The following is a 113,642-nucleotide window of genomic DNA, read 5'->3' as shown; positions in this document are numbered from 1 at the left end:
TCGGCGGCCTGGACATCTCGCCGATCCTCGCGTTTCTGGTGCTCAAGCTGATCGACATGCTGGTGATCAACAACCTCGCGGCCATGACGATGATGCCGGAGATCCTGCGCCTGTTGATGTAACCAGCGCTGTTCCCTGTGGCGAGGGAGCTTGCTCCCGCTGGGCTGCACCTGTGGGAGCTGCCGCAGGCTGCGATCTTTTGATTCTGATCCTTCACTTGAGACTCAAGCATCAGGGAGAAGATCGCAGCCTCGTTGCACTCGACAGCTCCTACGGGGGCCTCTTCGCGCCCCAGCGGGAGCAAGCTCCCTCGCCACGGGTAAAGCGGTAGGCAATCAGCGCAGCCCATTGCTTGCCGCTGACCCCACCGGTCTTTAGACTTACGCCTCATTTCAACGAGAGCAGGGTCGATGCCAACTGCCTTTCCCGCCGATTCCGTTGGCCTGGTGACGCCACAAGTGGCGCACTTCAGCGATCCCCTGGCCCTGGCCTGTGGCCGCTCGCTTCCAGCGTATGACCTGATCTACGAAACCTACGGCACGCTCAATGCCACGGCGAGCAACGCCGTGCTGATCTGTCACGCCTTGTCCGGGCACCATCACGCCGCCGGCTTCCACAGCCCCGACGACCGCAAACCCGGCTGGTGGGACAGCTGCATCGGCCCCGGCAAACCGATCGACACCACCCGGTTTTTCGTGGTCAGCCTGAACAATCTCGGCGGCTGCAACGGTTCCACCGGCCCCAGCAGCATCAACCCGGAAACCGGCAAGCCGTTCGGCGCCGACTTCCCGGTACTCACCGTGGAAGACTGGGTGCACAGTCAGGCGCGCCTGTCCGACCTGCTCGGTATCCGCCAGTGGGCGGCGGTGATTGGCGGCAGTCTCGGCGGCATGCAGGCCTTGCAGTGGACTATCACCTACCCCGACCGCGTGCGGCACTGCCTAGCCATCGCCTCGGCGCCCAAACTCTCGGCGCAAAACATCGCCTTCAACGAAGTCGCCCGTCAGGCCATTCTCACCGATCCGGAATTTCACGGCGGTTCGTTCCAGGAAGCCGGCGTGATCCCCAAACGCGGCCTGATGCTGGCGCGGATGGTCGGGCACATCACCTACCTGTCCGATGACTCCATGGGCGAGAAATTCGGCCGTGGACTGAAGAGCGAAAAGCTCAACTACGACTTTCACAGCGTCGAGTTTCAGGTCGAAAGCTACCTGCGTTATCAGGGCGAAGAGTTCTCCGGCCGTTTCGACGCCAACACTTATCTGCTGATGACCAAGGCGCTGGACTATTTCGACCCGGCGGCAAACTTCGACGATAACCTGGCGAAAACCTTCGCCGGCGCCTCGGCGAAATTCTGCGTGATGTCCTTCACCACTGACTGGCGTTTCTCCCCGGCCCGCTCGCGGGAACTGGTGGACGCGCTGATGGCGGCCAAGAAAGATGTCTGCTACCTCGAGATCGATGCTCCGCAGGGCCACGACGCCTTCCTGATTCCGATCCCGCGCTACCTGCAGGCGTTCAGCAATTACATGAACCGCATCACGTTATGAGAAAGCCATGAGAGCTGATCTGGAAATCATCCAGGAATGGATCCCCGCCGGCAGCCGCGTGCTTGACCTCGGCTGCGGTGACGGCGAGCTGCTGACCTGGCTGCGCGACCACAAGCAAGTGACCGGCTACGGCCTGGAAAACGACCCGGAAAACATCGCCGAGTGCGTGGCCAAAGGCATCAACGTCATCGAGCAGGATCTGGACAAAGGCCTCGGCAACTTTGCCAGCAACAGCTTCGACATCGTGGTCATGACCCAAGCGCTGCAAGCCGTGCACTATCCTGATCGAATCCTCGACGAGATGCTGCGGGTCGGTCGCCAGTGCATCATTACCTTCCCCAACTTCGGTCACTGGCGCTGCCGCTGGTACCTGGCCAGCAAGGGACGGATGCCGGTGTCGGAATTCCTTCCTTACACTTGGTACAACACGCCCAACATTCACTTCTGTACCTTCGAAGACTTTGAAGCGTTGTGCCGCGAACGAGAAGCCAAGGTCATTGATCGGCTAGCCGTGGATCAACAGCATCGTCACGGGTGGGCCAGCAAGCTATGGCCTAATCTGTTAGGTGAAATCGGCATTTACCGCGTCAGCAGTCCAGGGCTGCAGGATCACCGCGTCGCGGTATGAATCGCGCCACTGCAAGGAGAACGATCATGGGTCGATTAGCACTGTTTCTATTTACTGCCTGCCTGAGCGTCACCGCCATGGCGGCCGACGTCATCAGGGGTGACCGTCAGGAAAAGTTCGGCGATGTGACCGTGCACTACAACACGTTCAACTCGACGTTCCTCACACCGGATATTGCCAAGGCCGCCGAGCTGACCCGCAGCAAGAACCAGGGCGTGATCAACGTTTCGGTACTCAGGGACGGTAAGCCACTGATGGCGCAGGTCACTGGATCGGTCAAAGACCTGACCAGCCAAAGCGTGAAGCTCAACTTCCGCCAGATCACCGAGCAGGGCGCGATTTACTACATCGCCCAGTTTCCGGTGAGTCAGCAGGAAGTTCGCACTTTCGAGATCAAGGTGCAGCGCGGTGACAAAATCGACACCATCAATTTCAACCAAGAGCTCTTTCCCGGCGAATGATCAATCTCACCCAACTCGTACTGGCCAGTCACAACGCCGGCAAACTCAAAGAACTTCAAGCCATGCTTGGCGCATCGGTGCAGCTGCGCTCGATCGGCGAGTTCAGCAGCGTCGAGCCTGAAGAAACCGGCCTGTCGTTTGTCGAGAACGCTATCCTCAAGGCGCGTAACGCCGCTCGTATTTCCGGGCTGCCGGCACTGGCTGACGATTCCGGTCTGGCGGTGGACTTCCTTGGCGGTGCACCAGGCATTTACTCGGCCCGTTATGCCGACGGCCAGGGCGATGCGGCGAACAATGCCAAGTTGCTGGAAGCACTGAAGGACGTGCCGCAAGCCGAACTTGGTGCGCAGTTCGTCTGCGTGCTCGCGTTGGTCCGTCATGCCGACGATCCGCTGCCGATCCTCTGCGAAGGCCTGTGGCACGGGCGCATCCTGCCGGCCGCCAGCGGTGAACATGGTTTCGGTTATGACCCGTTGTTCTGGGTGCCGGAGCGCGATTGCTCCAGCGCGGAACTGAGCCCGAGTGAAAAGAACCTGATCAGCCACCGCGCCCGTGCAATGGATCTGCTGCGCCAGCGTCTGGGACTGAAATGACCCGCGAGCCCTCCGCGTCGCCGCTGATCTTCGGCGGCGCCGCGCAATCGCCACGCACTGCGATGCCAGTACTGCCGCCGCTGGCGCTGTACATCCACATCCCGTGGTGTGTACGCAAATGCCCTTATTGCGACTTCAATTCCCACACCGCCAGCCCGGTATTGCCGGAGCAGGAGTACGTCGACGCGTTGCTGGCCGACCTCGATCAGGACCTGCACGCGGTGTATGGCCGCGAACTGAGTTCGATCTTCTTCGGCGGCGGCACGCCGAGCCTGTTCAGCGCTGAAGCCTTGGGTCGACTGCTCAAAGGCGTCGAGCAACGCATTCCGTTCGCCAACGACATTGAGATCACACTGGAAGCCAATCCAGGGACGTTCGAGCAGGAAAAGTTCGTGGCTTACCGGGCGCTGGGGATCAATCGTCTGTCGATCGGTATCCAGAGTTTTCAGCAGGAGAAGCTTGAAGCGCTGGGGCGGATTCACAACGGTGACGAAGCCGTACGTGCTGCCGGCATGGCGCGTATGGCCGGGTTCGACAATTTCAATCTGGACCTGATGCATGGCTTGCCGAACCAGTCGCTGGACGATGCATTGAGCGATCTGCGCCAGGCCATCGCGCTGAACCCCACGCATCTGTCCTGGTATCAATTGACCCTGGAGCCGAACACAGTGTTCTGGAACCAGCCGCCGACGCTGCCCGAAGACGACACGCTGTGGGACATTCAGGAAGCCGGGCAGGCTTTGCTGGCCGAGCACGGTTACGCCCAATACGAGGTCTCGGCCTATGCCCTGCCCGGTCGTCCGGCGCGGCACAACCTCAATTACTGGAGTTTTGGCGACTTTATCGGCATCGGCGCCGGCGCCCACGGCAAGCTCAGTCACCCGGACGGGCGCATCGTGCGCACCTGGAAGACGCGTCTGCCTAAAGACTATCTGAACCCGGCGAAAAACTTCCAGGCGGGCGAGAAAGCCCTGACCAATGAAGAACTGCCGTTCGAGTTTTTGATGAACGCCCTGCGCCTGACCGCTGGCGTTGGATCGCACGTGTACCCCGAGCGCACCGGCTTACCGCTGGAAAGCCTCGCCGAAGGGCGCCGGGAGGCAGAACAAAGTGGCCTGTTGCAGGTCGAACCGTCACGTCTGGCGGCCACAGAGCGCGGACAACTTTTTCTCAATGACTTGCTGCAGAATTTTCTGACCTAAGGAATTCGAATGGATTTGGTACTCGACCTGCTCGCCACGGTGTCACGCTGGAGCCGCAGCAACCTGTCGGAAATCTCTCTGGCGCTGGTGGGCTGTTTGCTGGTGCTGTTCGGCGCAGACATCAAAGGCTGGATCGATCAGCGACTGGGCAGCATCGCTGGCGCCTTGCGCGTCCCGCTGATGGCTTTGGTGTGCATGATCGGCAGCGGCGCTGCGCTGATCTACGCCACGCCATGGATCATCAAGGGCCTGAGCCAGTTCAACAACTACAGCCTCGCGCCGGTGCTGTTGGTGGTGCTCGTGCTGATCGGCGTCGTCGCCGACCGCCGCTGAATTCGGGTCAGGCAAAAAAAACCTGTAGGAGCCGGCTTGCTGGCGATGGTGTGTCAGACACGCTGATGTTGACTGACACACCGTCGCCAGCAAGCCGGCTCCTACAGGTTTATAACGTACGGCTCAGGACAGTTTTTCGAACTTCAGATCCCACACGCCATGCCCAAGTCGTTCGCCACGGCGTTCGAACTTGGTGATCGGGCGCTCGGCCGGGCGCGGGACGCACTTGCCGTCTTCGGCCAGGTTGCGATAACCCGGTGCGACGCTCATCACTTCCAGCATGTATTCCGCATACGGTTCCCAGTCGGTGGCCATGTGCAGCACACCACCCACCTTCAACTTGCTGCGCACCAGTTCAGCGAAGGACGCCTGAACAATACGGCGCTTGTGGTGGCGGCTCTTGTGCCACGGGTCCGGGAAAAACAGCATCAGGCGATCGAGGCTGTTGTCTGCGATGCAACGGTTGAGGACTTCGATCGCATCGCAGTCGTAGACGCGCAAGTTGGTCAGGCCCTGAGTCAGCACGCCATTGAGCAACGCGCCAACACCTGGACGGTGCACTTCCACACCGATGAAGTCCTGCTCCGGCGAAGCCGCCGCCATCTCCAGCAGCGAGTGGCCCATGCCGAAACCGATTTCCAGCGAGCGCGGCGCCGAGCGGCCGAACACCTGGTCGTAGTCGACCGGCGCATCGGCCAGTGGCAACACGAACAACGGCGTGCCTTGGTCAAGCCCGCGTTGCTGGCCTTCGGTCATGCGCCCGGCGCGCATCACGAAACTCTTGATGCGGCGGTGTTGGCGCTCGTCGCCTTCTTCCGTCTGGATTGGCGTGTCGTTTGATTCAGTCATCAATGGCTCTTACTTGATCAGACCATCCAGCGGCGAAGAGGCGCTGGCATAGAGTTTTTTCGGCATACGGCCAGCGAGGTAAGCCAGGCGGCCCGCAACGATGGCGTGTTTCATGGCCTCAGCCATAATGACCGGCTGCTGGGCATGGGCAATGGCCGAGTTCATCAGCACCGCTTCACAACCCAGCTCCATGGCGATGGTGGCGTCGGAAGCGGTGCCGACACCGGCATCCACCAACACCGGAATCTTGGCTTCTTCGAGGATAATCTGCAGGTTGTACGGGTTGCAGATCCCCAGGCCCGTGCCGATCAGACCGGCCAGCGGCATGACCGCGATGCAGCCGATTTCCGCCAGTTGACGGGCAATGATCGGGTCATCACTGGTGTAGACCATCACGTCGAAACCTTCCTTGACCAGCACTTCGGCAGCCTTGAGGGTTTCGATCACGTTGGGGAACAGGGTTTTCTGGTCAGCCAGTACCTCCAGCTTCACCAGATTGTGCCCACCAAGCAGTTCACGGGCCAGACGGCAAGTGCGCACAGCCTCGGTAGCATCGAAGCAACCGGCGGTGTTCGGCAAAAAGGTGTAGCGATCCGGCGAGAGGACTTCGAGCAGGTTCGGTTCGCCCGGATTTTGGCCGAGGTTGGTACGGCGCACGGCGAAAGTCACGATCTCGGCACCCGAGGCTTCGATGGCCAGGCGGGTTTCTTCCATGTCACGGTACTTGCCAGTGCCTACCAGCAAACGCGACTGGTAAGTACGACCGGCCAGGACGAAGGGCTTGTCGCTACGAACGATGCTCATGGGAAATCCTCTGTAGGGGTGAGGTTCTTGCAGAATTCTGTGCCCTGGTGGGCCGCAGGGCTAGCCGCCACCGATGGCGTGTACCACTTCGACCGAGTCGCCGTCATTCAGCGTGGTATCGGTATGCTGGCTGCGCGGGACGATATCCAGATTGAGCTCGACCGCGACACGGCGTCCGGTCAGTTCCAGACGGGTCAGCAGGGCCGCAACGGTTTCACCGTCGGGCAGTTCAAGGGATTCGCCGTTCAACTGAATGCGCATACCGAATGGCCGCCATCATTTTTAGGGGCTGGCATTCTAGCCCGATCAGTCTTGGCGACCCAAGCCATTCGTCATGAAATGGACCGTGCAGTCAGCTCAGCCGCCAGGCGGCCAGGCCCAGGCACAACCAGCCAACAAGGAAGGCCAGACCACCGAAAGGCGTGATGATCCCGAGCTTGCTGATGCCGGTCAGTGTCAGCACGTAAAGGCTGCCGGAAAACAACAGGATGCCGATGGCAAACGATACGCCGGCCCACGTCACCAATCGGCCGGGGATTTGCGTGGCCAGCAGCGCAACACCCAACAAGGCCAGGGTGTGCACTAACTGGTAAGTCACGCCGGTGTGGAAAATCGCCAGGTACTCGGACGTCAGGCGGCTTTTCAGGCCGTGAGCGGCGAACGCGCCCAAGGCCACGCCGGTGAAGCCGAAAAAAGCGGCCAGCATCAGAAAGCCACGCAGCATGAAGAACTCCAGTCAGACTCGATCCACAGGGTCTGTATAATGGCCCGCTCAACGGGTTCGGCCAAGCCATCTCTATGCTGCGTATATTTTTGCAACGTTTTATCAAAGCCCTGCTGTGGTTCGCGGGCGGCAGCATTGTGCTGGTCCTGATTTTTCGCGTGGTTCCGCCACCGGGAACGGCGCTGATGGTGGAGCGCAAAGTCGAATCATGGATCGACGGCGAGCCGATCAATCTGCAGCGCACGTGGAAGCCATGGGAGGAAATCTCCGATGATCTCAAGCTCGCGGTGATCGCCGGCGAAGATCAGAAATTCCCGGAACATTGGGGTTTCGACTTCGGGGCCATTCAGAAAGCCCTGGCGCATAACGAACTCGGCGGTACAGTGCGAGGCGCCAGCACGCTGAGCCAGCAGGTCTCGAAAAACCTGTTTTTGTGGTCTGGGCGCAGCTGGCTGCGCAAAGGCCTGGAGGTCTGGTTTACCGGACTGATTGAAGTGTTGTGGCCAAAGCAGCGAATTCTTGAGGTTTACCTCAACAGTGTCGAGCTGGATAAAGGTGTGTTTGGCGCCGAAGCGGCAGCCCGGCACCACTTTGGCGTGAGCGCCCGGTCGTTGTCGCGGCACCAGGCGAGCTTGCTCGCGGCTGTTCTGCCCAACCCGCGAGTCTGGAGCGCCAGCCGCCCAACCAGTTATGTCGCCCGCCGGGCCGGGTGGATTCGGCAGCAGATGAGTCAGCTGGGTGGGGACAGTTATCTAGTAGGGCTCAATGATTCACGCCGGGCGCTATGGGCGCAGTGATTGCTCTCCCTACCCCTGCAAAACCCTGTGGGAGCGGGCTTGCTCGCGAAGATGCCGGTACATCCAACAGGTGTAATGGCTGACACTCCGCCTTCGCGAGCAAGCCCGCTCCCACAGTGGTTTTGTGGAGATGCACAAAACTGCGCGCACACAAAAACGCCCCGATCATCACTGATCGGGGCGTTTTTGTTTGTCGGTGCGCAGGTTATGCGGCGATCGACAATTTGAGCTTGTTCATCGCACTCTTTTCAAGCTGACGAATACGCTCGGCCGACACGTTGTACTTCTGCGCCAGGTCGTGCAGCGTGGCTTTCTCTTCAGCGAGCCAGCGCTGATAAAGAATGTCGCGACTGCGGTCGTCCAGCACTTCCAGCGCTTCGTGCAGGTTGTGGTTGGAGTTGTCGCTCCAGTCGGCATCTTCCAGTTGACGGGCCGGGTCGTACCGGTGGTCTTCCAGATAATTGGCCGGCGACTGGAAGGCGCTGTCGTCGTCGGCTTCAGCAGCCGGGTCGAAGGCCATGTCATGGCCGGTCAGGCGACTTTCCATCTCGCGCACTTCCCGCGGCTCGACGCCGAGGCTTTCCGCAACGCGGTGGACTTCCTCGTTGTTCAGCCACGCCAGACGCTTCTTCTGGCTGCGCAGGTTGAAGAACAGCTTGCGCTGGGCCTTGGTGGTCGCGACCTTCACGATGCGCCAGTTGCGCAGGATGAACTCGTGAATTTCCGCCTTGATCCAGTGCACGGCGAACGACACCAGACGCACACCCATTTCCGGGTTGAAGCGTTTTACAGCCTTCATCAGGCCGACGTTACCTTCCTGGATCAGGTCAGCCTGAGCCAGGCCGTAGCCGGAATAGCTACGGGCAATGTGTACGACAAAACGCAGGTGGGCGAGCACCATCTGCCGAGCCGCCCCCAAATCCTGCTCATAGTAGAGACTCTCGGCCAGTTCACGCTCCTGCTCCGGCGTCAGCAATGGAATGCTGTTCACCGTGTGCACATAAGCCTCCAGGTTCGCACCTGGGACCAGAGCATATGCAGGTTGCAAAGAATTGGTCATACGAAAAAACCTCCGTCTTACATAACTCGTGCAGTTCAGCACTGCGAAAATTGACCGGGAACCGATAGACAAGTTCCCACAAAAACTGAAAGGTCAATACGCGCAAAAAGATACTACTTCGGCGCCAACTCCCTGAGATGACGAGCGACTGCAATCCATGCACCGATATAACCCAACAGCAACGCGCCAAGCAAGAGCGACAGACCATCGGCAACCGGCACTCCCGCCAGCGCAAAATCACTGCCGTAAAGGCCGGCCAGCCCAACCACCGCATCGTTCAACCAATCAAGCCCGAAGGCCAATACACCCCAGGACAGAACCCCTGCACCGAGGCCATACAGCGCGCCCATATAAAGGAAGGGCCTGCGCACATAGCTGTCAGTGCCGCCCACGAGTTTAATCACTTCTATCTCTGTGCGGCGGTTTTCAATATGAAGACGAATGGTATTGCCTATCACCAAAAGTAATGCAGAAACCAGAAGCACGGTCAGACCGAAGACAAATCGGTCGCCCAGCTTGAGGATGGCTGCCAGACGCTCGACCCAGACTAGATCAAGTTGCGCCAGTTGTACCTTGGGCAACTCGGAAAGTTTTTGTCGTAATGCTTCAAGCGCGGGCTTGTCGACCTCGTTCGGCGTAACCAGGACGACGCCAGGCAGCGGGTTCTCCGGCAGTTCCTTGAGCGCATCGCCCAGTCCGGACTGTTGCTGGAATTCTTCCAGTGCCTGATCCCGGCCGACATATTCAGCCTCTGCGACGCCTGGGATGCCCTTGATCTGTTCACGCAACGCTTCGCCCTCGGTCGGGCTGGCGTCCAGTTGCAGGTACAGGGAAATCTGCGCCGCGCGCTGCCAGGAACCGCCCAGACGCTCGACATTATTCAGCAGAAGTGACAGCCCCATGGGCAGACTGAGTGCCACCGCCATTACCATGCAGGTGAAGAAACTGCCGATCGGCTGTTTGCCCAAACGGCGCAAACTGTCGAGCAGACTGGCCCGATGGCTTTCAACCCAGGCACGGAACAGTGTGGCGAAGTCCGGGCCGTCATCCTCGTCGCGTTTCTTCTTCGGCGCTTGCGGGTCGGCAGCTTTGGGCGCGACTCGCTCGGAAACCTTGGGACTGCGTGTCGCACTCATACCCCGGCCTCCCCGTCGCCGATCAAGCGACCGCGCTGCAAGGTGAGCATGCGATGACGCATGCGGGCGATCAGTGCCAGGTCATGGCTGGCGATGAGCACACTGGTGCCCAGACGATTGATGTCTTCGAACACGCCCATGATCTCGGCGGCCAGACGCGGGTCGAGGTTACCGGTGGGCTCATCCGCCAGCAGCAAGGCTGGCCGATGGACGATGGCGCGGGCGATGCCGACCCGCTGCTGCTGACCGGTGGACAAGTCTCCAGGGTAGAGATCGGTTTTGTCCGAAAGCGCCACGCGCTCCAGAGCCGAGTCCACGCGCTTGGCGATTTCGGCTTTGGAGAGGCCGAGAATCTGCAATGGCAGGGCAACGTTGTTGAATACCGTGCGATCAAACAGCAGCTGGTGATTCTGAAACACCACGCCGATCTGCCGACGCAGAAAAGGAATCTGCGCATTGCTGATAGTGCCGAGGTCTTGCCCGGCCAGGAGCAATTTGCCCGTGGTCGGACGCTCCATGGCCAGCAACAGGCGCAACAGCGTGCTTTTGCCTGCACCGGAATGGCCGGTGACAAAGAGAAACTCGCCACGACGGACTCGAAAGCTCAGCTCATGCAAGCCGACGTGACCGTTCGGGTAGCGTTTACCGACCTGTTCGAAACGAATCATGAACGCTCCCGCTCGGCAAACAATGCCTGGACAAAGGGTTCTGCTTCAAAAGTACGCAAGTCATCGATGCCTTCACCGACACCAATGTACCGAATCGGCAGACCGAACTGCTTGGCCAGGGCGAAAATCACCCCGCCCTTGGCGGTGCCGTCGAGTTTGGTCAGGGCCAGACCCGTCAGCTCGACGGTCTGATGGAATTGCTTGGCTTGGCTGATGGCGTTCTGACCGGTGCCCGCGTCGAGCACCAACAGCACTTCGTGAGGCGCGTCGGCGTCGAGTTTGCTGATGACGCGGCGAACCTTTTTCAGTTCTTCCATCAGATTGTCTTTGGTGTGCAGACGACCAGCAGTGTCGGCGATCAAGACGTCGATGCCTCGCGCTTTGGCGGCTTGCACGGCGTCGAAGATCACTGAAGCGGAATCGGCGCCGGTGTGCTGAGCGATGACCGGGATCTTGTTGCGCTCACCCCAGACCTGCAACTGCTCCACGGCAGCAGCGCGGAAAGTATCGCCGGCCGCAAGCATGACTTTCTTGCCTTCAAGCTGCAGTTTCTTGGCGAGTTTGCCGATGGTGGTGGTCTTGCCGGCGCCGTTGACGCCAACGACCAGAATCACGAACGGCTTGTTCTGCGCGGCGATTTTCAGCGGCTGCTCGACGGGCTTGAGCATCGCCGCGAGTTCAGCCTGCAGGGATTTGTACAGCGCAGCGGCGTCGGCCAGTTCCTTGCGCGCAACTTTCTGCGTCAGACGCTGAATGATCACCGAGGTCGCTTCAACACCCACGTCAGCCGTCAGCAGGCGGGTTTCGATGTCTTCGAGCAGCTCGTCATCGATGATTTTTTTGCCGAGAAACAGACTCGCCATGCCTTCGCCGATGCTGGCGCTGGTCTTGGACAGGCCTTGCTTGAGGCGGGCGAAGAAACCGGATTTGCTTTCTTCCGTGCGTGATGGCTCGACGGGGCTGTCGAGCTGTGCAACGGGCTCAGCTGCTGCGGGGGCAATGACAGGCGCAGGCGCTGCGACCACGGGCTCAACCGGAGCAACCGGAGCAATGACAGCAGGCGGCTCGGGTTCCACAACTACAGGCGCTGGCTCGACCTCAACCACCGGCTCAATGACTGGCGTTTGAACGGGCTCGGGAGAAAACGCAGCCGGCGCCGGAATCGGCGGTGCGACATGCGCAGCTTGCTCATCTTCAACCAGCGCCACCGGCTCTTCCGCCACCGGCAATGTCAGCCATGGCTCGCCAGCAAGCGTCAACGGCTGTTCGGTGACGGTTTCAGGCTCGGATTCTGCCGCGGGCTGCAGCACCGGCTCGGCGATCGGCAAGACAATCGGCGCTGGCGCTTCATCGATAACGGGCGCGGGGGTTGCCTCAGGAAGTGGCTGTGGCTGTTCGACGACGGGTTCCTGCGGTTTTTTGCGCAGCCATCCGAACAGGCTTTTTTTCTCGCCAGCCGCAGCTGGGGCTTTCTTGTCGTCGTTGGAACCAAACATGGAGGACGGCTATCTCACGGTGGCGACGCGCCATGGGCGCCTCGGCAATTAAATATTAGTGCAGAACAGACTGCGATTGACCCAGCTTGTTCACGCGCACCCTTAAGACGAGGTGCTAATGGCACCTTACAAAAACGATTTCACGAAGGACTGCAGCGGCAAAATCGGCGAAAAGGCAGATATAAGTTGTCAATTAACAGCCTTCTCCCGCAAACCTATTCAACCTGATCAAACCCGAAGGCTTGATAGGCGTGGCCGCCAGCAAAACGGATCAGTATCCTAGCACCCTCTCGCCCGCCGACGCTAAGACCTAGCGGGCAGCCCCAAAGGTTTAAAAACGAATGAATGCTTTTGTCCGCCGCGCTGCAGGCCTGCTGCTCAGCACAGTTTGTCTGCCACTTTCAGTCTTCGCTGCCGACCCGCAACCCACCCACGAATTCACCCTCGACAATGGCCTGAAGGTCGTCGTGCGCGAAGATCATCGTGCGCCGGTGGTCGTTTCCCAGGTCTGGTACAAGGTTGGCTCCAGTTACGAGACGCCGGGGCAAACCGGTTTGTCTCACGCCCTGGAACACATGATGTTCAAGGGCAGCGAGAAGGTCGGGCCGGGTGAAGCTTCACTGATCCTGCGCGACCTCGGCGCTGAAGAAAACGCCTTCACTAGCGACGATTTCACCGCGTATTACCAGGTGCTGGCCCGCGATCGTCTGGGCGTTGCGTTCGAGCTGGAAGCAGATCGTATGGCCAGCCTGCGTTTGCCGCCGGACGAATTCGCCCGCGAAATCGAAGTCATCAAGGAAGAACGCCGCCTGCGCACCGACGACAAGCCGATGTCCAAGGCCTACGAACGCTTCAAGGCCATGGCTTACCCGGCCAGCGGTTACCACACGCCGACCATCGGCTGGATGGCAGACCTGGACCGCATGAAAGTCGAGGAACTGCGGCACTGGTATCAATCCTGGTACGCACCGAACAACGCCACGCTGGTGGTGGTCGGCGACGTCAGCCCGGATGAAGTCAAAACCCTCGCCCAGCGCTATTTCGGCCCGATCGCCAAGCGTGACATCCCTGCGGCGAAAATCCCGCTTGAGCTGGCGGAACCCGGCGAACGAAAGATCACTCTGCACGTACAGACTCAATTGCCGAGCCTGATGCTGGGCTTTAACGTGCCGAGCATCGCAACTGCTGAAGACAAGCGTTCGGTCAACGCTTTGCGCCTTATCTCGGCGCTGCTTGACGGCGGCTACAGCGGACGTATCCCGACGCAACTTGAGCGTGGCGAAGAGCTGGTCTCGGGCGGCTCGTCGAGCTACGACGCCTACACCCGAGGCGACAGCCTGTTCACCCTGTCGGCCACGCCGAACACCCAGAAAAACGTCACCATGGCGCAAACTGAAGCCGGTCTGTGGAAGCTGCTCGATCAGTTGAAAACCACCGCGCCGTCCGCCGAAGAACTGGAGCGCGTACGTGCGCAAGTCATCGCCGGCCTGGTCTACGAGCGCGACTCGATCACCAGCCAGGCCACCGCTATTGGTCAACTGGAAACCGTCGGCCTGTCGTGGAAACTGATGGACAGCGAACTCGCCGACCTGGAAAGCGTGACCCCGCAAGACATCCAGAAAGCCGCCAAGCTGTATTTCACCCGCGAACGTCTCAGCGTCGCCCATGTACTGCCACAGGAGACGACTCATGAGTGAGCGTAAAACACCGCGCCTGGCGCTGATCGGCCTCGTTGTCGTCGCACTTATCGGCTCTGCCGTTTTCTATTTCTCGAAGACCGATGAGTCCAATGCCAGCGAAGCGCTGGACAAGGCCAAGGCCAGCCAGAAACTGCAATCGCTGGCCGAACTAAATGGCAAGGCGCCGAGCCATCGCTCGCTGGACGTGCAGACCTGGAACACCGCCGAAGGCGCCAAGGTGATGTTCGTCGAAGCCCGTGAACTGCCGATGTTCGACATGCGCCTGATCTTCTCCGCCGGCAGCAGCCAGGACGGCGATGCCCCCGGCCTCGCCGTACTGACCAACGCAATGCTCAATGAAGGTGTCGCCGGCAAAGACGTCGGCGCCATCGCCCAAGGCTTCGAAGGCCTCGGCGCGGATTTTGGCAACGGTGCTTTCAAAGACATGGCGCTGGCCTCGTTGCGCAGCCTGAGCGCAGCGGACAAACGCGAACCGGCACTGAAACTGTTCTCTGAAGTGGTTGGCAAACCTACCTTCCCCGCCGACTCCTTCGCACGCATCAAGAATCAGATGCTCGCAGGCTTCGAATATCAGAAACAGAACCCCGGCAAACTGGCCAGCATCGAACTGATGAACCGCTTGTACGGCGATCACCCCTACGCCCACTCCAGCGATGGCACGGCGAAAAGCATTCCACCGATCACATTGGCGCAGCTGCAGGCCTTTCATGCGAAAGCCTATGCAGCCGGCAACGTGGTGATTGCGTTGGTGGGCGATTTGTCGCGCAGCGAAGCCGAGGCGATTGCCGCTCAGGTGTCCTCAGCACTGCCTAAAGGGCCGGCATTGCCGAAACTGGCGCAACCGACCGAACCAGCGGCCAGCATCGGCCACATCGAGTTCCCGTCGAAGCAAACCAACCTGATGCTCGCGCAGCTGGGCATCGATCGCGATGATCCGGATTACGCAGCGCTGTCAATGGGCAATCAGATCCTGGGCGGCGGTGGTTTCGGTACGCGTTTGATGAGTGAAGTACGCGAGAAACGTGGCCTGGCCTACGGCGTGTATTCGGGTTTCACTCCGATGCAGGCGCGCGGTCCGTTCATGATCAACCTGCAAACCCGCGCAGAAATGAGCGAAGGTACGCTGAAGCTGGTGCAGGACGTGCTCGCCGATTACCTGAAAACCGGTCCGACCGAAAAAGAACTCGACGACGCCAAGCGTGAGCTGGCCGGCAGCTTCCCGCTGTCCACCGCCAGCAACGCCGACATCGTCGGTCAGCTAGGCGCCATGGGTTTCTACAACCTGCCGCTGAGCTATCTGGAAGACTTCATGCAGCAGTCTCAGGCCCTGACCGTCGAACAGGTCAGAACAGCCCTGAACAAACATTTGAGCACGGACAAAATGGTCATCGTCAGCGCTGGCCCGACCGTGCCGCAAAAGCCGTTACCGGCCCCATCTGATAAACCTGCCGAGCAACCGCTCGGGGTTCCGGAGCACTAATGGCCACTTCCCGTCCAAAAAAACCTGTCCACAACGTGCACAACGGCGTGAATCAACTGCGCATCATCGGCGGCGAATGGCGCAGCCGTAAGCTGAGTTTCCCGGACGCGCCTGGCTTGCGGCCGACCCCGGACCGGGTACGCGAGACCCTGTTCAACTGGCTCGCGCCCTATGTCGACGGGGCCAGGGTGCTCGATCCGTTCGCCGGCAGCGGCGCGCTGTTTCTCGAAGCCTTGTCCCGCGGCGCGGCCATGGGGCAGGCGCTGGACGCGAGCAACATTGCGGTGTCGAGCCTCAAGGAACACCTGGGCACATTGCGCTGCACCACCGGCCAGGTGCAGACCGCCGATGCGCTGCGTTATCTGGAAACCCAGACTGCGGTTGCCTACGACCTGGTGTTTCTCGACCCACCGTTCAACCAGAACCTGTTGCCGACCGTTTGCGCATTGCTGGAAGAGCGTCAGTGGCTGGCCAATGAGGCGTGGGTGTACACCGAAAGTGAAACCGCGCCCTCGACCCTCGGCCTGCCAGCCAACTGGCGCCTGCATCGCGAGCAAAAATCCGGGCGGGTCTACTATTCTTTATGGCAACGTACGGCAGAGATCGCCGGTTAATCGACCGGCCTGAACACGGTGCGTCAGCGATGACGCACCTCTGCATCGAGAACCCTCGTGTCCCATCCCGCAGAACGCTTCACCCCCGCCTTCGGCCTTGGCAACCCGCACTTGCAAACCTTGTGGGGACCGCTGTGGCGTAAAACCACCCACATAGACCGCGAACGTGAACGCTTGTGGCTTGAAGACGGCGACTTCCTCGACCTTGACTGGCACGGCCCGCACAGCGCCGATGCGCCGTTGGTGCTGGTGTTGCACGGCCTGACGGGGTCGTCGAATTCGCCTTATGTAGCCGGGCTGCAAAAAGTGCTGGGTGCTCAAGGCTGGGCCAGTGTTGCGCTGAACTGGCGTGGCTGTTCGGGCGAGCCCAATCTGCTATCGCGCAGCTATCATTCCGGTGCCAGCGAAGACCTCGCCGAGGCCATTGCGCACGTGCGGGCAAAACGCCCGCTCGCACCGCTGTACGCAGTTGGCTACTCGCTGGGCGGCAATATCTTGCTCAAGCATCTGGGCGAGACAGGCAGTCACAGCGGTATCACCGGGGCGGTTGCAGTGTCGGTGCCCTTTCGGCTCGACCACTGCGCCGACCGCATCGGCCAAGGTTTTTCGAAGGTCTATCAGGCGCATTTCATGCGGGAAATGGTGGGCTACATCAAGAACAAGCAACGGCAGTTTCAGCACGATGGCCGCGAGGACAGCCTGGCGGAGCTGGCCGCGCTCGGTTCACTGGAAAACATGCGCACCTTTTGGGATTTCGATGGCCGGGTGACGGCGCCGCTGCATGGGTTTACCGATGCGCACGACTACTACCGCCGTGCCTCAAGCCGCTATTTTCTGGGTGAGATTCGCACGCCGACATTGATCATTCAGGCGGCGGACGATCCGTTCGTCTTCCCTCACAGCTTGCCGCTGGCAGATGAATTATCAGCCACCACGCAATTCGAATTGCAGCCCAAAGGCGGGCACGTAGGATTTGTCGATGGCACGCTTCGCCGACCGGATTACTACCTGGAACGGCGTATTCCACAGTGGCTGGCCAGCCTCGAACAATAAACACCACTGGGGGAGCGGGCTTGCTCGCAATGACGCTGGGCGAGTAGACATTTGCGCCACTGACGGACCGCTTTCGCGAGCAAGCCCGCTCCCACAGGGAATGTGATTATTCGCCGACCGCGATGCCTCGCGCCGGCTCGTTGATCCATTCGCTCCACGACCCGGCGTACAAAGCGCCCAACGGATAGCCCGCCAGGCACAAGGCAAAGAGGTTATGGCAAGCGGTGACCCCGGATCCGCAGTACGCCACCAGATCTTCCGGTGAGCGATCGGCCAGCTTTTCAGCAAAGCGCTGCTTGAGCTGATCGGCCGGCAGAAACCGCCCGTCACTGCCCAGGTTGTCGGTAAACGCGGCACATTGCGCACCGGGAATGTGCCCGGCCACCGGGTCGATCGGCTCCACCTCGCCCTTGAAACGCGACAAGGCGCGGGCGTCGAGCAAGGTCAGCGCTGGCTGGCCCAGCCGCTGTTGCAGTTGCTCGGCATCGAGTACCAACGAATCATCGGGCGTGCCTGTGAAGGTGCCGCGGGTGATCGACGGCGCATCCAGGCTCAGTGGCAAGCCGGCGGCATGCCAGGCCTTGAGGCCGCCATCGAGAATGAACACACCGTCGCGTTTGCCCAGCCACGCCAACAGCCACCAGGCACGCGCCGCGTAGGCCCCGGGGCCGTCGTCGTACAAAATCACTTCGCTGTCGGCATTGACGCCCCAGGCTTGCAGTCGCTCGATCAGGTCCTGCGCTTGCGGCAGCGGGTGCCGCCCGGTGACACCCTTGACCACTTCGCCGCTCAGATCACGCTCAAGATCGGCGAAGCTGGACCCGGCAATGTGCCCTTCGGCATAGCTGCGCTGACCGTAGACCGGGTCTTCAAGGGCAAAACGACAATCCAGAATCACCCGTCCGGGCTGTTCTGTCTTCTGGTCCAGTGCTTGCGGGCTGATCAGTTGCGCAATGGGCATAACAAGCTCCTGTAATGGGGACGATGCTGAATCCTACTGCACTTCCTCAAGGGCCTGGGCCAGCGGCACGTAAAACTCCTCGAACAACGCATTGACCGCCTCTCTCGACTGATCCGTGACGAACCCGGCTTCCAGCACCAGCACTTGATACACGCCGCGTTTAATCGCCTGTTCGCTGAGATGGCTGGAATTCTCCCGCGTGGTGCACAGAAAACGCACCCACGACGTCAGAATAATCCAGGCATTGAGTGTCAGCGATTCGATCTGCACCTTGTCCATGCGCAGAATGCCGGCGTCGACGAAGCCTGCGTAAATGTGGGTGCCATGGATGAGGCTGCGCTGGGAAAAGCGCCGATAACGGGCCGCGAGGTCCGGGTCGCTGTCGAGCAGGTGTTCGAGGTCGCGATGCAGAAAACGATAGCGCCACATCGCGGCCAGTAATTCCTGCAGATAAAAACGCTTGTCATCGACGGTCGCCGCGCGCCCCTGGGGCGGGCGCAGAAAGCTGTCGACCAGGCTTTCATACTCACTGAACAGCACAGCGATAATCGCCTGCTTGTTAGGGAAGTGGTAATACAGATTGCCCGGAGAGATCTCCATATGGGCGGCGATGTGGTTGGTGCTGATACTGCGCTCGCCCTGTTGATTGAACAGCTCGAGGCTGTTCTGCACGATGCGCTCGCTGGTTTTGATCCGAGGGGCCATGGCTTGAGCTTTAATTCAGAGTGCGATAGCGGGCATCTTACGACTTATCGACGAACGGATAAAACCACAGGATGCGAACATGTTATTTGACTTTTTAGAGCATTGGCTCTAAAAAGCTCGACATCACAATAAACCCGGAGCTCACGATGCCTGCTGAAATTGCCTACCTGCAAACCTTGCAGCAGCCACTCGAAGAACTTCAACATCAATTCAACACCCAGCGCGCAGCCTATGCTGCCAACCCCATGCCGCCCGCTGCCCAGCGCCTGCAATGGCTCAAAGCCCTGCGCGATCTGCTGAGCAACGAGCGCCTGCGCCTGATCGAGGCCATCAGTCAGGATTTCAGTCACCGCAGTGCTGACGAAACCTTGCTGGCAGAACTGATGCCCAGCCTGCACGGCATTCATTACGCGAGCCAGCACTTGAAAGGCTGGATGAAAGCCTCGCCCCGCAAGGTCGGGCTCGCTTTCCAGCCGGCGGCAGCCAAGGTGGTTTATCAACCGCTGGGCGTGGTCGGGGTGATTGTGCCGTGGAATTATCCGCTGTATCTCGCTATCGGCCCGTTGGTGGGCGCGCTGTCGGCGGGCAATCGGGTGATGCTCAAACTCAGTGAGTCGACCCCGGCCACCGGCTTGCTCCTCAAGGAACTGCTCGGCCGGATTTTCCCGCAAGACCTGGTCTGCGTGGTGCTTGGCGAAGCCGACATTGGCGTGGCATTTTCCAGACTGCGCTTCGATCACCTGCTGTTCACCGGCGCCACCAGCGTTGGCAAGCACGTGATGCGCGCCGCTGCAGAAAACCTGACGCCGGTGACGCTTGAACTGGGCGGCAAGTCGCCGGCCATCGTTTCCCGCGACGTGCCGCTGAACGATGCAGCCGAGCGCATTGCATTCGGCAAAACCCTCAATGCAGGGCAAACCTGCGTGGCGCCGGACTACGTTCTGGTCCCGCATGAACGTGTCGGCGCCTTTGTCGAAGCGTATCGCCAGGCTGTCCGCGGGTTTTATCCGACACTTGCAGACAACCCGGACTACACCGCGATCATCAATGACCGACAACTCGCCCGACTGAACGGATACGTGAGCGATGCCACCAGCAAAGGCGCGCTATTGATTCCGTTGTTCGACCAGGGTCAGGGTCGTCGCATGAGTCACAGCCTGCTGCTTAACGTCACTGACGACATGATGGTGATGCAGGACGAAATCTTCGGGCCGTTGCTGCCGATTGTTCCCTACAAGGATCTGGACGAGGCGTTTGCCTACATCAATCAACGACCTCGGCCACTGGCGCTGTACTACTTCGGCTACGACAAGCGCGAACAAAACCGTGTGCTGCACGAAACCCATTCAGGCGGTGTTTGCCTCAACGACACCTTGCTGCATGTCGCTCAGGACGATATGCCGTTCGGCGGTATCGGCGCCTCGGGCATGGGCCATTACCATGGCCGCGAGGGGTTTCTGACGTTCAGCAAGGCCAAGGGTGTGCTGATCAAACAGCGCTTCAATGCGGCGCGTCTGATCTACCCGCCCTATGGCAAATCCATTCAAAAACTGATCCAGAAGCTTTTCATCCGTTAACCACCGCTATTACCGGGTAATAACAATAATGAGCCCAGGCCTGTCCGAATCACCCGCGCTGTCACGGCGCGGTTTGCTCAAATTCAGTCTCGGCGCAAGCGCGTTCCTGGCCACGGCCGGAGTGGGCGCGAGCCTGAGTGGCTGCTCATCGGGTATCCCCGCCAACGGTTTTGCGACATTGCGCAGTGGTGACCTGCTGTTTTTACGGGCGGTGATCCCGGTGATGCTCGACGGTGCCGTGGCCGAAGCCAAGCTGACGGCGGCGCTGGACGGCACTTTGAAGAACCTGGACAACGGGCTGGATCACCTGTCGCCGGAAATGCTCAAGCTGACGCGGCAGTTGTTCGATGTGCTGGGGATGACCGTCACGCGCGGACCGCTGACCGGGATCTGGGGCAGTTGGGAAAACGCCAGTGCCGATCAGATTCGGCACTTTCTGCAGCGCTGGGAAAACAGTTCGTTGAGTCTGCTGCGCATGGGGCATAGCTCGTTGCTGCAGATGGTGATGATGGCGTGGTATGCCCATAAGGAATCGTGGGCGCATTGCGGGTATCCGGGGCCGCCTGCGGTTTAAGAACAAGTCGCGCCCTTCGCGAGCAAGCCCGCTCCCCACAGGGGTTCGCGTCGGTCTTGTGGGAGCGTGTTTTCCCCGCGAAGGCGCCAGCCGCAGTACCTTCAACTTTAGAACAATAAGAGATCAAGAATATGCCCGTACCCGACCCATTCCGCGAAGGCATGGCCCGTGGCTGGAAAACCCGCGACGGCTCCCGGTTGACAGAGAATCTGACCCTGGAAGCCGATGTGGCGATCATTGGCAGCGGCGCGGGCGGGGGCACGACGGCGGAAATCCTCAGCGCCGCCGGCTACAAGGTGCTGCTGATCGAAGAAGGCCCGCTGAAAACCAGCAGCGACTTCAAGATGCTCGAAGATCAGGCCTACACCAGCCTCTATCAGGAAGGCATCGGGCGGATGAGCAAGGACGGTGCGATCACTATCCTGCAAGGGCGCGCCGTCGGCGGCACAACGCTGATCAACTGGACGTCGAGCTTTCGCACGCCCGAGCCGACGCTCGACCACTGGGCCAACGAGCATGACGTAAAAGGTCACTCCCCTGCCGACATGGCGCCCTGGTTCGAACGCATGGAACAACGCCTCGGTGTTGCGCCCTGGCAAGTGCCGCCGAATGCCAACAACGATGTGATTCGCAAGGGCTGCGAGCAACTCGGCTACAGCTGGCATGTCATCCCGCGCAACGTGCGCGGTTGCTGGAACATCGGCTATTGCGGCATGGGCTGCCCGAGCAACGCCAAGCAGTCGATGCTGGTCACGACCATACCGGCGACTCTGGAAAACGGTGGCGAGCTGCTGTATCTGGCCCGCGCTGAAAAACTCCTGTTCTCCGGCGATCAGGTCAGCGAATTGCACTGTGTCGCCATGGACCAGCGCTGCGTCGAGCCTACCGGCAAGACGATCACGGTCAAGGCACGGCATTACGTACTGGCCGGCGGCGGCATCAACAGCCCCGCCCTGCTCCTGCGCTCCGACGCGCCCGATCCGCACCAGCGACTGGGCAAGCGCACGTTCCTGCATCTGGTCAACATGTCTGCCGCGCTGTTCGACGAGGTGATCAACCCCTTTTACGGCGCACCGCAATCGATCTATTCCGACCATTTTCAGTGGCAGGACGGCACCACTGGCAAGATGTCCTACAAACTGGAAGTGCCGCCGCTGCACCCGGCATTGGCGAGCACTTTGCTGGGTGGTTTCGGCGACGAAAGCGCGCGCCACATGCAGCACCTGCCTCACACCCACGCCATGCTCGCCCTGTTGCGCGATGGCTTCCACCCGGACAGCCCGGGCGGCAGCGTCGAGTTGCGCGGCGATGGCACGCCGGTCCTCGATTACCCGGTTTCGCCCTACACCTGGGACGGGTTACGCAGAGCGTTCCACAGCATGGCCGAGATTCAGTTTGCCGGCGGGGCCAAAGCGGTGATGCCGATGCATGCGGATGCGCGCTACGTGAAAAGCCTCGGCGAAGCGCGAACGCTGATCGATGGCTTGAGCCTGGAGCTCTATCGCACGCGCCTGGGCAGCGCGCATGTGATGGGCGGCTGCGCCATGGGCGAAGATCCGAAAAATGCCGTGACCGACAGCCTCGGCCGCCATCATCAAATTACCAATCTGTCGATCCACGATGGCTCGCTGTTCCCCACCAGCATTGGCGCAAACCCGCAACTGTCGGTCTATGGGCTGACCGCTCAACTGGCAACTTCGCTGGCTGAACGTTTGAAAAACCGCTGAAAAGAGCGAATATTCCAAACGTCTATAGTGCCTACTTACCCAACAGGCGACTTGGCCGACCGGGTAGGCTGCGATACCATCCGACTCCCCAACGGACTCCCGCCAGGACGACGCGATGAACCGAGTGTTGTACCCAGGTACATTCGACCCTATTACCAAGGGCCATGGCGACTTGGTCGAACGCGCCGCGCGCCTGTTCGATCACGTGATCATTGCTGTCGCTGCCAGCCCCAAGAAAAACCCGCTGTTTCCCCTGGAACAGCGGGTGGAGCTGGCCCGCGAAGTCACCAAGCATTTGCCGAACGTTGAAGTCGTCGGCTTCTCGACGCTGTTGGCGCACTTTGCCAAAGAGAAGAATGCCAACGTGTTTCTGCGGGGATTACGCGCGGTCTCAGACTTTGAATACGAATTTCAGCTGGCCAACATGAACCGTCAGCTGGCGCCGGATGTGGAGAGTCTGTTTCTGACGCCGTCCGAGCGTTATTCCTTCATTTCTTCGACACTGGTGCGTGAAATTGCAGCCTTGGGCGGCGATATCACCAAGTTTGTCCACCCTGCCGTGGCGGATGCGCTCACCGAACGCTTCAAGAAGTAACAACCGCTCAAGCGGCGCCCGCGTGCACTGCGGGCGCCAATGCGGCACAATTGCGCGCATTGGTTTATTGCGCCCGGGCTCCACACCCAGGCTGGAGTTAGCATGTCCCTGATCATCACCGACGATTGCATCAATTGCGACGTCTGCGAACCCGAGTGCCCGAACGCCGCCATTTCCCAAGGCGAAGAGATCTACGTGATCGATCCGAATTTGTGCACGCAGTGCGTGGGTCACTATGACGAACCGCAGTGCCAGCAAGTGTGCCCGGTGGATTGCATTCCGCTGGACGAAGCGCATCCGGAGACTGAAGAGCAGTTGATGGCGAAGTATCGGGTGATTACCGGGAAGGTTTGAGTCAGACATTTTGTAGAGTCTGTCCCGACCTCATCGCGAGCAGGCTCGCTCCCACAGGGGAATGGGGTGTACTCAAATGTTGTGATCAACCCAGAACATTGTGGGAGCTAGCCTGCTAGCGATGAGGCCTCAGCCACACCGAAGATCTGACTGGCCTCACTCCCGCTGCTCGAACCCCTCGCCGATACACCCCAGGCACCGCACAAACGCGGCTTTCCCTGGATCGACCACCAGCGCCTTGCCCGCATCGCCGATGCCGCCACCGAGCGCGGTAAACGGTAAAGCCACCACAAACAGACCTGCGCCAATCACCGTCGCCACAATCAACAAGGGCCGGGCAATCAGCAAATCACCGATCATGGCGTAGGCTGGCGGATTCTGAATGGTGTAGCGCGGGTCGCCACTTCCGACGTTGGCCGCCAGCGCTGGCGTAGCCGTGCTGATCAGCAAAACAACAGCGAGCGTTCGAAACAGATTCATGAGGCGATCCTTCGACTGGACAGTGAAAACACAGACTATAGACCTAAAGCCCTGTCATCTCTGACAGCGCGGGCAGAACACGCTGGCGCGCTGGCCGAGTTTGACTTCGCGCAGCGCGGTTGCGCAGACCTTGCACGGCTTGCCTCCGCGACCATACACAAACAGTTCCTGCTGAAAATAACCCGGTTGACCGTCGCCACCGATGAAGTCGCGCAACGTCGTGCCGCCACGCTCGATCGCGGCCGCCAGGATGCGTTTGATCTCGATCGCCAGTTTCAGATAACGCGCCCGTGAAATGCCTCCGGCCTCGCGACGCGGGTCGATCCCGGCGGCGAATAGCGCTTCGGTCGCATAAATATTGCCGACGCCGACCACCACCGCGTTGTCCATGATGAACGGCTTGACCGCCATCGAGCGTCCGCGGGACTGCTGGAACAGCCGATCGCCATCGAACAGGTCGGTCAACGGCTCCGGCCCAAGGCGCAGCAACAACTCGTGGTTGTGCGGATCGGCGCTCCAGAGCATCGCACCAAAGCGCCGCGGATCTGTATAACGCAGCGCCAACCCCGATTCCAGTTCGATATCGACATGCTCGTGCTTGGCCGCCGGCATGCCGATCTCGACCAGACGCAAATTGCCCGACATGCCCAAATGGCTGATCAAGGTGCCGACTTCGGCGTTGATCAGCAGGTATTTGGCACGCCGCTCCACCAGCACGATCCGCTGGCCGGACAAGCGCACATCCAGATCTTCCGGGATCGGCCAGCGCAGACGACGATCGCGCACGATCACCCGGCTGACACGCTGCCCTTCCAGATGGGGCGCGATGCCGCGGCGGGTGGTTTCGACTTCCGGCAGTTCTGGCATGGGGCTCTCGGATCAGGCGCTCGGCTGAGGCACTGGCCGCGACTCAGCGATGAGTGCCGAGGTCGCGGATGGTTTGTTTGAGGGTTTCGAAGTCGTAGTCCGACAGACCGACGTAATCCAGCACGATGGGCGCAATGCTGTTCCATTCCTGATCTTCGGACTGATTGCCCAGCACTCGATAAGACGCACAAATGTGTTCAGCCATTTTCAGAATCGCCAGCAGATTTTTCAACTGACTGTTGCGCGACGATTCATCGTTGAAAATCGCCAGGGCATTGTGATGATTGGCGATAGCCGTACTTACATGTTCCGGCAGGCGCCAGGATTTGGCCGTGTAATAACCGACCACTGCGTGGTTGGTATTGAACACGCGGTTTTCGGTGTCGACCACCCGGCATTCGCTGCTGGCGCTGGCATACGCTTCTTCCAGCACCGTCATGTAGTTGGGAAACCGCTGGAGCATCAACGGCACGCCGCAGTCGTGAAACAGGCCCAGCGCGTAGGCTTCATCGCCTGCCTGCACGCCGATGCGCTTGGCCAGCGTCAGGCACGTCATCGCCACATCCTGAGCGGTGTCCCAGAAACGGTTAAGGGTAACGATGGTGTCGTCGTTCAACTCACCCTTGATCGATTGTGCGTTGATCAGGTTGATGATTGAACGGCTGCCCAGCAAATTCACTGCACGCTGGATCGAGGTGATTTTGTTGCTCAAGCCGTAATACGGCGAATTGACAATCTTCAGCAGCGAACCCGAGAGGCCCGGGTCCTGGGAGATCAGCTTGGCAATCACCTCCAGGTCCGGATCGGGCATGTACTGTTCCATCTGCAAATCCACCATGATCTGCGGCTGGGCAGGCACGCTGATGCCCTGCAGGGACTGTTGGATCTGTTCGGCGGTCAGCTCTTGGGACATAAGTACACACTCTGGGTCAGGCGCCGATTCTACCCTTTCTGAACTTGGATCCGACACACCGGCGGGCACATCGCCGGAACTTTCATTGTTCGCCAGGCTTCGGACTGTGTAATGCCCGTGAAGGCAAAACACACATTCAAGTCAGGAGAATCAATCATGTCCACTTCCCTGAACGGCAAGCGTGTCGCGATTCTGGTAACCGATGGTTTCGAGCAGATCGAGCTCACCGGACCCAAGCAAGCACTGGAGGAAGCCGGTGCACAGGTCGATATACTGTGCGCCGAGGAAGGTCAGGTCAAAGGCTGGAATCACGACAAACCGGCCGACGATTTCGATGTTGATCAGACCTTCAAAAGCGCCACCATCGACCAATACGATGCCCTGGTATTACCGGGCGGCGTGCAGAATTCCGACACAATTCGTATTGATCTCGATGCACAGCATCTGGTGAAAACCGCAACATCGGCGGGTAAACCGATTGCGGTGATTTGCCACGGCGCCTGGTTGCTGATTTCCGCCGGACTGGTTCGTGGCAAGTCGATCACCAGCTACAAGACACTCAAGGATGATCTGGAGAATGCCGGGGCGAACTGGGTTGACAAGGAAGTGGTGACTGACGGGAATCTGATCAGCAGCCGTCAGCCGGATGATATTCCGGCGTTCAATCGGGAGTTGATCAGCGCGTTGTCGGCCTGACACCAAACCATTGTGGCGAGGGGATTTATCCCCGTTGGGCTGCGCAGCAGCCCCAAAACCAGCGCAGAGATTACGAAATTCCATTTGCGATGGGTTGCGACTGCTGCGCAGTCGGACGGGGCAAGCCCCCTCGCCACAGGCAAGCCCCCTCACCACATGTCCACCCGCAAACCTGTGCGTGGCCCAACACGCTATACTCCCGCTCTTTTTTCCGGAGCGACGTCATGTCCCTGCCTAGCCTGCGCCTCAAAGCCAACGCCGATCGTCGCCTGCGAAACGGCCACTTGTGGGTCTATAGCAACGAAATCGATGTAGCGGCGACTCCTTTGCACGGCTTTAAGGCCGGTGACCAGGCGATCCTCGAAGCCGCCGGCGGCAAGCTGTTGGGCATCGTCGCCATGAGCCCGAACAATTTGATCTGCGCCCGCCTGCTGTCGCGCGACATCAAATTGCCGCTGGACAAGTCGCTGCTGGTGCATCGCCTGAACGTCGCCCTGTCCCTTCGAGATCGTCTGTTCGACAAGCCGTTTTACCGCCTGGTCTACGGCGATTCCGATTTGCTGCCAGGTCTGGTGGTCGACCGTTTCGGCGACATTCTGGTGGTGCAGATCGCTTCGGCCACCATGGAAGCGCACAAAGACGACGTGATTGCAGCGCTGACTCAAGTGCTCAAGCCCAGCGGCATTCTGTTCAAGAACGATTCTGCTGCCCGTGACGCTGAAGGCCTCAATCGCTACGTCGAAACCGTGTTCGGCCTAGTGCCGGAATGGGTTTCGCTGGAAGAGAACGGCGTGAAATTCGAAGCGCCGGTCATCCAGGGTCAGAAAACCGGCTGGTTCTACGATCACCGCATGAACCGCGCGCGTCTGGCCCCCTATGCCAAAGGCAAGCGCGTGCTCGACCTGTACAGCTACATCGGCGGTTGGGGTGTACAAGCCGCTGCGTTTGGCGCCAGTGAAGTGTTCTGCGTTGATGCGTCCGCCTTCGCCCTCGACGGCGTCGAGCGCAATGCCGCGCTGAACGGCGTAGCAGAGAAAATGACTTGTCTCGAAGGCGATGTGTTTGATGCCTTGAAAGAGCTGAAAGCCAGTGAAGAACGTTTCGACGTGATCGTTGCCGATCCACCGGCGTTCATCAAACGCAAGAAAGACATGAAAAACGGTGAAGGCGCCTACCGTCGCCTGAACGAGCAAGCCATGCGCCTGCTCACCAAGGACGGCATCCTGGTCAGCGCTTCGTGCTCGATGCACCTGCCGGAAGATGATTTGCAGAACATCCTGCTGACCAGCGCCCGTCATCTGGACCGCAACATCCAGATACTGGAACGTGGCGGCCAGGGCCCGGATCACCCGGTGCATCCGGCGATTGCAGAAACGCGCTACATCAAGAGCATCACCTGCCGGTTGCTGCCGAATAGCTGATTGACGTCTGCTGCCTGCTGGTGCGGAGCTGGTCCGAAATTGGGGTCGCTTCGCAACCGACGCAGGCTGCGCCAGCTGCTACATGAAGTGAGTGGGCTTTCTGTAGCAGCTGCCGAAGGCTGCGTTCGAGGACGAAGTCCCCGCCCTCTATTGCCTATCAAGCACCGTTCGCAGGACCGCCCGCTCGATCCCACAACAGATTCAGAAAAATCTCACGCACTGCTGAATTGACTTCCGTACTCATCAGGTCAACGCTCGATCCCCCTCACGGACCGAGAGCGTTGTCGATGAACCCTTCCACGCGCACCGCGAAAAAATCCTCGCTCATCCTGCTGTTGCTGACAATGACGCTCCTCGGCGTATTCCCGCTGGACGTCGTTCTCCCTTCGTTTCCCGCACTCTCTGAGCACTTCCAGAACCCGGCGTCGGACATTGCCCTGTCTGTCAGCCTGTTCGCCATCGGTCTTGCGCTGTCGGTGGTGCTGGTCGGGCCGCTGTCGGACAGATTGGGCCGAAGAAACCTCTTGCTCACCGGCATCGCCATCTCGGCAATCGGAGCGACAGGCTGTCTGGTGTCCGGCGACTATCGCTGGTTTCTGTTTTTCCGTGTGGTACAGGCGGTGGGTTGCGGCGCATTCGTGCTGTCGCAGGCGTTGATTCAGGATTTGTTCGTCGGCAGAGAACAGGAGCGAATCCGCATCTGGATGACGACCGCAGCGGGTGTGTTCATCTCTATTTCGCCTTTGCTGGGGACCTGGCTGCAAATGCATTTGGGCTGGGAGGGCAGCTTTTATGTGTTTATCGCCCTGGCAGTCATCGTCTGGGTAAAGACTGGCGTGCTGCTTCAGGACAACCCACGCAGGCGCAAACCGTTGTCCGCACATTTTTTCAATGCCTACTGGCGACTCTGCTCCGATCTGCGCTTTACCGGTTATTGGCTCATTTCGGCCCTGGCGTTCGCCTGCCATTTTTCCTTCATCGTCATCTCCCCGATCATTTTCATGGAGCGCCTGGGCCTTTCGCCCTACGAGTTCGCCTGGGCGTTGTTGTTGTATGGCGTGGCGTATGTGTTGGGCGGGATAGTCGCCAGTGCGCTGCATCGACATCTGCAATCCAATACCCAGATCATCGTCGGGCTCGGGTTGATCGCGCTGTCAGGGCTGATCATGCTGCTGCTGGCAAACCTGTTCGGGCTCACTGCTGCGACGGTGCTGATCCCGATGCTCATTTGCACGGCCGGCACGACCATTGCCAGGCCTATTGCCAACTCCAAAGCGATGTCACTCCATCCGGAGGATGCCGGCACGTCCTCGTCGGTCGGCGGCGTCATGATCTTCATGAGTGGCGGGGTGATCAGTTTGCTGATCAATCTTGCCTCCGAAGACCTGACGACCGCACTCGGCCTGTGCTTCCTGATCCTGAGCGCTGCAGGTCTCGGTTTGAACGCAGTGATCATGCGAAGCACGCCGGCACTGAAAACCAGCTGAGCGGCACCAATCGTCATCCAGCACGGCCCGTCAGCGCTGGATCAACGCTTCCCGGCATTCCCTCCCGCCGCCAGCCGTGTAGAATCGCGACATTCATCGCCAGTCATCCCCCGGCGGGTTTATGAGCTCAAGCTGAAGCGCGCGGCGATCCCGCAAAGTTATCGGCAACTTCCGGACACACGGCCATTTCTGAGTGTTCCAGACGTCAACAGAAGCTCACTTCCCTTTTGATACCTGATTAGCCGCCCGGAGTGCTTCATGCCTGATTACCGCTCGAAAACATCCACCCACGGCCGCAACATGGCCGGTGCCCGCGCACTGTGGCGCGCCACGGGGATGAAAGATGACGACTTCAAAAAGCCGATCATCGCCATTGCCAACTCCTTCACCCAGTTCGTCCCGGGCCACGTCCACCTCAAGGACCTGGGCCAACTGGTCGCGCGCGAAATCGAACGCGCCGGTGGCGTTGCCAAAGAATTCAACACCATCGCCGTGGACGACGGCATCGCCATGGGCCACGACGGCATGCTGTATTCGCTGCCGAGCCGCGAAATCATCGCCGACTCGGTCGAATACATGGTCAACGCCCACTGCGCCGATGCGATCGTGTGCATTTCCAACTGCGACAAGATCACCCCTGGCATGCTGATGGCGTCCCTGCGCCTGAACATCCCGGTGATCTTCGTATCCGGCGGCCCGATGGAAGCCGGCAAGACCAAACTCGCCTCCCACGGCCTCGACCTGGTCGACGCCATGGTCATCGCCGCCGACTCCAGCGCTTCTGACGAGAAAGTCGCCGAGTACGAGCGCAGCGCTTGCCCGACGTGCGGTTCGTGCTCCGGCATGTTCACCGCCAACTCGATGAACTGCCTGGTCGAAGCATTGGGTCTGGCTCTGCCGGGCAACGGTTCGACACTGGCTACCCACAGTGACCGCGAGCAACTGTTCCTGCAGGCCGGCCGCACCATCGTCGAGCTGTGCAAGCGTTACTACACCGATAACGACGAGTCGGTACTGCCGCGCAACATTGCCAACTTCAAGGCGTTCGAAAACGCCATGACGCTGGACATCGCCATGGGCGGTTCCACCAACACCATCCTGCATTTGCTGGCCGCCGCCCAGGAAGCAGAAATCGATTTCGACCTGCGCGACATCGACCGCCTGTCCCGCCACGTGCCGCAGCTGTGCAAAGTCGCGCCGAATATCCAGAAGTACCACATGGAAGACGTGCACCGTGCCGGCGGGATCTTCAGCATCCTCGGTTCGCTGGCCCGTGGCGGCCTGCTGCACACTGACCTGCCGACCGTGCACAGCAAGACCCTGGCCGAAGGCATCGCCAAGTGGGACATCACCCAGACCGACGACGAAGCCGTGCACACCTTCTTCAAGGCCGGTCCTGCGGGCATCCCGACGCAAACCGCGTTCAGCCAGTCGACCCGCTATGAAACCCTGGATGACGACCGTGAAACCGGCTGTATCCGCAGCGTCGAGCATGCTTATTCGAAAGAAGGCGGCCTGGCTGTTTTGTACGGCAACATCGCGCTGGACGGCTGTGTGGTGAAAACCGCCGGCGTCGACGAGTCGATCCATGTGTTCGAAGGCAACGCGAAAATCTTCGAAAGCCAGGACAGCGCCGTGCGCGGGATTCTTGCGGATGAAGTGAAGGCCGGCGACATCGTGATCATCCGTTACGAAGGCCCGAAAGGCGGCCCGGGCATGCAGGAAATGCTCTACCCGACGTCGTACCTGAAATCCAAAGGCCTGGGCAAAGATTGCGCCCTGCTCACCGACGGCCGTTTCTCCGGGGGCACCTCGGGCCTGTCCATCGGTCACGCCTCACCGGAGGCGGCGGCGGGTGGCGCGATTGGTCTGGTGCAGGATGGCGACAAAGTGCTGATCGACATTCCGAATCGCTCGATCAACCTGTTGATCAGCGATGCCGAAATGGCCGGCCGCCGCGCCGAGCAGGATCAGAAAGGCTGGAAACCGGTCGAGAAACGCCCACGCAAAGTGACCACTGCACTGAAGGCCTACGCTCTGCTGGCAACCAGCGCCGACAAGGGTGCCGTGCGCAACAAAGCGATGCTCGACGGGCTGTAAGCGCCGACCGCCGCAATAAAAATGCCCCGCCATGTGCGGGGCATTTTTTTGGATAAAACCCGATCAACTGTAGGAGCGAGCCTGCTCGCGAAAAACCTGAGAGCGCCGTGGGGTGTCAGGTAACCAGCATTATCGTTCACGACCATCGCGAGCAGGCTCGCTCCTACAGGGGATTTGCGTCGATCACAGTTCCAATGTGGGAGTGAGCCTGCTCGCGATAGCGGTGCGTCAGGCAGCATTGATTTTACTGGCCTGCCGCCATCGCGAGCAGGCTCGCTCCCACATTAAATCTCCAGTGTTTATTGAATCTCAGCCGGCGTCACGATCACCCAGTTTTTGTCCGCCGTCACCGGAAGCCCTTCCTTCGCCTGTGCAGCCGCGTTTTTGGCGATCATGCCGTTGAGCTGAGTCATGTATTTGTCCTTGCGATTGACCCACAAGTGAATACCGCCCTTGGCCACATCGACCCCGTGAAAAAGCATGAAACCATCGCTGGTCGGGGTGTCGCCGGCCACCAGAATCGGTTTTTTCCATTCATCGATGTACGTCAGGATCGCGGCCTGCTTGCCGGCCATCCAGGTGGCCGGGGTCCACAGATAAGGCGTCAGTTCCAGGCCAAGGTTTGCCTGTTCGTCATACTGACCGGCAGTGATCTGTTTGCGCGCCGTGGTCAATGCGCCGGACTCGCGATCCTTGAGCAGCATAGTCACGCCGATCACGTTCTGCGGTTTGACGTTGTAGCCGTACTGCGGATCAGCCGCGACCATGCGTACCAGCTCTTCGGAGGCGGCGGTCATCACGTAGACCTCGATGCCGTTCTCCATGAGCTTGCTGTACAGCTCTTGCTGACCGGTGAAAATCTGTGGCGGGTTGACCTCGATGGTTTTGACCACATCGCCTTCGTAGTACGTGCTCGGTACCGGTTTGCCGGACGCCATCAACTCGTCGACATACCCTTTGAGCTCTTTAAGCGTGAAGCCGGAAAACACCTGAGCGACCCACGGGTAACACACCATGTCGTCGAGTTCGCAGAGGCGGTAGTAATAACTGAACAGGCTTTCCTTGTGCTCGGCCGTGTCCTTGAACGGAATCAGTTTCAGAGAGGGATCGAGTTTCTCACGGGTGATCAGGCCCTTGTTTTCCATGAACGGCAGCAACGACTCTTCCAGATCGTAGCGGTAACTGGTGTTGTCCATGTCGAACACGGCGTAGTTACCCTTGTTCGCGTTGGCGGCAATCATGGCGTCCAGCGCCTTGGCCTGATCGCGCGGCCAGTGTTTGAGATCGGTGGCGAACGCCTGGCCCGCGAGGCTCAGGCCAAGGCCCAATCCCAGTGCAACAGCGAGAAATGTCGGAGCGAGTTTCATCGGCTTGCTTCCCTAGATAAAAGATCCTGGATCAACGACGCCGACGCTAACAAATAACCACAACGATCTGCGCCTGCCAGCGACCGCTTGATTCCCCTGCGCGCCAGTTGCATCCCTGACAGCGACACCCGCTTATTCCAAAAACGACAGTGCCCCTGCCTTTTTGATATTTAATCCATTGCAAATCAAGCTGTTAGGCTTGCCGGCTCGCAGCTTCCCCGGAAGGTGGCTGGCACAAGTCTTAGTGGAGTTTTCAATGAACCTGCCGTTGATCCTCAATCTGCTGGTGTTTCTCGCCCTGCTCTTTGGCCTGGCGCAAACCCGTCATACCTCGTGGAGCCTGGCGAAAAAAGTCCTGCTCGCACTGGTGCTGGGCGTGGCGTTCGGAGTCGCGCTGCACACCGTCTACGGTGCCGGCAACCCGATCTTGAAAGCCTCGATCGGCTGGTTTGATCTGGTGGGCAACGGTTATGTGCAGTTGTTGCAAATGATCGTGATACCGCTAGTCTTCGCCTCGATCCTCAGCGCCGTGGCGCGGCTGCACAATGCGTCTTCGCTGGGCAAGATCAGCTTCCTGACCATCGGCACGCTGCTGTTCACCACGGCCATCGCGGCACTGATCGGCATCGGCTTGACCAACCTGTTCGGCCTGACCGCTGAAGGGCTGGTCGCCGGCACCCAGGAAATGGCGCGCTTGCAAACCATTCAGAACGACTACGCCGGCAAGGTCGCCGACCTGAATGTGCCGCAGTTGCTGTTGTCGTTCATCCCGCAAAACCCCTTCGCCGACCTGGCCCGGGCCAAGCCGACGTCGATCATCAGCGTGGTGATTTTTGCAGCATTCCTTGGCGTAGCCGCACTGCAACTGTTGAAAGACGATGTCGAGAAAGGTCAGAAAGTGATCAACGCCATCGACACCCTGCAGGCGTGGGTGATGCGTCTGGTGCGCCTAGTGATGAAGTTGACCCCGTACGGGGTTATGGCGCTGATGACCAAAGTGGTCGCCGGTTCCAACTTGCAAGACATCATCAAGCTGGGCAGTTTTGTGGTGGTGTCCTACATCGGGCTGGGCCTGATGTTTGTGGTCCACGGCGTGCTGGTGTCCGCCGCCGGGATCAACCCGCTGCGCTTTTTCCGCAAGATCTGGCCGGTGCTGACGTTTGCCTTCACCAGCCGCTCCAGCGCCGCGACGATTCCGTTGAGTATCGAAGCGCAGACCAGCCGTCTGGGCATCCCGCAGTCGATCGCCAGTTTCGCCGCCTCGTTCGGCGCGACCATCGGTCAGAACGGTTGTGCCGGTCTGTACCCGGCGATGCTGGCGGTGATGGTGGCGCCGACGGTGGGCATCAACCCGCTGGACCCGCTGTGGATCGCGACGCTGGTGGCGATCGTCACGCTGAGTTCGGCCGGTGTGGCAGGTGTGGGCGGTGGTGCGACGTTCGCCGCGCTGATCGTGCTGCCGGCAATGGGTTTGCCGGTGTCGCTGGTGGCGTTGCTGATTTCGGTTGAACCGCTGATTGATATGGGTCGTACGGCGTTGAACGTGAGTGGCTCGATTGCGGCGGGGGCGATTACCAGTCAGGTGATGCAGCAGACGGACAAAGAGTTGCTGGGGGCGGATGAGCATGGGGAGTTGGCGCACGCTTGAGTAGCGCCTGAAAGATCGCTATCGCGAGCAGGCTCACTCCTACAATTGGAATGCGTTCCCCTGTAGGAGTGAGCCTGCTCGCGATGCGTTTTAGACTTTTTCCCATACCTCGAAGCTGTACGCTGGTTTGTCGTCGACAGCCGGATTCGGAACATTAGACACCAGTTCCCACTGGTTCAAATCAAACTCCGGAAACCACGCATCCCCGTCCGGGCTCAAGGCCACGCGCGTCAGGTACAACCGGTCTGCCTGCGCCAACCCTTGCGCATACAACTGCGCCCCACCAATCAACATCAGCTCACCGACGCCCTGCTCCTGCGCCCATGCCTCGGCGCGGACCACAGCAGCTTCCAGCGACGGATAAACCTCTGCACCATCCAACGCCAGACCAGCCTGACGGCTGACCACCAGATTCAACCGCCCCGGCAGCGGACGGCCGAGGGAATCCCAGGTCTTGCGGCCCATGATGATCGGCTTGCCGAGCGTGGTCGCCTTGAAGTATTTGAAGTCGCCCGGCAGGTGCCAGGGCATGCTGTTGTCGACGCCGATCACGCGGTTTTCACCGAGGGCTGCGATCAGGCTGAGGGGGAGTGATTTAGTCATGCCGGCGAGGATACCAGAGCGTCAGCTTCTCGCAACGCAGCCCCCCGACAAGCGCCACAGCGGTTATGCTCACAAGCTCAATGGAGCGACGGGACAACGCGTGACTGAACTGAATACCCTCTGGTTGACCGAAACCATCCGCCTGCGCGAAGAACACGCCGGCCCTCTGGATGATCTGGAAGCCAACCGTCTGGCCCGCAGCGCGGGGGGCGACCTGTCGGCACGCATCCAGCGCCGCGCGCTCTGGCTGGCCGAGCGCGACGGGCTGAGCATTGCCCTCACGCACTGGCTGCAAGGCGCGCGCCTGGCGCTGATCGTCATGGCGATGCTGGCCGTCGTCACCGGCGCCGGCCTGGCATTCACCGCACTCGGCGACGGCCAGACGCCGGTGAATGTGTTCTGGGCGCTGGGCAGTCTGCTGGGGCTGAACCTGATTTTGCTGATCAGTTGGGCGCTGGGCTCGGTGTTTGCCGGTGACCACGGCGCAACGCTTGGGCGCTTGTGGTTATGGCTCAGTGAAAAACTCGCCCGCGATGCCAAGGCTGCACAACTGGCACCCGCGCTGCTCCTGCTGCTGCAACGCCACAAACTCAATCGCTGGGCGCTCGGTGCGCTGGTCAACGGCCTGTGGTTGCTGGCGATGCTCAGCGCATTGGTGATTCTGCTGATGCTGATGGCCACCCGCCGTTATGGCTTCGTCTGGGAAACCACGATCCTCGGGGGCGACACGTTCGTTGCCATGACTCAAGCACTGGGCGCCGTGCCTGCCCTGCTCGGTTTCAGCGTGCCGACCGTGGAGATGATCCGCGCCAGCGGCGACAGCGCGTTGAACATCGAAAACGCGCGCCAGGCCTGGGCGGCGTGGCTGGTGGGGGTATTGCTGATCTATGGCGTGTTGCCGCGCCTGCTGCTGGCGGCGTTCTGCCTATGGCGCTGGAAGAGCGGCAAAGCCCGTCTGCGTCTGGATCTGAACCTGCCCGGTTACGCTCAACTTCGCGAACAGCTGATGCCCACCAGCGAACGCCTCGGGATCAGCGACTCGGCGCCTGAACATCTGCATCGTGTCGAAAGCACGGTCAACGAGCTAAACAGCGACGGCGCGCTGCTGGTCGCGATCGAGCTGGACGATCAACGCCCGTGGCCGCCGTCTCTGCCGAAAAATGTCAGCAACGCGGGCATTCTCGACAGTCGTGAGTCGCGCCATAAGTTGCTCGAACAACTCAGCCGTTTTCCACCCGCTCGCCTGGCCATCGCCTGCGATCCTCGCCGTTCACCGGATCGCGGCAGTCTCGCGCTGATCGCCGAACTGGCGCGTAACGCCAGTGAAACCCGTGTCTGGCTGTTGCAGGCGCCACCGGGCGAAGCGCTGGATGCCGACCGGCTCGGCGACTGGCACCTGGCGCTGCAGCAACTGGAGCTGGCATTTGCCGACAGCGCGCCGCTGAACTGGCTGGAGACAGGTCATGACTAAGCCGGGCAAACCGCCGCTGAAACTCGCCGTCGTCGGCCATACCAACGTCGGCAAGACCTCGTTGTTGCGCACCCTGACGCGGGATGTCGGCTTTGGCGAAGTGTCCCACCGGCCCAGCACCACGCGACATGTCGAAGGCGCACGGTTATCGGTAGACGGCGAGCCGTTGCTCGACCTGTTCGACACGCCGGGGCTGGAAGACGCCATCGCTCTGCTCGATTACCTCGAACGTCTGGAGCGTCCCGGCGAACGCCTCGACGGCCCGGCGCGACTGGCCCGATTTCTTGAGGGCAGCGAAGCACGCCAGCGCTTCGAACAGGAAGCCAAAGTGCTGCGGCAACTGCTGACCTGCGACGCCGGCCTTTACGTGATCGATGCCCGCGAGCCGGTGCTGTCGAAATACCGCGATGAACTGGAAGTGCTGGCCAGTTGTGGCAAACCGTTGTTGCCTGTGCTGAATTTCGTCAGCAGTGCCAACCACCGTGAACCGGATTGGCGCGAAGCCTTGGCGCGCCTGGGCTTGCATGCGCTGGTGCGTTTCGACAGCGTCGCGCCGCCGGAGGATGGCGAACGTCGACTCTACGAAAGCCTCGCGCTGCTGCTGGAAACCTCGCGGCCTCAACTGGAGCGCCTGATTGCCGATCAGCAGGCACAACGCCTCGCGCGCCAGCACAGCGCGGCGCGGCTGATTGCCGAGTTGCTGATTGATTGCGCCGCGTGCCGACGCAGTGTGGTCAGCGAGCCGGAGCAGGAACAACAAGCGATCAGCGAACTGCGCAAAGCCGTGCGTCAGCGCGAGCAGCGCTGCGTCGAGACGCTGCTCAAGCTTTATGCGTTCCGCCCACAGGATGCTGCGGCCAGCGATCTGCCTTTGCTGGACGGGCGATGGGGTGATGATTTGTTCAACCCGGAAACGCTCAAACAACTGGGCGTGCGCGTGGGTGGCGGCATCGCAGCGGGCGCGGCGGCAGGTGCGGGCGTGGACTTGCTGGTCGGCGGCCTGACCCTGGGCGCAGCGGCACTGGCCGGTGCCATTGCGGGCGGCGCCCTGCAAACCGCGCGCGGTTATGGCAGCCGCTTACTCGGCAAGATCAGAGGCCAGCGGGAACTGACCGTCGATGACAGCGTGCTGAGATTGCTGGCGTTGCGTCAGCGTCAGCTGCTGCAGGCGCTGAATGCCCGCGGCCATGCGGCGATGGACAGCATTCAGGTCGCCACGCCGCAGGACAAGACCTGGCGCGAAGGCAAATTACCCGAAGCCTTGAACAAGGCCCGCGCGCATCCGCAATGGTCGTCGCTCAATCCTCATCCGAAGCTGGATCAGGCGGAGCGGCAGGAGCAAATCGAAGCACTGGCGCAGCAGTTGTAACTTCTGTTGATTGAGCGGGCCTCATCGCGAGCAGGCTCACTCCCACACTGGTTCTCCCGTGAGATTCGCGTCATCACCAGACCCACTGTGGGAGTGAGCCTGCTCGCGATTGGAGCGGCTCGGTTTCGAAACTTCACGCTGCCAGCAAGCGCAACGCCTTCGCTTTCAACAACCCCAAATCAATCACCGGCACACGCATTTCCTTGGCCGACTCATCCCACTGACGCATACGCAAACTGACCGCACACAGCGGATCACGCTCGAAAGTTTCAGCCTCCAGCTCGGTCATCACCCCACCCTGATACTCTAATGTCCGACGACTGGCTTCACTCAACCGCTCGAAATAGTCGGGCTCCCTGAGCGTCAGATAGCGCTTGGCTTGCACGTGGTATTCCACCAGCCGCGCCAGGCGTTCGCTGAAGCCGGCGCGTCGCAGGTAATCGGCGCCGAGGCGTTCATGGCTGACCACGCCAAACCCGCCCATGTTCTCGGCATTGTCAGCGGCGCAGATGTGACCAATGTCATGAAAGAACGCCGCGAGCACCACTTCATCATCGAAGCCTTCAGCCATGGCCAGCTCAGCTGCCTGGGACATGTGTTCGAGCTGCGACACTGGCTCACCGATGTAGTCACTGTCGCCAAAGCGTTCGTACAAGCCGAACACCTCTTCAACAACCTGCGCCGTGCGGTCCATCAACATTCGCCCAACAGCGTCGCGACATTACGCTCCGCCATCGCCGGGCCGACGCTCATGCCAACACCGCTGTGCATCAAGGCTACGCTAACGCCTGGCATCGGCCGCAAAAACGAGAACGGCCCCGGCCCTCGTGCACCGTAGACACCCTGCCAGCGCTCCACCACCTGCACCTTGCAGCCGAGCGTTTGCTCGGCCAGCTCGATCATCCAGTCGTCAACCTGTTCGGCATTGAACGGCGAAGGATCGCGGCCGTAGTGATGGGAATCGCCGATGATCAACTCCCCGTAAGGCGTCGGGCTGATCAGCAGGTGTATGCCGTTGTCATGCAAGTGCGGTTGCTCGCGCAGGATTTGCGCCTGCACCGCGGCCGCTTCCGGCAGATCGGCGAAGGCCCCGTAATGCACGCAACTCAGACCGGTGAGCAGTGCGTGCTGCAGATTAAGATTTTGCTGCGGTCGGGCGCGCAGCATTTGCAGGCGGCAGATCTGCGGTTCGAGCGCGGCGATCGGCTCTGCCAACAGTGTCTGATAATCGTGACCGGAGCAGACGATGATCTGCTCGGCGCTGAAAGTGCCTGCGGTGCTGTGCACCCTACCCGGCTCGATGTCGCGCACCAGCGTCGAAAAGTGAAACTCGACACCGAGTTCGCGGCGCAGGTAGTCGATCAACGTCGGGATTGCTTCGCGCGAGTACAACTGCTGATCTTCGATGCCGTGCAATGCTGCGCGGTGATGACGAAACTGGCCGCCATACAGGTCGCGCAGCGCAGCGCCTTGCAACAGCTCGACGCGGTAATCGTGCTCCACGGCGCGGCCGGCGCAAAACATTTCCAGCAGGTGCTCTTCGGCTTCGGTGCGGGCGAACAGGTACGAGCCGTTGCGCTTGAGTTGCAGGCCGGCATGTTGGGCCCAATCGCCCCAAATAGCGCGGCTGGCTTTGGCCAGTTCGAGCATCTGGCCCGGCGGCTGGCCGGTGACCAGTGCCTGGCCGAAATTGCGCACCGAGGCGCCCAACGGGGTTTCGCTGCGTTCGAAAACCGTGACTTTGAGGCCGCGTCTGGCAGCGGCGTAGGCGTGGGACAGACCGAGGATGCCGGCGCCGATGATCAGCATGTCGTTGTGGTGAGTCATTTGAATAATGTCCTGAATGAAAGACCGCTATCGCTGGCAGGCCAGCTCCCACAGGGTTGGCGCTAAACACAAATTCTGTAGCTGCCCTGAAACTGTGGGAGCTGGCCTGCCAGCGAATAGGCCCTGTCAGTCAATGAAGATTTACTTGGCAACCACCTTCTCGGACTTGCCGTCATAGCGCTTGCGCCACTCGGTCAGGATTGCATCGCGATTCTTCGAGGCCCAGGCAAAGTCATTCTTGATCAGGCGCTGCTCGTAATCCGCCGGCAATTCGGTTTGCGGCTTGGCGATGCCAGGCTGCGCAAGGACAGCAAAGTTCTCTTTGTACAAATCCATCGCCGCCGGGCTGGCAGAGAAATCAGCCAGCTTTTTCGCCGCTTCTTCGTGCGGTGTGCCTTTGATCACAGCGGTCGCTTCGATCTCCCAGCCCAAGCCCTCTTTTGGCAGGATGATGTCCAGCGGCGCGCCCTGACGTTTCAGCTGAACAGCCGGGTATTCGAAGGAAATGCCGATCGGGAATTCACCTGCCGCGGCCAGTTTGCACGGCTTGGAACCGGAGTGAACGTACTGGCCGATGTTCTGGTGCAGGTCGTCCATGTACTGCCAGCCCTGCTTCTCGCCGAAGGTTTGCAGCCAGGCGCTGACGTCAAGGAAACCGGTGCCGGACGACGCCGGGTTAGGCATGACGATCTTGCCTTTGTACTCAGGTTTGGTCAGGTCCTGCCAGCTCACCGGTTTGCTCAAACCCTGCTTCTCCGCTTCGACGGTGTTGAAGCAAATGGTCGCGGCCCAGACGTCCATGCCAACCCACGCAGGCGGGTTGGCGGCGTCGCGATAGTTGCCGCCGATCTTATCCAGGTCTTTTGGCGCGTAGGTTTGCAGCATGCCTTGCTGATCGAGAATCGCCAGGCTCGAAGCGGCCAGGCCCCAGACCGCGTCGGCCTGCGGACGGGCTTTTTCAGCGAGCAGTTTGGCGGTGATGATGCCGGTGGAATCGCGCACCCATTTGATCTCGACGTCCGGGTTGGCTTTTTCGAAGGCTTGTTTATACGTCTTCAGCTGTTCGGCTTCGAGGGCGGTGTACACCGTCAACTCAGTGGTCGCCGCGAAGGCGTTCAGGCTGAAAGCAGAGAGGACAGCAGCGGCCAGGGCCAGGGGCTTGAACATGATCTTTTCCTGTTTTGAGTTGAGGGGCTTTCGATTTAAAGGCAGCGATTTAAAGGCTGCGAATCAGTTGCCGGGCGCGGTCTGCCGCCAGGCCTGGGACCGGCGCAACAAACCGCGCGAGGCCCAGGCCAGCAGCAGGGACACGCCCGCTGAGGTAAACAGAATCAGGGTCGACATCGCCGCCGCGCCGCCGACGTTGCCGGCGTCGTCCATGTTCAGCACCGCCACCGCCGCGAGAATGGTGTCGGGGCTGTAGAGGAAGATCGCGGCCGAGACGGTGGTCATGCCCGAGACGAACAGGTAGCGCACGATGTCCAGCAGCGCTGGCAGGCAGATCGGCACGGTGACGCGCAGGTAATGCCGATACAGCGGCGCCTTGAGCGACAGCGCGGCAGCTTCGAACTCGGCATCGAGCTGACGCAGCGCGGTGGTCGCGGTCATTTGTGCAGTGGTCAGATAGTGAGCGATGGTGCAGACCACCAGCAGCGTCATGGTCCCGTAGAGCACATGCAGCGGGTTGCCCGTAAGGTTGAAGAAGAAAACGTAACCGAGGCCGAGCACCAGGCCGGGGACCGCCATCGGTACAAAGCTGAGCATGCGCAGGGTCAGGTTCAGTCCGCGCTGGCCTTTGGTTTTTTCCATCAGGTAGGCACCGGTGAAGATCAGCACGCTGCCGATCAATGCCGTGCAGATGGCCATCCTCACGCTGTTGCCATAGGCCAGCCAGCCGCCGCCCGCCGTGTCATTGAACTGGTAGTGGTTGAGCGACAGCGACAGGTTGTACGGCCAGAATTTCACCAGCGACGAGAAAACGGCCATGCCGAACACCAGCAGCAACGCCGCGCAGAGCAGCAAGACGATGGTGAGGTAGCAACCATCGCGCAGCCTCGAAGGTGCCGGTTGAAAGACCTGCGCCCGACCGCTCATGGAATCGCCCTGACGCCGACGCTGCCAGGCATCCACCGCAAAACTCAGCAGCGCCGGCAGCAGCAGAACCATGCCGATCAGCGCGCCGCGACCGAACTGCTGTTGGCCGACCACGGCTTTGTAGGCTTCCAGCGCGAGTACTTGATAATCACCGCCGACAACGACGGGCACGCCGAAGTCGGTGATGGTCAAGGTGAACACCAGACAGAACGCCGCGAACACGGCCTGACGCGTCGCCGGCCAGGTAATGCTGCGAAAGGCTTTGGCCGGACTGGCGCCCATGCTGGAGGCGGCATCGAAAAGTCGCGCATCCGCGAGGGACAGCGCAGACAGCAGAATCATCAAGGCGTGTGGGAAGGTGTAAATGACCTCACCCAGCACAATGCCCCAGAAACCGTAGATGTTGTCCGAGAGCAAACCGCGCAACATGCCCTGATTGCCGAACAGATAGACCAGAGCGATCCCTGGCAACATCGACGGCGCCATCAACGGCAGCAGCGAGATGCCGCGCCAGATACCTTTGCCAGGAATCAACGTGCGTTGCAGGGCGTAGGCAAACAGGTAGGCCAGCGGTACGACGATGGCCGCCACACTGAGGGAAACTTTCAGGCTGTTCCCGACCAGCCAGTGAAAATTCGCACTGGTGACCAGCTCCCGTGCGGCGACCCAGCCACCGCCCTGCCCGGCTTCCGAACTGAAGCCGCGCCAGAAAATGGCCATTAACGGCATCAACACCGCTACGCCGAGCAGCACCAGCAAGAGGACTTTGCCGCCGACCACGAACACCCGGTCGCCGATCTCGGCACGGGAGGTCTGCCGAACCTGCTTGTGCGGTATCGGCAGCGCGATGTTCGCGCTCATCAGGCGAACACCTGCAAGCTGCGCGGGGGCAAAGCGACCATAATCTGCTGCGCGCCGAGGCGCGGCATGGATTCCGGCGCCAGCTCGGCGAGCAAGGCGTGGCCGGGCAGTTGATCGAGTTCGAAACTCATGCGGCAGCGATTGCCGAGGAAGGTGATTTCGCGGATTTTCGCCGGGAACAGGTTTTCCTCATGCACCGGCGGGTTGACGTTGATCGCCTCCGGGCGGCAGAACAAACGGCCCGACGCGGTTTTCGCACTGCCGTCGGCCAGACGCATGCTCATGCCGCCGACTTGCGCGTGGCTATCGCTGCTGCGGTTGAAGGGCAGCCAGTTACCCTGGCCGACAAATTCCGCCACAAACGGGGTCGCCGGTCGGTCGTAGATGTCTTGCGGTGAGGCGTATTGCTCGACCTTGCCGTTGTTCATCACAGCGATGCGGTCGGCCATCAGCATGGCTTCGTCCTGGTTGTGCGTGACCATCAGCGTGGTCACGCCGAGGTTGCGCTGCAGTTGGCGCAGCTCGGTGCACAAATGCTCGCGAACCCGGGCGTCGAGGGCCGACATCGGTTCGTCGAGCAGCAACAGAGAAGGCGCCGGGGCCAGGGCGCGGGCCAGGGCAACACGTTGTTGTTGGCCGCCGGACAACTGGCCCGGGTACTTTTTCTCGCTGCCGATCAGGCCGACCAGTTCCAGCATCTGCCCGACGCGCTTGCGCACTTCATCGCGGCCACTGCCGGCGAGGCCGTAGGCAATGTTCGCTTCGACAGTGAGATTGGGGAACAGCGCGTAGGACTGGAACAGAATGCCGTAGTCCCTCGCCTGCGGTGCGAGGTGAGAAACGTCGCGATCACCGAGGTACAGTTCGCCGCTGTCCTGCTTCTCGAGACCGGCGATGCAGCGCAGCAGCGTGGTTTTGCCACAGCCCGACGGGCCCAGCAGACACACCAGCTCACCGGCCGCGACGTCGAGCGAGACGTTGTCCAGCGCGGTGAAGGCGCCGAAGCGTTTCTGCACGCCCCGCACTTTCATCGGCGCACCGGGGTTGGTCAGGGCAGTTGCGATCGAGTGGTTCATGGACAGGCCTCATCAAGCAGATGAGGCTCATCCTAGGGATGTAATGCGTCTGTCATGTGGCAGTGAGGCAAAAATGGCTGATAGTAGTATTCAGGGATTTGGGTTGGGATTTTTGGTGCCTGATCTACCGTCATCGCGAGCAGGCTCACTCCTACAGGGGAATGTGGTCAAACTGTAGGAGCGAGCCTGCTCGCGATGACGGCAGAGCAGACACCCTACATCTCAGATCGGCGACATCTCCTGCGCCAACCCCAGAAACGCCGCCGGCAATCGCGCGCCTTTGCGTTCCTTGAGGCAATACAAATACTCCGGAATCTGCGGCGCATTTTCCAGCGTTAGCACGCGCAATTGCGGGTCGTGCGGGACTTCCTGACGAGCGATCAGGCTGATGCCGATGTTGCGCAGCACCGCTTCGCGAATCGACTCGCGGCTGCCAATCTCCAGCAACGGGCCGAAGCTGACCCCGGCGCCGGCCAGCAACTCTTCGGTCAAGCGCCGGGTGGTCGAGCCCGACTCGCGCATCAACAAGGTATGCCCGGCCAGTGCGCTCAGCGGCACATGGTCGTGCACCGCCAGCGGGTGATTGCGATGCACCGCCAGCACCAGCGGATCGCTGCCGAGCACCCGGCGGATCAGCCGCGCATCGTCGAGCATCTGCGAGGAAGCGGCAACGTCGACCCGATAATCCTCCAGCGCCTCGATCACTTGCTGGGAATTGCCGATCTCCACCGACACTTCCACCTGCGGCAGACGCTCGCGAAAAGCCTTCACCAGATCGAGAATGTAGTACGGCGCCGTGGCGGCGATGCGCAATGTGCCCTGAACCTGGCCGCTGTTGCGCAGGAAAAACTCGATGTCTGCTTCCTGCTGCAACAGCGCCTTGACCATCGGCAGGAGGCGCGCGCCCTCATCACTGACGCTAAGGCGACGGCCACCGCGATAGAACAACTCCACCGAATACTGGCTTTCCAGCTGGCGAATCTGCGTGGTCACCGTCGGCTGACTGAGGCCAAGCTTCTTCGCCGCCAGGGTGATGCTGCCCAGGCGGGCCACCATATAAAACGCCTTCAGCTCGGCACTCAGCACTGCTTTCCCTCATTGCTCATTTACGCAACAGGCGCAAACCGTTGAACACCACCAGCAGGGCGACGCCCATGTCGGCAAACACCGCCATCCACATCGTAGCGAACCCGGCAAAGGTTACCGCAAGAAAGATCGCTTTGATGACCAATGCCAGGGCGATGTTCTGTTTGAGGACTTGCGAGGTCTGACGCGATAGCTTGATGAATGTCGGAATTTTGCGCAGATCGTCGTCCATCAGGGCGACATCGGCAGTTTCTATCGCAGTATCGGTCCCGGCAGCGGCCATTGCGAAGCCGATTTCGGAACGCGCCAGCGCCGGTGCATCGTTGATGCCGTCGCCGACCATGCCGACCCGATGGCCCCGTGCATAAAGTGCCTCGATGGCTTGCAGCTTGTCCGTCGGCAACAGATCGCCCTGCGCCTGATCAATCCCTACCTGTGCGGCGATGGCCTGCGCCGTGTGGGCATTGTCGCCGGTGAGCATCAGGGTTTTGATGCCCAGTTCGTGCAGTTGCCGGATCGCTTCACGGCTGGACTCTTTCACCGTATCCGCCACAGCGAACAGCGCCAAGGGGCCGGACGAGTCGAGCAGCAGCACCACGGATTTGCCCTGTTTTTCCAGGGCGAACAGCTTCTCTTCCAACTCAGGCGAACACAGGCCGAGGTCTTCGACCAGGCGGTGATTGCCCAGGTGATAGGTCTGGCCGTGGATGTCGCCACGTACACCACGCCCGCCCAGTGCCTCGAAGTTATCCACAGTCAGCGCAGCGAGATTTTTGTCCTGCGCCGCATTGGCAATCGCCAACGACACCGGGTGATCCGAACGGCCGGCCAGCGCCGCAGCAATAGCCGGCGCAGTTTCATCTGCAGTCGGATCCAGCGACAAGTAGTCCGTCTGTACCGGTTTGCCGTGGGTGATCGTGCCGGTTTTGTCCAAGGCCAGATAATCGAGCTTGTAACCGCCCTCCAGATAGACGCCGCCCTTGACCAAGATGCCTTTGCGCGCCGCCGCCGCGAGGCCGCTGACGATGGTCACCGGGGTGGAAATCACCAGAGCGCATGGGCACGCAACCACCAGCAACACCAGCGCCCGGTAGATCCAGTCAAACCAGACTGCGCCCATGAACAGCGGCGGAATCACCGCCACGCCCAAGGCCATGACGAACACCGCAGGCGTGTAGATTTTTGAAAACTGGTCGACGAAACGCTGGGTCGGCGCCCGCGCACATTGGGCCTGTTCGACGGCATGAATAATCCGCGCCAGGGTCGAATGAGTGGCCGCAGCGGTCACCGAGTACTCCAGCGATCCCGCCTGGTTGATCGTGCCGGCGAACACCTTGTCGCCGAGGGTCTTCTCGACCGGCAGGCTTTCGCCGGTTATCGGCGCCTGATCGATCGTCGAGTTACCCGACACCACTTCACCGTCGAGACCGATTCGCTCGCCAGGCCGAACACGAACCCGCGCCCCGAGGTCGACGGTTTTGACGTCCTGTAAATTCCAGCTGCCGTCGGCCTGCAACACGGTGGCCTGCTCCGGGGTCATCTGCATCAAACCGCTGATGGCGTTGCGTGCACGGTCAAGCGACTTCGCCTCGATCAGTTCGGCGACGGTGAACAGGAACATCACCATCGCTGCTTCCGGCCACTGCCCGATCAGGATCGCGCCAGTCACCGCGATGCTCATCAGCGCGTTAATGTTGAGATTGAGGTTCTTCAGGGCGATCCAGCCCTTTTTGTAAGTGCCGAGGCCGCCGCTGAGGATCGAGACCAGCGCAATCACCGCCACCACCCAGTTCGGCGCGGCGTCGGTGAAGTGGATAACTTCGGCGACCAGCGCGCTCACGCCGGACAGCGCCAAGGGCCACCAGGATTTTTTATCGGGTGCCGGGGCCGGCGCGTCGACGCCCTGCTCCAACGGCTCGGCGTGCATGCCGAGGGACTTGATCGCGTCGATGATGGGCGCCGTGCCCGGCAGGTCGTGAGTGACACCCAACACGCGGTTGATCAGGTTGAATTCCAGTTGCTGCACGCCGGCGAGCTTGCCGAGTTTGTTCTGGATCAGCGTCTGTTCGGTCGGGCAATCCATTGCGTCAATGCGAAAACTGCTCAGCCGCGCGTCGGCGCTGGGCGCTTCAGTCAACTGGACCAGCGCAGGCGCTGCAGCGTTCGACGAGCAGCAGGCACCGCCATGCGCATGCTTGGGCGCGGGTTCGGGTACGCTGCAGCAAGTATCTGCGGCCTCATGTTTGTGCGTGTGCCGGGAATCGCTCATTGGTTTCGTCCATAAAGATGCCTGTTGCCAAGTAAAGACCCTGTAGCCACTATAGGGTCAAGCACCTATTCGGAAATACCCCTCATGAAGATCGGAGAACTGGCGAAACTCACCGACTGCGCCGTGGAGACCATCCGCTATTACGAGCGCGAACACCTGCTGCCGGAGCCGGCGCGCAGCGATGGCAACTACCGTGTTTACACCCAGGCCCACGCTGAACGCCTGACGTTCATCCGCAATTGTCGAACGCTGGACATGACGCTGGAGGAAATCCGCAGTTTGCTGGCGTTGCGCGACAGTCCGCAGGATCAATGCGAAAGCGTAAATGCGCTGGTTGATGAACATATCCATCACGTCAAAGCGCGAATTGATGGATTGATGGCGTTGCAGGCACAACTGCTGGACCTGCGCCAACGCTGTGGTGAAGGGCCGGAGGTCGATCAGTGCGGGATTCTGCAGCGGCTGGAAGTGAGTGGCGGGGTCGTGGCGACGGAGGTGGAGCATTCGCATGTGGGCCGCAGTCACGGGCACTGAGAACACCTCAAAACCAAATGTGGGAGCGGGCTTGCCCGCGAAGGCGTCGTGTCAGGCAACACTGATGTCGACTGGCATACCGCATTCGCGAGCAAGCCCGCTCCCACAGGGGTGCTGCGTTGGAGCTTAGACCGCCATCGGCGCGGTCATCGGCGGGTGGTGCTCATACCCTTCCAGCGAGAAATCACCCGGCTCGATCTGTTCCAGCCACTCGGGCTGATACACACCGGTCTTGGCGAACTCCGGCACGCGATCGCTGATTACCAGCTTCGGCATCGGGAACGGCTCGCGCTTGAGCTGCTCGTTGAGCATGTCCAGATGGTTCTCGTAAACGTGCGCATCACCAATGAAATAGGTGAACCAGCGCGGCGTGTAGCCGGTCAGGCGCCCGATCAGGCTCAGCAGCGCGGCGCCTTCAGTCAGGTTGAACGGCGTGCCCAGGCCGAGATCGTTGGAGCGGATGTAGAGCGTCAGCGAGATCTCTTTGGTCTCGACATTCGGGTGGAACTGATACAGCAGATGGCAAGGCGGCAAGGCCATTTCGTCCAGCTGCGCCACATTCCAGCCGTGGAACAGAATACGGCGGCTGCCCGGGTCCTTGATGATCGTGTCGATGCACTGGCGAATCTGATCGATCGCTTTGTACAGCACCACATAGGCCTGGCCGTTCTCCTCGCCTTCGGCGATCTGCCGATAGCCCTGGCTCAGGGTCTGCTCGATGGCGGCATTGTTGCTGATCGGGATCTGCTTGTACGCTGGCCATTTGCGCCACTGCACACCGTAGATTTCGCCGAGATCATCCTCGCCCTGACGGAACGGGTTGGCCAGCCACTGCGCGTTTTCGTTGGCGTTCTGGTCCCAGACCTTGCAGCCCAGCGCACGAAACTCGGCAGCGTTGTTGACCCCGCGCAGAAAACCGCACATCTCGCCGATGGCCGATTTGAAGGCCATCTTGCGCGTGGTGATCGCCGGGAAACCTTCCTTCAGGTCGTAGCGCAGCATCGCACCTGGAAAACTGATGGTGTTGATGCCGGTGCGATTGGCCTGTTTGGTGCCGTTCTTGATGACGTGGGCGACCAGTTCGAGATATTGCTTCATGAATTACCTGTGTCCTTGAACCCGGGGCCGTCGCCCCGGGCTCCAATTTATACGGCCGCTGCTGGCGCTGCCGGTGCGCGGTGATAGGCCAGCCAGATCAGGAAGAGCCCGCCGAGGATCATCGGTACGCAGAGCACCTGACCCATGGTCAGCCAGTTCCACGCCAGATAACCGAGCTGCGCGTCGGGCACGCGGACGAACTCGACGATGAAACGGAAGATCCCGTAAAACAGCGCGAACATCCCGGAGACCGCCATGGTGGGCCGCGGCTTGCGCGAAAATATCCACAGGATCGCAAACAGCGCCACACCTTCCAGCGCGAATTGATAGAGCTGCGACGGGTGACGCGCCAGTTGCGCCGGATCGGTCGGAAACACCATCGCCCAAGGCACGTCAGTGGCTTTGCCCCACAACTCGGCGTTGATGAAATTGCCGATGCGCCCGGCGCCCAGGCCGATCGGCACCATCGGTGCAACGAAGTCCATCAGCTGGAAAAACGACTTGCCGTTCTTCTTGCCGAACCACAATGCCGCTAGCATCACGCCGATGAACCCGCCGTGGAACGACATGCCGCCCTTCCACACTTCAAAAATCAGCGTCGGGTTGGCCAGGTATGCACTCAGGTCGTAAAACAGCACATAACCCAGACGACCGCCGACAATCACGCCCATCGACATCCAGAACACCATGTCGGAGAGCTTTTCTTTGCTCCAGGTCGGGTCGAAACGATTGAGCCGGCGCGACGCCAGCAGCCACGCACCGCCGATGCCGATCAGGTACATCAACCCGTACCAGTGGATTTTCAGCGGACCGATGGCCAGGGCCACCGGGTCGATCTGCGGGTAAGGCAGCATTGCGACTCCTCGTTAGAGTTGAAACCAAAAAAATGCCCGGGCGACGCTGTCACGCCAGGATTAAGCCAGTATTGCGCTGCCCGTCAGAGCACAAAGCTCAGGCCGACGCAGAACAACAAAGCGGCGAACAATCTTTTCAGCAGGCGCGGCGACAGACGATGGGCCAGTCGTGCACCAAAGCGGGCGAAGATCATGCTGGTCAGCGCGATCCCCATCAGCGCCGGCAAATAAATGAAACCAAGACTATGGGCCGGCAACAGCGGATCGTGCCACCCCAGAATCATGAAACTTGATGCACCGGCCAGCGCAATCGGCAAACCGCAGGCCGAAGACGTCGCCACCGCTTGCTGCATCGGCACACTGCGCCACGTCAAAAACGGAACAGTCAGCGAGCCGCCGCCGATGCCGAAAATTGCCGACGCCCAGCCAATCACCGTTCCGGCCACGGTCAGCCCGACTTTACCGGGCACTGTCCGGCTGGCCTTGGGCTTGAAGTCCAGCGCGAGCTGAACCGCAATGATCAGCGCAAACACACCGATGATTTTCTGCAGGTTGGGGCCGGAAATCGCTTCAGCGGTCAGCGCACCAAAACCGGCACCTATCAGAATGCCGACGGTCATCCAGGCAAAGATCGGCCAACGCACGGCGCCGCGGCGGTGGTGCTCGAGTACGGCATTGACCGAGGTGAAGATGATCGTCGCCAGGGATGTGCCAACCGCCAGGTGCGTCAGGATCGAGGAATCGAAGCCCTGCAAGGTAAAACTGAATACCAGCACCGGGACAATAATGATCCCCCCGCCCACGCCGAACAGCCCAGCCAGCACGCCCGCGCAGGCGCCGAGCGCCAGATACAGCAGAAATTCCATGGCCGTCCTGGTCCGATTCGCAAAATAGGCTCGCATGTTAACGGATGCGTGACCCGAGGCCCACTGCGGATGGCGATGGATCGATCAGCGTCGACTGGGTAGAGTGAGCAAAAAACACACAAGGACCGCCTTATGTGCTTGATTGTTTTCGCCTGGCGACCGGGTCATGCGCAACCGCTGATCGTTGCGGCCAACCGCGACGAATTTTATGCCCGGCCCAGTCTGCCGCTGGCGCAATGGCCGGAAGCGCCACAGGTTTACGCCGGACGCGACCTCGAAGCCGGTGGTACCTGGCTGGGTATCGGCGCCAACGGACGCTTCGCCGCGCTGACCAACATCCGCGATCCCCATCAACCGCCCGCACGAAAATCGCGCGGCGAACTGGTGGCGCGATTTCTAACTGGCGAGATGCCGATTGATGATTATTTGAGCGACGTTGTCGGACGTTCGCTGGAATATGCCGGGTTTAACCTGTTGATCGGCAATGCTTATGAGCTGTGGCATTTCAACGCACACGAAACCGAGGCGGTGATGTTGCCGCCGGGTGTTTACGGGTTGTCGAACGCAGGGCTGGACACGCCCTGGCCGAAGTTGCTGAGGGCGCGCTCGGCGCTGGAAGCGCACCTGGAAGATCCGCAGCCTGAGGGGTTATTGACACTGTTGAATGATCCGCAGACCGCGCCATTCGCGGAGTTGCCGGATACCGGCGTGGGTTTGGCGACCGAAGCATTGTTGTCGAGTGTGTTTATTGCCAGCCCGACTTATGGAACCAGGGCGAGTACGGCGCTGATTGTTCAGGCGGACGGGACGCTACATATGGTCGAGCGGAGTTTTGGGCCGTATGGAGGGCATCTTGGCGAAGTCGAAATCAGGGTTTGACCGTTGTTGTTGTCTGGACTGGCCTCATCGCGAGCAGGCTCGCTCCCACAGGGTTTTGTGATCGACTCAGCCCACCTGTGGGAGCGAGCCTGCTCGCGATGAGGCCATCAGCATTTTAGAGAGTCTTGGCCGACGCCGGATTAATCATTCGCGCCAGGCCCAGATTCTTCAGGGCCAATTGCAGCGAGCTGTGGATAACTTGCGGGTTGTCGATGGTCATCAGCTCAGCCAACAATTCCTTGGCCTTGCTCAGATTGATCTGGCGCAGCATCCATTTCACTTTCGGCAGGTTGGTGGCGTTCATCGACAGGCTGTCAAAACCCATCGCCATCAACAGCACTGCCGCTGCCGGGTCACCGGCCATTTCCCCGCAGATACTCACCGGCTTGCCTTCGGCGTGGGCGTCGCGCACCACGTTCTGCAAGGCCTGAAGCACTGCCGGGTGCAGGTAATCGTACAAATCGGCAACCCGTGGATTGTTGCGGTCAACCGCCAGCAGGTATTGAGTCAGGTCGTTGGAGCCTACCGACAGGAAGTCCACCTGACGCGCCAGTTCCTTGGTCTGATACACCGCCGCCGGGATCTCGATCATCACGCCAATCGGCGGCATCGGCACGTCGGTGCCTTCGTCGCGCACCTCGCCCCATGCACGATGGATCAGGTGCAGCGCTTCTTCGAGTTCGTGAGTACCGGAGATCATCGGCAGCAGAATGCGCAGGTTGTTCAGGCCTTCACTGGCCTTGAGCATCGCGCGGGTCTGCACCAGGAAGATTTCCGGGTGGTCGAGTGTCACGCGAATGCCGCGCCAGCCGAGGAACGGGTTGTCTTCCTTTATCGGGAAGTACGACAGCGACTTGTCGCCGCCGATGTCCAGGCTGCGCATGGTCACCGGTTGCGGATGGAACGCGGAGAGCTGCTCGCGATAGATCGCCAGTTGCTCTTTCTCGCTCGGGAAGCGCTGGTTGATCATAAACGGCACTTCGGTGCGGTACAGACCCACGCCTTCTGCGCCGCGCTTCTGCGCGCGTGCCACGTCCGCCAGCAGACCGGTATTGACCCACAGCGGCATGCGGTGGCCATCAAGCGTTACGCAGGGCAGATCGCGCAGCGCATCCAGCCCGAGGGAGAGTTGTTTTTCTTCCTCGACCACTTCGGCGAACTGCTTGCGCAGCACGTCGCTGGGGTTGGTATAGACCTCGCCGTGGTAGCCGTCGACGATCATCTGAATGCCGTCGACCTTGGAATACGGCAGATCGACCAGGCCCATCACCGTCGGAATGCCCATGGCCCGTGCCAGGATCGCCACGTGCGAGTTGCCAGAGCCGAGGACCGAGACCAGACCGACCAGCTTGCCTTCCGGCACCTCGCCGAGCATCGCCGGCGTCAGTTCTTCGCTGATCAGAATGGTGTTGTCGGGGTAGACCAGGGTCTGCTGACGCTCTTCCTGCAGATAAGCCAGCAGGCGTCGGCCGAGGTCCTTGACGTCGGAGGCACGCTCACGCAAGTACGCGTCGTCCATCAATTCGAAACGGTTGACGTGTTCGGTGACCACCTGACGCAATGCGCCCTGAGCCCACTGGCCGGTCTTGATCACGGTGGTGATTTCGCTGCCGAGCGAGGCATCGTCGAGCATCATCAGGTAGACGTCGAACAACGCACGTTCTTCCGGACGCAGCTGATTCGCGAGTTTGGCGGACAACGCGCGCATGTCGGCGCGCACGCCTTCGATGGCAGTCTTGAACAGCCCCAGCTCGGCGGTGATGTCGGTGATGGTCTTGTCCGGTACCACGTCCAGATCGGCCGGCGGCAACATGACCACCGCAGTACCGACCGCCGCACCCGGCGAGCCCGGTACGCCGACAAACTTTGCTTCCTGAATGCCTTTGCCCTGACGGCCCAGACCGCGAATCGAACCGGTGGCCTCGGCGTGGGCGATAACGCCGGCGAGCTGTGCGCTCATGGTCACGAGGAAGGCTTCTTCACCTTCATCGAACTGGCGGCGTTCTTTTTGCTGAATGACCAACACGCCGACGACGCGGCGGTGGTGAATGATCGGCGCCCCGAGGAAAGACGCGTAGCGTTCCTCACCGGTCTCGGCGAAGTAACGATAGCGCGGGTGACCCGCTGCGTTTTCCAGGTTCAGGGGTTCTTCACGCGTACCGACCAGACCGACCAGACCTTCGTTCGGCGCCATGCTGACCTTGCCGATCGAGCGCTTGTTCAGGCCCTCGGTGGCCATCAGCACGAAGCGATTGGTCTCGGGATCGAGCAGGTAGACCGAGCAGACCTGACTGCCCATTGCCTCTTTGACGCGCAGCACAATAATGCCCAACGCCGCCTTGAGATCCTTGGCGGAGTTAACTTCCTGGACGATCTTGCGCAGCGTATTGAGCATGGCTCGGGGTCGAACTCCGTCGTCAGTCGCGCGATAAAAGGCGCGGGGCAAGCTCTTTGAGAGCGCGTCGATAAACCTCGCGCTTGAATGTCACCACCTGGCCCAACGGATACCAATAACTGACCCAGCGCCAGCCATCGAATTCCGGTTTACCGGTCAAATCCATCCGCACCCGCTGCTCGTTGGAGATCAGGCGCAGGAGAAACCATTTCTGCTTCTGGCCAATGCACAGCGGTTGGCTGTGGGTGCGGACCAGACGTTGCGGCAAACGATAGCGCAACCAGCCCCGGGTGCAGGCGAGTATTTCAACATCCTCGCGCTCCAGCCCGACTTCTTCGTTCAACTCGCGGTACAAGGCGTCTTCCGGCGTCTCCTGGGGGTTGATCCCTCCCTGTGGAAACTGCCACGCATCTTGATTGATACGGCGAGCCCATAGCACCTGTCCGGCATCATTCGTGAGAATGATCCCGACATTGGGGCGGAAACCATCGGGGTCGATCACGGCAACAACCTCGCAAACGCATGTCGTCGCATTGTTCCACAAAGGTTGTGAAGGCAGCAACGAGGCTGCCTACCTTATGTGCACTCTTGTGAAAAGTCCGTATTCTGGACGCCTTTCTACAGACTTTTCAGCGAGTAACTGCAATGCGCCTGGCTTTATTCGACTTGGACAACACGCTTTTGGGCGGCGACAGTGACCACGCCTGGGGCGATTACCTGTGCGAGCGCGGCTTCCTCGACGCCGTGGCCTACAAGGCACGCAACGATGAGTTCTATCAGGATTACCTGGCCGGCAAGCTGGACAATGACGCGTATCTGAATTTTTGCCTGGAAGTGCTCGGCCGCACCGAGATGGCCACACTGGAGCAATGGCACCTGGATTACATGCGCGACTGCATCGAGCCGATCGTCCTGCCAAAAGCCATGGAGCTGCTGGCCAAGCACCGCGACGCCGGCGACAAACTGGTGATCATCACTGCCACCAACCGTTTTGTGACGGCGCCGATTGCGGTGCGCCTGGGCGTCGACACCCTGATCGCCACTGAATGCGAAATGGTCGATGGCCGTTATACCGGGCGCAGCACCGACGTTCCGTGCTTCCGTGAAGGCAAGGTGACGCGGCTGAATCGCTGGCTGGAGGAGACCGGGTATTCGCTGGAGGACAGTTATTTCTACAGCGACTCTATGAACGATTTGCCGTTGCTGGAACAAGTGGCGAATCCAGTGGTGGTGGATCCGGATCCGAATCTGCGCGCTGAGGCACAGAAGCGTGGCTGGCCGGTGATGACTCTGCGCGACTGACATCACCTGTAGCAGCTGCCGAGGTACGAGGCTGCGTTGCGGTCCGCAGGAACGCCCATAAGGGCCGCTTCGCAGCCCATCGCAGCCTCGTACCTCGGCAGCTGCTACAGAGTCTGTGCTAAACCGGTTTTGCGCCCATCAACCCGGCAATGGCGACAAAACAAACGAAGCTGATCAGTGCAAGGGCAAAGGTGAACTTGCCGTTCCCTCCCGTCGCCTTGCGCAACTTGTTCAGCCGCACCAACAGCCAGAACCAGCCCAGCGCCGCCACCGCGTAGAGCACGCTTGAAGCGAGCAACCACGTCTGCCCCAATGGCCAGCCCACCAAATGCACCATCCACCAACCGGTGAACGGCATGCTCAGCAAGGCAATGCCCATGAACAGCCAGGCGAACAACCGTGGACCCTGCAGCGTGCGCTGCACAGCAGTCGCATCGCCACTACGCCGCGTTTGCCAGACCCATATACCCAGCCCCAGCGCACAAGCGAACATGATTGCCGTCGCCGCGGTGTGTGCCATTTTCAGGGCGGTTAACGTTTCCATTGTGCGATTTCCTTAAGGGCTGTCCATCAGCGTAGCCTTTCAGCCGAGAAACAGCTGATACGCCGGGTTGTCGCTTTCATCCCAAAACGGGTAGCCGATTTCCTCAAGTGCTGCAGGAACCATATGACGCTCGTCGTGAGGCACCTGCAACCCAGCCACCACGCGACCGTCCGCCGCGCCGTGATTGCGGTAATGGAACATCGAAATATTCCAGCGCCCGCCAAGTTTGTTGAGGAAATTGAACAACGCGCCCGGACGCTCCGGGAATTCGAAACGCAGCACCACCTCATCGACAACGTGCGCCGCACGCCCGCCGACCATGTGGCGAATGTGCAATTTGGCCAATTCGTTGTCGGTCAGGTCGAGCACCGGAAAACCCTGCTCGGTGAGACTGGCCAGCAATGCACTGCGCGGGTCGTTGTCCGGGTGCGTCTGCACGCCGACGAAGATGTGCGCCTCGCTGCCGGTGTTGTAGCGGTAGTTGAATTCAGTGATCTGGCGTTTGCCGATGGCTTCACAGAACGCCTTGAAGCTGCCCGGTTTTTCCGGGATGGTCACAGCGATAATGGCTTCGCGACCCTCGCCCAGTTCGGCGCGCTCAGCGACATGGCGCAGGCGGTCGAAGTTGACGTTGGCACCGGAATCGATCGCGACGAAAGTGTGGCCGGTGATCCCGTGCTGCTCGACGTATTTCTTAATACCCGCGACGCCGAGCGCGCCCGCAGGCTCGGTGATCGAGCGGGTATCGTCGTAGATATCCTTGATGGCCGCGCAGATTTCGTCGGTGCTGACGGTGATCACTTCATCGACATGATCTTTGCAGATTTCGAAGGTGTATTGACCGATCTGCGCCACCGCAACACCGTCGGCGAAGATGCCCACAGTGGGCAACACCACACGCTCGCCGGCCGCCATGGCCATCTGCAGGCAGTTGGAATCGTCCGGTTCGACGCCGATGATCTTGATCTCGGGGCGCAGGTATTTCACGTACGCCGCGATACCCGCGATCAGCCCGCCGCCGCCCACCGGAACGAAGATCGCATCCAGGCGCCCCGGGTGCTGGCGCAGAATCTCCATCGCCACAGTGCCCTGCCCGGCAATGGTGTGGGGATCGTCGTAAGGATGAATGTAGACGTAGCCTTTTTCGTCGACCAGCTTCAGCGAGTAGGCCAGGGCTTCCGGGAACGAATCCCCGTGCAGGACCACTTTGCCGCCGCGTGAGCGCACGCCTTCGACTTTGATTTCCGGGGTGGTCTTGGGCATGACGATGGTCGCTTTCACGCCCAACACTTTCGCCGCCAGGGCCAGGCCCTGCGCGTGGTTGCCTGCAGAAGCGGTGACAACGCCACGGGCACGCTCTTCGTCGCTCAACTGAGTGAGCTTGTTGTAAGCGCCGCGAATCTTGAAGGAGAACACCGGCTGCAAGTCTTCGCGCTTGAGCCAAATACTGTTGCCCAAGCGCTCGGAGAGCTGGCGAGCAGTCTGCAACGGGGTTTCTACGGCAACGTCATAAACGCGCGAGGTGAGGATCTTTTTGACGTACTGTTCGAGCATCGGAAAGCATCACTGAGCGGGTTGGGCAGGGCCAAGGAGTCTAACCCGGCTTTCGGCCGGGCGACCACACTAAACCGGTGCGTTTAAGGCCAGGAACAACCTGTCAGGCCTGGAACCCTACCTGTAAGAGCAGGAATACAACCTGTGGCGAAGGAGCTTGCTCCCGCTCGGCTGCGAAGCAGTCGTGAAATCTGCGGATGAGGTCTGCCTGAAAGAATGCCGGGGAGTGCTTCGCCCTCCAGCGGGAGCAAGCTCCCTCGCCACAAAAAGCAGCCCGCCAATCGGGGAATGACCTCCCCCGCCTCCAAGCCTATAATGCCGGCCTTTCCGCCCCCCTTGCCCGCCTTCGGAGCCCGCATGAATCAGGATCAACTCAAACAGGCAGTGGCTCAGGCCGCCGTCGACCTCATCCTCCCGAAACTCGATGACAAGAGCATCGTCGGGGTTGGCACTGGCTCCACCGCCAACTGTTTCATCGATGCCCTGGCGCAGCACAAAGGTGCGTTCGACGGCGCGGTCGCCAGCTCCGAAGCCACTGCCGCGCGCCTGAAGGGCCACGGCATTCCGGTGTACGAGCTGAACACCGTCAGCGACCTTGAGTTCTACGTCGATGGCGCCGATGAAAGCGATGAGCACCTGAATCTGATCAAGGGCGGCGGCGCTGCGCTGACTCGCGAGAAGATCGTCGCGGCCGTGGCCAGGACTTTCATCTGCATCGCCGACGCCAGCAAACTGGTGCCCGTCCTGGGCGCGTTCCCGCTACCGGTCGAAGTGATCCCGATGGCTCGCAGCCACGTCGCTCGCGAACTGGTGAAACTGGGCGGCGACCCGGTCTACCGTGAAGGCGTACTGACCGATAACGGCAACATCATTCTGGATGTGTTCAACATGCAGATCACCAATCCGACAGCGCTGGAAGCACAGATCAATGCGATCGTCGGTGTGGTTACCAATGGCTTGTTCGCGGCACGCCCGGCGGATGTGCTGTTGTTGGGGACGAGTGAAGGTGTGAAGACCCTCAGGGCCTGATCGGCCGAGCACCCGTAGGAGCAAGCTTGCTCGCGATCAACGATAACGCGGTGTGCCATTTAAACCGCCATCGCGAGCAAGCTTTGCTCCCACGGATGAGAGGTGCGACTCAGGGTTGCGCAGGCTTCTTGAACACATAGAACAGGTTCGGCTCGCTCACCAGGTACATCGTTCCGTCGTCATCCATGGCGATGCCCTCCGCTTGCGGCACAGTCTTCTGCAATCCCTGACGCCCCTTGCTCAATGACATGGTGCTCAGGGGCCGCCCGTCCACATCCAGCTCCAGAATCAGCCGCGACTCATCCGACAGCGCCAGCAAATGCCCGCTGCGCTCGTCGTACTGCAGGCTGGACAGGTCGCGCACGAACATCCCGGCATCGCGCTTCGGGTTGTTCACGACGTGCACCGCATAGGATTTTTCCGGATTGTAATGAGGAAAACCCTGCACTTCATAAATCAGCATCGGGTCGCGTTCCTTGGCGACGAACAGGCGCTTGCCCACCGAATCGTACGCCAGTCCCTCAAAGCCCTTGTTGCCATTCATGTGCACGCCCAATGTCATCTGCTCGGCATCGGCCGCGTCGAGAAAGGTGGTTTCCTCGTCCAGATGAATCTTGATCAACCGCTGCTGGTGTTCGTCGGTGATCACGTAAGTGTCGGCGCTGATGAATTCCACGGCCTCCGGATCACCGAAACCGACCAACGAAATACGGCGAATGATCTGGCCTTCCAGCGACAGCTCAACCAGTTCGGAGTCTTTGTTGGTCACGGTAAACAGACTTTTGCGCACCGGATCGTACGTCAGGGCAGACACATTATCGTTGAGCCCATCAATGACCCGCGCCTCGACCATGACTCTGTAATGATCGAGACCAATGGACTGGGCGCTTTCCGCCTGCCAAAGCGTGTGCACATTGAACCAGGCGCGCTCGAACAGGCGCATGAACTGGCCAATCGCAATCAGCGCGATCAGGGCAATGACCCCGAACATCAGAATCAGGGGTTTGGGGCGGGCAAGTCGGCGCATTCAGGGAAGCTCGGAATCAGGACGGGCGGATGAAATACCACGGCAGTCTGAATTGAAGCTTAATGGCCATTAGCCTTGGCCTACAACCAGGAGTAAGCATTCCTACACGTTAGTCGATCAGTGCTGCTTTTCGAATCGATAAAACAGGTTCGGCTCACTGACGATGTACAGTGTGCCCGCCTCGTCCATGGTCACGCCCTCGGCGCGCGGGATGGTCTTTTTCAACCCGTTGAAACCGCCAAGCAAGGTCATGAAACTGACCTGCTCGCCCGTCTCGTCAAGCTCCAGCAGCAGGTGTGAATCGGCAGACAGCACCAGCGTGTGACCCGTGCGAGGGTCGATGGCCAGCGCCGACAGGTTACGGATATCCAGTTCGTCGCTGGCGAGCTTCTGCTTGTCTCCGGTGAGCGTCTGGCTGCCGTCGCTTTTCCAGCTAAACAATGCCGGTGGACGTTCTTCGCCCAGCAGGATCTGCTGACGCCCTGCGTCCCAGGCAATCGCTTCAAACGCCTTGTTCTGGTTTTCGGATGGACCGAGGTCGTATTTCGGGAAGCTGGCGATATTCAGCTCACGGGTCGCGGCATCGACTTTGACGATGGACAAGACGTGCGCGCGTTCATCGACGATCGCCAGCAAACCGTTGCCCATCGCCGTCAGCGCCTCCGGATTGCTCCAGCCCACCAGCGGCATTTTGCGCAACACATCGCCCTGCAAAGTCAGCTCGACCAGAAACTGATTCTTGCCCATCACCGAGAACAGGGTTTTGGTTTGCGGGTTGTACGCAAGGTCGGACGCTTCGTCCTCTTCCATGCCAGGCAGTGCTTTCGCGTCGATGACCGCCTTGTAATCCGGCAGCCAGATGCTGTCCTTACGCTCCGTCTTTGATTCGAAACGCTCTTGCAACCACAACACACCACGGTCGTCCCAATGCATCGCGAAGGCCAGGCCATAGGCGGCTGCGACAATCAGCACAAACCAGACATACCAACGCATGGAGAAGCGCGGGCGGCGGGCGTTTACAAACTTTGCAGTTGGCTGGGGGGGCATGGAGAAAACGTTCCGGAAATTCAGGCCAGAGGTAATAGCACAAGCGCGAGCGCGGAAGATGTCGACCGCTGCAGAATTATCCAGACAAAATGTGAAAAAAACGGGAAACGGCGGGACGGCCCATCTCCATGATCGTTCCCATGCTCTGGTCTGCACCCCATCGGTTGTGTCCAACTTTTGGGGTGCAGACCACTCCGCGTGGGAACGATCAAATGACCAATCGCTATCGCCAGCAAGCTGGCTCCTACTGCAGTGACTCAGCGGACGCTGCTGTTGAAGCTGCTTGCACCCGGTAATTCGATCACCAGTTCGTCGCCGACATTCAACGGGCCAACGCCCACCGGCGTACCCGTCAGAATCACATCACCGGCCTGCAGCGAAAAGCAACCCGCCATGTATTGGATCATCGGCACGATCGGGTTGAGCATGTCCTTGCTGTTGCCATCCTGGCGCACTTCGCCGTTGATGGTCAGGCGAATGCCGATGTCGGTCAGGTCGGCAAAATGGCTGCCGGAAACGAACGGGGCGATCACTGCGGCGCCGTCGAAGGACTTGGCGATTTCCCACGGCAGACCTTTGGATTTCAGTTCGGCCTGCTTGTCACGCAAGGTCAGGTCCAGCGCCGGAGCAAAACCGGAAATGGCGTCGAGCACTTCTTCACGGCTCGGTTTGGTCGACAACGGCTTGCCGATCAGCACCGCGATTTCCGCTTCGTAATGCACAGAGCCGCGCTCGGTCGGAATGCTGAAACCACCTTCCAGCGGCACCACGCAGCTGCCCGGCTTGATGAACAGCAGCGGTTCGGTAGGCACCGGATTGTCCAGTTCCTTGGCATGTTCGGCGTAGTTGCGGCCGATGCACACGACCTTCCCCAGCGGGAAGTGAATACGGGTACCGTCGACATACTGGTGCTGATAGCTCATTGACCGACTCCTGATTCGTTGCACTTAAGTTCGAAAATCAAACTGCGAAGATCTTGCCCGGGTTCATGATGCCGTTCGGGTCGAACACCGCTTTCACCGCTTTCATGTACTCGATCTCAACCGGCGAGCGGCTGTAGGTCAAGTAGTCACGTTTGGTCATGCCAACGCCGTGTTCGGCAGAAATCGAACCGTTGTACTTCTCGACGGTTTCAAACACCCACTTGTTGACGGTCGCGCACTTGGCGAAGAACTCGTCCTTGCTGAGGTTTTCCGGCTTGAGGATGTTCAGGTGCAGGTTGCCGTCGCCGATGTGGCCGAACCAGACAATTTCGAAATCCGGGTAATGCTCGCCAACGATCGCGTCGATTTCCTTGAGGAACGCGGGGACTTTCGACACGGTGACCGAAATGTCGTTTTTGTAAGGCGTCCAGTGCGAGATGGTTTCGGAAATGTACTCGCGCAGCTTCCATAGATTCTGCAACTGGGTTTCGCTCTGGCTCATGACGCCATCCAGCACCCAGCCCTGCTCGACGCAGTGCTCGAAGGTTTCCAGCGCATGGTTGGCGACTTCTTCGGTGGTCGCTTCGAATTCCAGCAACGCGTAGAACGGGCAATCGGTCTCGAACGGCAGCGGCACGTCGCCACGGCCCATGACTTTGGCCAAGGCCTTGTCGGAAAAGAATTCAAACGCGGTCAGATCGAGTTTGCTCTGGAAGGCGTGCAGCACCGGCATGATCGCGTCGAAGTCGGCGGTGCCAAGGACCATGGCGGTGAGATTTTTCGGGGCACGGTCCAGGCGCATGGTCGCTTCCACGACAAATCCGAGCGTCCCTTCGGCGCCGATGAACAGCTGACGCATGTCGTAACCGGTGGCGTTCTTGATCAGGTCGCGATTGAGCTCCAGCAGATCGCCCTTGCCGGTGACGACTTTCATGCCGGCGACCCAATTGCGGGTCATGCCATAACGAATCACCTTGATCCCGCCAGCATTGGTGCCGATATTGCCGCCGATCTGGCTGGAACCTGCCGAAGCGAAATCCACCGGGTAATACAAGCCTTTTTCTTCAGCAACGTTTTGCAGCTGCTCGGTGACCACGCCCGGCTGGCACACCGCAGTGCGATCAGTCAGGTTCACCTCGAGAATCTGGTTCATGTAGTCGAAAGACACAACGACTTCGCCATTCGCCGCGACGGCGGCGGCGGAAAGCCCGGTGCGTCCGCCCGATGGCACCAGCGCAACCTTGTGCGCGTTGGCCCAACGCACGATGGCCTGGACCTGTTCGGTGGTTTTCGGGAACACGATCGCAGACGGTGCCGGGGCGAAATGCTTGGTCCAGTCCTTGCCGTAAGCATTGAGGGAGTCGGCGTCGGTCAGCACCTTGCCAGGCTCAACCAGGGTCTTCAGCTCATCAATCAGCGCAGGATTGGTCATCGACAGAACTCTCGAACAATTCATGGTCATCCTGAGAACGCTTCACGTCGCAGGAATGAGTGTTTAGCGGGGCGCCTATGCTAGCATATCGGCCCCGCAGGATAGTGCCCAACGGCTATTCTGCGGCGACGGTTTGTTGCCGTCCGGGTCAGCGTCTGCTGGCTATTTCCTGCCATTTTTCTCCGGGATACAGGTTTACGCAGATGAGCAAGACTTCTCTCGATAAGAGCAAGATCAAGTTCCTTCTTCTTGAAGGCGTCCACCAATCGGCTGTCGACGTCCTCAAGTCGGCTGGCTACACCAGCATCGAGTACCTCACCGGTTCTCTGCCGGAAGCCCAGCTGAAGGAAAAGATCGCTGATGCCCACTTCATCGGCATTCGCTCTCGCACGCAACTGACCGAAGAAATTTTCGATCACGCGAAGAAGCTCGTGGCGGTCGGCTGTTTCTGCATCGGCACCAACCAGGTCGACCTCAACGCAGCGCGCGAACGCGGCATTGCGGTGTTCAACGCGCCCTACTCCAACACTCGCTCCGTAGCGGAACTGGTGCTGGCCGAAGCGATCCTGTTGCTGCGCGGCATCCCTGAGAAAAACGCATCCTGCCACCGTGGCGGCTGGATCAAGAGCGCAGCCAATTCCTTCGAAATCCGCGGCAAGAAGCTGGGTATCGTCGGGTACGGCTCGATCGGCACGCAACTGTCGGTGCTGGCCGAAGGCCTGGGCATGCAGGTGTATTTCTACGACACCGTGACCAAGCTGCCTCTGGGTAATGCGACCCAGGTCAACAATCTGCACGAGCTGCTCGGCATGTCCGACATTGTCACCCTGCACGTGCCGGAAACCGCGGCCACCCAGTGGATGATCGGCGAGAAAGAAATTCGCGCGATCAAGAAGGGCGGCATCCTGATCAACGCCGCTCGCGGCACCGTGGTCGAGCTGCAAGCACTGGCGGATGCGATCAAGGATAAGCACCTGATCGGCGCGGCCATCGACGTTTTCCCGGTGGAGCCACGCTCCAACGACGAAGAGTTCGAAAGCCCGCTGCGTGGCCTGGACAACGTGATCCTGACCCCGCACATCGGCGGTTCCACCGCTGAAGCGCAGGCCAACATTGGTCTGGAAGTGGCGGAAAAACTGGTCAAGTACAGCGACAACGGCACCTCGGTATCGTCCGTGAACTTCCCGGAAGTGGCCCTGCCGGCTCACCCTGGCAAGCACCGCCTGCTGCACATCCACGAGAACATCCCGGGTGTGATGAGCGAGATCAACAAGGTCTTCGCCGAAAACGGCATCAACATCTCCGGTCAGTTCCTGCAGACCAACGAGAAAGTCGGCTACGTCGTGATCGACGTCGATGCGGATTACTCGGAAATCGCCCAGGAGAAGCTGCAGCACATCAATGGCACCATTCGTTGCCGCGTGTTGTTCTAAGAGCAGCTACAAGTGGCAAGCTTCAAGCGGCAAGTCAAGTTCGCTGTTGCTTTGACTTGCCGCTTATAGCTTGAAGCTCGCAGCTATCAAAAACGGGAGCCCCAAAAGGGCTCCCGTTTTTTATTTCACATTGACCGTAATCTTTTCCGACACAATCGGCGGATCGAACGGCATGTGGCCCGCATCGCCCAGTTCGAGCTGCAAGGTGTGCTTGCCCGGCGCCAGTTTGATGGTGGCTTCGGTTTGCGCCTTGCCGAAGTGCATGTGGTTGGCGTCGGTTGGAATCGGCGCGCCTGCAGGTGGCAGTTTGTCGACGTCGATCAGCAAGTGATGGTGGCCGGTGTTTTTGGTGACGTCGCCCGCTGGAGCCAACGAGATGTGTTTCACGCCGAACTTGACCTTGAACTCCTGCGGCACGGTGGCGCCATCTTCAGGGGAAACAATGAACGCTTCTGCCCCTTTGGGCGCAGGCGTCGCAGCCGTCGCCAACATCGAAGCACTCAGCAACAGGCCAGCGAAAGCGGCTCGTGACATAAAGGTTTTCATTTTCTTCTCCAGTTTTTCCGTAAAATCCGCTCGGTCATGACAACTTCATGACCATTCGTTGTCGAAGGCACGCATAACCATAGCAAAGCGAGCCTGATCCTGAGCCTCGCGATAATGAATTCAAAGGAGTGACCATGCGCTTTCTGCCTGGCCTGATCTGCCTGCTACCCCTTCTGAGCCCGCTGGCTCATGCCGAACTGATCGACGACGTCAACGACCGCGGTGAACTGCGCATTGCCCTTGAGGCTAATACACCACCCTTCAATTACAAGGACGACGGCAAACTCGCAGGCTTTGAAGTCGAGCTGGGTCAGATGCTGGCCAGTGAACTGGATGTGCGCGCCGACTTCGTCGTCACTGATGCCAATGATCTGCTGGCCGGCGTCGAGAGCGGCAAGTACGACGTCGCCATCAATCACATAGCACTGACCCCGGATCTCAAGGATCGTTTCGACTTCAGCGAGCCTTACACAATCGCCGACGGGCAATTGATCGCGCAGAAGGAAGAACAACCGCGGCCGATGGTGCTGGTGCAGTCGCTGCAGGACGCCGCACCCAAAGCAGTGCAGAAAGTAAGCCTGGCGATACCGTTTCAGAAAGGTAACCCGGCGTTTCACGCCAGCCTGGAGAACGCGTTGCAGCGGATCAAGGCAGATGGACGCCTGGAGGCGCTGGAGCAGAAGTGGTTGAAGGCAGATTCAACCGCGAACCCGCAACCCTGATCTTCGAGTCAGCGGCTTACCCCGTGGGAGCGAGCTTGCTCGCGATGAGGCCGGCAGCCGAAAGAGATGTCGACTGACAAACTGCTATCGCGAGCAGGCTCGCTCCCACAGGGGTTGTGACTTCAGGCTTGTGCGATCAGCGCTTCGACCGCTTGTGGCAACTCCAGCTCACTGAAGACTTGCACTCCATGGCGTTTGAGCAACGCAGCGGTGACGCCTTCGCCGCTGACCTTCACGCCACTGAACGTCCCGTCATAGGTGAGCAAATTACCGCACGACGGGCTGTTGGCCTTCAGCACGGCAACTCGAATACCGTGCTCGCGCACTAACGCCAGCGCTTGGCAAGCACCGCTAAGAAACTGCGCACTGACATCTTCGCCATCCGTCGTGATTACCGCGGCCTGCCCATCCAGCACTTCACTCCCCTGCCCGCCGGGAATCTCCGCCGCCGCCCGCGGTGTCGGCAAACCGCCGGCCACTTCCGGACACAGCGGCACCACGCGACCTTCATCAAGCCACTGCTGCAGCAGATCAAACGGCCCGCTGGCCCCGCCGTCGTAGCGAACGCGGTGCCCCAGCAGACAACGGCTTACCAGAATCTTTTGCATGATCAGAACGGCTCGTTGCCGCGACGCCGGAACCAGCCCGTCAGAGACAGCCGATCACGCGTTGCCGGCAAAACTTCGTGGGGCACTCCGCCCGAGAGGAACACCACCAGGCAGCCTCCGGTCGGCACCACATCGTATTCAACGCCATCCTTGAGGTACATGCGCAGCTGACCGCCGTGTTCCGGCAACCAGCCGTCATTGAGATAGACCACCGCCGAGACCATGCGCCGGTCATCATCGCGGAAACGGTCGACGTGCTTGAGATAAAAAGCCCCGGGCGGGTACATCGCAAAATGGCTTTCGAAGTCTTCAAGGCCCAGGTACAAACCGCGATTCATCGCCTCGCGCAGGCTGTCCATCAGCTGCAGGTAGCTATCACACGCCGGTGCCTGACCCGGCTCGATCCACTGAATGTGGTCGCCACGAATGCCTTCGCGCACTTCCGAGGTCGCCCCGCGCCCCACTGCAGCCGGGGCCAGTTCACCTTCGGCAGCACGTTTGCGGCACTCGGCCGCCAGTGCTCCGGTCAGATCCAGAGGCAGGAAGATATTCTGCTGCGACCAGCCCTGTTCGGCCAGGTCGTCGACGATACGTAACAGCAGCGGGTGATCAGAGGGTATTTGCATGGCGCGCATAGTATTCCTGTGTCCGAAAATCCGACAGAGCCGCGCAGCGCCTTGATACGAATTCTCGACAAGTCCGGATGCCACACGGAGAATAGTCGCCTGCTGACAGGAGTCCCTATGCGCCGTTTGCTTTTCTCACTGCTGATATTCTGCGTAATGCCTGCCTGGGCAGACGGCTACGACCAGCTGTACAAGGTTGCCGGCTGGCCGGAACAACGCGCGCATTTCAACGACGCCCTCTCGGCGGCGCAGCAGCGCTATCAGAACAGCCTGCCGCCGGCGGTATTTCAGGCGCTGCTGAACAACAGCAACAAACGCTTTGCATCACAGGCCGTGGATCAGCGTGCCGAAGCGCAACTGCGCAAGACCCTCGCCGACCCCCAACCGGCCCTGGCATTTTTTCAGTCGCCCTTGGGCAAGAAAATCGTCGCGGCTGAATTGCTCGCGACCCGGCGCGATCAACTGGCGAAAAACGCCCAGGGTCTGCCGAAGATGCAGGTCAGCGATAACCGCCAACTGATCATCGGCCACTTGGCCCAGGCATTACCGGCGCGCGAAGCGGGTGCGGAAGTCAGTCTGGCAATCGCCGGTGTCGCAGCCGACAGCCTGAGCTCGATGATCCCCGGCCTGCTCGGTGGCGGTCAGGCGCAAGGCATGTTGAACGGGCAACGCCAGCGTTTGATGGATCAGATCGGCAGCGATGTGAATAACACGCTGCTGTACGTTTACCGCGACCTGTCGGATAACGAACTGGAAGAATTCGCCACGTTTGCCGAGTCGACTGAAGGCAAGGCTTATTACCAGGCAGCACTGGCGGCGATTCGGGCGGGGTTGGCGGTGGGGCAGAATCCTTGAGTTTGACGCGGTAAATCTAGTGCCCGTTATGCCCCTTTCGCGAGCAAGCCCGCTCCCACACGGAAATGTACTCCCATGTGGAAGCGAGCCTTGCCCAGGGTGGCGATAAGCCGAAGGAACCGGTGCTGCCGCTAAAGATTCCGGCCATTAATCCGCTTACTCAAAAACCCGAAATACTCCTGCCGCATCGCCAACGTCTCGTTCGCCAGATGATGTCGCCCCTGCGGCAACATCAACACCTGCGGTCGATCGAACTTGGCTTTCAATATCTGCAGGTTATGCACCCAATCCACCGTCATGTCCGCCTGCCCCTGCACAATCAGCGGGCGCCGAGTGCTGGCCGGCGCGGCTTCAATTCGCTTGATCCACCGCGCCAATGCACCAACCCACGCCGTCGGTAAACGCCGCGGCTGTAACGGATCGGCCTGCAGGAACGGTAAAAAATCCGGATCGTTGGAGTTTTCGCTAAAGCGCCGCGCGATGCCTTTGACGAAAGGCTTGAGCACGTAATAGCTGAGCTGCGACCAGCCCCAGGCGCGCGGTCGCACCAATGGCGACAAGAGGATCACCTGACCTTGGGCCGGACTGTCCGCCCCCGCGTTCAAGACGTGATCAATCACAATCGCACCGCCGGTGCTTTGCCCGCACAGGTGCCACGGTTTCGGTAAGTCCAGCGCCTGCGCCTCGACAAACAGTCCTTGCAGCGTGTCCTGATACTCGGCGAAATCCTTGATACTCGCCCGCTCACCGCTGGACAGCCCATGCCCCGGCAAATCGCAGGCAAGCACCGCAAAACCCTGATCCAGCGCCCACTCGATCACATGCCGATACAGCCCGGTGTGATCGTAGAAACCGTGGAACAACAGCAGCGTCGCCTTCGCCCGCGCTGGCCACCAGACCTGGCTGACCACTTGGTAACCGCCCACCTCGAAACGACCCAGACCACTGCGCAATTCGCGCCCGGGGAAATCCACACCGTAGAAGCGCTGGTAAGCCTGCGCTTCTTTCGACAGCGACTGCCACCCGGCCAAGGGCCGCAAGCTGGCACGCAGAACATCAGGGTCGAAGTTGGCAGGCATGGATGATTCCAAATCATGAAACAGACTTTATGGGCCTGCGATATTCATCTGTCGCGGCAAGCATGGCAAGCTGGGCGACCTTCGAGGACACCGACCCATGCGTTCGCCTTACCGCACCCCACTGCTCGCCACCCTGCTCGTTCTCGTGTGTGCCGGTGTTTTGTGGGCGGCGTATGACTGGTTTCAGGGCCGCTACCTGCGCGCATTCAGTTCGCATACGGCGGTGTTCTCCGGCGATCCCTTGCGCCTGCCCGATCAGCTCGCCGGCGCCGGCGCGATCCGCCTCGTGCACTTCTGGGATCCAGCCTGCCCGTGCAATGTCGGCAATCAACAACACCTCACCGAACTGGTCGCCCGCTACGCGCCGCAAGGCGTGGAATTTTATGCCGTGCAAAAAACCGGCAGCCACGGGCAATTGCCGGACAGCCTGGGCGATCTGAAAACCATTACGGTTTTACCCGGCGCAGAACAGATCCCCGCCAGCCCCGCCGTGGCGATCTGGGATCGCAGCGGCAAACTGGCGTACTTCGGCCCGTACAGCGAAGGCCTGACGTGCAATTCCAGTAACAGTTTTATCGAGCCGATTCTGCAGGCGCTTAACGAAGGTCGCGCGGTGAACGCCACGCACACGTTGGCGGTGGGGTGTTACTGCCCGTGGCCGGCCCACACCGCGAAGCGTGACAAACCCGGCAATACGAATCCCTCCTAAGGGTGATGGGCCGGGCCGGCAAGCCGTGTTAAACAGTGGCGCCAGGGAACTGCTGCCTTACATAACAAGAACAAGGAATTCTCATGAAGCGTCTGCTGACCGTACTTGCCCTGCTGATCGTCGTGCTCGCCGCCGGGGTCGGTTGGTACGTCTACAGCAAGCAGCCGACACGCCAGGGCATGGTCGAATTGCAGCATCTGCAAGGTTCGGTCACGGTGCGTTACGACGAGCGTGGCGTTCCGCATATTCGTGCTGAAAACGAACCCGATATGTACCGAGCCCTCGGCTACGTGCACGCCCAGGACCGCTTGTTCCAGATGGAAATCCTGCGCCGTCTCGCCCGCGGCGAACTGGCGGAAGTGCTCGGCCCGAAACTGCTCGACACTGACAAGCTGATGCGTAGCCTGCGCATTCGCGAACGCGCTGAAACCTACCTGGCGAATCTGGACAAGCAGTCGCCCACGTTCATCGCCATGCAGGCTTATCTCGACGGCATCAACCAGTATCAGGACAGCCACGCGAAGCCTGCCGAGTTCAATGCGCTCGGCATTTCCAAGCGCCCGTTTACCGCGCAGGACACCATCAGCATCGCCGGCTACATGGCCTACAGTTTTGCTGCAGCGTTTCGCACCGAACCGTTGTTGACCTACGTGCGCGATCAGCTCGGCCCCGAGTACCTGAACGTCTTCGATCTGGAATGGCAGCCCAACGGCGTACTGGCGAAACACCCTGGCAGCACTGTGCGGCACCTTGCCAACGTGGACTGGCAAGACCTCAATGCCCTCGCTCGCCTGAGCGAACAGGTATTGGCCGACAACGGCCTGCCGCAGTTTGAAGGCAGCAACGCCTGGGTGGTCGCCGGCAGCCGCACAAAAAGCGGCAAACCGCTGCTGGCCGGTGATCCACACATTCGTTTCTCCGCGCCATCGGTGTGGTACGAAGCTCAGCTCTCGGCGCCGGGCTTTGATCTGTACGGCCACTATCAGGCGCTGATGCCATTCGCTTCCCTCGGGTTGAATAGCCATTTCGGCTGGAGCATCACCATGTTCCAGAACGACGATCTGGATCTGATTGCCGAGAAGGTCAATCCGGACAATCCAAACCAGGTCTGGTATCGCGGCAATTGGGTGGACATGGTTACCACCGAACAGCAGATCGCAGTCAAGGGCCAGGCACCGGTGACGCTGGTGCTGCGCCAGTCGCCGCATGGCCCGATCGTCAATGACGCACTGGGCAAGAACGCCGGCAAAACACCGATTGCCATGTGGTGGGGTTTCCTCGAAAGCCAGAACCCGATCCTTGAGGGTTTCTACCAGCTCAACCGCGCCGACACCCTGGCCAAGGCTCGCAGTGCAGCTGCCAAGGTCCAGGCGCCGGGCCTGAACATCGTTTGGGCCAATGCCAAGGGCGACATCGGCTGGTGGGCGGCAGCGCAACTGCCGAAGCGTCCGGCGGGCGTGCGGCCGTGGTTCATCCTCGATGGTGGTAGCGCTGAGGCGGACAAGGATGGTTTCTACCCGTTCAGCGCCAATCCGCAGGAAGAGAACCCGGCGCGCGGCTATATCGTCTCGGCCAATTTCCAACCGGTGTCACCGGCGGGCATCGAGATCCCGGGCTATTACAACCTGGCGGATCGGGGGCAGCAGCTCAACGGTGAACTCAGTGACAAGACCATCAAATGGGATCTGGAAGCGAGCAAGCAACTGCAATTGGGCACCACCACCGCGTACGGCCCACGTTTGCTCGCGCCGTTGTTGCCGGTACTGCGCGACGTGACGAGCGATGCGGCCGAGCTGAAAATGATCGAGCAATTGGCGCAGTGGAAAGGCGACTATCCGCTGGATTCCACCAGCGCTACGCTGTTCAACCAGTTGCTGTTCAACCTGGCCGACGCAACGATGCACGACGAACTGGGCAATGACTTTTTCGAAACGCTGCTCTCGACCCGGGTGATCGATGCCGCGCTGCCTCGCCTGGCCGCAGATGCGAAATCGCCGTGGTGGGATAACCGCAACACCCTCGGCAAGGAAACGCGCGCCGATACGGTCAAGCTGGCGTGGCAAGCGAGCCTTGCGCACCTTCGGTCCACACTGGGTGGCGATACTGCGCAATGGCAGTGGGGCAAGGCGCACACGCTGACGCACGGCCATCCGTTGAGTCAGCAGAAGCCGCTGGACCGTGTGTTTAACGTCGGACCGTTCGCCGCGCCCGGCAGCCATGAAGTGCCGAACAACCTGTCATCGAAAATCGGCCCCGCGCCGTGGCCCGTTACTTACGGCCCCTCGACCCGCCGTCTGATCGACTTCGCCGACCCGGCGCACAGCCTGACCGTCAACCCGCTTGGCCAGAGCGGCGTGCCGCTGGACAAGCACTATGAGGATCAGGCCGAGGCGTATATCGAAGGAGTGTATTTCCAGGCGTACCTCAATGATGAGGAAGTCATGGCCAATACGCGGAGTACGTTGAAGATTTTGCCGGCGCGGTAAAACTTGTCGCCTGAGCTGCAGCAATCGTCGGATCGCCGCCCGGAGCATGCTCGCTCCCACAGGGTGGAAAGCGTTCCAGATGTGGGAGCGCGCTTGCTCCGGGCGGCGATCCGACGATGAGGCACTGACGGGCACTCTAAATACCCGCTCAAACCATCGCCGAAAAATTCAGCCTGAACTGCTTCGGCGTTATCCCGAGTCGGCGGTTGAAGACACTGCGCATGTGCTGGGCATCGCGAAAACCGCATTGGTAGGCCACGGTTTTCAATGGCGACCGGGTGCTCTCAAGCAGCACCCGCGCCGCATCCACCCTCGCCCGCTCGACAAACTCCGCCGGGGTGATTTTCACGTCCTTGGCAAACACCCGGGAAAAGTTGCGCGCGCTCATGTTGGCCGCATTGGCCAGGTCGGCAACTGTCAGATCGCCGGTGAGATTGGCCAGCACGTAATGCTGGACCATCGCCACCGCCGACGTCGGTTCGGCATGGGGCGTGAGGAATGGACTGAACTGCGATTGTCCACCTGAGCGCTGCGTGAACACTACTAGCCGTTTTGCCACGCTCAGCGCAACTTCCGCTCCGTGATCGCGGGCCAGCAGGTACAGCGACAAATCAATGCCTGCCGTGACCCCGGCCGAGGTGTACAGCTCGCCGTCCTGCACGTACAGCCGATCCGCTTCAACCTGCGTGCCAGGGCACAACGCCGCCAACGCCGCTGCATCGCCCCAATGAGTAGTCACCGTCCTGCCCTGCAGCAACCCGGCCCGGGCGAGCATGAAAGCGCCGTTGCAGATCGAGCCGAAACGCTGCGCCCGGGCGCAAGCCTCGCGTAGCCAGGCATCGAAGGCCATTCCGAAGTCCATGAAAGGCAACTGCGGGCCACCCGCAACCAGCAACAAGTCATACGCATCGAGCGCTTCGCTGAAATGCCGATGGGCATTGAGCGACAAACCGTTGGAACAGGCCATGACTCCGCGCTCGACGCCGATCACTTCCAGGCGATAGTGATCCTGCGAGGGAAGGAAACGATTGGCTTCGGAAAACACATCCATGGGGCCGGTGACATCCAGCGACTGGACGCCTGCGAAGACCACGATGGCGATGGTTTTGGTCATTTGACTCGCCTCAATGGAACGGTATGCACCCTACACCTGTAGCAGCTGCCGAGCCTGCGAGGCTGCGTCCGGCTGCGAAGCAGTCGTAAATTCTGCACGCACGGTTTAATGGAGAGACCGCTGGGTAAGATTTAACGACTGCTTCGCAGCCGGACGCAGCCTCGAAGGCTCGGCAGCTGCTACAGGGCGCGCTTAATCTGGGTTCCAACTTAGCCAATTCAAGCCTCACAAGCGAGGCTGGCGCGATATGCAGGTTGATTGGCATGGATCGCCGCCATGGTCCGATTGTCCGCGTTGAGGGTGAAGAACAGACTGATTCCATCAGCGCCGTTATGGCGTTTTTCACGAGGTAAGGCCCATGAACAACACCATCGCCGGCATTAAAATTCCCGACAGCACTTTGGCCAAGGCCACCACCGAATACATACGCGACGTCGAATCCGACCTGCTCTACCACCACTCTTGCAGGGTATTTCTGTTCGGCGCGTTGAGCGGTGAACGCAAGCAGCTGACCTACAACCCGGAGCTTTTGTATGTGGGGGCAATGTTCCATGACTTGGGTCTGATGGAAGGCCATCGTTCAGCAGGCGAGCGCTTTGAAGTCGACAGTGCCAATGCCGCCAAAGCGTTTCTCACACCTTATGGATTGAGTGATGACGACATCGAGCAGGTGTGGCTGTCGATCGCTTTGCACACCACGCCGGGCGTGCCGCAACACCTGCGCCCGAACGTGGCGCTGGTGACTGCCGGGGTGGAGATGGATGTGCTGGGCATCGATTACGCCGCGTTCCCTGACGATCAGCGTAACGCTGTCGTGCATGCGCACCCACGCGGTGACGGGTTCAAGGAATGCATTTTGTGTGCGTTCGCCAATGGCTTCAAACACAAGCCTGATACCACGTTTGGTACGGTCAACGCCGATGTCCTGGTGGACAGCGAGCCGGGGTTCAAGCCGATGAACTTTGTCGAGATCATCCGCCAATCGCCCTGGGTGGCATAGAATCCTTGTAGGAGCCGGCTTGCTGGCGATGGTGGATCAGCAACATTTTTGTCGACTGACACACCATCGCCGGCAAGCCGGCTCCTACAGGGGATGGGGGTTGATCACAAAGATGTGGCAACCATCAGGTTCAAACCACTCCCGGCGCCTGCTGCGCCCGACGCACATCCGGCTGCTTCCACGAATCCGCCGCGCTTTCTTCGATCGCTTGCTGAATCGCGCGCTTGCGCGCTTCTTCGGCACGGCGGCTGAAGAACCACACCAAAAACGTCATCAGCGACACCGCCAGCAGAATCAGGCTGGCCACAGCGTTGATCTCCGGCTTCACGCCCAGACGCACCGCCGAGAACACTTCCATCGGCAGCGTGGTCGAGCCCGGCCCGGAGACGAAGCTCGCCAACACCAGGTCATCCAGCGACAGGGCGAACGACATCATGGCGCCAGCACCCAGCGACGGCGCGATCATCGGAATGGTGATCAGGAAGAACACCTTCCACGGGCGCGCGCCAAGGTCCATGGCCGCCTCTTCGATGGACAGGTCCAGCTCACGCAAACGTGCCGATACCACCACCGCCACATACGCCGAACAGAACGTGGTGTGGGCAATCCAGATAGTGATGATGCCGCGTTCCTGTGGCCAACCGATCATCTGCGCCATCGCCACGAACAGCAGCAAGAGCGACAGACCGGTGATCACTTCCGGCATCACCAGCGGCGCGGTGACCAAACCACCGAACAGCGTGCGACCCTTAAAGTGGCTGATCCGCGTCAGCACGAATGCCGCCAGGGTGCCCAGCGCAACCGCCGCCACCGCCGTGTAGCAGGCGATTTCCAGCGAACGCAGCACCGAACCCATCAGCTGCGAGTTGTCCATCAAGCCGACGTACCACTTGATCGACCAGCCGCCCCACACCGTGACCAGTTTCGAGGCGTTGAACGAGTAGATCACCAGGATCAGCATCGGCAGATAGATGAACAGCAAACCCACCACCAGCATGAAACTCGAGAAACGGAAGCGCTTCATTATTTGCCCTCCATTTCTTTGGCCTGACTACGGTTGAACAGAATGATCGGCACGATCAGGATCGCCAGCATCACCACCGCCAGGGCAGAGGCCACCGGCCAGTCACGGTTGTTGAAGAATTCCTGCCAGAGCACTTTACCGATCATCAACGTTTCCGGCCCGCCGAGCAGTTCCGGGATTACGAACTCACCCACAACCGGAATGAACACCAGCATGCAGCCGGCGATGATGCCGTTCTTGGACAGCGGAATGGTGATTTTCCAGAAGCTGTTGAAGGTACTCGAACCCAGGTCGGACGCGGCTTCCAGCAAGCTGTTGTCGTGTTTCACCAGGTTGGCATAAAGCGGCAGGATCATGAACGGTAGATAGGAATACACAACGCCGATGTAGACCGCCAGGTTGGTATTGAGGATCTGCAGCGGCTCGTCGATCCAGCCCATGGTCATCAGGAAACCGTTGAGCAAACCGTTGTTGCTGAGGATGCCCATCCACGCATAAACGCGGATCAGGATTGCGGTCCAGGTCGGCATCATGATCAGCAGCACCAGCACCGTCTGCATCTCTTTACGTGCGCTGGCGATGGCGTAGGCCATCGGGTAACCGATCAGCAGGCAAAGCACGGTGCTGATCAGCGCCATCTTCAGCGAGCCGAGGTAAGCGGCGATGTACAAATCGTCGCCGGCCAGCAAGGCGTAGTTGCCAAGGTTCAACAGCAACTGCAGTTTTTGCTCGGCGAATGTGTAAATTTCGGTGTACGGCGGAATGGCGACATCGGCTTCAGCAAAGCTGATCTTCAACACAATGAAGAACGGCAGCATGAAGAACAGAAACAGCCAGATGAACGGAACCCCGATGACCAGCTGACGGCCACCGGGAATTATTCGGTTGAGTCGGCGTTTGAACTTGCGCATGTTCATGAGCGAAGCACCACGCCGCTATCGTCTTCCCACCAGACGAACACTTGATCGCCCCAGGTCGGGCGCTGACCGCGACGTTCGGCGTTGGCGACGAACGACTGCACGACTTTGCCGCTCGGCAATTCAACGTAGAACACCGAATGGCCGCCGAGGTAGGCGATGTCGTGGACTTTGCCGCTGGACCAGTTGTATTCACAGGTAGGCATGTCGGCGGTGACCAGCAGTTTTTCCGGCCGAATCGCGTAAGTGACCGACTTGTCCTGAACCGAGGTACTGATGCCGTGACCGACGAAAATGTTGCGGTCCAGATCCTTGCAGGTGATCACCGCATGGCCCTCGGCATCGTCCACCACTTCGCCTTCGAAAATGTTGACGTTGCCGATGAATTCGCAGACCAGGCGACTGGTCGGCGTTTCGTAAATGTCGATCGGGCTGCCAATCTGCGCGATCCAGCCCAGGTGCATGATCGCGATGCGCTCGGCCATGGTCATGGCCTCTTCCTGATCGTGCGTCACCATCACGCAGGTGACGCCAACGCGCTCGATGATCTCGACCAGTTCCAGCTGCATCTGCGAACGCAGTTTTTTATCCAGTGCGCCCATCGGTTCGTCGAGCAGCAACAGCTTCGGCCGCTTGGCCAGCGAGCGGGCCAGCGCGACACGCTGACGCTGACCGCCAGACAGTTGATGCGGCTTGCGCTTGGCGTATTGGCTCATCTGCACCAGCTTGAGCATTTCGGCCACACGCGCGTCGACTTCAGCGGCGGAAATCTTGTCCTGCTTGAGGCCGAACGCGATGTTCTGCGCCACGGTCATGTGCGGGAACAATGCGTAGGACTGAAACATCATGTTGATCGGCCGCTCGTACGGCGGCATGTCGGTGATGTCTACGCCATCAAGGAAAATGCGCCCCTCCGTGGGCCGCTCGAAGCCTGCGAGCATGCGCAGCAAGGTGGATTTGCCCGATCCCGAACCGCCGAGCAAGGCGAAAATTTCGCCTTTCTTGATCTCCAGGGACACATCGTCCACCGCAATCGTCTCGTCGAACTTCTTCGTGACCCGGTCGATTTTGACCAGCACCTGCTTCGGTGTCTGGTCGCCCTCGAGGGCTTTCTTGTAGGCGCCGGAGGCAACTGCCATTTACGAAACTCCCAACAAAATTGCAGTTCGCCTCAAGCGGGCGAACCTTGGATAGTTTGAGCCTTGAAGCTATTTGCCCGACTTGACCTTGGTCCAGCTGCGGGTCATCAAGCGTTGAATGTTCGGCGGCAACTCGGTCGACACGTAGGTCTTGTCGAGCACGGCTTGCGGCGGATAAATCGATTCGTCAGTGCGGATGGACTGCTCCATCAATGCGTCCGAAGCCGGGTTGGGGTTGGCATAACCGACGTAGTCACTGACCTGAGCGATCACCTCGGGTTTCAACAGATAGTTGATGAACGCGTGGGCTTCCTTGGCATTGCTCGAGTCTTTCGGGATCGCCAGCATGTCGAACCAGAGCGCGCCGCCCTCTTTGGGAATCGAGTAAGCGATGTCCACGCCTTTGCCCGCTTCGGCCGCACGGGCCTTGGCCTGGAAGATGTCGCCGGAGAAGCCGATGGCGACGCAGATGTCACCGTTGGCCAGGTCGGCAATGTATTTGGAGGAGTGGAAATACGTCACGTACGGACGCACTTTCAAAAGCTTGGCCTCGGCCTTTTTGTAATCTTCAGGGTTGGTGCTGTTGGCGTTGAGGCCCATGTAGTTGAGCACGGTGGGCATCATTTCATCGGCGGAGTCGAGGAACGCTACACCGCAGCTTTGCAGCTTCTTGATGTTCTGCGGCTCGAAGACCACGTCCCACGAGTCGATCTTGTCGAGGCCAAGCACTGCCTTGACCTTTTCAACGTTGTAACCGATGCCGTTGGTGCCCCACAGATAAGGCACGGCGTATTGATTGCCCGGGTCATTCTGCTCCAGGCGCTTGAGCAGCACCGGGTCGAGGTTGGCGTAGTTGGGCAGTTGTTTCCTGTCGAGCTTCTGGAAAGCGCCGGCCTTGATCTGCTTGCCAAGGAAGTGGTTCGACGGCACAACCACGTCGTAACCGGTGCGCCCTGCCAGCAACTTGCCTTCGAGGGTTTCGTTGGAGTCGAAGACGTCGTAAACCGGTTTGATGCCGGTCTCTTTTTCGAAGTCGGCCAAGGTGGTCTCGCCGACGTAGTCCGACCAGTTATAAATATGCACGGTACCGGCAGCTTGAACGTTGACCGCCAGGGTCAGCCCGGCGCCGACCAGCAATGCATTGCGTAACAGAGAAAAAATTGGCAAGTGGAGGTCCTCTAAAATTAGTTGGGCCCAAGTTGCCCGCGTTACATGACAGCCATGGCTGCCCGGCAACAAACCGGCGCGCAACTTACCCTCGATAAACCATTCCAGCAAACTTTATGACGATGTAGCAGCTGCCGAAGGCTGCGTTCAACTGCGGAGCAGTTGTGCTGTTGAAATCGCGGAGGTCCTTCGGACCTCAACGCCGCCTTCGGCAGCTGCTACAGGTTTTACTGATTACTTACCGGATTTAATCTTGGTCCAGCTGCGCGTCATGATCCGCTGGGTCGCCGCCGGCAGGTCGGCAATCGCATACAGCTTGGCCAGCACGTCCGCAGGCGGGTAGACGCCCGGGTCTTCGGTAATGTCTTTTTCCACCAACGGCGTGGCGGCCGAGTTGCCGTTCGGGAAGCGCACGGCGTTGGTGATTTCAGCCATGATTTCCGGCTTCATCAGGAAGGTCATGAACTTGTAGGCGCCTTCGACGTTTTCGGCATCTTTAGGGATGGCGACCATGTCGTAGAAGCTGCCTGCACCTTCTTTGGGAATGTTGTAGCTGACTTTGACCTTGTCACCGGCTTCAGCGGCACGCGCTTTGGCCTGGTAGATGTCACCCGAGTAACCGACGGCTACGCAGATGTTGCCGTTGGCCAGGTCGGAGATGTACTTGGAGGAATGGAAATAGCCCACCGAAGGACGAATCTTCAGGAACAGTGCTTCGGCTTCGGCCAGTTGTTTTTTGTCCTGGCTGTCGGTTGGATAGCCCAGGTAGTGCAACGCCACCGGAAGCATCTCGGTTGGCGAATCGAGGAAACTGATACCGCACGATTTCAACTTCGCAGCGTTTTCAGGTTTGAACAGCAAGTCCCAGGAATTGGTCGGCGCATCGACACCCAGTGCAGCCTTGACCTTCTCGGCGTTGAAACCAATGCCGATCGAACCCCACATGTACGGGAAAGCGTGTTCGTTGCCCGGGTCACTCACCGAGACCGCTTTGAGCAGGTCAGTGTTGAGGTTTTTCCAGTTGGGCAGCTTGGACTTGTCCAGTTTCTGGTAGACGCCAGCCTTGATCTGCTTGGCCAGGAAGTTGTTCGACGGCACGACGATGTCGTAGCCGGACTTGCCTGCCAACAACTTGGCTTCCAGGGTTTCGTTGCTGTCGAAAACGTCGTAAACGACTTTGATCCCCGACTCGGCTTCGAATTTCTTGACGGTATCCGGTGCGATGTAATCAGACCAGTTGTACACGTGCAGGACTTTGTCATCCGCCTGAACTGCGCCTGCCATCACGCCCATCAGGGACATGGCGAGGAGGGTCTTGCCAGCTATCTTCATACCTAATGCCTTCATGGGTAATGCTCCAGTTTTTCTTTTTAGCCGCATGCTCGGCAGCCTTTCCCGGTCATCCGAACGGTGGGTAGTCTGGCAAGATCCAAGGCAGGCTTTCAAGGAAAGACCCAACCTTTGTTTGCTCCGAGCAAAATGCGCGCATCGCACTTCGCTCAGAGCCTAGCACTTAGCCCTGCAACGCACTCAGCGTCAGGTCCAGACACTGGCGTGCCTTGGTCACCAGCTCATCGATTTCAGCCTTGGTAATCACCAGTGGCGGAGCAATGATCATGGTGTCGCCGACGGCGCGCATGATCAGGCCGTTTTCAAAGCAGAACGTGCGGCAGATCATGCCGACGCCCTTGCCTTCGTAACGCTTGCGCGTAGCCTTGTCCTGAACCAGTTCAATGGCCCCCAACAGGCCGACCCCGCGCACTTCCCCCACCAACGGGTGATCGTTCAGCTCCCGCAGACGCTTTTGCAAATAGGGTGCCGACTCCGTATTAACGCGCTCGATAATTTTCTCGTCGCGCATGATGCGGATGTTTTCCAGCGCCACGGCTGCGGCGACAGGATGGCCGGAGTACGTGAAACCGTGGTTGAAATCCCCACCTTCGTTGAGCACTGCGACCACCTCGTCGCGCACGATCAGGCCACCCATCGGGATATAGCCGGAAGTCAGGCCTTTGGCGATGGTCATCATGTCGGGCTTGAGGTCGTAGAAATCGGTACCAAACCACTCACCGGTGCGGCCGAAACCACAAATCACTTCGTCGGCGACAAACAGGATGTCGTACTTGGCGAGGATTTCCTTGATGCGCGGCCAGTAGGTGTCTGGCGGAATGATCACGCCGCCGGCACCCTGGATCGGCTCGGCAATAAAGGCACCGACGTTATCCACGCCGACTTCGAGAATCTTCTCTTCCAGCTGATTGGCCGCCCACACGCCGAATTCTTCCGGCGTCATGTCGCCGCCTTCGGCGAACCAGTACGGCTGCGCGATGTGGACGATGCCCGGGATCGGCAAGTCGCCCTGCTCGTGCATGTACGTCATGCCACCCAGGCTCGCGCCGGCCACGGTGGAACCGTGATAACCGTTCTTGCGGCTAATGATGACTTTCTTGTTCGGCTGGCCCTTGATCGCCCAGTAGTGGCGAACCATGCGCAGCATCGTGTCGTTGCCTTCGGAACCGGAACCGGTGAAGAACACATGGTTCATGCCCTGCGGCGCGATATCGGCAATGGCTTTGGCCAATTCCAGCACCGGCGGGTGAGCAGTCTGGAAGAACAAGTTGTAGTAAGGCAATTCACGCATCTGCTTGCTGGCGGCATCAGCCAGTTCGTCGCGACCGTAACCGATCGCCACACACCACAGGCCGGCCATACCGTCGAGAATCTTGTTGCCCTCGCTGTCCCAGAGGTACACACCCTTGGCGCTGGTGATGATGCGCGGGCCTTTCTCTTTCAGCTGTTTGAAATCGCTGAACGGCGCCAGGTGGTGATCGTTGCTCAGGGTTTGCCATTCACGGGTTTGCGGATTATTGCTGGTCATGCGAATTCTCCTAAAAAGATCAGGTGAAAGCGCCGCCCGACAGCGGCGGCGCCCGGCGTATCAGACGGCGAAGAGCAGGAATTCCCGCTCCCACGAACTGATCACGCGCTTGAAGTTTTCATGCTCGGCCCGCTTGACCGCGACGTAGCCAGTGATGAATTTCTTGCCCAGGTATTTCTCGACAGTCGCGCTGTTTTCCATACGTTCCAGCGCGTCTTCGATGGTCAGCGGCAGGCGCAGATTGCGGCGCTCGTAGCCACGACCCACCACCGGTGCGCTTGGGTTCAGCCCTTCGACCATGCCGATGTAGCCGCAGAGCAAGCTCGCGGCAATCGCCAGGTACGGGTTGGCGTCGGCGCCCGGCAGGCGGTTTTCCACCCGACGGTTTTGTGGCCCGGCATCCGGAACCCGCAGGCCCACGGTGCGGTTTTCTTCGCCCCATTCGACGTTCACCGGCGCCGAGGTGTCCGGCAGGAAGCGGCGGAACGAGTTGACGTTGGGCGCGAACAGCGGCAGCAGTTCCGGGATCAGTTTCTGCAAGCCACCAATGTGGTGCAGGAACAGCTGACTCATGGTCCCGTCTTCGTTGGAGAACACGTTTTTGCCGGTCTCCATGCTGATGATGCTCTGGTGCAGATGCATCGCGCTGCCCGGCTCGCCGGTCATGGGTTTGGCCATGAACGTCGCCGCGACGTTATGCTTGAGCGCCGCTTCGCGCATGGTGCGTTTGAAGATCAGGATCTGGTCGGCCAGGGACAGGGCATCGCCGTGACGGAAGTTGATTTCCATCTGCGCCGTGCCGTCCTCGTGGATCAGTGTGTCGAGATCCAGCTCCTGCAATTCGCACCAGTCATAGACATCTTCGAACAGCGGGTCGAACTCGTTCGCCGCCTCGATCGAGAACGACTGGCGGCCCGTTTCCGGACGACCGGAACGGCCAATCGGCGGCTGCAGCGGGTAGTCCGGGTCGTCACTGCGTTTGGTCAGGTAAAACTCCATTTCCGGCGCCACGATGGGCTGCCAGCCTTTGTCGGCATAGAGTTTCAGGACTTTCTTCAAGACGTTGCGCGGCGACAGCTCGATCGGGTTGCCTTGCTTGTCATAAGCGTCGTGGATCACCTGAGCGGTCGGCTCGATGGACCAGGGCACCATGTACACCGCATTCTGGTCGGGGCGGCAGATCATGTCGATGTCAGCCGGGTCGAGCAGTTCGTAATAGATGTCGTCTTCGACATAGTCGCCGGTCACGGTCTGCAACAGAACGCTCTCGGGCAGGCGCATGCCTTTCTCGGCAATGAATTTGTTGGTCGGCGAAATCTTGCCCCGGGTGATCCCGGTCAAGTCGGCGATCATGCATTCGACTTCTGTGATCTTGCGGTCTTTCAACCAATCGGTGAGCTGGTCGAGGTTGTTACTCATAAATGCCTCTTAGGCTGAGTTTCCTGACTCTTGGGAGTCAGGCGTTGTTTGACGCGTGGGCGTCGCATGGTCCAGATTGCCACTGTCGTTGCCGCGCACGAATACCCGCCTCGACAGTGGCGTGGGCAGGCATTGTAGGCTTTGCGCGTGCAGAATCATGAGCGGCACACGACGCATTGGCCGAGCCGCACTCAAGAAAGAGTTCTATATTGGAAGAAGCGCCGGTCAACAGACTGCCATAGAGCCCGTCCAGAATATCGGACGCTGCCGGTAGAAAGGTCTGCGGCGGGCAGGTGGTGACGCCGATTAACGGCAGGCGAGACATGAAGCACCCCGGTATTATTGCTGTTATGGGTTTGAATCGGAGCTTAGCCTTGTTCATTTTTTTACACAACACCCCCGTAAAAAATACAACACGGCCCGCTCAAGCCCGCGGCCGGCAAAGCGCTCAAGGGCATAAAAACGCCCCAAAGTGCCTCAAAAAAGCCTCGTGAGCGCTTTTTTAGGGCAAAAACGGCCTCGCTTGACTTCGGCATGCCGTTCGGGTTGACTGAAACCCGAAGAGATCAATGATTGATATTTTTAACAACAAAGGTGTTGCATCATGTCGGTACCCCCGCGTGCCGTTCAGCTTAACGAAGCGAACGCGTTCCTTAAGGAACATCCTGAGGTTCTGTACGTTGACCTTCTGATTGCGGATATGAATGGTGTGGTGCGCGGCAAGCGCATCGAACGCACCAGTCTCCACAAGGTTTACGAGAAAGGCATCAACCTGCCGGCCTCCCTATTTGCTCTGGATATCAATGGCTCGACGGTGGAAAGCACCGGCCTGGGTCTGGACATCGGCGATGCTGACCGAATCTGCTATCCAATCCCGGACACCCTCTGCAATGAGCCTTGGCAGAAGCGCCCTACCGCGCAACTGTTGATGACCATGCACGAACTCGAAGGCCAGCCGTTCTTTGCTGACCCGCGGGAAGTGCTGGCCAATGTAGTCCGCAAGTTCGACGAGATGGGCCTGACCATCTGCGCTGCGTTCGAGCTGGAGTTTTACCTGATCGACCAGGAAAACGTGAACGGTCGTCCGCAGCCGCCACGCTCGCCTGTATCCGGAAAACGCCCGCATTCGACACAGGTCTACCTGATCGACGACCTCGACGAATACGTCGACTGCCTCCAGGACATCCTGGAAGGTGCGAAAGAGCAAGGCATCCCGGCGGACGCGATCGTCAAGGAAAGTGCCCCGGCGCAGTTCGAAGTGAACCTGCACCACGTCGCCGACCCGATCAAGGCGTGCGACTACGCGGTACTGCTCAAGCGTCTGATCAAGAACATTGCCTACGACCATGAAATGGATACCACTTTCATGGCCAAGCCGTACCCGGGCCAGGCCGGCAATGGTCTGCACGTACACATTTCGATTCTTGATAAAGAAGGCAAAAATATTTTTGCCAGCGAGGATCCCGAGCAGAACGCCGCGCTGCGTCACGCGATCGGCGGTGTGCTCGAGACCCTGCCCGCGCAGATGGCTTTCCTCTGCCCTAACGTCAACTCCTACCGTCGTTTCGGCGCACAGTTCTACGTGCCGAACTCGCCGTGCTGGGGTCTGGACAACCGCACTGTGGCGATCCGCGTGCCGACCGGTTCCTCGGACGCTGTGCGTATCGAGCACCGTGTGGCCGGCGCTGACGCCAACCCGTATCTGCTGATGGCTTCGGTTCTGGCAGGCGTGCACCACGGCTTGACCAACAAGATCGAGCCGGGCGCACCGGTGGAAGGCAACAGCTACGAGCAGAACGAGCAAAGCCTGCCGAACAACCTGCGTGATGCATTGCGCGAGCTGGACGACAGCGAAGTCATGGCCAAATACATCGATCCCAAATACATCGATATCTTTGTGGCCTGCAAGGAAAGTGAGCTGGAGGAGTTCGAGCACTCCATCTCCGACCTTGAGTACAACTGGTACCTGCATACTGTTTAAGCGGGTGCAGTAAAAACGAACGCCGCAGGTTTAACAGCCTGCGGCGTTTTTTATGGCTGGCTGATTTTCCGTGTTCTTACGGTTGGCACGAACCCTGTGGTGAGGGGGTTTATCGGAATGCCGCACCACCCCGCTGGAGGCCGAAGGACTCCCTTTTATGCCCAATACAGTCGGGTCAGGCATACCTCATTGACTGGCTTTGGGGCTGCTGCGCAGCCCAACGGGGGTAAACCCCCTCGCCACAGGTAACCCCCCTCGCCACAGGTGGACCCCCTCACCACAAAGACCACCCTCGGCACAGGGGATGTGGAACATCTCTGCGCTCTGCGTACAATGCCCGCTGCCCCCGCAGGAGTCTCCAATGACGCGCATCGCCACCGTTCGCAAACCCCGCGCCCGCAGTCAGGCGCGGATCGATTCGATACTCGACGCCGCGCGCACGCTGCTGGCAACCGAGGGCGTAGCCAGCCTGTCGATCTACAGCGTCGCCGAGCGCGCGGAGATTCCGCCCTCCTCCGTCTACCACTTCTTCGCCAGCGTTCCAGCCCTGCTCGAAGCGCTGACCGCCGACGTCCACGGCGCTTTCCGCGCCTGCCTGCAAGCGCCCATCGACCACGATGCCCTGCGCAACTGGCACGACCTCTCGCGCCTGGTCGAACAGCGCATGCTGGCGATCTACGACGAAGATGCCGCCGCCCGCCAGTTGATCCTCGCCCAGCATGGCTTGACCGAAGTGACCCAGGCCGACCGTCAGCACGACATTGAGTTGGGTGATTTGATGCACAAGCTGTTCGATCACCATTTCGAACTGCCGAAACTGCCGACCGATGTCGATGTGTTCGCGCTGGCCATGGAGCTGGGCGACCGGGTATATGCACGTTCGGTGCAACAGCACGGACAGATCACGCCGCGCATGGCCGAGGAAGGGATGCGGGTGTTTGATGCGTACCTTGGGCTCTATCTGCCGCCGTATCTGCCAAAGCGCACGGTTTCAACCTGATCTGCGTGGCGGCTCCTACGGCCTCATCGCGAGCAGGCTCGCTCCCACAGTGGATCTTCGGCGAACAAAGCATTTGAGTACGACAAAAATCCCTGTGGGAGCGAGCCTGCTCGCGATGGCCGCACCGCTGACATGACCTGTTCACACGCATAAAAAAACCCCGAAAGGCTTGTGCCGTTCGGGGCTATAGGTGGCGCATGGATCACAACTTGGCAATCGACACCTCGGTGGATTTCACAAACGCAATCACCTCGCTCCCGACCACCAGTTCCAGCTCCTTCACCGAGCGCGTCGTGATCACCGAAGTGACGATGCCCGAGGCAGTCTGCACGTCGATTTCGGACAGCACGTCACCCAGCACGATTTCCTTGATGTGGCCTTTGAACTGGTTACGAACGTTAATGGCTTTGATCGTCATGATGTTGATTCCCGTCTTTGGATAATTGAGTTATTGCGCCCAACGCAACTGCGTGGGCAAGGGTGAAACAGGTTCAGGCTCCGGCGGTTGGCCAGGTAATGCGAGGACGCGGTTGAGGACTTCGGTTTCCAGCGTCGCCAGTCGATGAGAGCCACGCACTCGGGGCCGCGGCAGTTCCACATGCAAGTCGAGGCCGACTCCGCCCTCTTCGATCAGAATGACGCGATCGGCAATCGCCACCGCTTCACTGACGTCGTGGGTCACCAGCAACACGGTAAAACCATGCTTGTGCCAAAGCCGCTCGATCAGTTGCTGCATTTCAATGCGGGTCAGCGCATCCAGCGCGCCCAAGGGTTCGTCCAGCAGCAGCAAGCGCGGTTGATGAATCAGCGCGCGAGCCAGCGCCACTCGTTGCTTCTGCCCACCGGAGAGTGCGGCCGGCCACTCGTTGGCGCGATCCGCCAAACCTACCGATTCCAGCGCTTCCAGCGCTTGCGGCCGCCAGTTGCCGGACAAGCCGAGACCGACGTTGTCGATGAGTTTTTTCCACGGCAGTAGCCGCGCTTCCTGAAACATCAGCCGCGTGTCTTCGCGTGCTTCGGTCAACGCTGCAGAGCCCGCCAGCAATTCACCGCCAGTCGGTGTATCGAGCCCCGCGAGCAAACGCAGCAAAGTGCTTTTGCCGCAACCGCTGCGGCCGACCACGGCCACGAATTGCCCAGCCGGAATGTGCAGGTCGATGCCGCGCAACACCTGCCGCGAGCCAAAGGTTTTCTGCAGTTTGCGTACCGCCAGCGGTATTCCGCGCAACAGGCGTGGAGGTTGTTGAGCCGTCATGCGAAACCTCCTTTGGCAACCTGATACGCCGGATGCCAACGCAACCAGACACGCTCCAGACCACGGGCCGCGAGGTCGGCCAGCTTGCCGAGCACCGCGTACAGAAGAATCGCCAGCACCACCACATCCGTCTGTAGAAACTCTCGGGCATTCATGGCCAGATAGCCGATGCCAGAGCTTGCGGAAATGGTTTCCGCGACGATCAACGTCAGCCACATAAAGCCCAGCGCAAAACGAACGCCCACCAGAATCGAAGGCAGTGCACCCGGCAAAATCACTTGGCGGAACAGGCTGAATCCGGACAAGCCGTAACTGCGGGCCATCTCCACCAACGCCGGATCAACGTTGCGAATGCCGTGATAGGTGTTGAGGTAGATCGGAAACAACGTGCCCAGCGCCACCAGAAAAATCTTCGCCGACTCGTCGATGCCGAACCACAAAATCACCAGCGGAATCAGCGCCAGGTGCGGCACATTGCGGATCATCTGCATTGAACTGTCGAGCAGGCGCTCGCCCCATTTCGACAGGCCGGTGATGAAACCCAGCACCAGGCCGATGCTGCCGCCAATGACGAAACCCAGCGCCGCACGCCAGCCACTGATCGCCAGATGCGTCCAGATTTCACCGCTCTGTACCAGGCTGATGCCGGCTTCAATCACGGCGATCGGCACCGGCAGAATCCGTGTCGACAGCCAGCCCGCCGACACCGACAGCTGCCACACCGTCAACAGCAAAACCGGCAACGCCCAGGGCGCAAGGCTGTGAGTAATTTTCTTCATGACGCGCCTCAGCTCTGCGACGCGGCTTTGGGAAGAATGTCGTTGGCGACCATCTCACCGAAGGGGCTGACGTAGTTGGCGCCTTCGGGCAACTGCGGGCGCTCGATGTCGAGGTGCGGAAACAGTAGCTCGGCGATCCGGTACGACTCTTCCAGGTGTGGATAACCGGAGAAGATGAAGGTGTCGATGCCCAGGTCTGCGTATTCCTTCACGCGAGCGGCCACAGTCGGGCCATCGCCGACCAATGCCGTACCAGCCCCACCGCGCACCAGGCCGACACCGGCCCACAAGTTGGGGCTGACTTCGAGGTTGTCGCGACTGCCACCGTGCAGCGCGGCCATGCGTTGCTGGCCGACCGAATCGAAGCGCGCCAGCGAAGCCTGGGCGCGGGCGATGGTGTCGTCATCCAGATGAGAAATCAGGCGATCCGCGGCTTGCCAGGCTTCGGCATTGGTTTCACGAACGATCACATGCAGCCGAATCCCGAAGCGCACGGTGCGACCGAGCCTGGCGGCTTTGGCACGAACCTGTTGGATTTTCTCCGCCACGGCGGCGGGCGGTTCGCCCCAGGTGAGGACCATTTCCACTTGTTCCGCCGCCAGATCCTGCGCCGCTTCCGAAGAGCCGCCAAAGTACAGCGGCGGACGCGGTTGCTGGATCGGCGGATAGAGCAGCTTGGCGCCTTTCACGCTGATGTGCTGCCCGTCATAATCGACGGTTTCACCTTCGAGCACGCGGCGCCAGATGCGGGTGAATTCCACCGAGGCTTGATAACGTTCTTCGTGAGTCAGAAACAAACCGTCGCCGGCCAGTTCTTCCGGATCACCACCGGTGACCAGGTTGAACAGTGCGCGGCCACCGGACAGGCGATCCAGCGTTGCCGCCTGACGCGCGGCGACCGTCGGGGAAATGATCCCGGGGCGCAACGCGACCAGAAACTTCAAGCGCTGGGTCACTGGAATCAGCGACGCGGCGACCAGCCACGAATCTTCGCAGGAGCGGCCCGTGGGGATCAGCACGCCGCCAAAACCGAGGCGATCCGCCGCTTGCGCGATCTGTTGCAGGTAACCGTGGTCGACGGCGCGCGCGCCCTCTGATGTACCGAGGTAATGGCCATCACCGTGGGTAGGTAGAAACCAGAAAATATTGAGGCTCATGGAGTGGTCTCCTTGGGAAATCGAATGTCGGGGCTTTGGTTACGGAGCTTTGGTTACTGAGCTTTGGGCAACGGCGGCCGGTGGCGACCAGATCACGTCTTTGATGCTGAGCGGCTTCGGTATCAGCTTGAGCTGGTAGAAGCTGTCAGCGATTTTCTGCTGCGCGGCGACTACTTCCGGGGTCAGGAACAAGGCACCGAAGGCCTGGCGTTTCACCGAGGTCCGGGTGATGTCTACTGGCAAGCCGAGCAGTGGCGCGACCTGTTGGGTCACATCTTCGGGATTGGCCTGGGACCACTCGCCGACGGCGCGTACTTCTTCCACGAGAGCCTTGATCACCTGAGGATTTTTCTGCGCGTAGGGTTTGGTCGCGAGGTAGAACTGATGGTTATCGACGATGCCTTTGCCATCGCGCAAGGTGTGCGCTTGCAGCTGCTGTTCGGCAGCGGCCTGGTATGGATCCCAGATGACCCAGGCGTCTACGCTGCCACGTTCAAAGGCAGCACGCGCATCGGCGGGTGGCAGGAAAACGGTCTGGACATCGTTGTATTTGAGACCGGCAGCTTCCAGCGCCCGCACCAGCAGGTAATGCACGTTGGAGCCTTTGTTCAGGACGACTTTTTTGCCTTTGAGGTCTTGCACCGATTTGATCGGTGAATCCTTCGGTACCAGGATCGCTTCACTGTGCGGCGCCGGCGGTTCGTAAGCGACGTAGAGCAGATCGGCGCCAGCCGCCTGGGCAAATACCGGAGGCGTTTCGCCGGTCACACCGAAGTCGATGGAGCCGACGTTCAGGCCTTCAAGCAGTTGCGGGCCGCCGGGGAACTCGGTCCATTTCACGTCCACGCCTTGCGCGGCGAGACGTTTTTCCAGCGTGCCTTTGGCTTTGAGCAGTACCAGGGTGCCGTACTTCTGATAACCGATTCGCAACGTCTCGGCCTGAGCTTGAGTAATGGCGCCGAAGGACACAGCCGCAGCAAACAGAGCGACCAGACCGCGACGCAAAATGACAGTGCGCATAGCGCTCTCCTTTTTGCAGTTGGGTATTGGCTGCACCTGCTTGCCCGTTAGCGAGCGAGTAAGGTGAGGACTTCAGATTCAGGTGTGGCTTGAGTGCTGGCTCAAATGCTCCAGCGAGCACTCAACAAACGTTCGTTCAACAGGTTCGGATCAAGCGGTTTCGGGCGTCGAGCCATGGCGCTGAAAAACAGCTCCAGAGATTCGTCCAGACGTTGTTCCAGCTCCGGCGCCAATTGCGCCTGCGCACTGCCTTCGCCGTAAGCGATCTGGCTGTCGACGGCGAAAATTCCTTGGAGCATTTCCTGAGCTTTCAACGCCGACAGCACCGGTTTGAGCGCGTAATCGACTGCCAGCATGTGGGCGATGCTGCCGCCAGTGGCGATGGGCAACACTACTTTGTGCGCCAGAGCGCGTTCAGGCAGCAAGTCCAGCAAAGTCTTCAGAGCACCGGAGAACGAGGCCTTGTAGACCGGCGTGGCAATCACCACGCCGTCGGCATTTTCGATCTGTTGCAGCAGGTCGATGACTTTCGGGCTGTCGAAGCGTGCGTGCAGCAAGTCTTCGGCCGGGAAGTCCCGTATCCGGTAACTGACCACTTCCACACCTTGCTCCTGCAACCAGCGTTGCGAGCGCTCCAGCAGCACCCCGGAGCGGGAGCGTTGACTGGGACTGCCACCGAGTGAGACGACCAGCATTCAGATATTCCTTGAACGATGCAGGCGATTCGCAGTGTGCGATCTCGCTTTGATGGGAAGACCTTAACAGGGGATTAATATATCTATAAATCATATTTATTCATTTGGTTATTCGTTTATGGACTATGCGTTTTACTGTATTCCGCTCATAAAAAAGGCCGTCGAAGCGGCGACTTGCAGCATTCCGTGGCGTTGCGCCCGGCGTGGTCAGGCCTTCAGGGAAGATCCAGCAGTGCGTTTATCGCGGCGCAGATAGCAAAAAGCCCCGCCAGGCTTATGCCGGGCGGGGCTTTCTACAGCGGTACGCGAGTGCTGTTACAACAGCGGGATCGAGTAGCTGAGGATCAGGCGGTTTTCATCCTGGTCGCGTTGACCTGGAATGTCGTTGCGCCATGTAGCGTTCTTCCACATGAAGCCGACGTTCTTCAACGGACCTGCTGGAACGACGTAAGCTACCGTCAGGTCGCGCTCCCACTCGGAACGACCGGAACCATTCTCGGCGCCGTTGCTACCCACAGTGTCGATATTGTCGCCACGCAGGTACACCATACCGGCGGTCAAACCTGGCAGGCCGACCTTGGCGAAGTCATACGAGTAACGTGCTTGCCAGGTGCGCTCGCCCGCACGGCCGAACTTCTGGATTTGCATGTCGGTGATGGTGTAGTTCGACGAACCGTCGCCCTGGTTCAACCAAGGGAAGTCGCTGCTGCCATTGCTGACCTGATAACCACCACCAAAGGTGTGACCGGCAACGGTGTACAGGAATAGGCCGCTGTACAGATTGTTGTCGACCTTGCCTTTACCACTCTGCATACCGGTGTAGTTACCGTTGCTGTAATAGGCGGGCGTATTGCCGTTAGCCCCGTCATCGGAGCTGTTGAAGTAACGAAGATCAGACTTCAGCACGCCCGGACCGATTGCCCAGTTGTGCACCAGACCCAGGAAGTGTTGCTTGTAGAAATCTTCCAGGTTGCCGTAGTAGTACTGAGCCGTCAGGTCTTTAGTGATTTTGTAGTCACCACCGGCGTACATGAACTTGTTGCTGTTGGCTATACGCGGGTTTGCACCACCGATAGACAGTTGCTCGTTGTTGCTGGAGTTACGTCCCTTCACGTGTTCGATCTGACCACCGACCAGCGTAAGGTCCTTGATCTCCCCGGAAGTGATCTGGCCACCCTGCCAGGTTTGTGGCAGCAGACGACCGTCATTGGTTGCGATTACCGGATTTTTCGGCTGCAAGGTACCCAGTTTCAGTTCGGTCTGGGAGATCTTGGCTTTTGCCGTCAGGCCCAGGCTGGAGAAGTTATCAACTGCTTCACCGTTGGACTCGCTAGGGAAAACAATGCCGCCATAAGAAGTTGCGGTGGCCCCGTTTGTACCGCCACCTGAATCCAGGCGCACGCCCAGCAGGCCAATCGCGTCGATACCGAAACCGACGATGCCTTGTGTGTAACCCGAAGTGAAACGCAGGTCAAAGCCTTGGCCCCATTCTTCGCTTTTGCTCTGGACACCATTTGTCCGGCTGGCAGGAGTGCCCGCCGCGCCATCACGGTTATCGGAATTGATGTAGAAGTTACGCAACCCCAACGTGGCCTTGCTGTCTTCGATAAAACCGGCGGCGCCTGCCTGCTGCGCCATAACCCCTACGGCCACAGCCAGGGCCAAAGTGGACTTGTTCATGTTTCGCTCCTATCGTTTTCTAATTCTTGAGTAACCGGTCCGGGGTCGAGTGCCCCGAATCCTGATTCGCGCAATAAGCGCATCGCCCCTGTGCCCATGTAGCCAAGGGCCAGCCATCTGAGTGGGCGCGCATAATAAACCCAAAAAAATCTATGTCAGCATTTTTCATTTCCTTTCGGAATATCGGGTTGCACCGCTCTAGCACGCCCGGACAGGGGGTATCGGCCTTGGTGTCAGTTTCTGAACCATGAAAAGTGAAAGGTGTGGATATTGAGTCGTGGACTCACTCCTGAGCCGCGGACGAGACTCACTTTAGAATTGTTCGCGACAAACTAAAAAGAATAAAAAATTAGAAGTTCCGTTAATCTGGATATATGGAATTGCGGGCGAAAAAAAGCCCCGCCGGCGGGCGGGGCTTCTCTTGTGGTACTTACAGGAAGCTGTAGGTGTAGTTGAAGATCAGACGGGTCTGATCCGCATCGGCGATGCCGACAGCGTCGCCGCGATAGGTGCCGTGACGGACCGTGGTCCCGAAGCCTTTCAATGCGCCTGTCTGAATCACGTAATCCACACGCAGGTCACGCTCCCACTCGGTGGCATCCGGGCCGCCAACAGTCCGCGATTTGATATCGTCGCCGCGCAAGTAAGCGGCCGATGCCTTCAGGCCTGGAACACCCAATGCTGCGAAGTCGTAAGTGTATTGACCGAAAGTAGTGTTCTCACCGGCACGAACGAAGCCGTTGATCATGGCGTCAGTGAACAGGTAGAAGCTCGCACCGCCCGCTTCCTCACTACGACCACCATCGTTGGTCACACTGCCTTGGTTCATATAAACGAAGCCGCCATCATCCCCGACCTGTTGGTGGCCCAACAGGAAAGCACTTCCGCCGAGCGTGTACGTGAAGATCGCACTCCAGGTTTTGTTGTCGACTTCGCCGGTGTTCTTCGCATATCCACCGTTGTTGCTGAACGCGTAGCCAGCGTCGCCGTTTTTGCCATCGGAACTGCTGTCGAAATAGCGCAGGTCAGTCTTGAAGGACTGATTGGCAGCAATCGGGTAAACGTGCGTCAAACCGAGGAAGGTCTGCTTGTAGAAATTTTCCAGGTTGGAGTGGTAGGCCTGCAGCGTAAGTTCTTTAGTAACCTTCCAGTCAGCACCGGCGTAACGGAACTGATTGCTTTCTTGAGTTGCACCCGCCACCGACAGACCCGTCGAGTTGGAGGAAGCGCGACCCGATGCATGCTCCAACTGACCAACGTTGAACGTCACGTTGTCAATTTCCTTCGAGGTGATGGTGCCACCTTCAAAGGTCTGCGGCAGCAAGCGGCTGTCATTCGCAACCAGGATCGGCATATTAGGCTGCAGAGCGCCGCCATAGTGGGCTTCAGTCTTGGAGAAGCGCGCCTTGACGTTACCGTTCACTCGGCTCCATGAATCGGCAGCTGAATTGCCGGACTCACTCGGGAAGAATGAACTCGGGTACGTATGCTTGTTATCGCCACCCAGGTAAATCCCAACGAGCGCCTGTGCGTCAAAACCGAAACCAACGACACCTTGGGTGAAGCCGGACAGGTAATCAAATTTGAAACCCTGCGCAGTCTCACGCTGATCCGCCCCGCCATCACGGTTATCAGCGTTGAAATACATGGTCCGCGAACTGACTGTCGCCTTACTGTCTTCGATGAAACCGGCGGCGCCTGCCTGCTGCGCCATAACCCCTACGGCCACGGCCAGGGCCAAGGTGGACTTATTCATTATCAAGCTCCTCTCGTTTCTAATTCTTGTGTTCTTGGTCCGGAGTCATGCGCCCCGGATTCCTAAGATGTTTGATTAGCGCCGCACCGTGACTCGTAAGTCAATCGTAACTATGTACGTCTACGACCATAGTCTAATCCCCGGATTTGGGGGCAGTTGCTGACTGGTTTTATCGAATCTGCACCAAATGATTTGGCCGTCTGGTTTTTCATACCGTTTCGGAATAGACCCGGTGGATTCGTCAGGGGGCGCCTCACTCGAAAGCTAATTCCTAAGGGGTATTACTGGTCTTTTTTTAGATCGATTTGCTTTAGGCGAAATCAATCCAGGGACAGGCTCCATGACCACCAGACGCGCACTATCCAGACCAATTGTTACAGTTTTTGTATCGCTCTCACTGTCATTTCCTGCGCGCGCGGTGAACCTCACCGGGGGCTACCAGAGGCACAGGAAAACCAGCGCTTTGCTGGAGGGTGGCACGGGGAGGGGATTGGCGAGACGGCGAAGTTTTTGAGGGAGCAGGGAAAGATGGAGGCAGGATGAACACCTACGGCGAGGGAGCTTGCCCCCTGCTGGGTTCTGCAGGCTTCAGGGCTGCTACGCAGCTCGACGGGGGCAAGCCCCCTCACCACAAATCACAAGACAAAGGCCACAATCACAGCCAAGCCCACAAACTAAAGCGTCTTTTCGAAGATCTTCGAGTTACGCTGATAGTTGTACAGCGATGCCCGTGCCGACGGCAGGCGCTCGACGCTGCTCGGCACGAAACCGCGTTCACGGAACCAGTGAGCGGTGCGGGTCGTCAGCACGAACAAGGTGTTCAAGCCCTGCGCCCGGGCGCGGCTTTCGATGCGTTCGAGCAGCACATCACCGCGTGCGCCGTGCCTGTACTCCGGGTTCACCGCAAGGCACGCCAGCTCGCCGGCGTTCGAATCGGCAATCTGATACAGCGCCGCGCAGGCGATGATCATGCCTTCGCGCTCGACCACACTGAACTGCTCGATCTCACGCTCCAGCACCTCGCGGGACCGTCGCACCAGAATGCCCTGCTCTTCCAGCGGGCTGATCAGATCGAGCAATCCGCCGACGTCTTCAATCGCCGCTTCCCGGACCACTTCAAACTGCTCCTGCGCCACCAGCGTACCGCCGCCGTCGCGCGTGAACAGCTCGGTCAGCAGCGCCCCGTCTTCGGCGTAACTAACGATATGACTGCGCGCCACGCCCCCACGGCAGGCCTCGGCAGCCGCATCCAGCAGCTCGGCCTGATAGTTGCTGCCCAGACGCTGCAGATGCACCGGCACCTGCTGCGGACGCAGCTCGCGAACCAGACGACCGTTTTCGTCGATCAGGCCCGGATCAGCGCCGAACAGCAGCAGCTTGTCCGCGCCCAGATCAATAGCTGCACGTGTGGCGACGTCCTCGCAGGCGAGGTTGAAAATCTCGCCGGTCGGCGAGTAACCCAGCGGCGACAAGAGGACGATGGAGCGCTCGTCGAGCAGACGATTGATGCCCTTGCGGTCGACCCGGCGCACTTCGCCGGTGTGGTGATAATCCACGCCTTCCAGCACACCGATCGGCCGCGCCGTCACCAGGTTGCCGCTGGCCACCCGCAGTCGTGAGCCCTGCATGGGCGATGCAGCCATGTCCATCGACAGGCGCGCCTCGATAGCGATGCGCAGTTGCCCGACCGCATCGATCACGCACTCAAGCGTCGCGGCATCGGTGATGCGCATGCCGTGGTGGTAATGCGGGGTCAGCCCGCGCGCGGCGAGGCGGGTTTCAATCTGCGGGCGGGAACCGTGCACCAGCACCAGCCGCACGCCCAGACTGTGCAGCAGCACGAGATCGTGGACGATGTTGCCAAAATTGGGATGCTCGACACCATCGCCGGGCAGCATGACGACGAAGGTGCAATCGCGGTGAGCGTTGATGTAGGGCGAAGCGTGACGAAGCCAGTTAACGTATTCGGGCATGAACCAGGGCCTGTAATAAATAGCAGCCAAAAAATGGGCGAAACGGGAAACGCACAGCGGGCTGATGGTTATCGTCGGAACAGGCTTGGCGACACGCGCGCTCTCCTCATGAATACGGGTTGGGACGTCTGCAATTTATACCTGTAGGAGCCGGCTTGCTGGCGATGCAAACGCTGCAGATCATCAGATAGGCCGCGTCATCGTTCATCGCCAGCAAGCCGGCTCCTACAGGTTGTGTCGCGTTGTTGCCGGCGTCAGGCAGTAATGTTCAATCAGTTGCCGTAGTAGATGCACCGTAGGCTGCAAACGTGACATTTCGAGGTATTCCCCCGGCTGGTGAGCACAGGCGATATCGCCGGGGCCGAGCACCAGGGTTTCGCAGCCAAGGCTCTGAAGATAAGGCGCTTCGGTGCCGAACGCCACTGCTTCGGCGCGATGGCCGGTGAGCTTTTCCGCGACCCGCACCAGTTCGGCGTCCTCGGCCTGCTCGAACGGCGGCACTTCGGGGAACAGCGGTGCGTAATCGATCTTCACCTGATGCCGTTCGGCAACCGGTTTGAGCTTCTGCAGAATTTCGGCGCGCAAGGCATTCGGATCCATGCCCGGCAAAGGTCGCAGATCAAACTCCAGCGAGCATTGCCCGCAGATACGGTTAGGGTTGTCACCACCATGAATGCAGCCAAAATTCATCGTCGGCATCGGCACGCCGAACTGTGGATTGCGAAATTCGCGTTGCCACAACAGCCGCAAGCCGCGCAGCTCTCCGATGGCATCGTGCATGGCTTCGAGCGCGCTGTGGCCCAGGCGCGGATCGGAGGAATGGCCGCTCTGACCGAGGATGTCGATGCGCTCCATCATGATGCCTTTGTGCATGCGGATCGGCTTGAGCCCGGTCGGCTCGCCGATTACCGCCGCTCGACCCAGCGGCCGGCCAGCCTCGGCCAATGCACGAGCACCGGACATCGAGCTCTCTTCGTCACACGTCGCGAGAATCAGCAGCGGCTGCTTGAAAGGTTGATCGAGCAGAGGCAGGACAGCTTCGATCGCCAGCGCAAAAAAACCCTTCATGTCGCAACTGCCCAGACCGACCCAGCGGCCGTCCACCTCGGTCAGCTTCAGCGGATCGGTTTGCCACAAGGCGCCATCGAACGGCACGGTGTCACTGTGACCGGCCAGCACCAGCCCGCCGGGGCCGGAGCCATAACTGGCGAGCAGATTGAATTTACCGGGGCTGACCTGCTGGATATCGCAGGCAAAACCGAGGTCACCCAGCCAGCTCGCCAGCAGATCGATCACCGGCCGGTTGCTCTGATCGAGGCTGGCCTGTGTACAGCTGACGGACGGTGCGGCGATCAGCGCAGCGAACTGATCTTTCATGGATGGCAAAGGCATCGCTGACTCCAACTCCCGAATTGAAGACCATCATAGAACCATCCGGCGACAGGAATAAACCGCCGCAGAGCTGGTCAGGCCTGTTGACACCGGGTGACGGCCGCGACGGAGCCGTGGTTGTCACCAAGCGTCAACAGACCCTACCTTCTCTCAGTCCTGTACACTGCACGGCCTTGGCAGCCACACATTCCCCTGGCTGCGCTCCCGATTCTGGATTTTCCGGCCATGCAAAAAGAAACTGAAATCAAACTCCGCGTCAGCCGCGAAACCCTCGCCGCCCTGCGCGAGCATCCATTGCTGAAAAAACGCAACAAAAGTGGCTGGGAACGCCGTGAACTGATGAACCAGTACTTCGACACGCCTGAGCGCGACCTGGCCCGCGCCAAGGTTGCCTTGCGCCTGCGCCGCGATGGCGAAGAAGTGATTCAGACGTTGAAAACCCGTGGCCAGAGCGTCGCCGGGTTGTCCGAGCGTAACGAATACGACTGGAACCTGCCCAAAGCCAAGCTCGACGTGAAAAAACTCGACGGCGAATGCTGGCCGGAAGAATTGGCCGAGCTCGACAAGAAAACCCTGAAGCCGATCTTCACCACCGATTTCGTCCGCGAACGCGCTGAAATCGCCTGGGGCCGTGGCAAGACCAAAGTGGTCATCGAAGCCGCGCTGGACCTGGGCCACGTGATTGTCGGCAAACAGAAAGAAGAAATCTGCGAGCTGGAGCTGGAGCTGCGCGAAGGCGAGCCGGCCGCCCTGCTGGAACTGGCCGCCGAACTGGCCGCGACCCTGGCGCTGATGCCATGTGACATCAGCAAGGCCGAGCGCGGTTATCGCTTGTACGACGCCAACAGCTATTCCTTGAGCCTGCCAGCGCCACAGATCACTGCCGAAACACCGCTGGACGACGCGTTCGCCGCGCTGAGCTGGCACTTGCTCGCCAGCAGCCAGCGACTGGCCGAGCAGTACCGCTTCAACGGCCACTGGCGCCTGTTGCAGGATTGGGTAGAAAACCTCGCCGAATTGCGCGCCCTGCTGAGCAGTCTCGGCCAGGCCGCGCCGCGTCAGTCGACGCACGATCTGCGGGTTGCACTCGACGCCTTGCTCGAAGACTGGCGCCCGCTGGTGCTGGCCGGTCTGGATGACGAAGACGTGCGCAAAGCAGCGCCGGAGCAGTTCCTCGAAGAACTCGAAGATCCGCGCTGGGGCCTGTTTTCCCTGAACACTTCGCGCTGGTTGCTGGCCCGCACCTGGGCTGCCGATCGTAACGTGCGTGGCAATCGCCAGGGCGCTGCACAGTTGGGCAGCTGGTTACCGCGCTTGCTCGGCGAGGAAGCCACGTCCTTGCAACTGCAGCGCTATCAGCAACAGCCGGAAGACCTGGCCGAGCAATTGCCGCGCATCGAGCGCATCCAGTCCTGGCTGCACCACGCCCGTGGCGTGCTGGAGATCCCGGAAATCGATCGCCTGTATGGTGAGCTCAAGCAGCTTGCTCAATTGGCAAACGAGCCGATCACCGAAGAGTCGCTGGATGCACGCAAGCAGCAGGCGATTGCGGTGTATCAGAACCGTGCGTGGAAGATGTTGCTGCGTATGTAAATTGTCTTTGTGGCGAGGGAGCTTGCTCCCTCGCCACAAAGAGCGCTGTGCGGCACCCCAGCCAGGCGGCTGGCTGAAAAAATCCGATACGGCTTCGTCGGGTAGTGGCCCAACGGTTGGCAATTACGCGACTATCCTTTGCGAACTGTTGTTCATGAGGAGCCCGCATGTCCGTTCAACTTGCCACTCAGGACCGCTGGCTGGATCTCAATGAGTTATTGCGCGAGCTGGTTGCGCAAGGCTTTATCAGCCAGGATTCGGCCGAGACCGCGCTCAATGCGCGCCGCCGCCACACCGCCAACGGCCAGATGCATCCGCTGGAGTTCATCGCCAGTCAGCAGCTGGACGACCTCAGCCGTCCCGGCAAACACCTCGATCTCGAAAGCCTGACGCTGTGGTTGTCGCAGCAGGCCGGTCAGCCTTACTTGCGCATCGATCCGCTGAAAATCAACGTGGCGGCAGTAACGCCATTGATGTCCTACGCCTTCGCGCAGCGGCACAAGATTCTCGCGGTGTCGGTTGACCGCGATGCCGTGACCGTAGCCAGTGCCCAGCCGTACGTGAACGCGTGGGAAGCGGATCTGACTCACGTGCTGAAGCTGCCGATCAAGCGCGTGGTCGCCAACCCGGTGGACATTCAGCGTCTCAGCGTGGAGTTTTTCCGCCTGGCCAAATCGGTCAGCGGCGCGACCACTGCCGATCAGCAGAACAGCACCCTTGGCAATTTCGAACAGCTGCTCAACCTCGGCGCCAGCGATCAAGAGCCGGATGCCAACGATGCGCACATTGTCAACATCGTCGACTGGCTGTTCCAGTACGCTTTCCAGCAACGCGCCAGCGATATCCACATCGAACCCCGCCGCGAGCAAGGCACAGTGCGTTTCCGTATCGATGGCGTCTTGCACAACGTTTATCAATTCCCGCCGCAGGTAACCATGGCCATCGTCAGCCGCCTGAAAAGCCTTGGCCGGATGAACGTCGCGGAAAAGCGCAAACCCCAGGACGGCCGGGTCAAGACCAAGACCCCGGGTGGCGGTGAGGTTGAGCTGCGGCTGTCGACCCTGCCAACGGCGTTCGGCGAAAAAATGGTCATGCGGATCTTCGACCCGGAAGTGCTGCTCAAGGATTTCGACCAGCTCGGTTTTTCCGCAGAGGATCTAAGACGCTGGCAGGACATGACCCGCCAGCCCAACGGCATCATCCTGGTCACCGGGCCGACCGGTTCGGGCAAAACCACCACGCTGTACACCACCCTGAAAAAGCTGGCGACACCGGAAGTAAACCTCTGCACCATCGAGGACCCGATCGAGATGGTCGAGCCGGCGTTCAATCAGATGCAGGTCCAGCACAACATCGACCTGACCTTCGCCGCCGGTGTTCGTGCGCTGATGCGGCAGGATCCGGACATCATCATGATCGGCGAGATCCGTGACCTCGAGACTGCGGAGATGGCCATTCAAGCGGCGCTCACCGGTCACCTGGTGTTGTCGACCCTGCACACCAACGACGCGCCCAGCGCCATCAGCCGCCTGCTGGAACTCGGCGTGCCGCATTACCTGATCAAGGCCACCGTGCTGGGCGTGATGGCTCAGCGTCTGGTCCGCACCCTGTGCCCGCACTGCAAGGCGCCTTTGACGCTGGGTGACGAGGACTGGCAAACGTTGACGAGACCCTGGCAGGCGCCATTACCAACCAATGCCCAACGCGCCATCGGTTGTGCGGAGTGCCGCGACACCGGCTATCGCGGCCGTGCCGGGGTGTACGAAATCATGCAATTGACCGACGGCGTGAAAGCCCTGATCAGCCCCGATACCGATTTGCTGGCGATCCGTCGTCAAGCCTTCAAGGAAGGCATGCGTAGCCTGCGGTTATCAGGCGCGCAGAAAGTCGCGGCGGGATTGACGACTATTGAGGAGGTACTACGGGTCACACCGCAGAGCGAGCAAAAATAGCGCTGTCAACCACCAGCGCTCTACATCGGTCACGGAACTGGACGGCACACTGGCGATCAAACGCCGTAGATAAACCAGTGGAGTCACCCTATGCGTTTCAAACTTGCTGTCGCTACCTTTGCTTTGCTGTCCCTTCCCGTTGGTTCGGCGATGGCCGACAGCTTCTGGCGTAACGTCATTTCGTCCGGTGCGACCACAGGTTCGACTTACCTGACTTTCAAGGACCACAAGCTGGTCATTGCCGCGCAAGACGATGCCGGCAGTTTTGTCGCCAGTGACGGCGGCATTCGCGGTCCTTATCTGGAAGCGGCAATGCAAAAAGTCCGCGCCGACAACCCGGGCCTGCAGGCCACGGACATGGAACTGGCGAATGCGATTTTGGCCAAGAACGCCGTTGCATCGGAATAAATGTTTTAGCTGACTAAAAATGCCGCTCACGTGAGCGGCATTTTTTTGCCCGCCGCAAAACCCCTTGTAGGAGCTGGCTTGCCAGCGATGGAGTGTCAGGCGACATCATTTCAGCTGTCCCGCCCTCATCGCTGGCAAGCCAGCTCCTACAAAGATGGGGGTGACTTTTAGCGGTAATCATCCACCGGCACACACGCGCAAAACAGATTGCGGTCGCCGTAGACGTTATCCACCCGGTTCACCACGGGCCAGTATTTATGCGCCTTGGTGTGCGCGTCCGGTGTCACGGCTTGCTCGACACTGTAAGGCCGTTCCCAGACTCCGGTTATGTCGGCCAAGGTATGCGGCGCGCGTTTCAGCGGGTTGTCTTCGGCGGGCCAGTTGCCGTTTTGCACCTCTGTGATTTCCGCACGGATACTCAGCATCGCCCCGATAAAGCGGTCGAGCTCGGCCTTGGATTCACTCTCGGTCGGCTCGATCATCAACGTGCCCGGCACCGGGAAGGACATGGTCGGCGCGTGAAATCCATAATCCATCAAGCGTTTGGCCACATCCTCTTCACTGATACCGGTCAGCGCCTTGAGCGGCCGCAGATCGAGGATGCACTCATGCGCCACGCGCCCGTTGCGACCGGTGTAGAGCACTGGAAAGGCCCCGGACAAGTGTTGCGCCAGGTAATTTGCCGAGAGGATCGCCACCTCGCTGGCGTCTGCCAGTTGCGGCCCCATCATCGCGATGTACATCCAGCTGATCGGCAGAATGCTCGCGCTGCCCCAGGGCGCGGCGCTGACAGCACCGTTCTGCGGCAGGGGCCCATCGATGGGCACCACCGGATGATTGGCCACATACGGCGCAAGATGCGCACGCACACCGATCGGCCCCATGCCCGGCCCGCCACCGCCGTGCGGAATGCAGAAGGTCTTGTGCAAATTCATATGAGACACATCGGCGCCGATGTCCGCCGGACGCGCCAGCCCTACCTGCGCGTTGAGATTGGCGCCGTCCATGTACACCTGACCGCCGTGGCTGTGGATAACTTCGCAGATCTCACTGATGCCCTCCTCGTACACGCCATGCGTCGAAGGATAGGTCGCCATCAGACAGGCGAGCCTGGCGCCCGCCTCGGCGGCCTTGCCTTTCAAGTCATTCAGATCGACATTACCGGCCTCGTCGCACTCGACGATCACTACGCGCATGCCGGCCATCTGCGCCGAAGCCGGGTTGGTGCCGTGGGCCGATGACGGAATCAGGCAAATGTCTCGAGCCCCTTCGTGTCGACTCTCGTGGTATTTGCGAATCGCCAGCAGCCCGGCGTATTCGCCTTGGGCGCCGGAGTTAGGTTGCATGCAGATCGCATCGAAGCCCGTGATCGCGCATAGCCAGCGCTCCAGCTCTTCGATCATCAGCGAGTAGCCGATCGCCTGCTCTTGCGGCACAAACGGGTGCAGATTGGCGAACTGTGGCCAGGTGATCGGGATCATCTCGCTGGTCGCGTTGAGCTTCATGGTGCAGGAGCCCAAGGGAATCATTGACTGGTTGAGCGCCAGATCTTTGCTCTCCAGTTGCTTGAGATAACGCAGCATTTCGGTTTCGCTGTGATGAGCGCTGAACACCGGGTGACGCAGGAAAGGCGACGTGCGCAACAGCCCGTCCGGAAGGCCAGAAGCCAGTGATTCAGCGTCCAGGTCGTCGATGTTCAAGGCATGATCGGCACCCAGAAACACATCAAACAGTCTTGCAACAGTCGCCTCGTCAGACGTCTCATCAAGACTCAGGCCTAACTGCCCGCGCCCCAGGATGCGCAAGTTGATCTGAGCCGCCTGAGCACTTTCGATGATCGCCGTTTGCGTGCCGCCGACATCCAGGGTCAGGGTGTCGAAAAAGTGTTTGTTGAGACGCGAGATGCCGTGGCGCTCCAGCCCGGTGGCGAGAATGCAGGTCAGGCGGTGCACGCGCTGGGCAATGCGCGTCAGACCTTCCGGACCGTGATAGACCGCATAAAATCCGGCAATGTTGGCCAGCAGCACCTGGGCCGTGCAGATGTTCGAATTGGCCTTCTCGCGACGGATGTGTTGTTCACGGGTCTGCAGGGCCATGCGCAACGCAGTGTTGCCGCGCGTATCCTTCGAGACGCCAATGATTCGCCCCGGAATCGCCCGTTTGTATTCCTCGCGACTGGCAAAAAAAGCCGCATGCGGCCCGCCGTAACCCATCGGCACACCAAAGCGCTGGGACGAGCCGAACACCACGTCGGCGCCCAATTCTCCCGGCGGGATCAGCAGCAACAAGCTCAGCAGATCGGTGGCGACGCAAGCCAGGGCTTGCTGTGCGTGTAGATGATCGATAAAAGGACGCAGATCACGGATCTCGCCATGGGTGTCGGGGTACTGCAGCAGCGCACCGAACACCGAGTGCTGCTGCAAGTTATCCACAGCGTCGACGATCAGCTCGAAGCCGAAACCTTGCGCTCGGGTCTGCACCACGGAAATCGTCTGCGGGTGACAGTTTTCGTCGACGAAGAACAGATTGCTTTTTGACCTGGCGACGCGTCGGGCCAGTGCCATCGCTTCCGCCGCAGCCGTGGCTTCATCCAGCAGCGAGGCGTTGGCCAGTTCCAGGCCGGTGAGGTCGATGGTCATTTGCTGGAAGTTCAGCAACGCCTCGAGCCTGCCTTGGGCAATCTCGGGTTGATAAGGCGTATACGCGGTGTACCAGCCAGGATTTTCGAGGACATTGCGCAAGATGACGGTCGGCGTGAGGGTGCCGTGGTAGCCCATGCCGATGAGGCTGGTCCATACCTGATTCTGCTCGGCGTAGTCACGAAGCTTGCTCAGGGCGGCCTGCTCATCAAGCGCCGGCGGCAGATCGAGCGCACGATTGAGGCGAATCCCCGGCGGTACCGTCTGTTCGATCAGCTCGACCCGACTGCCGAGCCCCAGACTGTCGAGCATCGCCTGCTGCTCGGCGGCATCGGGCCCGAGGTGACGACGGAGAAAGGCATTGGGGTCGCGTAACTGACTCAAGGACGGCAACTGGGACATGACGGGCTCTCTCTTGACTGGCGCTCTGCGTCGATGCAACACGGTCAAACCAGCATAGCAGCCGATGTCATGGGGCCCCTGAGCAGCAGAAGATCGCAGCCTCGTTTTACTCGACAGCTCCTACATTGATCTGACTGGCGTCCAACAATTGCTGTGCAGAGCACTGAAATGCAATCCCCTGTAGGAGCTGTCGAGTGCAACGAGGCTGCGATCTTTTGATCTTGATCCTGATCTGCAAGGCGAAAAAAAGCCCCGACGGATCGAGGCTTTGGAATGATGCTCGGGACTTACTCGCCGATGGCGGCTTTATAACCGGCAGCATCGAGCAGCTTTTCCAGCTCTGCGGTATTGCTTGGCTTCAGCTTGAAGATCCACGCGCCATACGGATCAGAGTTGAGCGACTCCGGAGTCCCGCCCAGCTCTTCATTGATCGCAATCACTTCGCCGCTAACTGGCGAATAGATATCGGAGGCAGCCTTAACCGACTCGACCACACCTGATTGATCACCCGCAGCGAAGACTTTTCCAACCTCGGTCAGCTCGACAAACACCACGTCACCGAGAGCTTCCTGAGCGTGATCGCTGATGCCCACGGTGACGGTGCCATCGGCTTCCAGGCGCGCCCATTCGTGACTTTCGGCAAAACGCAGGTCGGCAGGGATATCGCTCATGTTCTGTGTCCTCAAGAGAATTGTCAGCGGTCAGGCCCGCCGGAAAAGGTTAGATCAAGGTTTTGCCATGGCGCACGAAGGTCGGTTTGACCACTCGTACCGGGTACCACTTGCCACGGATTTCCACTTCGGCGCGGTCGGCAGTTGCCATCGGCACGCGCGCCAGTGCGATCGACTTGCTAAGCGTAGGAGAGAAACTACCACTGGTGATCTCCCCTTCGCCAACATTGGCGATCCGGACCACCTGATGAGCGCGTAAGACCCCGCGTTCCTCAAGGACCAGACCGACCAGTTTGTGTTGAATACCGTCGGTGCGTTCGGCTTCCAGCGCCGCGCGGCCGATGAACTGGCGGGTGGCCGGTTCCCAGGCAATGCTCCAGGCCATGTTGGACGCCAGCGGCGACACTTCCTGATGGATGTCCTGACCGTAAAGGTTCATGCCGGCTTCAACCCGCAGAGTATCGCGCGCGCCCAGGCCGATCGGCGAAATGCCTGCGCCCACCAGATCGTTAAAAAATCCCGGTGCCTGGTTGGCCGGCAGAATGATTTCGAGCCCGTCTTCGCCGGTGTATCCGGTGCGCGCGATGAACCAGTCGCCGTCGGGCTGCCCTTCGAAAGGCTTGAGCATCTGGATCAAATTGCCACGCGACTGGGTCACCAGCTCGGCGATCTTGTGTCGCGCGTGGGGTCCTTGAATGGCCAGCATCGCCAGTTCGGCACGCTCGTTGAGATCGACATCGAAACCATCCAGATGCGCTTGCATCCACGCCATGTCCTGATTGCGGGTGGAGGCATTGACCACCAGCCGATAACCCTCTTCGAGACGATAGACGATCATGTCGTCGACGATACCGCCGCGCTCGTTGAGCATGGTGCTGTACAACGCTCGGCCGGGGCTGTGCAGGCGCTCGACGTCATTGGCCAGCAGATGCTGGAGCCAGGCCTTGGCCTGCGGCCCGGCGACATCGATCACGGTCATATGGGATACATCGAAGACTCCGCAATCACGGCGCACCTGATGGTGTTCCTCGACCTGCGAACCGTAATGCAGAGGCATATCCCAACCGCCAAAATCGACCATCTTCGCGCCAAGGGCGAGATGCAGGTCGTACAGAGGCGTACGCTGTCCCATGGGTTTCTCCTTCCGGGCGTGGCGAGGGTGCGGACCGGTGCATACCCACTGGAACCCCCTGAACAGAGGGGTCCTAGCAGATTTCAGCTACCGGGTCTGTAGGACGGACCGCACCGAATGCCGCGCATTGTAGCCTCAAGGTGTAGGACTGGCACCTAGACGTTTCGATGCGCTGAGCGTCGAATCAATCCGATGACCGGTAATAAGCCAACCAGGACCAGAGATAGCGCCGGTAGCGACGCCCTTGCCCATTCGCCTTCGCTGGTCATTTCAAAGATCCGCACGGCCAGTGTGTCCCAGCCAAACGGGCGCATGAGCAGGGTCGCCGGCATTTCCTTGAGTACGTCGACGAACACCAGCAACGCAGCGCTGAGGGTCCCGGGTAGCAATAACGGCAGATACACTTTGAAAAACAGTCGTGGCCCACTGACACCCAGGCTACGGGCCGCTTCGGGCAAAGAAGGCCGTATTCGCGCCAGACTATTTTCCAGCGGCCCGTAAGCCACGGCGATGAACCGCACAAGATAGGCCAGTAACAAAGCCGAGAGACTGCCCAGGAGCAACGGTTTGCCAGCCCCGCCTAACCAGCCAGACAGCGGAATGACCAGCTCACGATCCAGGTAACTGAACGCCAGCATGATTGACACCGCCAGCACCGAGCCCGGCAAGGCGTAACCGAGGTTGGCCAGGCTGACACCGGAGCGGATCGCTCGCGTGGGCGCCAGCCGGCGGGCAAATGCCAATATCAACGCGACGCTGACGGTGATCAGCGCCGCCATGCCACCCAGGTACAACGTGTGGCCGATCAGGCCGGTGTAACGCTCATCCAGATCAAAACGCCCGCGCTGCCAGAACCATGCAACCAGTTGCAGCACTGGAATCACGAACGCACAGGCAAACACCAGAGCACACCAGCCCGTCGCCGCCAGCGCCTTGATGCCTCGCAGGTGATACAACGCTTTCACCCGTGGCCGTTCATTGCTCGCCCGATTCGCGCCACGCGCGCGACGTTCCCCATAAAGCACGAGCATCACCACCAGCAACAAGAGACTGGCCAGTTGCGCGGCGGTAGAGAGGCTGAAGAACCCGTACCAGGTTTTGTAAATGGCGGTTGTGAAGGTGTCGAAATTGAATACCGAAACCGCGCCGAAGTCCGCCAACGTCTCCATCAGCGCCAGCGCCACACCGGCACCAATCGCCGGACGGGCCATGGGCAATGCCACCCGCCAGAACGCTTGCCATGGGGACTGGCCGAGGACCCGCGCGGCTTCCATCAGACCTTTGCCCTGAGCGAGAAATGCGCTGCGGGCCAGCAGATAAACATAGGGATAAAAGACCAGCACCAGAACAATAATGACCCCGCCGGTGGAGCGCACACGAGGCAATCTGAGGCCGATGCCGAACCCTTCGCGCAGGAGGGTTTGCACGGGGCCGGCGAAGTCCAGCAGGCCGACGAAAACGAACGCCAGCACATAGGCGGGAATGGCGAACGGCAGCATCAGCGCCCAATCGAGCCATTTTCTGCCGGGGAATTCACAGAGGCTGGTGAGCCAGGCCAGGCTCACGCCCAGCAGCGTTACGCCAATGCCGACGCCGAATACCAGCGTCAACGTGTTGCCCAGCAGCCGTGGCATTTGCGTGTCCCACAGGTGGGACCAGATTTGTTGATCGATGGTTTGCCATGACAACAGCAAGACGCTTAATGGCAGCAGGACCAGCGCGGCGATGGCGAAGACCAGGGGATACCAGCGGCGTTGGGCGGGGTGGGCCAAGAAAGGGCTCTCGCGGATAAATCGTGGAGTGTAGGGAAAATGCAAAAAGATCGCAGCCTCGTTTCACTCGACAGCTCCTACAGGGGTACGCCATCCCGCTGTAGGAGCTGTCGAGTGAAACGAGGCTGCGATCTCCTGAGCTTTAGTTCCAGCCAGCCCGATCCATCATCCGAATCGCTTCAGCCTGACGCTTGCCGGCAATTTCCACAGGCAGGGTATCGGCAACAAACTTGCCCCAACTCGCCACTTCTGCAGAAGGTTGCACCGCTGGGTTGGCTGGGAATTCCTGGTTCACGTCAGCAAAGATCTTCTGTGCCTCAGGCGTGGTCATCCACTCGACCAATGCCTTGGCTGCTTCCGGGTGCGGCGCGTGCTTGGTCAGGCCGATGCCTGAGAGGTTTACGTGCACGCCGCGATCCGCCTGATTCGGCCAGAACAGTTTCACCGCCAGATCTGGCTTCTGCTTGTGCAGGCGACCGTAGTAATAAGTATTGACGATGCCGACGTCGCACTGGCCAGCGTTGATAGCCTCCAGCACTGCAACGTCATCCGAGAAAACATCGGTCGACAGGTTGTTCACCCAGCCCTTGAGAATTTTCTCGGTTTTGTCGGCGCCGTGCACTTCGATCATGGTGGCAGTCAGGGACTGGTTATAAACCTTCTTGGCGGTGCGCAGGCACAAGCGGCCTTCCCAGTTCTTGTCAGCCAGAGCTTCGTAAGTGGTCAGCTCGCCTGGCTTCACTCGCGTCGTGGAGTAGGCGATGGTCCGCGCGCGCAGGCTCAGGCCGGTCCAGGCGTGAGTGGACGAGCGGTATTGCAGTGGAATATTGGCGTCGATGGTTTTCGAGGTGAACGGTTGCAGGATACCCATCTGCTCAGCCTGCCAGAGGTTACCGGCATCGACCGTCAATAACAGGTCGGCAGTGGCATTCTCGCCCTCGGCTTTGATGCGCTGCATCAGCGGCGCTTCCTTGTCGGTGATGAATTTCACCTGAACACCGGTCTTGGCGGTGTAGGCATCGAAAACCGGTTTGATCAGTTCGTCGATGCGCGAGGAGTAGACCACCACTTCGTCGGCGGCCTGGGCTGCAGTGCTGCTGATCAGGGACAGGGCCAGTGCGGTCAGTAGGCGCTTCGGTGCCGACATGGGGGCGGTCTCTCGTTTGAAATTGAGGGTAAATGATAAAGACTCACATTTAGCTTCTCAATCGGTCAGTTGCCGGAGGCGTTACCAGATGTTGCACGATTACAGAAATGTACTGATGTACCGACGCCTTCGCGGGCAAGCCCAGCTCCCACAGGACTTGTGTGGAATGCAAATCTGCGACTGACGCTAAAACTGTGGGAGCCGGGCTTGCCCGCGAAGAGGCCATCAGCCCCAGCGCCAGTCTCAAGCCTTGGCCAGCGCCGGCAAATCACCCATCAACCCCAGCGCCTCCCGCACGAACAACGCCTTGGCTTCGGGCATCCCGTCGACCATCTTCAACCCTGCATTACGCAGCCAGCGCACCGGCAGCGGATCGGCCTGGAACAGGCGTTCAAACCCTTCCATTGCCGCCATCAACGCCAGATTGTGCGGCATGCGTCGACGTTCGTAGCGGCTCAGAACTTTCACGTCCGCCAAACGCTCACCTCGCGCCACGGCTTGCGACAGCACCTCAGCCAGCACGGCAGCGTCGAGGAAACCGAGGTTCACGCCCTGACCCGCCAGTGGATGGATGGTATGCGCAGCGTCGCCGATCAGCGCCAAGCCTTCAGCTACATAACGCTTGGCATGACGCTGGCGCAGCGGCACGCACAAACGCGGATCAGCGCTGAGCACCGTGCCCAGCCGTCCTTCAAAGGCGCGCTCCAGTTCCAGACAAAAAGCTGCGTCATTCAGGGCCATCAGGCGTTCAGCTTCATTCGGTGTGGTCGACCAGACGATCGAACACCAATCCTGCTGACCGTCACGCTCCAGCGGCAGAAACGCCAACGGACCGCTGTCGGTAAACCGCTGCCACGCGGTCATCTGATGAGGATTGGCGCATCGCACACTGGTGACGATCGCATGGTGCAGATAATCCCATTCGCGAGTCGCCACGCCGGTCAGCCGCCGGACCGCCGAATTGGCGCCGTCAGCGGCGATCACCAGCGGGGCACGCAATGTGCGGCCATCGGCCAGGGTCAACAGCCAGTCATCGCCGGAACGGCGCATCTGCTCCAGGCGCGCATTGGCCAGCATGCCCAGGTCGCACTCGTGTAAACGGTCGAGCAAGGCATCCTGAACCACGCGATTCTCGACGATATGCCCGAGCACCTCGGCGTGCACGCTGGCCGCCGAAAAGTGAATCTGCCCGGTGCCGCTGCCGTCCCAGACATGCATGTCGGTATATGGACTGCTGCGTCGGGCGGCAATGCCGTCCCATACGCCCAGCCGCTCAAGTATCCGCTGGCTCGCGGAAGACAACGCGCTCACTCGCGGCTCAAACGGTGCCTGGCCATCGAAAGGTTTGACGCTCATCGGGCTGCCGTCCAGCAACAGGACTTCCAGCCCGTTGTCCTGCAACGCCAACGCCAGGGCACTACCGACCATTCCGGCCCCGACAATCAGCAGATCTGCGCGCATGTCCATGCTTTAAGCCTGCCTCGCTTGCGGCGTAAGCCGCTGAAAAAAATTATTTGAATCAAACATCGGGACGCGTACCCAGCCCCATGGCCTGACGGGCAAACCAGCGTTTGGCCGGTGGCAGCAGATCAAGCCCGAGCAGACCGAGATTGCGCCCCAGCGACACCAATGGCTGGGTACTACCGAACAGACGAGTGACCTGATCGGAGAAACCCACGGTGAGGTTCTGATCCAGCCGTTGACGCTCGCGATAGGCTTGCAGCGTTGCAAAATCGCCGGGGGACGTCGCGCTGGCGAGCAGTGCATCGGCCAACGCCTGAGCATCGCGCAGCGACAGATTGAAACCCTGGCCGGCGATCGGATGCAGGCTGTGGGCGGCGTTACCGAGGATCGCCAGATGCGGACGCACCTGCTCCTCGGCCTCGATCAGTGACAACGGATACAGATGCCGCGCGCCCACCTGTTTCAGCGTGCCGAGGCGATAACCGAACACGCCCTGCAATTCGCTTAAGAAACTGCGCTCGTCCAGTGCGGCCAAGCGCTGCGCGTCCATGCCCTGACGGGTCCACACCAACGCGCAGCGGTTTTCCGGCAACGGCAGCAACGCCATCGGACCATCGTCGGTAAACCGCTCGAACGCCACGCCGTTGTGCGCTTCGCTCGGGGTGATGTTGGCGATCAGCGCGCTCTGGTTGTACGGGCGCTTTTTGATGCCGACCCCCATCTGCTCGCGCAAGCCTGAACGGCCGCCATCGGCGAGCACCGCGAGATCGCATTCCAGCGTGGTTTCGTCATTCAGGGTCAGGCGGTAGCCGTCGGCCAGTGGCTCCATGCGGGTCACTTCGGCGGGGCAGCGCCAAGTCACAACATCCTTGTCCAGGCCTCGCCACAGGCACTGGCCAAGCCAGGCGTTTTCCACTACATAGCCCAAAGCCGGTACGCCCTCTTCCATTGCCGACAGCCGCGCGGTGGAAAAACGCCCACGGTCGGACACATGGATCTGTTTGATCGGTTCAGCCCGGCGGGAGATTTCCTGCCAAACGCCCAGCCTCTGATAAATTTGCCGGGCGCCGTAGGACAACGCCGAAGAACGGGCGTCGTAGCTCGGTTGGTAGGTATCGCCCGGCGCGAACGGCTCGATCAGGACAATGCTCCAGCCGCGGGCCTTGGCCCCCGCCTGCAAGGCCAGCGCCAGGCTCGCCCCGACCAGACCGCCGCCGATGATTGCCAGATTGACTCGACTCATGCCACTGGCGCCCGCGCCGCAGCCATCAAGGCCTCGATCTCGGCGACCGTTTTCGGCACGCCATGGGTCAGGATTTCACAGCCGGTTTTAGTCACCACCACGTCGTCCTCGATGCGCACGCCAATGCCGCGCCATTTCTTTGCCACAGTTTGATTGTTTGCAGCAATATAAATGCCAGGCTCCACGGTCAGCGCCATGCCGACCTCCAGCACGCGCCACTCGCCACCGACCTTGTACTCGCCGACATCGTGCACATCCATGCCCAGCCAATGACCGGCGCGGTGCATGTAAAACGCTTTATAGGCTTCGCTGGCGATCAACTCGTCAACATCACCTTGCAACAAGCCCAGTTTCACCAGCCCGGCAGTGATCACCTGGACGGTGGCTTCGTGCGCCTGATTCCAGTGGTTGTTCGGGGCAATTTCGGCGAATGCGGCTTCCTGAGAAGCCAACACCAGTTCGTAAATCGCCTTCTGTTCAGCTGAAAACTTGCCGTTGACTGGCCAGGTACGGGTGATGTCACTGGCGTAACAATCGATTTCGCAGCCGGCGTCGATCAATACCAGGTCGCCGTCCTTGAGCACTGCATCGTTCTGCTGGTAATGCAGGATGCAACTGTTGCGCCCGGCGGCGACGATGGAGCCATACGCGGGCATCTTTGCCCCGCCTTTGCGAAATTCGTAATCCAGCTCGGCCTCAAGGCTGAACTCATACAGTCCGGCGCGGCTGGCCTGCATGGCGCGAATGTGCGCCTGGGCGGAAATCCGTGCGGCTTCGCGCATCACTTTCACTTCTGCTGCCGATTTATACAGGCGCATGTCGTGCAGCAGATGATCCAGCGCGACAAATTCGTTGGGCGGCTGGGCGCCGAGGTGCGCTTTGGAGCGGATCACGTTGATCCAGTCCATCAGGTGCCGGTCGAATTCAGGGTTGCTGCCCATCGCCGAATACACCCGGTCGCGCCCTTCGATCAGGCCCGGCAGGATGTCGTCGAGATCGGTAATGGGAAACGCATCGTCGGCCCCGTACTCGCTGATGGCGCCTTCCTGGCCGGCACGCAGACCGTCCCACAATTCCCGCTCGGCATTGCGCTCACGGCAGAACAGTATGTATTCGCCGTGTTCGCGACCGGGCATCAGGACGATGACGGCTTGCGGCTCGGGGAAACCGCTGAGGTACTGGAAATCGCTGTCCTGACGGTAAACGTGCTCGACGTCGCGATTGCGGATGGCGACCGCGGCGGCGGGCAGAATGGCAATGCTGTTAGGTACCATCTGCGCCATGAGCGCCTTGCGGCGACGGCCGTATTCCGATTTCGGGATATGAATCATGGGCAGATGGCTTTTCCTGGCTCGCAGTTAATGCAACGACGGTTTCGCGGCTGCTTCGTCGGTTTTCTTGGTCTCGGTGAACAGCAGCAGCGGCGCGACGCGCAGGTACTCCATGACTTCCATGTAATCGCTTTCACCGTCGTCGGATTCTTCCAGCGCGTCCTGCACCTGGGATATCGCCGCCAGGTCCTGCAAGACTTCCTTGGCCTCGTCGGTCAGCGCGTACTCGCGGCGAGTCAGGCCGAAACCGGTGAGAAAGCCCTGGCACCACTGACCCAGTGCGACGGCGCGCTCGGTCAACGGCGCGTCATCGGTCGGCAACAGCAGCACGACGGTCATGTCGTCGCTGGTCAGTTCACCTTTGACCATCTCTTGCAGACCGATCAAGGCACTGCGAACGTTGTCTTGGGGCTCGCCTTCGAGCAGTTCGGCGGCATCCGCCAGCCAGCTGTCGGCTTCGAAACCGGCACCGGCGCAACTGCGGCCTAGCAGCAGACCGTGCAGCTCGGCAGGCGAGACAGGATGACCGCTGGTGCTCAGCAATGTGGCGAAGGCTTGGTACGGGGAATTCTGAATGGGCATGGGCAGCTAGGCGCCAGACGGCGCTATGTCTAGAATGGAGGCCTTGTATCCTACATCGACTCCTCTGTAGGAGCGAGCCTGCTCGGCATGGTCGCCAACGATACCGCCGGAAACCTGACACACTGCGGCGTTCCCG

103 protein-coding genes and 1 pseudogene (1 of these 104 running past the window's edge) are annotated in these 113,642 nt (G+C 59.9%); 39 read left to right on the top strand and 65 right to left on the bottom strand.

Annotated elements, in window-relative coordinates; all coding sequences use genetic code 11:
* From ACYZTS_RS08965 to ACYZTS_RS08935, 7 genes are all read left to right on the top strand, one after another.
* On the top strand, positions 1–122 hold the end of the coding sequence (locus ACYZTS_RS08965; RefSeq protein ID WP_028622953.1) for a YggT family protein. The gene continues 469 nt to the left of window position 1, outside the view; 122 of the gene's 591 nt are visible here — the last part of the coding sequence; its start codon lies off the left edge, out of view; it ends in the stop codon at positions 120–122.
* Positions 123–410: 288 nt separating this feature from the next.
* On the top strand, positions 411–1,550 hold the full coding sequence (metX, locus tag ACYZTS_RS08960) for a homoserine O-succinyltransferase MetX (RefSeq protein ID WP_461995405.1): 1,140 nt from the start codon (positions 411–413) through the stop codon (positions 1,548–1,550).
* Positions 1,551–1,557: 7 nt separating this feature from the next.
* Positions 1,558–2,178, top strand: coding sequence for a methionine biosynthesis protein MetW (metW, locus tag ACYZTS_RS08955; RefSeq protein WP_461995403.1), 621 nt, complete (start codon positions 1,558–1,560; stop codon positions 2,176–2,178).
* 26 nt (positions 2,179–2,204) lie between these two features.
* On the top strand, positions 2,205–2,639 hold the full coding sequence (locus ACYZTS_RS08950) for a DUF4426 domain-containing protein (RefSeq protein ID WP_461995402.1): 435 nt from the start codon (positions 2,205–2,207) through the stop codon (positions 2,637–2,639).
* Positions 2,636–3,232, top strand: a complete 597-nt coding sequence (gene rdgB, locus ACYZTS_RS08945; RefSeq protein WP_461995400.1) for an RdgB/HAM1 family non-canonical purine NTP pyrophosphatase — start codon at positions 2,636–2,638, stop codon at positions 3,230–3,232. The genes ACYZTS_RS08950 and rdgB overlap by 4 nt, the downstream gene beginning before the upstream one ends.
* 62 nt (positions 3,233–3,294) lie before the next feature.
* The gene (hemW, locus tag ACYZTS_RS08940) at positions 3,295–4,434 is read left to right on the top strand and encodes a radical SAM family heme chaperone HemW (RefSeq protein WP_461996389.1); all 1,140 of its coding nucleotides are present in this window, start codon (positions 3,295–3,297) and stop codon (positions 4,432–4,434) included.
* Positions 4,435–4,443: 9 nt separating this feature from the next.
* Positions 4,444–4,767, top strand: coding sequence for a DUF3392 domain-containing protein (locus tag ACYZTS_RS08935; RefSeq protein WP_028623343.1), 324 nt, complete (start codon positions 4,444–4,446; stop codon positions 4,765–4,767).
* Positions 4,768–4,890: 123 nt separating this feature from the next.
* Here ACYZTS_RS08935 and trmB read toward each other — a convergent pair whose 3' ends face one another.
* From trmB to ACYZTS_RS08915, 4 genes are all read right to left on the bottom strand, one after another.
* Positions 4,891–5,616, bottom strand: coding sequence for a tRNA (guanosine(46)-N7)-methyltransferase TrmB (trmB, locus tag ACYZTS_RS08930; protein WP_461995398.1), 726 nt, complete (start codon positions 5,614–5,616; stop codon positions 4,891–4,893).
* Positions 5,617–5,625: 9 nt separating this feature from the next.
* Positions 5,626–6,420, bottom strand: a complete 795-nt coding sequence (locus ACYZTS_RS08925; protein ID WP_028621159.1) for a thiazole synthase — start codon at positions 6,418–6,420, stop codon at positions 5,626–5,628.
* Positions 6,421–6,480: 60 nt separating this feature from the next.
* The gene (thiS, locus tag ACYZTS_RS08920; protein ID WP_028621160.1) at positions 6,481–6,681 is read right to left on the bottom strand and encodes a sulfur carrier protein ThiS; all 201 of its coding nucleotides are present in this window, start codon (positions 6,679–6,681) and stop codon (positions 6,481–6,483) included.
* 91 nt (positions 6,682–6,772) lie between these two features.
* On the bottom strand, positions 6,773–7,144 hold the full coding sequence (locus ACYZTS_RS08915; RefSeq protein WP_028621161.1) for a DUF423 domain-containing protein: 372 nt from the start codon (positions 7,142–7,144) through the stop codon (positions 6,773–6,775).
* A gap of 74 nt (positions 7,145–7,218) precedes the next feature.
* Between ACYZTS_RS08915 and mtgA the strand changes: the two genes are divergently transcribed.
* Positions 7,219–7,941 (top strand): monofunctional biosynthetic peptidoglycan transglycosylase, encoded by a 723-nt coding sequence (mtgA, locus tag ACYZTS_RS08910; protein WP_461995396.1) that lies wholly within the window; start codon positions 7,219–7,221, stop codon positions 7,939–7,941.
* 205 nt (positions 7,942–8,146) lie between these two features.
* Here mtgA and rpoH read toward each other — a convergent pair whose 3' ends face one another.
* The 4 genes from rpoH to ftsY form a co-directional block, all read right to left on the bottom strand.
* Positions 8,147–9,001 (bottom strand): RNA polymerase sigma factor RpoH, encoded by an 855-nt coding sequence (gene rpoH, locus ACYZTS_RS08905; RefSeq protein ID WP_007897890.1) that lies wholly within the window; start codon positions 8,999–9,001, stop codon positions 8,147–8,149.
* Positions 9,002–9,114: 113 nt separating this feature from the next.
* Positions 9,115–10,137, bottom strand: a complete 1,023-nt coding sequence (ftsX, locus tag ACYZTS_RS08900; RefSeq protein WP_028621163.1) for a permease-like cell division protein FtsX — start codon at positions 10,135–10,137, stop codon at positions 9,115–9,117.
* Positions 10,134–10,805 (bottom strand): cell division ATP-binding protein FtsE, encoded by a 672-nt coding sequence (ftsE, locus tag ACYZTS_RS08895; RefSeq protein ID WP_017341290.1) that lies wholly within the window; start codon positions 10,803–10,805, stop codon positions 10,134–10,136. Before ftsE ends, ftsX begins: the two co-directional genes overlap by 4 nt.
* Entirely contained in the window at positions 10,802–12,301 is a 1,500-nt protein-coding gene (gene ftsY / locus ACYZTS_RS08890; protein WP_461995394.1) for a signal recognition particle-docking protein FtsY, read from the bottom strand. Before ftsY ends, ftsE begins: the two co-directional genes overlap by 4 nt.
* 341 nt (positions 12,302–12,642) lie before the next feature.
* Here ftsY and ACYZTS_RS08885 point away from each other — a divergent pair, with 341 nt between their 5' ends.
* From ACYZTS_RS08885 to ACYZTS_RS08870, 4 genes are read left to right on the top strand one after another with little or no spacing between them, the layout of a single operon-like run.
* The gene (locus ACYZTS_RS08885) at positions 12,643–13,998 is read left to right on the top strand and encodes a M16 family metallopeptidase (protein ID WP_461995392.1); all 1,356 of its coding nucleotides are present in this window, start codon (positions 12,643–12,645) and stop codon (positions 13,996–13,998) included.
* Positions 13,991–15,481, top strand: coding sequence for a M16 family metallopeptidase (locus tag ACYZTS_RS08880; RefSeq protein ID WP_461995390.1), 1,491 nt, complete (start codon positions 13,991–13,993; stop codon positions 15,479–15,481). Before ACYZTS_RS08885 ends, ACYZTS_RS08880 begins: the two co-directional genes overlap by 8 nt.
* The gene (gene rsmD / locus ACYZTS_RS08875; RefSeq protein ID WP_461995388.1) at positions 15,481–16,095 is read left to right on the top strand and encodes a 16S rRNA (guanine(966)-N(2))-methyltransferase RsmD; all 615 of its coding nucleotides are present in this window, start codon (positions 15,481–15,483) and stop codon (positions 16,093–16,095) included. The genes ACYZTS_RS08880 and rsmD overlap by 1 nt, the downstream gene beginning before the upstream one ends.
* Positions 16,096–16,152: 57 nt before the next feature.
* Positions 16,153–17,148: a hydrolase gene (locus tag ACYZTS_RS08870; protein ID WP_028621168.1), complete on the top strand. Its 996-nt coding sequence runs from the start codon at positions 16,153–16,155 to the stop codon at positions 17,146–17,148.
* Positions 17,149–17,254: 106 nt separating this feature from the next.
* On the opposite strand, the gene ACYZTS_RS08865 is transcribed toward ACYZTS_RS08870, so the two are convergent.
* Positions 17,255–18,109, bottom strand: coding sequence for a sulfurtransferase (locus ACYZTS_RS08865; RefSeq protein WP_028621169.1), 855 nt, complete (start codon positions 18,107–18,109; stop codon positions 17,255–17,257).
* 33 nt (positions 18,110–18,142) lie between these two features.
* Entirely contained in the window at positions 18,143–18,814 is a 672-nt protein-coding gene (locus tag ACYZTS_RS08860; protein ID WP_461995385.1) for a TetR/AcrR family transcriptional regulator, read from the bottom strand.
* Positions 18,815–18,960: 146 nt separating this feature from the next.
* Here ACYZTS_RS08860 and ACYZTS_RS08855 point away from each other — a divergent pair, with 146 nt between their 5' ends.
* The 5 genes from ACYZTS_RS08855 (at position 18,961) to ACYZTS_RS08835 (ending at position 23,641) form a co-directional block, all read left to right on the top strand.
* Positions 18,961–20,391, top strand: a complete 1,431-nt coding sequence (locus ACYZTS_RS08855) for a coniferyl aldehyde dehydrogenase (RefSeq protein ID WP_028621171.1) — start codon at positions 18,961–18,963, stop codon at positions 20,389–20,391.
* Between the two features lie 28 nt (positions 20,392–20,419).
* Positions 20,420–20,965 carry a hypothetical protein gene (locus ACYZTS_RS08850; RefSeq protein WP_028621172.1) on the top strand — a complete coding sequence of 182 codons (546 nt, stop codon included), beginning with the start codon at positions 20,420–20,422 and terminating at the stop codon, positions 20,963–20,965.
* A gap of 131 nt (positions 20,966–21,096) precedes the next feature.
* On the top strand, positions 21,097–22,692 hold the full coding sequence (locus tag ACYZTS_RS08845; protein WP_461995383.1) for a GMC family oxidoreductase: 1,596 nt from the start codon (positions 21,097–21,099) through the stop codon (positions 22,690–22,692).
* A 115-nt stretch (positions 22,693–22,807) separates the two neighbouring features.
* Complete coding sequence (gene coaD, locus ACYZTS_RS08840; RefSeq protein ID WP_007945531.1) at positions 22,808–23,287, top strand: pantetheine-phosphate adenylyltransferase; 480 nt, start codon at positions 22,808–22,810, stop codon at positions 23,285–23,287.
* A 102-nt stretch (positions 23,288–23,389) separates the two neighbouring features.
* Positions 23,390–23,641, top strand: a complete 252-nt coding sequence (locus ACYZTS_RS08835; RefSeq protein WP_028621174.1) for a YfhL family 4Fe-4S dicluster ferredoxin — start codon at positions 23,390–23,392, stop codon at positions 23,639–23,641.
* A gap of 156 nt (positions 23,642–23,797) precedes the next feature.
* Here the strand turns inward: ACYZTS_RS08835 and ACYZTS_RS08830 are convergent, their stop codons facing one another.
* The 3 genes from ACYZTS_RS08830 to ACYZTS_RS08820 are packed head-to-tail and all read right to left on the bottom strand — an operon-like array spanning position 23,798 to position 25,847.
* Entirely contained in the window at positions 23,798–24,121 is a 324-nt protein-coding gene (locus ACYZTS_RS08830) for a multidrug transporter (RefSeq protein ID WP_028621175.1), read from the bottom strand.
* A 54-nt stretch (positions 24,122–24,175) separates the two neighbouring features.
* Positions 24,176–24,988, bottom strand: coding sequence for a bifunctional DNA-formamidopyrimidine glycosylase/DNA-(apurinic or apyrimidinic site) lyase (mutM, locus tag ACYZTS_RS08825; RefSeq protein ID WP_461995380.1), 813 nt, complete (start codon positions 24,986–24,988; stop codon positions 24,176–24,178).
* A gap of 43 nt (positions 24,989–25,031) precedes the next feature.
* The gene (locus ACYZTS_RS08820; protein WP_461996387.1) at positions 25,032–25,847 is read right to left on the bottom strand and encodes an HDOD domain-containing protein; all 816 of its coding nucleotides are present in this window, start codon (positions 25,845–25,847) and stop codon (positions 25,032–25,034) included.
* Positions 25,848–26,057: 210 nt separating this feature from the next.
* Between ACYZTS_RS08820 and ACYZTS_RS08815 the strand changes: the two genes are divergently transcribed.
* The 4 genes from ACYZTS_RS08815 (at position 26,058) to ilvD (ending at position 31,605) form a co-directional block, all read left to right on the top strand.
* Complete coding sequence (locus ACYZTS_RS08815) at positions 26,058–26,597, top strand: type 1 glutamine amidotransferase domain-containing protein (protein ID WP_461995378.1); 540 nt, start codon at positions 26,058–26,060, stop codon at positions 26,595–26,597.
* Positions 26,598–26,821: 224 nt separating this feature from the next.
* Entirely contained in the window at positions 26,822–28,018 is a 1,197-nt protein-coding gene (locus ACYZTS_RS08810; protein ID WP_028621179.1) for a class I SAM-dependent rRNA methyltransferase, read from the top strand.
* 242 nt (positions 28,019–28,260) lie between these two features.
* On the top strand, positions 28,261–29,505 hold the full coding sequence (locus tag ACYZTS_RS08805; RefSeq protein ID WP_461996385.1) for a multidrug effflux MFS transporter: 1,245 nt from the start codon (positions 28,261–28,263) through the stop codon (positions 29,503–29,505).
* Positions 29,506–29,763: 258 nt separating this feature from the next.
* Complete coding sequence (ilvD, locus tag ACYZTS_RS08800) at positions 29,764–31,605, top strand: dihydroxy-acid dehydratase (RefSeq protein WP_461995376.1); 1,842 nt, start codon at positions 29,764–29,766, stop codon at positions 31,603–31,605.
* Between the two features lie 53 nt (positions 31,606–31,658).
* Here the strand turns inward: ilvD and ACYZTS_RS08795 are convergent.
* Together ACYZTS_RS08795 and ACYZTS_RS08790 are read right to left on the bottom strand one after the other, a co-directional pair.
* Positions 31,659–31,751 (bottom strand): annotated as a pseudogene (locus ACYZTS_RS08795) (outer membrane lipoprotein carrier protein LolA); the annotation flags it as partial.
* Positions 31,752–31,904: 153 nt separating this feature from the next.
* Positions 31,905–32,972, bottom strand: a complete 1,068-nt coding sequence (locus tag ACYZTS_RS08790) for an HAD family hydrolase (RefSeq protein ID WP_028621182.1) — start codon at positions 32,970–32,972, stop codon at positions 31,905–31,907.
* Positions 32,973–33,228: 256 nt separating this feature from the next.
* Between ACYZTS_RS08790 and ACYZTS_RS08785 the strand changes: the two genes are divergently transcribed.
* A complete protein-coding gene (locus ACYZTS_RS08785) occupies positions 33,229–34,620 on the top strand; it encodes an L-cystine transporter (RefSeq protein ID WP_028621183.1) in 1,392 nt (463 codons plus the stop codon).
* A gap of 90 nt (positions 34,621–34,710) precedes the next feature.
* On the opposite strand, the gene ACYZTS_RS08780 is transcribed toward ACYZTS_RS08785, so the two are convergent.
* The gene (locus ACYZTS_RS08780; protein WP_461995373.1) at positions 34,711–35,223 is read right to left on the bottom strand and encodes a dihydrofolate reductase; all 513 of its coding nucleotides are present in this window, start codon (positions 35,221–35,223) and stop codon (positions 34,711–34,713) included.
* A 100-nt stretch (positions 35,224–35,323) separates the two neighbouring features.
* Between ACYZTS_RS08780 and ACYZTS_RS08775 the strand changes: the two genes are divergently transcribed.
* Positions 35,324–36,694: a DUF2868 domain-containing protein gene (locus ACYZTS_RS08775; protein WP_461995371.1), complete on the top strand. Its 1,371-nt coding sequence runs from the start codon at positions 35,324–35,326 to the stop codon at positions 36,692–36,694.
* On the top strand, positions 36,687–38,063 hold the full coding sequence (locus ACYZTS_RS08770; RefSeq protein ID WP_461995369.1) for a GTPase/DUF3482 domain-containing protein: 1,377 nt from the start codon (positions 36,687–36,689) through the stop codon (positions 38,061–38,063). Before ACYZTS_RS08775 ends, ACYZTS_RS08770 begins: the two co-directional genes overlap by 8 nt.
* 133 nt (positions 38,064–38,196) lie before the next feature.
* Here the strand turns inward: ACYZTS_RS08770 and ACYZTS_RS08765 are convergent, their stop codons facing one another.
* From ACYZTS_RS08765 to ACYZTS_RS08735, 7 genes are all read right to left on the bottom strand, one after another.
* Positions 38,197–38,757, bottom strand: a complete 561-nt coding sequence (locus ACYZTS_RS08765; RefSeq protein ID WP_461995368.1) for a phosphonate degradation HD-domain oxygenase — start codon at positions 38,755–38,757, stop codon at positions 38,197–38,199.
* A complete protein-coding gene (locus tag ACYZTS_RS08760) occupies positions 38,757–39,890 on the bottom strand; it encodes a TIGR03364 family FAD-dependent oxidoreductase (RefSeq protein ID WP_461995366.1) in 1,134 nt (377 codons plus the stop codon). Before ACYZTS_RS08760 ends, ACYZTS_RS08765 begins: the two co-directional genes overlap by 1 nt.
* Positions 39,891–40,031: 141 nt before the next feature.
* Positions 40,032–41,057: a putative 2-aminoethylphosphonate ABC transporter substrate-binding protein gene (locus tag ACYZTS_RS08755; protein WP_028623909.1), complete on the bottom strand. Its 1,026-nt coding sequence runs from the start codon at positions 41,055–41,057 to the stop codon at positions 40,032–40,034.
* Positions 41,058–41,120: 63 nt separating this feature from the next.
* A complete protein-coding gene (locus tag ACYZTS_RS08750; RefSeq protein ID WP_461995364.1) occupies positions 41,121–42,845 on the bottom strand; it encodes a putative 2-aminoethylphosphonate ABC transporter permease subunit in 1,725 nt (574 codons plus the stop codon).
* Positions 42,845–43,921 carry a putative 2-aminoethylphosphonate ABC transporter ATP-binding protein gene (locus tag ACYZTS_RS08745; RefSeq protein ID WP_461995362.1) on the bottom strand — a complete coding sequence of 359 codons (1,077 nt, stop codon included), beginning with the start codon at positions 43,919–43,921 and terminating at the stop codon, positions 42,845–42,847. The genes ACYZTS_RS08750 and ACYZTS_RS08745 overlap by 1 nt, the downstream gene beginning before the upstream one ends.
* A gap of 222 nt (positions 43,922–44,143) precedes the next feature.
* Positions 44,144–45,007, bottom strand: coding sequence for a LysR family transcriptional regulator (locus tag ACYZTS_RS08740; RefSeq protein ID WP_461995361.1), 864 nt, complete (start codon positions 45,005–45,007; stop codon positions 44,144–44,146).
* 16 nt (positions 45,008–45,023) lie between these two features.
* On the bottom strand, positions 45,024–47,276 hold the full coding sequence (locus tag ACYZTS_RS08735; protein WP_461995359.1) for a heavy metal translocating P-type ATPase: 2,253 nt from the start codon (positions 47,274–47,276) through the stop codon (positions 45,024–45,026).
* Between the two features lie 84 nt (positions 47,277–47,360).
* Between ACYZTS_RS08735 and cadR the strand changes: the two genes are divergently transcribed.
* Positions 47,361–47,810: a Cd(II)/Pb(II)-responsive transcriptional regulator gene (cadR, locus tag ACYZTS_RS08730; protein ID WP_461995357.1), complete on the top strand. Its 450-nt coding sequence runs from the start codon at positions 47,361–47,363 to the stop codon at positions 47,808–47,810.
* Positions 47,811–47,936: 126 nt separating this feature from the next.
* On the opposite strand, the gene ACYZTS_RS08725 is transcribed toward cadR, so the two are convergent.
* The 3 genes from ACYZTS_RS08725 to ACYZTS_RS08715 form a co-directional block, all read right to left on the bottom strand.
* Positions 47,937–48,908 carry a thymidylate synthase gene (locus ACYZTS_RS08725; RefSeq protein WP_028623903.1) on the bottom strand — a complete coding sequence of 324 codons (972 nt, stop codon included), beginning with the start codon at positions 48,906–48,908 and terminating at the stop codon, positions 47,937–47,939.
* Positions 48,909–48,955: 47 nt separating this feature from the next.
* On the bottom strand, positions 48,956–49,762 hold the full coding sequence (gene lgt / locus ACYZTS_RS08720; RefSeq protein ID WP_028623902.1) for a prolipoprotein diacylglyceryl transferase: 807 nt from the start codon (positions 49,760–49,762) through the stop codon (positions 48,956–48,958).
* An 83-nt stretch (positions 49,763–49,845) separates the two neighbouring features.
* Positions 49,846–50,628, bottom strand: a complete 783-nt coding sequence (locus ACYZTS_RS08715) for a sulfite exporter TauE/SafE family protein (protein ID WP_028623901.1) — start codon at positions 50,626–50,628, stop codon at positions 49,846–49,848.
* Between the two features lie 132 nt (positions 50,629–50,760).
* Here ACYZTS_RS08715 and ACYZTS_RS08710 point away from each other — a divergent pair, with 132 nt between their 5' ends.
* Positions 50,761–51,507 (top strand): NRDE family protein, encoded by a 747-nt coding sequence (locus ACYZTS_RS08710; protein WP_461995356.1) that lies wholly within the window; start codon positions 50,761–50,763, stop codon positions 51,505–51,507.
* Between the two features lie 115 nt (positions 51,508–51,622).
* On the opposite strand, the gene ptsP is transcribed toward ACYZTS_RS08710, so the two are convergent.
* Complete coding sequence (gene ptsP, locus ACYZTS_RS08705) at positions 51,623–53,902, bottom strand: phosphoenolpyruvate--protein phosphotransferase (protein WP_461995355.1); 2,280 nt, start codon at positions 53,900–53,902, stop codon at positions 51,623–51,625.
* A 22-nt stretch (positions 53,903–53,924) separates the two neighbouring features.
* Complete coding sequence (locus ACYZTS_RS08700) at positions 53,925–54,404, bottom strand: RNA pyrophosphohydrolase (protein ID WP_028623697.1); 480 nt, start codon at positions 54,402–54,404, stop codon at positions 53,925–53,927.
* A gap of 143 nt (positions 54,405–54,547) precedes the next feature.
* On the opposite strand from ACYZTS_RS08700, the gene ACYZTS_RS08695 reads away from it, so the two are divergent.
* Positions 54,548–55,204 (top strand): histidinol-phosphatase, encoded by a 657-nt coding sequence (locus tag ACYZTS_RS08695; RefSeq protein ID WP_028623696.1) that lies wholly within the window; start codon positions 54,548–54,550, stop codon positions 55,202–55,204.
* Between the two features lie 118 nt (positions 55,205–55,322).
* On the opposite strand, the gene ACYZTS_RS08690 is transcribed toward ACYZTS_RS08695, so the two are convergent.
* Together ACYZTS_RS08690 and ilvA are read right to left on the bottom strand one after the other, a co-directional pair.
* Positions 55,323–55,748 (bottom strand): DUF2269 domain-containing protein, encoded by a 426-nt coding sequence (locus ACYZTS_RS08690; RefSeq protein WP_461995353.1) that lies wholly within the window; start codon positions 55,746–55,748, stop codon positions 55,323–55,325.
* 39 nt (positions 55,749–55,787) lie between these two features.
* Positions 55,788–57,302, bottom strand: a complete 1,515-nt coding sequence (ilvA, locus tag ACYZTS_RS08685) for a threonine ammonia-lyase, biosynthetic (RefSeq protein ID WP_028623694.1) — start codon at positions 57,300–57,302, stop codon at positions 55,788–55,790.
* 357 nt (positions 57,303–57,659) lie between these two features.
* Between ilvA and rpiA the strand changes: the two genes are divergently transcribed.
* Entirely contained in the window at positions 57,660–58,331 is a 672-nt protein-coding gene (gene rpiA / locus ACYZTS_RS08680; RefSeq protein ID WP_461995351.1) for a ribose-5-phosphate isomerase RpiA, read from the top strand.
* Between the two features lie 109 nt (positions 58,332–58,440).
* On the opposite strand, the gene ACYZTS_RS08675 is transcribed toward rpiA, so the two are convergent.
* The 4 genes from ACYZTS_RS08675 to ACYZTS_RS08660 all read right to left on the bottom strand — a co-directional run bounded on the left by ACYZTS_RS08675 (position 58,441) and on the right by ACYZTS_RS08660 (position 62,760).
* A complete protein-coding gene (locus ACYZTS_RS08675; RefSeq protein ID WP_461995350.1) occupies positions 58,441–59,358 on the bottom strand; it encodes an SdiA-regulated domain-containing protein in 918 nt (305 codons plus the stop codon).
* A gap of 117 nt (positions 59,359–59,475) precedes the next feature.
* Positions 59,476–60,405 (bottom strand): SdiA-regulated domain-containing protein, encoded by a 930-nt coding sequence (locus ACYZTS_RS08670; protein WP_028623691.1) that lies wholly within the window; start codon positions 60,403–60,405, stop codon positions 59,476–59,478.
* Positions 60,406–60,662: 257 nt separating this feature from the next.
* A complete protein-coding gene (locus ACYZTS_RS08665) occupies positions 60,663–61,328 on the bottom strand; it encodes a fumarylacetoacetate hydrolase family protein (protein ID WP_028623690.1) in 666 nt (221 codons plus the stop codon).
* A gap of 37 nt (positions 61,329–61,365) precedes the next feature.
* Complete coding sequence (locus ACYZTS_RS08660) at positions 61,366–62,760, bottom strand: FAD-binding oxidoreductase (RefSeq protein WP_461996383.1); 1,395 nt, start codon at positions 62,758–62,760, stop codon at positions 61,366–61,368.
* A gap of 203 nt (positions 62,761–62,963) precedes the next feature.
* Between ACYZTS_RS08660 and serA the strand changes: the two genes are divergently transcribed.
* Complete coding sequence (serA, locus tag ACYZTS_RS08655; protein ID WP_028623688.1) at positions 62,964–64,193, top strand: phosphoglycerate dehydrogenase; 1,230 nt, start codon at positions 62,964–62,966, stop codon at positions 64,191–64,193.
* Positions 64,194–64,313: 120 nt separating this feature from the next.
* Here the strand turns inward: serA and ACYZTS_RS08650 are convergent, their stop codons facing one another.
* Entirely contained in the window at positions 64,314–64,739 is a 426-nt protein-coding gene (locus ACYZTS_RS08650) for a DUF4399 domain-containing protein (protein WP_028623687.1), read from the bottom strand.
* 134 nt (positions 64,740–64,873) lie between these two features.
* On the opposite strand from ACYZTS_RS08650, the gene ACYZTS_RS08645 reads away from it, so the two are divergent.
* Positions 64,874–65,461, top strand: a complete 588-nt coding sequence (locus ACYZTS_RS08645) for a transporter substrate-binding domain-containing protein (protein ID WP_461995347.1) — start codon at positions 64,874–64,876, stop codon at positions 65,459–65,461.
* 122 nt (positions 65,462–65,583) lie between these two features.
* Here the strand turns inward: ACYZTS_RS08645 and ACYZTS_RS08640 are convergent, their stop codons facing one another.
* Positions 65,584–66,069, bottom strand: a complete 486-nt coding sequence (locus ACYZTS_RS08640; RefSeq protein WP_461995345.1) for a 2-thiouracil desulfurase family protein — start codon at positions 66,067–66,069, stop codon at positions 65,584–65,586.
* Between the two features lie 2 nt (positions 66,070–66,071).
* Positions 66,072–66,704, bottom strand: a complete 633-nt coding sequence (locus ACYZTS_RS08635) for a 2OG-Fe(II) oxygenase (protein ID WP_461995343.1) — start codon at positions 66,702–66,704, stop codon at positions 66,072–66,074.
* Between the two features lie 108 nt (positions 66,705–66,812).
* On the opposite strand from ACYZTS_RS08635, the gene ACYZTS_RS08630 reads away from it, so the two are divergent.
* Positions 66,813–67,550: a DUF2059 domain-containing protein gene (locus ACYZTS_RS08630; RefSeq protein WP_028623683.1), complete on the top strand. Its 738-nt coding sequence runs from the start codon at positions 66,813–66,815 to the stop codon at positions 67,548–67,550.
* 131 nt (positions 67,551–67,681) lie between these two features.
* Here ACYZTS_RS08630 and bipL read toward each other — a convergent pair whose 3' ends face one another.
* A complete protein-coding gene (gene bipL, locus ACYZTS_RS08625) occupies positions 67,682–68,629 on the bottom strand; it encodes a phospholipase BipL (protein ID WP_461995341.1) in 948 nt (315 codons plus the stop codon).
* Positions 68,630–68,726: 97 nt separating this feature from the next.
* Between bipL and ACYZTS_RS08620 the strand changes: the two genes are divergently transcribed.
* Positions 68,727–69,338 carry a DUF6436 domain-containing protein gene (locus ACYZTS_RS08620; RefSeq protein ID WP_461995339.1) on the top strand — a complete coding sequence of 204 codons (612 nt, stop codon included), beginning with the start codon at positions 68,727–68,729 and terminating at the stop codon, positions 69,336–69,338.
* Between the two features lie 83 nt (positions 69,339–69,421).
* Positions 69,422–71,824, top strand: coding sequence for a penicillin acylase family protein (locus ACYZTS_RS08615; protein WP_461995337.1), 2,403 nt, complete (start codon positions 69,422–69,424; stop codon positions 71,822–71,824).
* A gap of 148 nt (positions 71,825–71,972) precedes the next feature.
* Here the strand turns inward: ACYZTS_RS08615 and ACYZTS_RS08610 are convergent, their stop codons facing one another.
* Entirely contained in the window at positions 71,973–72,938 is a 966-nt protein-coding gene (locus tag ACYZTS_RS08610; RefSeq protein WP_461995335.1) for a GlxA family transcriptional regulator, read from the bottom strand.
* Positions 72,939–73,296: 358 nt separating this feature from the next.
* Between ACYZTS_RS08610 and ACYZTS_RS08605 the strand changes: the two genes are divergently transcribed.
* Entirely contained in the window at positions 73,297–73,938 is a 642-nt protein-coding gene (locus ACYZTS_RS08605; RefSeq protein ID WP_461995333.1) for an HD domain-containing protein, read from the top strand.
* A gap of 130 nt (positions 73,939–74,068) precedes the next feature.
* Here the strand turns inward: ACYZTS_RS08605 and ACYZTS_RS08600 are convergent, their stop codons facing one another.
* The 7 genes from ACYZTS_RS08600 to ACYZTS_RS08570 form a co-directional block, all read right to left on the bottom strand.
* A complete protein-coding gene (locus tag ACYZTS_RS08600) occupies positions 74,069–74,962 on the bottom strand; it encodes an ABC transporter permease subunit (protein WP_461995331.1) in 894 nt (297 codons plus the stop codon).
* Positions 74,962–75,840 (bottom strand): ABC transporter permease subunit, encoded by an 879-nt coding sequence (locus ACYZTS_RS08595; RefSeq protein WP_236645641.1) that lies wholly within the window; start codon positions 75,838–75,840, stop codon positions 74,962–74,964. The genes ACYZTS_RS08600 and ACYZTS_RS08595 overlap by 1 nt, the downstream gene beginning before the upstream one ends.
* A gap of 35 nt (positions 75,841–75,875) precedes the next feature.
* On the bottom strand, positions 75,876–77,018 hold the full coding sequence (locus tag ACYZTS_RS08590; RefSeq protein ID WP_028623675.1) for an ABC transporter ATP-binding protein: 1,143 nt from the start codon (positions 77,016–77,018) through the stop codon (positions 75,876–75,878).
* Between the two features lie 69 nt (positions 77,019–77,087).
* The gene (locus ACYZTS_RS08585) at positions 77,088–78,185 is read right to left on the bottom strand and encodes a polyamine ABC transporter substrate-binding protein (RefSeq protein ID WP_461995328.1); all 1,098 of its coding nucleotides are present in this window, start codon (positions 78,183–78,185) and stop codon (positions 77,088–77,090) included.
* 234 nt (positions 78,186–78,419) lie between these two features.
* Positions 78,420–79,517, bottom strand: a complete 1,098-nt coding sequence (locus ACYZTS_RS08580) for a polyamine ABC transporter substrate-binding protein (RefSeq protein WP_461996380.1) — start codon at positions 79,515–79,517, stop codon at positions 78,420–78,422.
* A 181-nt stretch (positions 79,518–79,698) separates the two neighbouring features.
* On the bottom strand, positions 79,699–81,063 hold the full coding sequence (locus tag ACYZTS_RS08575; RefSeq protein ID WP_461995326.1) for an aspartate aminotransferase family protein: 1,365 nt from the start codon (positions 81,061–81,063) through the stop codon (positions 79,699–79,701).
* A gap of 60 nt (positions 81,064–81,123) precedes the next feature.
* A complete protein-coding gene (locus tag ACYZTS_RS08570; RefSeq protein ID WP_028623671.1) occupies positions 81,124–82,482 on the bottom strand; it encodes a glutamine synthetase family protein in 1,359 nt (452 codons plus the stop codon).
* Between the two features lie 604 nt (positions 82,483–83,086).
* On the opposite strand from ACYZTS_RS08570, the gene ACYZTS_RS08565 reads away from it, so the two are divergent.
* Positions 83,087–84,463: a glutamine synthetase family protein gene (locus ACYZTS_RS08565; RefSeq protein ID WP_028623670.1), complete on the top strand. Its 1,377-nt coding sequence runs from the start codon at positions 83,087–83,089 to the stop codon at positions 84,461–84,463.
* A gap of 361 nt (positions 84,464–84,824) precedes the next feature.
* Positions 84,825–85,463, top strand: coding sequence for a TetR/AcrR family transcriptional regulator (locus ACYZTS_RS08560; protein WP_461995323.1), 639 nt, complete (start codon positions 84,825–84,827; stop codon positions 85,461–85,463).
* A gap of 202 nt (positions 85,464–85,665) precedes the next feature.
* Here the strand turns inward: ACYZTS_RS08560 and ACYZTS_RS08555 are convergent, their stop codons facing one another.
* The 10 genes from ACYZTS_RS08555 to argE form a co-directional block, all read right to left on the bottom strand.
* A complete protein-coding gene (locus tag ACYZTS_RS08555; protein ID WP_003444581.1) occupies positions 85,666–85,881 on the bottom strand; it encodes a TOBE domain-containing protein in 216 nt (71 codons plus the stop codon).
* Between the two features lie 30 nt (positions 85,882–85,911).
* Positions 85,912–86,718 (bottom strand): aliphatic sulfonates ABC transporter ATP-binding protein, encoded by an 807-nt coding sequence (ssuB, locus tag ACYZTS_RS08550; RefSeq protein ID WP_461995321.1) that lies wholly within the window; start codon positions 86,716–86,718, stop codon positions 85,912–85,914.
* Positions 86,715–87,497 carry an aliphatic sulfonate ABC transporter permease SsuC gene (ssuC, locus tag ACYZTS_RS08545; RefSeq protein WP_461995319.1) on the bottom strand — a complete coding sequence of 261 codons (783 nt, stop codon included), beginning with the start codon at positions 87,495–87,497 and terminating at the stop codon, positions 86,715–86,717. The genes ssuB and ssuC overlap by 4 nt, the downstream gene beginning before the upstream one ends.
* A gap of 8 nt (positions 87,498–87,505) precedes the next feature.
* Positions 87,506–88,654: an FMNH2-dependent alkanesulfonate monooxygenase gene (gene ssuD, locus ACYZTS_RS08540; protein WP_461995317.1), complete on the bottom strand. Its 1,149-nt coding sequence runs from the start codon at positions 88,652–88,654 to the stop codon at positions 87,506–87,508.
* A gap of 39 nt (positions 88,655–88,693) precedes the next feature.
* Positions 88,694–89,674 (bottom strand): sulfonate ABC transporter substrate-binding protein, encoded by a 981-nt coding sequence (locus ACYZTS_RS08535; RefSeq protein ID WP_461995315.1) that lies wholly within the window; start codon positions 89,672–89,674, stop codon positions 88,694–88,696.
* Positions 89,675–89,775: 101 nt separating this feature from the next.
* On the bottom strand, positions 89,776–90,369 hold the full coding sequence (gene ssuE, locus ACYZTS_RS08530) for an NADPH-dependent FMN reductase (protein WP_461995313.1): 594 nt from the start codon (positions 90,367–90,369) through the stop codon (positions 89,776–89,778).
* Positions 90,370–90,684: 315 nt separating this feature from the next.
* Entirely contained in the window at positions 90,685–92,049 is a 1,365-nt protein-coding gene (locus tag ACYZTS_RS08525; protein WP_461995311.1) for an OprD family porin, read from the bottom strand.
* 430 nt (positions 92,050–92,479) lie between these two features.
* Complete coding sequence (locus ACYZTS_RS08520) at positions 92,480–93,805, bottom strand: OprD family outer membrane porin (protein ID WP_028623661.1); 1,326 nt, start codon at positions 93,803–93,805, stop codon at positions 92,480–92,482.
* 674 nt (positions 93,806–94,479) lie between these two features.
* Positions 94,480–95,778, bottom strand: a complete 1,299-nt coding sequence (gene argA / locus ACYZTS_RS08515) for an amino-acid N-acetyltransferase (protein WP_461995309.1) — start codon at positions 95,776–95,778, stop codon at positions 94,480–94,482.
* Between the two features lie 225 nt (positions 95,779–96,003).
* Positions 96,004–97,170 (bottom strand): acetylornithine deacetylase, encoded by a 1,167-nt coding sequence (gene argE / locus ACYZTS_RS08510; RefSeq protein WP_028623659.1) that lies wholly within the window; start codon positions 97,168–97,170, stop codon positions 96,004–96,006.
* A 225-nt stretch (positions 97,171–97,395) separates the two neighbouring features.
* On the opposite strand from argE, the gene ACYZTS_RS08505 reads away from it, so the two are divergent.
* From ACYZTS_RS08505 to ACYZTS_RS08495, 3 genes are all read left to right on the top strand, one after another.
* Positions 97,396–98,763: a CYTH domain-containing protein gene (locus ACYZTS_RS08505; protein WP_461995307.1), complete on the top strand. Its 1,368-nt coding sequence runs from the start codon at positions 97,396–97,398 to the stop codon at positions 98,761–98,763.
* A gap of 167 nt (positions 98,764–98,930) precedes the next feature.
* Complete coding sequence (locus ACYZTS_RS08500) at positions 98,931–100,715, top strand: type IV pilus assembly ATPase TfpB (RefSeq protein WP_028624785.1); 1,785 nt, start codon at positions 98,931–98,933, stop codon at positions 100,713–100,715.
* Between the two features lie 90 nt (positions 100,716–100,805).
* Positions 100,806–101,123, top strand: coding sequence for a DUF2388 domain-containing protein (locus ACYZTS_RS08495; protein WP_028624784.1), 318 nt, complete (start codon positions 100,806–100,808; stop codon positions 101,121–101,123).
* A 167-nt stretch (positions 101,124–101,290) separates the two neighbouring features.
* Here the strand turns inward: ACYZTS_RS08495 and gcvP are convergent, their stop codons facing one another.
* The 9 genes from gcvP to ACYZTS_RS08450 all read right to left on the bottom strand — a co-directional run bounded on the left by gcvP (position 101,291) and on the right by ACYZTS_RS08450 (position 113,506).
* Positions 101,291–104,164, bottom strand: coding sequence for an aminomethyl-transferring glycine dehydrogenase (gcvP, locus tag ACYZTS_RS08490; protein ID WP_461995304.1), 2,874 nt, complete (start codon positions 104,162–104,164; stop codon positions 101,291–101,293).
* 287 nt (positions 104,165–104,451) lie between these two features.
* On the bottom strand, positions 104,452–104,835 hold the full coding sequence (gene gcvH / locus ACYZTS_RS08485) for a glycine cleavage system protein GcvH (protein ID WP_461995302.1): 384 nt from the start codon (positions 104,833–104,835) through the stop codon (positions 104,452–104,454).
* A 49-nt stretch (positions 104,836–104,884) separates the two neighbouring features.
* Positions 104,885–105,967, bottom strand: a complete 1,083-nt coding sequence (gcvT, locus tag ACYZTS_RS08480) for a glycine cleavage system aminomethyltransferase GcvT (RefSeq protein ID WP_461995300.1) — start codon at positions 105,965–105,967, stop codon at positions 104,885–104,887.
* Between the two features lie 155 nt (positions 105,968–106,122).
* Positions 106,123–107,739: an ABC transporter permease gene (locus ACYZTS_RS08475; RefSeq protein WP_461995298.1), complete on the bottom strand. Its 1,617-nt coding sequence runs from the start codon at positions 107,737–107,739 to the stop codon at positions 106,123–106,125.
* 142 nt (positions 107,740–107,881) lie between these two features.
* On the bottom strand, positions 107,882–108,886 hold the full coding sequence (locus ACYZTS_RS08470) for an extracellular solute-binding protein (protein WP_028622039.1): 1,005 nt from the start codon (positions 108,884–108,886) through the stop codon (positions 107,882–107,884).
* Positions 108,887–109,129: 243 nt separating this feature from the next.
* Complete coding sequence (locus ACYZTS_RS08465; protein WP_461996378.1) at positions 109,130–110,347, bottom strand: 2-octaprenyl-3-methyl-6-methoxy-1,4-benzoquinol hydroxylase; 1,218 nt, start codon at positions 110,345–110,347, stop codon at positions 109,130–109,132.
* 58 nt (positions 110,348–110,405) lie between these two features.
* A complete protein-coding gene (gene ubiH, locus ACYZTS_RS08460; protein ID WP_461995296.1) occupies positions 110,406–111,593 on the bottom strand; it encodes a 2-octaprenyl-6-methoxyphenyl hydroxylase in 1,188 nt (395 codons plus the stop codon).
* Entirely contained in the window at positions 111,590–112,924 is a 1,335-nt protein-coding gene (gene pepP / locus ACYZTS_RS08455; RefSeq protein WP_461995294.1) for a Xaa-Pro aminopeptidase, read from the bottom strand. The genes ubiH and pepP overlap by 4 nt, the downstream gene beginning before the upstream one ends.
* A 27-nt stretch (positions 112,925–112,951) precedes the next feature.
* Positions 112,952–113,506 carry a YecA/YgfB family protein gene (locus ACYZTS_RS08450; RefSeq protein WP_028622043.1) on the bottom strand — a complete coding sequence of 185 codons (555 nt, stop codon included), beginning with the start codon at positions 113,504–113,506 and terminating at the stop codon, positions 112,952–112,954.
* Positions 113,507–113,642 lie beyond the last annotated feature (136 nt).

The organism is Pseudomonas sp. TMB3-21 (genome assembly GCF_054898145.1).
Note: the sequence above shows the minus strand (reverse complement) of the source record. Positions and strands in the feature narration are given on the sequence as shown.

What these genes read in the sequence shown, in the direction of transcription:
- metX (WP_461995405.1), top strand. Translation starts at nt 411, where the DNA reads ATGCCAACTGCCTTTCCCGCCGATTCCGTTGGCCTGGTGACGCCACAA.
- metW (WP_461995403.1), top strand. Translation starts at nt 1,558, where the DNA reads ATGAGAGCTGATCTGGAAATCATCCAGGAATGGATCCCCGCCGGCAGC.
- ACYZTS_RS08950 (WP_461995402.1), top strand. Translation starts at nt 2,205, where the DNA reads ATGGGTCGATTAGCACTGTTTCTATTTACTGCCTGCCTGAGCGTCACC.
- rdgB (WP_461995400.1), top strand. Translation starts at nt 2,636, where the DNA reads ATGATCAATCTCACCCAACTCGTACTGGCCAGTCACAACGCCGGCAAA.
- hemW (WP_461996389.1), top strand. Translation starts at nt 3,295, where the DNA reads ATGCCAGTACTGCCGCCGCTGGCGCTGTACATCCACATCCCGTGGTGT.
- ACYZTS_RS08935 (WP_028623343.1), top strand. Translation starts at nt 4,444, where the DNA reads ATGGATTTGGTACTCGACCTGCTCGCCACGGTGTCACGCTGGAGCCGC.
- trmB (WP_461995398.1), bottom strand. Translation starts at nt 5,616, where the DNA reads ATGACTGAATCAAACGACACGCCAATCCAGACGGAAGAAGGCGACGAG.
- ACYZTS_RS08925 (WP_028621159.1), bottom strand. Translation starts at nt 6,420, where the DNA reads ATGAGCATCGTTCGTAGCGACAAGCCCTTCGTCCTGGCCGGTCGTACT.
- thiS (WP_028621160.1), bottom strand. Translation starts at nt 6,681, where the DNA reads ATGCGCATTCAGTTGAACGGCGAATCCCTTGAACTGCCCGACGGTGAA.
- ACYZTS_RS08915 (WP_028621161.1), bottom strand. Translation starts at nt 7,144, where the DNA reads ATGCTGCGTGGCTTTCTGATGCTGGCCGCTTTTTTCGGCTTCACCGGC.
- mtgA (WP_461995396.1), top strand. Translation starts at nt 7,219, where the DNA reads ATGCTGCGTATATTTTTGCAACGTTTTATCAAAGCCCTGCTGTGGTTC.
- rpoH (WP_007897890.1), bottom strand. Translation starts at nt 9,001, where the DNA reads ATGACCAATTCTTTGCAACCTGCATATGCTCTGGTCCCAGGTGCGAAC.
- ftsX (WP_028621163.1), bottom strand. Translation starts at nt 10,137, where the DNA reads ATGAGTGCGACACGCAGTCCCAAGGTTTCCGAGCGAGTCGCGCCCAAA.
- ftsE (WP_017341290.1), bottom strand. Translation starts at nt 10,805, where the DNA reads ATGATTCGTTTCGAACAGGTCGGTAAACGCTACCCGAACGGTCACGTC.
- ftsY (WP_461995394.1), bottom strand. Translation starts at nt 12,301, where the DNA reads ATGTTTGGTTCCAACGACGACAAGAAAGCCCCAGCTGCGGCTGGCGAG.
- ACYZTS_RS08885 (WP_461995392.1), top strand. Translation starts at nt 12,643, where the DNA reads ATGAATGCTTTTGTCCGCCGCGCTGCAGGCCTGCTGCTCAGCACAGTT.
- ACYZTS_RS08880 (WP_461995390.1), top strand. Translation starts at nt 13,991, where the DNA reads ATGAGTGAGCGTAAAACACCGCGCCTGGCGCTGATCGGCCTCGTTGTC.
- rsmD (WP_461995388.1), top strand. Translation starts at nt 15,481, where the DNA reads ATGGCCACTTCCCGTCCAAAAAAACCTGTCCACAACGTGCACAACGGC.
- ACYZTS_RS08865 (WP_028621169.1), bottom strand. Translation starts at nt 18,109, where the DNA reads ATGCCCATTGCGCAACTGATCAGCCCGCAAGCACTGGACCAGAAGACA.
- ACYZTS_RS08860 (WP_461995385.1), bottom strand. Translation starts at nt 18,814, where the DNA reads ATGGCCCCTCGGATCAAAACCAGCGAGCGCATCGTGCAGAACAGCCTC.
- ACYZTS_RS08855 (WP_028621171.1), top strand. Translation starts at nt 18,961, where the DNA reads ATGCCTGCTGAAATTGCCTACCTGCAAACCTTGCAGCAGCCACTCGAA.
- ACYZTS_RS08850 (WP_028621172.1), top strand. Translation starts at nt 20,420, where the DNA reads ATGAGCCCAGGCCTGTCCGAATCACCCGCGCTGTCACGGCGCGGTTTG.
- ACYZTS_RS08845 (WP_461995383.1), top strand. Translation starts at nt 21,097, where the DNA reads ATGCCCGTACCCGACCCATTCCGCGAAGGCATGGCCCGTGGCTGGAAA.
- coaD (WP_007945531.1), top strand. Translation starts at nt 22,808, where the DNA reads ATGAACCGAGTGTTGTACCCAGGTACATTCGACCCTATTACCAAGGGC.
- ACYZTS_RS08835 (WP_028621174.1), top strand. Translation starts at nt 23,390, where the DNA reads ATGTCCCTGATCATCACCGACGATTGCATCAATTGCGACGTCTGCGAA.
- ACYZTS_RS08830 (WP_028621175.1), bottom strand. Translation starts at nt 24,121, where the DNA reads ATGAATCTGTTTCGAACGCTCGCTGTTGTTTTGCTGATCAGCACGGCT.
- mutM (WP_461995380.1), bottom strand. Translation starts at nt 24,988, where the DNA reads ATGCCAGAACTGCCGGAAGTCGAAACCACCCGCCGCGGCATCGCGCCC.
- ACYZTS_RS08815 (WP_461995378.1), top strand. Translation starts at nt 26,058, where the DNA reads ATGTCCACTTCCCTGAACGGCAAGCGTGTCGCGATTCTGGTAACCGAT.
- ACYZTS_RS08810 (WP_028621179.1), top strand. Translation starts at nt 26,822, where the DNA reads ATGTCCCTGCCTAGCCTGCGCCTCAAAGCCAACGCCGATCGTCGCCTG.
- ilvD (WP_461995376.1), top strand. Translation starts at nt 29,764, where the DNA reads ATGCCTGATTACCGCTCGAAAACATCCACCCACGGCCGCAACATGGCC.
- ACYZTS_RS08790 (WP_028621182.1), bottom strand. Translation starts at nt 32,972, where the DNA reads ATGAAACTCGCTCCGACATTTCTCGCTGTTGCACTGGGATTGGGCCTT.
- ACYZTS_RS08785 (WP_028621183.1), top strand. Translation starts at nt 33,229, where the DNA reads ATGAACCTGCCGTTGATCCTCAATCTGCTGGTGTTTCTCGCCCTGCTC.
- ACYZTS_RS08780 (WP_461995373.1), bottom strand. Translation starts at nt 35,223, where the DNA reads ATGACTAAATCACTCCCCCTCAGCCTGATCGCAGCCCTCGGTGAAAAC.
- ACYZTS_RS08770 (WP_461995369.1), top strand. Translation starts at nt 36,687, where the DNA reads ATGACTAAGCCGGGCAAACCGCCGCTGAAACTCGCCGTCGTCGGCCAT.
- ACYZTS_RS08765 (WP_461995368.1), bottom strand. Translation starts at nt 38,757, where the DNA reads ATGGACCGCACGGCGCAGGTTGTTGAAGAGGTGTTCGGCTTGTACGAA.
- ACYZTS_RS08760 (WP_461995366.1), bottom strand. Translation starts at nt 39,890, where the DNA reads ATGACTCACCACAACGACATGCTGATCATCGGCGCCGGCATCCTCGGT.
- ACYZTS_RS08755 (WP_028623909.1), bottom strand. Translation starts at nt 41,057, where the DNA reads ATGTTCAAGCCCCTGGCCCTGGCCGCTGCTGTCCTCTCTGCTTTCAGC.
- ACYZTS_RS08750 (WP_461995364.1), bottom strand. Translation starts at nt 42,845, where the DNA reads ATGAGCGCGAACATCGCGCTGCCGATACCGCACAAGCAGGTTCGGCAG.
- ACYZTS_RS08745 (WP_461995362.1), bottom strand. Translation starts at nt 43,921, where the DNA reads ATGAACCACTCGATCGCAACTGCCCTGACCAACCCCGGTGCGCCGATG.
- ACYZTS_RS08735 (WP_461995359.1), bottom strand. Translation starts at nt 47,276, where the DNA reads ATGAGCGATTCCCGGCACACGCACAAACATGAGGCCGCAGATACTTGC.
- cadR (WP_461995357.1), top strand. Translation starts at nt 47,361, where the DNA reads ATGAAGATCGGAGAACTGGCGAAACTCACCGACTGCGCCGTGGAGACC.
- ACYZTS_RS08725 (WP_028623903.1), bottom strand. Translation starts at nt 48,908, where the DNA reads ATGAAGCAATATCTCGAACTGGTCGCCCACGTCATCAAGAACGGCACC.
- lgt (WP_028623902.1), bottom strand. Translation starts at nt 49,762, where the DNA reads ATGCTGCCTTACCCGCAGATCGACCCGGTGGCCCTGGCCATCGGTCCG.
- ACYZTS_RS08715 (WP_028623901.1), bottom strand. Translation starts at nt 50,628, where the DNA reads ATGGAATTTCTGCTGTATCTGGCGCTCGGCGCCTGCGCGGGCGTGCTG.
- ACYZTS_RS08710 (WP_461995356.1), top strand. Translation starts at nt 50,761, where the DNA reads ATGTGCTTGATTGTTTTCGCCTGGCGACCGGGTCATGCGCAACCGCTG.
- ptsP (WP_461995355.1), bottom strand. Translation starts at nt 53,902, where the DNA reads ATGCTCAATACGCTGCGCAAGATCGTCCAGGAAGTTAACTCCGCCAAG.
- ACYZTS_RS08695 (WP_028623696.1), top strand. Translation starts at nt 54,548, where the DNA reads ATGCGCCTGGCTTTATTCGACTTGGACAACACGCTTTTGGGCGGCGAC.
- ACYZTS_RS08690 (WP_461995353.1), bottom strand. Translation starts at nt 55,748, where the DNA reads ATGGAAACGTTAACCGCCCTGAAAATGGCACACACCGCGGCGACGGCA.
- ilvA (WP_028623694.1), bottom strand. Translation starts at nt 57,302, where the DNA reads ATGCTCGAACAGTACGTCAAAAAGATCCTCACCTCGCGCGTTTATGAC.
- rpiA (WP_461995351.1), top strand. Translation starts at nt 57,660, where the DNA reads ATGAATCAGGATCAACTCAAACAGGCAGTGGCTCAGGCCGCCGTCGAC.
- ACYZTS_RS08675 (WP_461995350.1), bottom strand. Translation starts at nt 59,358, where the DNA reads ATGCGCCGACTTGCCCGCCCCAAACCCCTGATTCTGATGTTCGGGGTC.
- ACYZTS_RS08670 (WP_028623691.1), bottom strand. Translation starts at nt 60,405, where the DNA reads ATGCCCCCCCAGCCAACTGCAAAGTTTGTAAACGCCCGCCGCCCGCGC.
- ACYZTS_RS08665 (WP_028623690.1), bottom strand. Translation starts at nt 61,328, where the DNA reads ATGAGCTATCAGCACCAGTATGTCGACGGTACCCGTATTCACTTCCCG.
- ACYZTS_RS08660 (WP_461996383.1), bottom strand. Translation starts at nt 62,760, where the DNA reads ATGACCAATCCTGCGCTGATTGATGAGCTGAAGACCCTGGTTGAGCCT.
- serA (WP_028623688.1), top strand. Translation starts at nt 62,964, where the DNA reads ATGAGCAAGACTTCTCTCGATAAGAGCAAGATCAAGTTCCTTCTTCTT.
- ACYZTS_RS08650 (WP_028623687.1), bottom strand. Translation starts at nt 64,739, where the DNA reads ATGAAAACCTTTATGTCACGAGCCGCTTTCGCTGGCCTGTTGCTGAGT.
- ACYZTS_RS08645 (WP_461995347.1), top strand. Translation starts at nt 64,874, where the DNA reads ATGCGCTTTCTGCCTGGCCTGATCTGCCTGCTACCCCTTCTGAGCCCG.
- ACYZTS_RS08640 (WP_461995345.1), bottom strand. Translation starts at nt 66,069, where the DNA reads ATGCAAAAGATTCTGGTAAGCCGTTGTCTGCTGGGGCACCGCGTTCGC.
- ACYZTS_RS08635 (WP_461995343.1), bottom strand. Translation starts at nt 66,704, where the DNA reads ATGCGCGCCATGCAAATACCCTCTGATCACCCGCTGCTGTTACGTATC.
- ACYZTS_RS08630 (WP_028623683.1), top strand. Translation starts at nt 66,813, where the DNA reads ATGCGCCGTTTGCTTTTCTCACTGCTGATATTCTGCGTAATGCCTGCC.
- bipL (WP_461995341.1), bottom strand. Translation starts at nt 68,629, where the DNA reads ATGCCTGCCAACTTCGACCCTGATGTTCTGCGTGCCAGCTTGCGGCCC.
- ACYZTS_RS08620 (WP_461995339.1), top strand. Translation starts at nt 68,727, where the DNA reads ATGCGTTCGCCTTACCGCACCCCACTGCTCGCCACCCTGCTCGTTCTC.
- ACYZTS_RS08615 (WP_461995337.1), top strand. Translation starts at nt 69,422, where the DNA reads ATGAAGCGTCTGCTGACCGTACTTGCCCTGCTGATCGTCGTGCTCGCC.
- ACYZTS_RS08610 (WP_461995335.1), bottom strand. Translation starts at nt 72,938, where the DNA reads ATGACCAAAACCATCGCCATCGTGGTCTTCGCAGGCGTCCAGTCGCTG.
- ACYZTS_RS08605 (WP_461995333.1), top strand. Translation starts at nt 73,297, where the DNA reads ATGAACAACACCATCGCCGGCATTAAAATTCCCGACAGCACTTTGGCC.
- ACYZTS_RS08600 (WP_461995331.1), bottom strand. Translation starts at nt 74,962, where the DNA reads ATGAAGCGCTTCCGTTTCTCGAGTTTCATGCTGGTGGTGGGTTTGCTG.
- ACYZTS_RS08590 (WP_028623675.1), bottom strand. Translation starts at nt 77,018, where the DNA reads ATGGCAGTTGCCTCCGGCGCCTACAAGAAAGCCCTCGAGGGCGACCAG.
- ACYZTS_RS08580 (WP_461996380.1), bottom strand. Translation starts at nt 79,517, where the DNA reads ATGAAGATAGCTGGCAAGACCCTCCTCGCCATGTCCCTGATGGGCGTG.
- ACYZTS_RS08575 (WP_461995326.1), bottom strand. Translation starts at nt 81,063, where the DNA reads ATGACCAGCAATAATCCGCAAACCCGTGAATGGCAAACCCTGAGCAAC.
- ACYZTS_RS08570 (WP_028623671.1), bottom strand. Translation starts at nt 82,482, where the DNA reads ATGAGTAACAACCTCGACCAGCTCACCGATTGGTTGAAAGACCGCAAG.
- ACYZTS_RS08565 (WP_028623670.1), top strand. Translation starts at nt 83,087, where the DNA reads ATGTCGGTACCCCCGCGTGCCGTTCAGCTTAACGAAGCGAACGCGTTC.
- ACYZTS_RS08560 (WP_461995323.1), top strand. Translation starts at nt 84,825, where the DNA reads ATGACGCGCATCGCCACCGTTCGCAAACCCCGCGCCCGCAGTCAGGCG.
- ACYZTS_RS08555 (WP_003444581.1), bottom strand. Translation starts at nt 85,881, where the DNA reads ATGACGATCAAAGCCATTAACGTTCGTAACCAGTTCAAAGGCCACATC.
- ssuB (WP_461995321.1), bottom strand. Translation starts at nt 86,718, where the DNA reads ATGACGGCTCAACAACCTCCACGCCTGTTGCGCGGAATACCGCTGGCG.
- ssuC (WP_461995319.1), bottom strand. Translation starts at nt 87,497, where the DNA reads ATGAAGAAAATTACTCACAGCCTTGCGCCCTGGGCGTTGCCGGTTTTG.
- ssuD (WP_461995317.1), bottom strand. Translation starts at nt 88,654, where the DNA reads ATGAGCCTCAATATTTTCTGGTTTCTACCTACCCACGGTGATGGCCAT.
- ACYZTS_RS08535 (WP_461995315.1), bottom strand. Translation starts at nt 89,674, where the DNA reads ATGCGCACTGTCATTTTGCGTCGCGGTCTGGTCGCTCTGTTTGCTGCG.
- ssuE (WP_461995313.1), bottom strand. Translation starts at nt 90,369, where the DNA reads ATGCTGGTCGTCTCACTCGGTGGCAGTCCCAGTCAACGCTCCCGCTCC.
- ACYZTS_RS08525 (WP_461995311.1), bottom strand. Translation starts at nt 92,049, where the DNA reads ATGAACAAGTCCACTTTGGCCCTGGCTGTGGCCGTAGGGGTTATGGCG.
- ACYZTS_RS08520 (WP_028623661.1), bottom strand. Translation starts at nt 93,805, where the DNA reads ATGAATAAGTCCACCTTGGCCCTGGCCGTGGCCGTAGGGGTTATGGCG.
- argA (WP_461995309.1), bottom strand. Translation starts at nt 95,778, where the DNA reads ATGCCCGAATACGTTAACTGGCTTCGTCACGCTTCGCCCTACATCAAC.
- argE (WP_028623659.1), bottom strand. Translation starts at nt 97,170, where the DNA reads ATGCCTTTGCCATCCATGAAAGATCAGTTCGCTGCGCTGATCGCCGCA.
- ACYZTS_RS08505 (WP_461995307.1), top strand. Translation starts at nt 97,396, where the DNA reads ATGCAAAAAGAAACTGAAATCAAACTCCGCGTCAGCCGCGAAACCCTC.
- ACYZTS_RS08500 (WP_028624785.1), top strand. Translation starts at nt 98,931, where the DNA reads ATGTCCGTTCAACTTGCCACTCAGGACCGCTGGCTGGATCTCAATGAG.
- ACYZTS_RS08495 (WP_028624784.1), top strand. Translation starts at nt 100,806, where the DNA reads ATGCGTTTCAAACTTGCTGTCGCTACCTTTGCTTTGCTGTCCCTTCCC.
- gcvP (WP_461995304.1), bottom strand. Translation starts at nt 104,164, where the DNA reads ATGTCCCAGTTGCCGTCCTTGAGTCAGTTACGCGACCCCAATGCCTTT.
- gcvH (WP_461995302.1), bottom strand. Translation starts at nt 104,835, where the DNA reads ATGAGCGATATCCCTGCCGACCTGCGTTTTGCCGAAAGTCACGAATGG.
- gcvT (WP_461995300.1), bottom strand. Translation starts at nt 105,967, where the DNA reads ATGGGACAGCGTACGCCTCTGTACGACCTGCATCTCGCCCTTGGCGCG.
- ACYZTS_RS08470 (WP_028622039.1), bottom strand. Translation starts at nt 108,886, where the DNA reads ATGTCGGCACCGAAGCGCCTACTGACCGCACTGGCCCTGTCCCTGATC.
- ACYZTS_RS08465 (WP_461996378.1), bottom strand. Translation starts at nt 110,347, where the DNA reads ATGCGCGCAGATCTGCTGATTGTCGGGGCCGGAATGGTCGGTAGTGCC.
- ubiH (WP_461995296.1), bottom strand. Translation starts at nt 111,593, where the DNA reads ATGAGTCGAGTCAATCTGGCAATCATCGGCGGCGGTCTGGTCGGGGCG.
- pepP (WP_461995294.1), bottom strand. Translation starts at nt 112,924, where the DNA reads ATGATTCATATCCCGAAATCGGAATACGGCCGTCGCCGCAAGGCGCTC.
- ACYZTS_RS08450 (WP_028622043.1), bottom strand. Translation starts at nt 113,506, where the DNA reads ATGCCCATTCAGAATTCCCCGTACCAAGCCTTCGCCACATTGCTGAGC.